This window comes from Aurantiacibacter sp. MUD11 (genome assembly GCF_026967575.1).
GTDB lineage: Bacteria > Pseudomonadota > Alphaproteobacteria > Sphingomonadales > Sphingomonadaceae > Alteraurantiacibacter.
Genome location: NZ_CP114054.1, coordinates 222,985 through 333,066, shown reverse-complemented (window position 1 = coordinate 333,066; position 110,082 = coordinate 222,985). Strand labels below are relative to the sequence as shown.

Annotated in this window: 113 protein-coding genes and 5 tRNA genes (2 of these 118 cut by a window edge); 67 read left to right on the top strand and 51 right to left on the bottom strand. The window is 65.2% G+C overall.

Going from position 1 to position 110,082, the window contains the following annotated elements:
- From mreC to OZN62_RS01660, 5 genes are all read left to right on the top strand, one after another.
- Nucleotides 1–720, top strand: partial view of a rod shape-determining protein MreC gene (mreC, locus tag OZN62_RS01680; RefSeq protein WP_269100956.1) — the 3' portion only. The gene continues 177 nt to the left of window position 1, outside the view; only the last 720 of its 897 coding nucleotides appear in the window; its start codon lies beyond the left edge, outside the window; it ends in the stop codon at nt 718–720.
- Nucleotides 720–1,274 (top strand): rod shape-determining protein MreD, encoded by a 555-nt coding sequence (gene mreD / locus OZN62_RS01675; protein WP_269100955.1) that lies wholly within the window; start codon nt 720–722, stop codon nt 1,272–1,274. The genes mreC and mreD overlap by 1 nt, the downstream gene beginning before the upstream one ends.
- Nucleotides 1,275–1,276: 2 nt before the next feature.
- On the top strand, nt 1,277–3,304 hold the full coding sequence (gene mrdA / locus OZN62_RS01670) for a penicillin-binding protein 2 (protein WP_269100954.1): 2,028 nt from the start codon (nt 1,277–1,279) through the stop codon (nt 3,302–3,304).
- The gene (gene rodA, locus OZN62_RS01665; protein WP_269100953.1) at nt 3,301–4,419 is read left to right on the top strand and encodes a rod shape-determining protein RodA; all 1,119 of its coding nucleotides are present in this window, start codon (nt 3,301–3,303) and stop codon (nt 4,417–4,419) included. The genes mrdA and rodA overlap by 4 nt, the downstream gene beginning before the upstream one ends.
- Nucleotides 4,420–4,501: 82 nt before the next feature.
- Nucleotides 4,502–4,577: transfer RNA gene (locus tag OZN62_RS01660), tRNA-Lys, on the top strand.
- Between the two features lie 11 nt (nt 4,578–4,588).
- Here OZN62_RS01660 and OZN62_RS01655 read toward each other — a convergent pair.
- From OZN62_RS01655 to OZN62_RS01640, 4 genes are all read right to left on the bottom strand, one after another.
- Nucleotides 4,589–5,707 carry a cobalamin-independent methionine synthase II family protein gene (locus tag OZN62_RS01655; protein WP_269100952.1) on the bottom strand — a complete coding sequence of 373 codons (1,119 nt, stop codon included), beginning with the start codon at nt 5,705–5,707 and terminating at the stop codon, nt 4,589–4,591.
- Nucleotides 5,704–6,726, bottom strand: a complete 1,023-nt coding sequence (locus tag OZN62_RS01650) for a 5-methyltetrahydropteroyltriglutamate--homocysteine methyltransferase (RefSeq protein ID WP_269100951.1) — start codon at nt 6,724–6,726, stop codon at nt 5,704–5,706. Before OZN62_RS01650 ends, OZN62_RS01655 begins: the two co-directional genes overlap by 4 nt.
- A complete protein-coding gene (locus tag OZN62_RS01645; RefSeq protein WP_269100950.1) occupies nt 6,726–7,280 on the bottom strand; it encodes a VOC family protein in 555 nt (184 codons plus the stop codon). The genes OZN62_RS01650 and OZN62_RS01645 overlap by 1 nt, the downstream gene beginning before the upstream one ends.
- A gap of 86 nt (nt 7,281–7,366) precedes the next feature.
- A complete protein-coding gene (locus OZN62_RS01640) occupies nt 7,367–8,503 on the bottom strand; it encodes a CaiB/BaiF CoA transferase family protein (RefSeq protein WP_269100949.1) in 1,137 nt (378 codons plus the stop codon).
- A 90-nt stretch (nt 8,504–8,593) separates the two neighbouring features.
- Between OZN62_RS01640 and OZN62_RS01635 the strand changes: the two genes are divergently transcribed.
- From OZN62_RS01635 to OZN62_RS01620, 4 genes are read left to right on the top strand one after another with little or no spacing between them, the layout of a single operon-like run.
- Nucleotides 8,594–9,376: a citryl-CoA lyase gene (locus OZN62_RS01635; RefSeq protein ID WP_269100948.1), complete on the top strand. Its 783-nt coding sequence runs from the start codon at nt 8,594–8,596 to the stop codon at nt 9,374–9,376.
- A 56-nt stretch (nt 9,377–9,432) separates the two neighbouring features.
- The gene (locus OZN62_RS01630) at nt 9,433–10,161 is read left to right on the top strand and encodes an SDR family oxidoreductase (RefSeq protein ID WP_269100947.1); all 729 of its coding nucleotides are present in this window, start codon (nt 9,433–9,435) and stop codon (nt 10,159–10,161) included.
- A complete protein-coding gene (locus tag OZN62_RS01625) occupies nt 10,161–11,312 on the top strand; it encodes an alpha-hydroxy acid oxidase (protein ID WP_269100945.1) in 1,152 nt (383 codons plus the stop codon). Before OZN62_RS01630 ends, OZN62_RS01625 begins: the two co-directional genes overlap by 1 nt.
- A 39-nt stretch (nt 11,313–11,351) precedes the next feature.
- Nucleotides 11,352–12,305: a M48 family metallopeptidase gene (locus tag OZN62_RS01620; RefSeq protein WP_269100944.1), complete on the top strand. Its 954-nt coding sequence runs from the start codon at nt 11,352–11,354 to the stop codon at nt 12,303–12,305.
- On the opposite strand, the gene OZN62_RS01615 is transcribed toward OZN62_RS01620, so the two are convergent.
- Nucleotides 12,302–12,820, bottom strand: a complete 519-nt coding sequence (locus tag OZN62_RS01615; protein WP_269100942.1) for a flavin reductase family protein — start codon at nt 12,818–12,820, stop codon at nt 12,302–12,304. The genes OZN62_RS01620 and OZN62_RS01615 overlap by 4 nt on opposite strands.
- A 107-nt stretch (nt 12,821–12,927) precedes the next feature.
- Between OZN62_RS01615 and ribB the strand changes: the two genes are divergently transcribed.
- From ribB to OZN62_RS01595, 4 genes are all read left to right on the top strand, one after another.
- Nucleotides 12,928–14,232 (top strand): 3,4-dihydroxy-2-butanone-4-phosphate synthase, encoded by a 1,305-nt coding sequence (gene ribB / locus OZN62_RS01610; RefSeq protein WP_269100940.1) that lies wholly within the window; start codon nt 12,928–12,930, stop codon nt 14,230–14,232.
- Complete coding sequence (ribH, locus tag OZN62_RS01605; RefSeq protein WP_269100938.1) at nt 14,232–14,651, top strand: 6,7-dimethyl-8-ribityllumazine synthase; 420 nt, start codon at nt 14,232–14,234, stop codon at nt 14,649–14,651. The genes ribB and ribH overlap by 1 nt, the downstream gene beginning before the upstream one ends.
- Complete coding sequence (locus tag OZN62_RS01600) at nt 14,648–15,607, top strand: aldo/keto reductase (protein WP_269100937.1); 960 nt, start codon at nt 14,648–14,650, stop codon at nt 15,605–15,607. Before ribH ends, OZN62_RS01600 begins: the two co-directional genes overlap by 4 nt.
- Before the next feature lie 123 nt (nt 15,608–15,730).
- Entirely contained in the window at nt 15,731–15,982 is a 252-nt protein-coding gene (locus OZN62_RS01595; protein WP_269100936.1) for a hypothetical protein, read from the top strand.
- Here OZN62_RS01595 and eno read toward each other — a convergent pair.
- Nucleotides 15,979–17,280: a phosphopyruvate hydratase gene (gene eno / locus OZN62_RS01590; RefSeq protein WP_269100935.1), complete on the bottom strand. Its 1,302-nt coding sequence runs from the start codon at nt 17,278–17,280 to the stop codon at nt 15,979–15,981. The genes OZN62_RS01595 and eno overlap by 4 nt on opposite strands.
- A gap of 146 nt (nt 17,281–17,426) precedes the next feature.
- Here eno and OZN62_RS01585 point away from each other — a divergent pair, with 146 nt between their 5' ends.
- The 5 genes from OZN62_RS01585 (at nt 17,427) to OZN62_RS01565 (ending at nt 19,654) form a co-directional block, all read left to right on the top strand.
- Nucleotides 17,427–17,963 (top strand): hypothetical protein, encoded by a 537-nt coding sequence (locus OZN62_RS01585; protein ID WP_269100934.1) that lies wholly within the window; start codon nt 17,427–17,429, stop codon nt 17,961–17,963.
- Nucleotides 17,964–18,098: 135 nt separating this feature from the next.
- Nucleotides 18,099–18,437 carry a phage holin family protein gene (locus OZN62_RS01580; RefSeq protein ID WP_269100933.1) on the top strand — a complete coding sequence of 113 codons (339 nt, stop codon included), beginning with the start codon at nt 18,099–18,101 and terminating at the stop codon, nt 18,435–18,437.
- Complete coding sequence (locus tag OZN62_RS01575; RefSeq protein WP_269100932.1) at nt 18,430–18,810, top strand: hypothetical protein; 381 nt, start codon at nt 18,430–18,432, stop codon at nt 18,808–18,810. Before OZN62_RS01580 ends, OZN62_RS01575 begins: the two co-directional genes overlap by 8 nt.
- A gap of 23 nt (nt 18,811–18,833) precedes the next feature.
- Nucleotides 18,834–19,325, top strand: a complete 492-nt coding sequence (locus OZN62_RS01570) for a hypothetical protein (protein WP_269100930.1) — start codon at nt 18,834–18,836, stop codon at nt 19,323–19,325.
- A gap of 95 nt (nt 19,326–19,420) precedes the next feature.
- Nucleotides 19,421–19,654 (top strand): DUF4170 domain-containing protein, encoded by a 234-nt coding sequence (locus OZN62_RS01565; RefSeq protein WP_269100928.1) that lies wholly within the window; start codon nt 19,421–19,423, stop codon nt 19,652–19,654.
- A gap of 70 nt (nt 19,655–19,724) precedes the next feature.
- On the opposite strand, the gene greA is transcribed toward OZN62_RS01565, so the two are convergent.
- The 3 genes from greA to carA all read right to left on the bottom strand — a co-directional run bounded on the left by greA (nt 19,725) and on the right by carA (nt 24,797).
- The gene (greA, locus tag OZN62_RS01560; protein ID WP_269100926.1) at nt 19,725–20,192 is read right to left on the bottom strand and encodes a transcription elongation factor GreA; all 468 of its coding nucleotides are present in this window, start codon (nt 20,190–20,192) and stop codon (nt 19,725–19,727) included.
- A 98-nt stretch (nt 20,193–20,290) separates the two neighbouring features.
- A complete protein-coding gene (gene carB / locus OZN62_RS01555; RefSeq protein ID WP_269100923.1) occupies nt 20,291–23,614 on the bottom strand; it encodes a carbamoyl-phosphate synthase large subunit in 3,324 nt (1,107 codons plus the stop codon).
- A 1-nt stretch (nt 23,615) separates the two neighbouring features.
- A complete protein-coding gene (gene carA, locus OZN62_RS01550) occupies nt 23,616–24,797 on the bottom strand; it encodes a glutamine-hydrolyzing carbamoyl-phosphate synthase small subunit (RefSeq protein ID WP_269100920.1) in 1,182 nt (393 codons plus the stop codon).
- 152 nt (nt 24,798–24,949) lie between these two features.
- Here carA and OZN62_RS01545 point away from each other — a divergent pair, with 152 nt between their 5' ends.
- The 6 genes from OZN62_RS01545 (at nt 24,950) to OZN62_RS01520 (ending at nt 32,400) form a co-directional block, all read left to right on the top strand.
- A complete protein-coding gene (locus tag OZN62_RS01545; RefSeq protein ID WP_269100918.1) occupies nt 24,950–25,402 on the top strand; it encodes a GatB/YqeY domain-containing protein in 453 nt (150 codons plus the stop codon).
- Nucleotides 25,399–26,070, top strand: coding sequence for a hypothetical protein (locus tag OZN62_RS01540; RefSeq protein ID WP_269100916.1), 672 nt, complete (start codon nt 25,399–25,401; stop codon nt 26,068–26,070). The genes OZN62_RS01545 and OZN62_RS01540 overlap by 4 nt, the downstream gene beginning before the upstream one ends.
- Nucleotides 26,071–26,103: 33 nt before the next feature.
- Nucleotides 26,104–27,987 carry a DNA primase gene (gene dnaG, locus OZN62_RS01535; protein ID WP_269100915.1) on the top strand — a complete coding sequence of 628 codons (1,884 nt, stop codon included), beginning with the start codon at nt 26,104–26,106 and terminating at the stop codon, nt 27,985–27,987.
- A gap of 9 nt (nt 27,988–27,996) precedes the next feature.
- Nucleotides 27,997–30,024 (top strand): RNA polymerase sigma factor RpoD, encoded by a 2,028-nt coding sequence (gene rpoD / locus OZN62_RS01530; RefSeq protein WP_269100914.1) that lies wholly within the window; start codon nt 27,997–27,999, stop codon nt 30,022–30,024.
- A gap of 80 nt (nt 30,025–30,104) precedes the next feature.
- Entirely contained in the window at nt 30,105–30,728 is a 624-nt protein-coding gene (locus OZN62_RS01525; protein ID WP_269100913.1) for a ParA family protein, read from the top strand.
- A gap of 43 nt (nt 30,729–30,771) precedes the next feature.
- Nucleotides 30,772–32,400: a GMC family oxidoreductase gene (locus tag OZN62_RS01520; protein ID WP_269100912.1), complete on the top strand. Its 1,629-nt coding sequence runs from the start codon at nt 30,772–30,774 to the stop codon at nt 32,398–32,400.
- On the opposite strand, the gene OZN62_RS01515 is transcribed toward OZN62_RS01520, so the two are convergent.
- Complete coding sequence (locus tag OZN62_RS01515) at nt 32,357–32,776, bottom strand: nuclear transport factor 2 family protein (RefSeq protein ID WP_269100910.1); 420 nt, start codon at nt 32,774–32,776, stop codon at nt 32,357–32,359. The genes OZN62_RS01520 and OZN62_RS01515 overlap by 44 nt on opposite strands.
- Before the next feature lie 95 nt (nt 32,777–32,871).
- Between OZN62_RS01515 and rpiB the strand changes: the two genes are divergently transcribed.
- The 8 genes from rpiB to rpsD all read left to right on the top strand — a co-directional run bounded on the left by rpiB (nt 32,872) and on the right by rpsD (nt 37,601).
- Nucleotides 32,872–33,306, top strand: coding sequence for a ribose 5-phosphate isomerase B (gene rpiB, locus OZN62_RS01510; protein ID WP_269100908.1), 435 nt, complete (start codon nt 32,872–32,874; stop codon nt 33,304–33,306).
- Between the two features lie 11 nt (nt 33,307–33,317).
- The gene (gene glyA / locus OZN62_RS01505) at nt 33,318–34,631 is read left to right on the top strand and encodes a serine hydroxymethyltransferase (protein ID WP_269100906.1); all 1,314 of its coding nucleotides are present in this window, start codon (nt 33,318–33,320) and stop codon (nt 34,629–34,631) included.
- A 4-nt stretch (nt 34,632–34,635) separates the two neighbouring features.
- The gene (locus tag OZN62_RS01500) at nt 34,636–34,866 is read left to right on the top strand and encodes a hypothetical protein (protein ID WP_269100905.1); all 231 of its coding nucleotides are present in this window, start codon (nt 34,636–34,638) and stop codon (nt 34,864–34,866) included.
- Nucleotides 34,867–34,869: 3 nt separating this feature from the next.
- Nucleotides 34,870–35,340, top strand: a complete 471-nt coding sequence (gene nrdR / locus OZN62_RS01495) for a transcriptional regulator NrdR (protein ID WP_269100904.1) — start codon at nt 34,870–34,872, stop codon at nt 35,338–35,340.
- Nucleotides 35,327–36,058, top strand: coding sequence for an RNA methyltransferase (locus OZN62_RS01490; protein WP_269100902.1), 732 nt, complete (start codon nt 35,327–35,329; stop codon nt 36,056–36,058). The genes nrdR and OZN62_RS01490 overlap by 14 nt, the downstream gene beginning before the upstream one ends.
- A gap of 56 nt (nt 36,059–36,114) precedes the next feature.
- On the top strand, nt 36,115–36,411 hold the full coding sequence (locus tag OZN62_RS01485; protein ID WP_269100901.1) for a hypothetical protein: 297 nt from the start codon (nt 36,115–36,117) through the stop codon (nt 36,409–36,411).
- An 89-nt stretch (nt 36,412–36,500) separates the two neighbouring features.
- Entirely contained in the window at nt 36,501–36,824 is a 324-nt protein-coding gene (locus OZN62_RS01480) for a hypothetical protein (protein ID WP_269100900.1), read from the top strand.
- Between the two features lie 162 nt (nt 36,825–36,986).
- A complete protein-coding gene (gene rpsD / locus OZN62_RS01475; protein WP_269100899.1) occupies nt 36,987–37,601 on the top strand; it encodes a 30S ribosomal protein S4 in 615 nt (204 codons plus the stop codon).
- Nucleotides 37,602–37,676: 75 nt separating this feature from the next.
- Here the strand turns inward: rpsD and tgt are convergent, their stop codons facing one another.
- The 10 genes from tgt to OZN62_RS01425 form a co-directional block, all read right to left on the bottom strand.
- Complete coding sequence (tgt, locus tag OZN62_RS01470) at nt 37,677–38,810, bottom strand: tRNA guanosine(34) transglycosylase Tgt (RefSeq protein ID WP_269100897.1); 1,134 nt, start codon at nt 38,808–38,810, stop codon at nt 37,677–37,679.
- Nucleotides 38,800–39,744 carry a DUF481 domain-containing protein gene (locus OZN62_RS01465; protein WP_269100896.1) on the bottom strand — a complete coding sequence of 315 codons (945 nt, stop codon included), beginning with the start codon at nt 39,742–39,744 and terminating at the stop codon, nt 38,800–38,802. The genes tgt and OZN62_RS01465 overlap by 11 nt, the downstream gene beginning before the upstream one ends.
- A gap of 19 nt (nt 39,745–39,763) precedes the next feature.
- On the bottom strand, nt 39,764–40,531 hold the full coding sequence (locus OZN62_RS01460) for an ABC transporter permease (RefSeq protein ID WP_442864404.1): 768 nt from the start codon (nt 40,529–40,531) through the stop codon (nt 39,764–39,766).
- A 5-nt stretch (nt 40,532–40,536) separates the two neighbouring features.
- Nucleotides 40,537–41,478, bottom strand: coding sequence for an ABC transporter ATP-binding protein (locus OZN62_RS01455; RefSeq protein ID WP_269100894.1), 942 nt, complete (start codon nt 41,476–41,478; stop codon nt 40,537–40,539).
- On the bottom strand, nt 41,475–42,902 hold the full coding sequence (locus OZN62_RS01450) for an 8'-apo-carotenoid 13,14-cleaving dioxygenase (RefSeq protein WP_269100892.1): 1,428 nt from the start codon (nt 42,900–42,902) through the stop codon (nt 41,475–41,477). Before OZN62_RS01450 ends, OZN62_RS01455 begins: the two co-directional genes overlap by 4 nt.
- Nucleotides 42,903–42,948: 46 nt before the next feature.
- Complete coding sequence (gene queA / locus OZN62_RS01445; protein WP_269100891.1) at nt 42,949–43,977, bottom strand: tRNA preQ1(34) S-adenosylmethionine ribosyltransferase-isomerase QueA; 1,029 nt, start codon at nt 43,975–43,977, stop codon at nt 42,949–42,951.
- Nucleotides 43,978–43,989: 12 nt separating this feature from the next.
- A complete protein-coding gene (locus OZN62_RS01440; protein WP_269100890.1) occupies nt 43,990–44,700 on the bottom strand; it encodes a peptidylprolyl isomerase in 711 nt (236 codons plus the stop codon).
- Nucleotides 44,701–44,779: 79 nt separating this feature from the next.
- The gene (gene coaD / locus OZN62_RS01435; protein WP_269100889.1) at nt 44,780–45,292 is read right to left on the bottom strand and encodes a pantetheine-phosphate adenylyltransferase; all 513 of its coding nucleotides are present in this window, start codon (nt 45,290–45,292) and stop codon (nt 44,780–44,782) included.
- Nucleotides 45,292–46,197 (bottom strand): polyprenyl synthetase family protein, encoded by a 906-nt coding sequence (locus tag OZN62_RS01430; protein ID WP_269100888.1) that lies wholly within the window; start codon nt 46,195–46,197, stop codon nt 45,292–45,294. Before OZN62_RS01430 ends, coaD begins: the two co-directional genes overlap by 1 nt.
- 5 nt (nt 46,198–46,202) lie before the next feature.
- Complete coding sequence (locus OZN62_RS01425; RefSeq protein ID WP_269100886.1) at nt 46,203–46,451, bottom strand: exodeoxyribonuclease VII small subunit; 249 nt, start codon at nt 46,449–46,451, stop codon at nt 46,203–46,205.
- Nucleotides 46,452–46,514: 63 nt separating this feature from the next.
- Here OZN62_RS01425 and OZN62_RS01420 point away from each other — a divergent pair, with 63 nt between their 5' ends.
- From OZN62_RS01420 to OZN62_RS01405, 4 genes are all read left to right on the top strand, one after another.
- A complete protein-coding gene (locus OZN62_RS01420; protein ID WP_269100885.1) occupies nt 46,515–46,916 on the top strand; it encodes a DUF2177 family protein in 402 nt (133 codons plus the stop codon).
- 77 nt (nt 46,917–46,993) lie between these two features.
- Complete coding sequence (gene purL / locus OZN62_RS01415; protein WP_269100883.1) at nt 46,994–49,228, top strand: phosphoribosylformylglycinamidine synthase subunit PurL; 2,235 nt, start codon at nt 46,994–46,996, stop codon at nt 49,226–49,228.
- Nucleotides 49,225–49,911, top strand: coding sequence for a nitroreductase family protein (locus tag OZN62_RS01410; RefSeq protein WP_269100881.1), 687 nt, complete (start codon nt 49,225–49,227; stop codon nt 49,909–49,911). Before purL ends, OZN62_RS01410 begins: the two co-directional genes overlap by 4 nt.
- 368 nt (nt 49,912–50,279) lie before the next feature.
- A complete protein-coding gene (locus tag OZN62_RS01405; RefSeq protein WP_269100880.1) occupies nt 50,280–50,537 on the top strand; it encodes a hypothetical protein in 258 nt (85 codons plus the stop codon).
- Here OZN62_RS01405 and serB read toward each other — a convergent pair.
- Nucleotides 50,534–51,451: a phosphoserine phosphatase SerB gene (serB, locus tag OZN62_RS01400; protein WP_442864384.1), complete on the bottom strand. Its 918-nt coding sequence runs from the start codon at nt 51,449–51,451 to the stop codon at nt 50,534–50,536. The two genes, OZN62_RS01405 and serB, sit on opposite strands and share 4 nt — an antisense overlap.
- Between serB and miaA the strand changes: the two genes are divergently transcribed.
- The 8 genes from miaA to OZN62_RS01360 all read left to right on the top strand — a co-directional run bounded on the left by miaA (nt 51,411) and on the right by OZN62_RS01360 (nt 59,302).
- Nucleotides 51,411–52,355 (top strand): tRNA (adenosine(37)-N6)-dimethylallyltransferase MiaA, encoded by a 945-nt coding sequence (gene miaA / locus OZN62_RS01395; protein WP_269100877.1) that lies wholly within the window; start codon nt 51,411–51,413, stop codon nt 52,353–52,355. The genes serB and miaA overlap by 41 nt on opposite strands.
- A 113-nt stretch (nt 52,356–52,468) precedes the next feature.
- Nucleotides 52,469–54,211, top strand: a complete 1,743-nt coding sequence (gene ilvB, locus OZN62_RS01390) for a biosynthetic-type acetolactate synthase large subunit (RefSeq protein WP_269100874.1) — start codon at nt 52,469–52,471, stop codon at nt 54,209–54,211.
- On the top strand, nt 54,211–54,726 hold the full coding sequence (gene ilvN / locus OZN62_RS01385) for an acetolactate synthase small subunit (RefSeq protein WP_269100873.1): 516 nt from the start codon (nt 54,211–54,213) through the stop codon (nt 54,724–54,726). Before ilvB ends, ilvN begins: the two co-directional genes overlap by 1 nt.
- Entirely contained in the window at nt 54,726–55,118 is a 393-nt protein-coding gene (locus OZN62_RS01380; protein WP_269100872.1) for a hypothetical protein, read from the top strand. Before ilvN ends, OZN62_RS01380 begins: the two co-directional genes overlap by 1 nt.
- 8 nt (nt 55,119–55,126) lie before the next feature.
- A complete protein-coding gene (gene ilvC / locus OZN62_RS01375; RefSeq protein WP_269100869.1) occupies nt 55,127–56,146 on the top strand; it encodes a ketol-acid reductoisomerase in 1,020 nt (339 codons plus the stop codon).
- Nucleotides 56,147–56,251: 105 nt separating this feature from the next.
- A complete protein-coding gene (locus OZN62_RS01370; RefSeq protein ID WP_269100868.1) occupies nt 56,252–56,896 on the top strand; it encodes a YceI family protein in 645 nt (214 codons plus the stop codon).
- Nucleotides 56,897–57,158: 262 nt separating this feature from the next.
- On the top strand, nt 57,159–58,856 hold the full coding sequence (gene leuA, locus OZN62_RS01365; RefSeq protein ID WP_269100866.1) for a 2-isopropylmalate synthase: 1,698 nt from the start codon (nt 57,159–57,161) through the stop codon (nt 58,854–58,856).
- Between the two features lie 98 nt (nt 58,857–58,954).
- Nucleotides 58,955–59,302, top strand: coding sequence for an Hpt domain-containing protein (locus OZN62_RS01360; protein WP_269100864.1), 348 nt, complete (start codon nt 58,955–58,957; stop codon nt 59,300–59,302).
- Here the strand turns inward: OZN62_RS01360 and OZN62_RS01355 are convergent.
- Both OZN62_RS01355 and OZN62_RS01350 read right to left on the bottom strand, forming a co-directional pair.
- A complete protein-coding gene (locus OZN62_RS01355) occupies nt 59,299–59,868 on the bottom strand; it encodes an AHH domain-containing protein (protein WP_269100862.1) in 570 nt (189 codons plus the stop codon). The two genes, OZN62_RS01360 and OZN62_RS01355, sit on opposite strands and share 4 nt — an antisense overlap.
- Nucleotides 59,850–60,530 carry a hypothetical protein gene (locus tag OZN62_RS01350; RefSeq protein WP_269100861.1) on the bottom strand — a complete coding sequence of 227 codons (681 nt, stop codon included), beginning with the start codon at nt 60,528–60,530 and terminating at the stop codon, nt 59,850–59,852. Before OZN62_RS01350 ends, OZN62_RS01355 begins: the two co-directional genes overlap by 19 nt.
- Nucleotides 60,531–60,801: 271 nt before the next feature.
- Here OZN62_RS01350 and recJ point away from each other — a divergent pair, with 271 nt between their 5' ends.
- From recJ to OZN62_RS01290, 12 genes are all read left to right on the top strand, one after another.
- Complete coding sequence (gene recJ / locus OZN62_RS01345; protein WP_269100860.1) at nt 60,802–62,583, top strand: single-stranded-DNA-specific exonuclease RecJ; 1,782 nt, start codon at nt 60,802–60,804, stop codon at nt 62,581–62,583.
- 81 nt (nt 62,584–62,664) lie between these two features.
- A tRNA-Glu gene (locus OZN62_RS01340) sits at nt 62,665–62,739 on the top strand.
- A gap of 33 nt (nt 62,740–62,772) precedes the next feature.
- Nucleotides 62,773–62,847: transfer RNA gene (locus tag OZN62_RS01335), tRNA-Glu, on the top strand.
- Between the two features lie 97 nt (nt 62,848–62,944).
- The gene (locus tag OZN62_RS01330) at nt 62,945–64,129 is read left to right on the top strand and encodes an ATP-binding protein (RefSeq protein WP_269100859.1); all 1,185 of its coding nucleotides are present in this window, start codon (nt 62,945–62,947) and stop codon (nt 64,127–64,129) included.
- A 117-nt stretch (nt 64,130–64,246) separates the two neighbouring features.
- The gene (locus OZN62_RS01325) at nt 64,247–65,626 is read left to right on the top strand and encodes an OprO/OprP family phosphate-selective porin (protein WP_269100858.1); all 1,380 of its coding nucleotides are present in this window, start codon (nt 64,247–64,249) and stop codon (nt 65,624–65,626) included.
- Nucleotides 65,627–65,751: 125 nt separating this feature from the next.
- Nucleotides 65,752–66,792, top strand: a complete 1,041-nt coding sequence (locus OZN62_RS01320; RefSeq protein WP_269100856.1) for a substrate-binding domain-containing protein — start codon at nt 65,752–65,754, stop codon at nt 66,790–66,792.
- Nucleotides 66,793–66,809: 17 nt separating this feature from the next.
- Nucleotides 66,810–68,195, top strand: coding sequence for a phosphate ABC transporter permease subunit PstC (gene pstC / locus OZN62_RS01315; protein WP_269100853.1), 1,386 nt, complete (start codon nt 66,810–66,812; stop codon nt 68,193–68,195).
- Complete coding sequence (gene pstA, locus OZN62_RS01310) at nt 68,188–69,447, top strand: phosphate ABC transporter permease PstA (protein WP_269100851.1); 1,260 nt, start codon at nt 68,188–68,190, stop codon at nt 69,445–69,447. Before pstC ends, pstA begins: the two co-directional genes overlap by 8 nt.
- Before the next feature lie 119 nt (nt 69,448–69,566).
- The gene (gene pstB / locus OZN62_RS01305) at nt 69,567–70,313 is read left to right on the top strand and encodes a phosphate ABC transporter ATP-binding protein PstB (protein ID WP_269102200.1); all 747 of its coding nucleotides are present in this window, start codon (nt 69,567–69,569) and stop codon (nt 70,311–70,313) included.
- Nucleotides 70,313–70,981, top strand: coding sequence for a phosphate signaling complex protein PhoU (phoU, locus tag OZN62_RS01300; protein WP_269100850.1), 669 nt, complete (start codon nt 70,313–70,315; stop codon nt 70,979–70,981). Before pstB ends, phoU begins: the two co-directional genes overlap by 1 nt.
- Before the next feature lie 114 nt (nt 70,982–71,095).
- On the top strand, nt 71,096–71,785 hold the full coding sequence (gene phoB, locus OZN62_RS01295; protein ID WP_269100849.1) for a phosphate regulon transcriptional regulator PhoB: 690 nt from the start codon (nt 71,096–71,098) through the stop codon (nt 71,783–71,785).
- Nucleotides 71,786–71,998: 213 nt separating this feature from the next.
- Nucleotides 71,999–72,238: a hypothetical protein gene (locus OZN62_RS01290; protein WP_269100848.1), complete on the top strand. Its 240-nt coding sequence runs from the start codon at nt 71,999–72,001 to the stop codon at nt 72,236–72,238.
- A gap of 67 nt (nt 72,239–72,305) precedes the next feature.
- Here the strand turns inward: OZN62_RS01290 and OZN62_RS01285 are convergent, their stop codons facing one another.
- From OZN62_RS01285 to OZN62_RS01270, 4 genes are read right to left on the bottom strand one after another with little or no spacing between them, the layout of a single operon-like run.
- Nucleotides 72,306–73,004 (bottom strand): extensin-like domain-containing protein, encoded by a 699-nt coding sequence (locus OZN62_RS01285; protein WP_269100847.1) that lies wholly within the window; start codon nt 73,002–73,004, stop codon nt 72,306–72,308.
- A gap of 29 nt (nt 73,005–73,033) precedes the next feature.
- Nucleotides 73,034–76,555, bottom strand: coding sequence for an error-prone DNA polymerase (locus tag OZN62_RS01280; RefSeq protein WP_269100846.1), 3,522 nt, complete (start codon nt 76,553–76,555; stop codon nt 73,034–73,036).
- 1 nt (nt 76,556) lies between these two features.
- On the bottom strand, nt 76,557–77,990 hold the full coding sequence (locus OZN62_RS01275) for a UdgX family uracil-DNA binding protein (RefSeq protein ID WP_269100845.1): 1,434 nt from the start codon (nt 77,988–77,990) through the stop codon (nt 76,557–76,559).
- Nucleotides 77,987–79,252: a putative DNA modification/repair radical SAM protein gene (locus OZN62_RS01270; protein ID WP_442864383.1), complete on the bottom strand. Its 1,266-nt coding sequence runs from the start codon at nt 79,250–79,252 to the stop codon at nt 77,987–77,989. The genes OZN62_RS01275 and OZN62_RS01270 overlap by 4 nt, the downstream gene beginning before the upstream one ends.
- Before the next feature lie 169 nt (nt 79,253–79,421).
- On the opposite strand from OZN62_RS01270, the gene OZN62_RS01265 reads away from it, so the two are divergent.
- Together OZN62_RS01265 and OZN62_RS01260 are read left to right on the top strand one after the other, a co-directional pair.
- Nucleotides 79,422–79,820, top strand: coding sequence for a PilZ domain-containing protein (locus OZN62_RS01265; protein ID WP_269100843.1), 399 nt, complete (start codon nt 79,422–79,424; stop codon nt 79,818–79,820).
- 54 nt (nt 79,821–79,874) lie between these two features.
- A complete protein-coding gene (locus OZN62_RS01260) occupies nt 79,875–80,681 on the top strand; it encodes a TerC family protein (RefSeq protein WP_269100842.1) in 807 nt (268 codons plus the stop codon).
- Nucleotides 80,682–80,690: 9 nt separating this feature from the next.
- Here OZN62_RS01260 and OZN62_RS01255 read toward each other — a convergent pair whose 3' ends face one another.
- Nucleotides 80,691–82,292, bottom strand: coding sequence for a DUF6504 family protein (locus OZN62_RS01255; RefSeq protein ID WP_269100841.1), 1,602 nt, complete (start codon nt 82,290–82,292; stop codon nt 80,691–80,693).
- Nucleotides 82,192–82,929, bottom strand: a complete 738-nt coding sequence (locus OZN62_RS01250; protein WP_269100840.1) for a hypothetical protein — start codon at nt 82,927–82,929, stop codon at nt 82,192–82,194. Before OZN62_RS01250 ends, OZN62_RS01255 begins: the two co-directional genes overlap by 101 nt.
- Nucleotides 82,930–83,035: 106 nt before the next feature.
- Between OZN62_RS01250 and OZN62_RS01245 the strand changes: the two genes are divergently transcribed.
- A complete protein-coding gene (locus OZN62_RS01245) occupies nt 83,036–83,506 on the top strand; it encodes a pyridoxamine 5'-phosphate oxidase family protein (RefSeq protein ID WP_269100839.1) in 471 nt (156 codons plus the stop codon).
- A gap of 73 nt (nt 83,507–83,579) precedes the next feature.
- On the opposite strand, the gene OZN62_RS01240 is transcribed toward OZN62_RS01245, so the two are convergent.
- Nucleotides 83,580–84,998: a sodium-dependent transporter gene (locus tag OZN62_RS01240; protein WP_330848752.1), complete on the bottom strand. Its 1,419-nt coding sequence runs from the start codon at nt 84,996–84,998 to the stop codon at nt 83,580–83,582.
- An 86-nt stretch (nt 84,999–85,084) separates the two neighbouring features.
- Between OZN62_RS01240 and panB the strand changes: the two genes are divergently transcribed.
- Both panB and OZN62_RS01230 read left to right on the top strand, forming a co-directional pair.
- Nucleotides 85,085–85,954 carry a 3-methyl-2-oxobutanoate hydroxymethyltransferase gene (gene panB / locus OZN62_RS01235; RefSeq protein WP_269100838.1) on the top strand — a complete coding sequence of 290 codons (870 nt, stop codon included), beginning with the start codon at nt 85,085–85,087 and terminating at the stop codon, nt 85,952–85,954.
- An 8-nt stretch (nt 85,955–85,962) separates the two neighbouring features.
- Entirely contained in the window at nt 85,963–87,030 is a 1,068-nt protein-coding gene (locus tag OZN62_RS01230; RefSeq protein ID WP_269100837.1) for a DUF475 domain-containing protein, read from the top strand.
- Here OZN62_RS01230 and OZN62_RS01225 read toward each other — a convergent pair.
- The 4 genes from OZN62_RS01225 to OZN62_RS01210 are packed head-to-tail and all read right to left on the bottom strand — an operon-like array spanning nt 87,008 to nt 92,883.
- Nucleotides 87,008–87,976: a bile acid:sodium symporter gene (locus tag OZN62_RS01225; protein WP_269100836.1), complete on the bottom strand. Its 969-nt coding sequence runs from the start codon at nt 87,974–87,976 to the stop codon at nt 87,008–87,010. The two genes, OZN62_RS01230 and OZN62_RS01225, sit on opposite strands and share 23 nt — an antisense overlap.
- A gap of 40 nt (nt 87,977–88,016) precedes the next feature.
- Complete coding sequence (gene prsR / locus OZN62_RS01220) at nt 88,017–89,384, bottom strand: PEP-CTERM-box response regulator transcription factor (protein ID WP_269100835.1); 1,368 nt, start codon at nt 89,382–89,384, stop codon at nt 88,017–88,019.
- Nucleotides 89,384–91,498: an XrtA/PEP-CTERM system histidine kinase PrsK gene (gene prsK / locus OZN62_RS01215; protein ID WP_269100834.1), complete on the bottom strand. Its 2,115-nt coding sequence runs from the start codon at nt 91,496–91,498 to the stop codon at nt 89,384–89,386. Before prsK ends, prsR begins: the two co-directional genes overlap by 1 nt.
- Nucleotides 91,498–92,883: a TIGR03013 family XrtA/PEP-CTERM system glycosyltransferase gene (locus OZN62_RS01210; protein WP_269100833.1), complete on the bottom strand. Its 1,386-nt coding sequence runs from the start codon at nt 92,881–92,883 to the stop codon at nt 91,498–91,500. Before OZN62_RS01210 ends, prsK begins: the two co-directional genes overlap by 1 nt.
- A gap of 337 nt (nt 92,884–93,220) precedes the next feature.
- Between OZN62_RS01210 and OZN62_RS01205 the strand changes: the two genes are divergently transcribed.
- Nucleotides 93,221–93,715, top strand: a complete 495-nt coding sequence (locus tag OZN62_RS01205) for a hypothetical protein (protein ID WP_269100832.1) — start codon at nt 93,221–93,223, stop codon at nt 93,713–93,715.
- 21 nt (nt 93,716–93,736) lie between these two features.
- On the opposite strand, the gene OZN62_RS01200 is transcribed toward OZN62_RS01205, so the two are convergent.
- From OZN62_RS01200 to efp, 5 genes are all read right to left on the bottom strand, one after another.
- The gene (locus tag OZN62_RS01200; protein WP_269100831.1) at nt 93,737–95,533 is read right to left on the bottom strand and encodes an SLC13 family permease; all 1,797 of its coding nucleotides are present in this window, start codon (nt 95,531–95,533) and stop codon (nt 93,737–93,739) included.
- Nucleotides 95,534–95,650: 117 nt separating this feature from the next.
- A tRNA-Leu gene (locus tag OZN62_RS01195) sits at nt 95,651–95,735 on the bottom strand.
- 143 nt (nt 95,736–95,878) lie between these two features.
- The gene (locus OZN62_RS01190; protein ID WP_269100830.1) at nt 95,879–96,697 is read right to left on the bottom strand and encodes an inositol monophosphatase family protein; all 819 of its coding nucleotides are present in this window, start codon (nt 96,695–96,697) and stop codon (nt 95,879–95,881) included.
- Nucleotides 96,698–96,710: 13 nt separating this feature from the next.
- On the bottom strand, nt 96,711–97,058 hold the full coding sequence (locus OZN62_RS01185) for a hypothetical protein (RefSeq protein WP_269100828.1): 348 nt from the start codon (nt 97,056–97,058) through the stop codon (nt 96,711–96,713).
- A 12-nt stretch (nt 97,059–97,070) separates the two neighbouring features.
- Complete coding sequence (gene efp, locus OZN62_RS01180; RefSeq protein WP_269100827.1) at nt 97,071–97,634, bottom strand: elongation factor P; 564 nt, start codon at nt 97,632–97,634, stop codon at nt 97,071–97,073.
- Between the two features lie 129 nt (nt 97,635–97,763).
- Between efp and OZN62_RS01175 the strand changes: the two genes are divergently transcribed.
- Nucleotides 97,764–98,114: an elongation factor P gene (locus tag OZN62_RS01175; protein WP_269100826.1), complete on the top strand. Its 351-nt coding sequence runs from the start codon at nt 97,764–97,766 to the stop codon at nt 98,112–98,114.
- A 3-nt stretch (nt 98,115–98,117) separates the two neighbouring features.
- Here the strand turns inward: OZN62_RS01175 and OZN62_RS01170 are convergent, their stop codons facing one another.
- The 8 genes from OZN62_RS01170 to tkt all read right to left on the bottom strand — a co-directional run bounded on the left by OZN62_RS01170 (nt 98,118) and on the right by tkt (nt 105,880).
- Entirely contained in the window at nt 98,118–98,795 is a 678-nt protein-coding gene (locus tag OZN62_RS01170; RefSeq protein WP_269100825.1) for a M23 family metallopeptidase, read from the bottom strand.
- Between the two features lie 55 nt (nt 98,796–98,850).
- Entirely contained in the window at nt 98,851–99,483 is a 633-nt protein-coding gene (gene thiE, locus OZN62_RS01165) for a thiamine phosphate synthase (RefSeq protein WP_269100824.1), read from the bottom strand.
- 17 nt (nt 99,484–99,500) lie between these two features.
- Nucleotides 99,501–100,382 carry a fructose bisphosphate aldolase gene (locus OZN62_RS01160; protein WP_269100823.1) on the bottom strand — a complete coding sequence of 294 codons (882 nt, stop codon included), beginning with the start codon at nt 100,380–100,382 and terminating at the stop codon, nt 99,501–99,503.
- 142 nt (nt 100,383–100,524) lie between these two features.
- Nucleotides 100,525–101,166, bottom strand: coding sequence for a 2OG-Fe(II) oxygenase family protein (locus OZN62_RS01155; RefSeq protein WP_269100822.1), 642 nt, complete (start codon nt 101,164–101,166; stop codon nt 100,525–100,527).
- Entirely contained in the window at nt 101,163–101,663 is a 501-nt protein-coding gene (locus OZN62_RS01150; protein WP_269100821.1) for a GNAT family N-acetyltransferase, read from the bottom strand. The genes OZN62_RS01155 and OZN62_RS01150 overlap by 4 nt, the downstream gene beginning before the upstream one ends.
- Nucleotides 101,660–102,862, bottom strand: a complete 1,203-nt coding sequence (locus tag OZN62_RS01145) for a phosphoglycerate kinase (protein WP_269100819.1) — start codon at nt 102,860–102,862, stop codon at nt 101,660–101,662. Before OZN62_RS01145 ends, OZN62_RS01150 begins: the two co-directional genes overlap by 4 nt.
- An 11-nt stretch (nt 102,863–102,873) precedes the next feature.
- Entirely contained in the window at nt 102,874–103,881 is a 1,008-nt protein-coding gene (gene gap, locus OZN62_RS01140) for a type I glyceraldehyde-3-phosphate dehydrogenase (protein WP_269100818.1), read from the bottom strand.
- A 16-nt stretch (nt 103,882–103,897) separates the two neighbouring features.
- A complete protein-coding gene (gene tkt, locus OZN62_RS01135) occupies nt 103,898–105,880 on the bottom strand; it encodes a transketolase (protein ID WP_269100817.1) in 1,983 nt (660 codons plus the stop codon).
- Between the two features lie 191 nt (nt 105,881–106,071).
- Between tkt and OZN62_RS01130 the strand changes: the two genes are divergently transcribed.
- From OZN62_RS01130 to OZN62_RS01115, 4 genes are all read left to right on the top strand, one after another.
- Nucleotides 106,072–106,281: a hypothetical protein gene (locus OZN62_RS01130; RefSeq protein WP_269100816.1), complete on the top strand. Its 210-nt coding sequence runs from the start codon at nt 106,072–106,074 to the stop codon at nt 106,279–106,281.
- Complete coding sequence (locus OZN62_RS01125; protein ID WP_269100815.1) at nt 106,278–106,610, top strand: cell division protein ZapA; 333 nt, start codon at nt 106,278–106,280, stop codon at nt 106,608–106,610. Before OZN62_RS01130 ends, OZN62_RS01125 begins: the two co-directional genes overlap by 4 nt.
- A 251-nt stretch (nt 106,611–106,861) precedes the next feature.
- A complete protein-coding gene (locus tag OZN62_RS01120) occupies nt 106,862–107,446 on the top strand; it encodes a 5-formyltetrahydrofolate cyclo-ligase (protein WP_269100814.1) in 585 nt (194 codons plus the stop codon).
- On the top strand, nt 107,446–107,661 hold the full coding sequence (locus tag OZN62_RS01115; RefSeq protein WP_269100813.1) for a DUF2842 domain-containing protein: 216 nt from the start codon (nt 107,446–107,448) through the stop codon (nt 107,659–107,661). Before OZN62_RS01120 ends, OZN62_RS01115 begins: the two co-directional genes overlap by 1 nt.
- A 1-nt stretch (nt 107,662) precedes the next feature.
- Here OZN62_RS01115 and OZN62_RS01110 read toward each other — a convergent pair whose 3' ends face one another.
- The 4 genes from OZN62_RS01110 to OZN62_RS01095 form a co-directional block, all read right to left on the bottom strand.
- Nucleotides 107,663–108,094 carry an acyl-CoA thioesterase gene (locus OZN62_RS01110; RefSeq protein ID WP_269100812.1) on the bottom strand — a complete coding sequence of 144 codons (432 nt, stop codon included), beginning with the start codon at nt 108,092–108,094 and terminating at the stop codon, nt 107,663–107,665.
- A 10-nt stretch (nt 108,095–108,104) separates the two neighbouring features.
- A complete protein-coding gene (locus OZN62_RS01105; RefSeq protein WP_269100810.1) occupies nt 108,105–109,247 on the bottom strand; it encodes an iron-containing alcohol dehydrogenase in 1,143 nt (380 codons plus the stop codon).
- Between the two features lie 77 nt (nt 109,248–109,324).
- Nucleotides 109,325–109,401 (bottom strand) — tRNA-Asp (locus OZN62_RS01100).
- A gap of 132 nt (nt 109,402–109,533) precedes the next feature.
- Nucleotides 109,534–110,082: the 3' end of a dihydrolipoamide acetyltransferase family protein gene (locus tag OZN62_RS01095; RefSeq protein WP_269100809.1), read on the bottom strand. 738 nt of this gene lie beyond the right edge of the window; 549 of the gene's 1,287 nt are visible here — the last part of the coding sequence; the start codon falls outside the window, past its right edge; it ends in the stop codon at nt 109,534–109,536.

Below are 110,082 nucleotides of genomic sequence, written 5' to 3'. Positions count from 1 at the left end.
GCGCCAGTTGGCGAAGTCGGCGCCGCGGGCCGCGTGGGATCGCGCAACTTCTTCGAAGCCATCGCCGGCTATTACGACGCGGGCAGCAAGAACGCCGAGCTTGAACGCGAGATCGAGATCGCCCGTGTGCGCCTGGCCGAGGCGCGCGCGCTGGAACAGGAGAACGAGCGGCTCAAGGCCGTGCTCGGCATTGTAGAGGAAGGTGCCGAGCCGGTTGCCGTCGCCAGGTTGATCGGCTCCACCGCCTCCAGCACGCGGCGTTTCGCCTACCTTTCCGCCGGCAGCAGCGACGGCGTGACAACGGGCATGCCGGTGACCTCCCCGATGGGACTGGTCGGCCGCGTGCTCGAAGCGGGCCGGTCGACTTCCCGCGTGCTGCTGCTGACCGACATCGAAAGCGTCGTGCCGGTGCGGCGCGCGACGGACAACGTGGTGGCATTTGCCCAGGGGCGTTCGGATGGATCGCTGCGCATCCGCCTGATCAACCTCGGCATCAACCCGCTCGAGATCGGCGACATCTTCGTCACCTCCGGCGCGGGTGGCCTGTTCCACCCGGGCACCGCAGTTGCCATGGTCACCGAGATTACCGACGACGGCGCGATTGCGCAGTTGCTTAGCAACCCGGCCGCCACCGACGTCGTCATCGTGCAGCCGATCTGGCAGGGCGAGGTCCTCGACGCCATCGAAGAGCCGTTGCAGACGGAACAGCCGGTCGACTGATGGAGCGGCTCAACCCTACAGCGCGCAGTGACGTTTTCGGTCGCAAGATCAATCGAGACCACTCCCCCGTTCTTGCCAACGGGATGCCTTGGCTCACGATCGTCCTCGGGTCGCTGGCGCCGCTCATGCCGATCATTGCGGCGGCCCCCCTGCTGCCCCCGATCGGCTACATGCTGCTGCTGGCCTGGCGACTGGCGCGCCCCGGCCTGATGCCGATGTGGTCAGGCATCCTTCTCGGTTTCTTGGATGACCTGTTTTCCGGCCAGCCACTGGGCAGCGCTGTCCTGCTGTTCTCGCTGACGATGATTGCCATCGAACTGCTCGAACTGCGCTTTCCGTGGCGCAACTTCATGCAGGACTGGCTGACGGCTTCGGTCATGCTGACCGCCTACCTCGTCGCAGCAGCGCTGGTCTCCGGCGCCGACATCACATTTTCGCACATGGTCCTGCTGCTGCCGCAGCTCTTGCTCTCAATCATCCTCTATCCCATCATTGCGAAGATGGTTGCTCTGCTGGACAGGTTACGTTTGACGCGCGTGAGGCGCATCGGCTGAGCATGGAACGCAAACTTACCTCGAATACGCTGAGGCAGACGTTCGAGCGACGCAGTTTCATAGTGGGATCGGTGCAGGGTGGCATCGGCCTGCTGCTGGCCGCGCGCATGGGCTACATCGCCGTTGCCGAGAACGAGAAATACGAGATGGAGGCGGAGAGCAACCGGGTGAACCTCACCCTGATCCCGCCGCGTCGTGGCTGGATCCTCGATCGCAACGGCTCCCCCCTCGCCTCGAACCGTGCCGACTTCCGCGTCGACATCATTCCCGAGCGAGTACACAACCCGGACCGGACCGTCGAAGTGCTGGGCGAACTGCTCGATTTCGGGGAAGCCGAGAAGGCCGACTTGCGCGACAGGCTGGAAGATTCCGCCGGCTTTGCCGCGGTGCCGGTTGCCAGCGGCCTCGACTACGAGAAATTCGCCGCGATCAGCGTGCGCATCCCCGAACTGCCCGGTGTCATCCCGCAGCGCGGCTTCTCGCGTTTCTACCCCACCGGCCCTTCGGTAGGGCACCTGATCGGCTATGTCGGCGCGCCCAGCCGCGAGGAATACGAGGAAGACCCGCAGCCGCTGCTACTGACGCCGGGCTTCAAGCTGGGCAAGGACGGCATCGAAAAACAGTTCGAACAGGAATTGCGCGGACAACCGGGCGCGCGGCGCGTGGAAGTGACCGCCGCGGGCCGCATCGTGCGCGACCTGGAGACGCGCGACGACGTGCAGGGCAACCCTGTCCAGCTGACTATCGATGGCCCCTTGCAGGACTACGCCGCACGGCGGCTGGGCCTCGAATCCGGCTCCGTCGTCGTGATGGACTGCAATTCGGGCGACCTCTTGTGCATGGCCTCCATGCCCAGCTTCGATCCCAACAGCTTTTCCGACGGGATCGGCCGCCTCGAATACTCCATGCTGCGCGAGAACGAGCGCGTTCCGCTGCGCAACAAGGTGTTGCAGGGCCTTTACCCACCCGGCTCCACGGTGAAACCGACCGTCGGCATGGCCTTGCTGGGACAAGGGGTGGATCCGGACGAGACCGTGTTCTGTGGTGGTGGCCTGCGGGTCGGAAATCGCGTGTTCCGTTGCTGGAACCGTCGCGGCCACGGGCAGACCGATCTGGCCAAGGCGATCTACCAGAGTTGCGACGTCTACTTCTACGCCATGGCGCAGCGAATCGGCATGCAGCCGATTGCCGAAACCTGCCGCCGTTATGGCATGCAGGAGCAGTTCGACCTGCCGGTGGTCAACCAGTTCTACGGCACCGTGCCCGACCCCGAGTGGAAGATGGAGAAATACGGCCGCGAATGGCAGGCCTTCGACACGGTAAATGCCACCATCGGCCAGGGCTACATGCTCGCCAGCCCCTTGCAGCTTGCCGTCATGGCATCGCGCCTAGCCACGGCGAACATGGTGAACCCTCGCCTGCTGCTGCGCAACGAGACGCCGCAGTTCCAGTCGATGGGGCTGAGCGCCGACTACAAGGCCTATGTCCGACAGGCGATGAGCGATGTTGTGAATGGCCCCGGCACCGCCGGGCGCGCACGCCTTCCGGTCGACGATATTCTGATGGCCGGCAAGACCGGTACCGCGCAGGTCGTTGGCCTCAATCTGTCCGATGGCCGGTCCGGCCCGTGGCGTTATCGCGACCATGGCCTGTTCATCTTCTTCGCCCCCTTCGACAATCCGCGATATGCGGGTGCGGTCGTAATCGAACACGGCGGCGGCTCCGGCGCGGCCTACCCGGTGGCGCGCGACGTCATGACCTTCCTGTTCGACCCGCAAAAGGGCCTCGACGCCCTGCACGCGCTGGAAGCGCAATGGGGCGGCACCGCGCAGGAACGGCTCGACGCCCAATATGCCGCCTATGCGGCTGCAGCGGGTGTCGACCTGCCCGCAGCCCCGCCCCCGCTCACGCTGGCAGAACAGGTGGATGCGGAAGCGCGTGCAGCGGTTGCAGAGCCAACCGAAGCCGCGACGAGCGCCATCACGCCGCGTGACGAGGCCAACCCGCGCGCCGACGGAGCGAGCACGTGAGGGGCGAACTCAGCCTTCCCGCGCCAATTGCGGAATTCCCCTGGCGCGTCGTCATCCCGCTCACCCTGCTCGTGGCTTTCGGGGCCATGGTGCTGCACTCGGCAGCGGGCGGCTCGATGTCGCCCTATGCGTCGTCCCACCTCGTCCGTTACGGCGTCTTCCTCGTGGCGGCTCTCGTCATGGCGCGCTTCCCGGAAGACTGGGCACGCATGGCGGCAGTCCCCGTCTACGTCGTCGTCTTGCTGCTGCTAATTGCAGTGGAGGCGGTGGGCCAACTGGGCGGTGGCAGCCAGCGCTGGCTGGAACTGGGATTCATGCGCCTGCAGCCGTCCGAGCTGATGAAGCCGGGTATCGTGCTGATCATCGCGGCATTCTACCACTCGCTGCCCTCGGCGATGATCGCCAGTTGGCGCGCGCTGCTGGTGCCGCTGGGCCTGATCGCAATGCCCATGGGGCTGGTACTGTTGCAGCCCGACCTCGGTACGTCGCTAGCCATCGCCTTTGGCGGGATCGTGGTGATGTTCCTGGCCGGCATTCCGCAGAAATGGTTCATCGGCGGCGGCATCGCCGGCGTGATCGCCGCGCCGATCGCCTTTTTCTTCGGCCTCCAGCCGTACCAGCAGCAGCGCGTGCTGACCTTCCTCGACCCGGAGAGCGACCCGCTGGGCACCGGCTACCATATCACCCAGTCGAAGATTGCCATCGGTTCGGGAGGCATTACCGGCAAGGGCTTCGGCCACGGCTCGCAAAGCCAGCTCGACTACCTGCCCGAACCGCACACCGACTTCGTCTTCGCCACCATGGCGGAGGAGTGGGGTCTGCTGGGTGGGCTGTTCGTGCTGCTGGTGTTTGGCATCGTCCTGCGTTGGGGCCTGCTGGTGGCCCGCGATGCCCACACCCGTTTTGCCCGGCTGCTGGCCGGCGGCATGACGGCGACCATTTTCTTCTACGTGGCCGTCAACCTGATGATGGTGATGGGCCTCGCACCAGTGGTCGGAATCCCGCTGCCGTTCATGAGCCACGGCGGCTCTTCGATGATGACCAACATGATCTGCGTGGGCGCGCTGATGATGGTCGAAAGGTGGAACCGGCAGTCGGCCAGATCGGCTTTCTGACAGAAGGCCTTTTCACGCGCGAAACATTCGCTATATGAGCGCCTCCCGGCGATTCGTCGGGCCAGCGAAAATTCGCCTGTGTGGACGCATAGCTCAGTTGGTAGAGCAGCTGACTCTTAATCAGCGGGTCCTAGGTTCGAGCCCTAGTGCGTCCACCACCTCCCCCACATCACCAGTACTTCTTCGAAGCGATGGCTGCGCCTTCGGCCAGTGCCGCAAGCTTTGCCCAGACGACTTCGGCATCGACCGAGTTGCTGCCGGCATGGACCGAGAAGCCGCAGTCAACACCGGCCAGCACGCGCTCCCGACCGAGCAGGTCGGCATAGCGACCGATCCGTTGGGCGATCAGGTCCGGGTGCTCGATATAGGGGCTTTGCGGCTCCACCATGCCGGGGCAGAGGATCTTCCCTTCGGGTAACGGGTGCTGCTCGAAATAGGCGAACTCGTGCGCGTGGCGCGGGTTGGCGCCTTCCAGCAGCACGGTCTGCGGCTTGGCCTGCCAGACGATGTCGGCGATCTCGGCCAAGTCCACGTCGCAGTGGTGCGGCCCCGGGTAGTTGCCCCAGCAAAGATGCATGCGCAATTGCTCGGCCGGGATGTTCTGCAAGGCGTGGTTGAGCGCGGCGATGTTCATGCCGATGCGCTTGCGGAAGTCCTCCAGCGACAGGTGCGTGAACTGCACGTGGCGACCCATGGCCAGGTCCGGACAATCGACCTGCAGGGTGATCCCGGCATTGGCGATGGTCTCGTATTCGTGCCGCAGTCCCTCCGCCAGGGCGAAGACGTATTCCTCGTCGCTGGCGTAGTACTGGTTCGGGAAGAACAGCGCAGTCACGCCGGGAGAGGCGGCAGACATGAAGGTCGCGTGCCCTTCGGCCAGCCTGGTCAACCGTTCGGCATCCAGCCTCGGCGCATCCATGTCGATCACTTCGATCGGACCGGTGCAGGCCGGCGCCGATCGCTTCGCCCTGCCCTTGTTACCGAACACCTGCGCCTTGGCGCCGGGAAAGTCCTCCAGGTCCTGGAACTCGTACTGCCCCGCCTCTCCGCCGAAGCCCGACAGGCGGTGCTTGATGTAGGTGGCGTAGCTGGGCTTCGACATCTCGCCGTCGTTGACGATGTCGATGCCCGCCTGCTTCTGGCGCTGGACGATCTCGGCGGTGGCACGTTCCACTGCCTCATCGAAAGCTTCTTGCGAGACCTCTTCCCCACCCTCCCGGGCGAAGACCATGTCGAGCAGGTAGTCGGGACGCGGCAGGCTGCCGGTGTGCGTGGTGCGAAAGCTCACGAAAGCTCCTCGCGCACGATCCGCGCACCGTCCGCCATGGCCTTCATCTTCCCGAAGGCGACGTCGCGCGGCAGGTACTTGAGGCCGCAATCGGGAGCGACGATCACGCGTTCCACATCGACATGCGGCAATGCCTTGCGGATGCGCGCCGCGACAATCTCGGGCGTTTCCACCTCATGCGTCGACAGGTCCAGCACGCCGAGGATGATGGTCTTGTCCGGCAGCTTCTCGAGGATGGCGCAATCGAGGTTCTGCTGCGCTGTCTCGATACTGATCTGCTTGACGCCTGACCCGGCAAGTTCCGGAAGGAAGGAGTAGCCCTCGGGCCGCTCATGGATCAGCGCGGCATAGCCGAAGCAGATGTGCAGCGCGGTCGTGCCCTCGACACCCTCCAGTGCGCGGGCCAGCGCCTTGAGGCCGAACTGGCGGGCGGCCTCGGGCCGGGCCTGCATATAGGGTTCATCCAGCTGGACGACGTCTGCGCCAGCGGCGTGGAGATCCTTGATCTCCTCGTTCACCGCCGCAGCATAGGCCAGCGCCAGTGCTTCGGGATCGCCATAGTGATCGTCCTGCGCCTGCTGCCCCATGGTGAACGGCCCCGGCACGGTGATCTTGATCGGCTTGTCGGTGAAGCGCCGCATGAATTCCACATCACGCACCTGCACCGGGTGCTTGCGGCTGATGTCCCCCGCCACGCGCGGCACCGGTACCGGCTCCCCGCTGCGGTCGAGCGCGGTGCCGTGGTTCTCCATGTCGATACCGTTGAGCGCAGTGGCAAAGCGGTTGGAGTAGCTTTCGCGCCGCATCTCGCCATCGGTGATGATGTCGAGACCGGCGACCTCCTGCTCGCGGATGGCGACAATGGTCGCATCGTCCCAGGCCTGCTCCAGCAGGTCGGGCTCGACCTTCCACAATTCCATGGCGCGCGTACGCGGCGGAAAACGTCCCGCCAGCTTGGCGCGATCGATCAGCCAGTCGGGCTGCGAATAGGACCCGACCAGCGAACTGGGCAGCAGCATCAGCCCGCCTTCGCCAGTTCGGACGGACGCACGTCGTTGTTCGGGCGGTGATCGCCGGCCAGCCAGCGCTTCAGTTCGGAATGGGCATCCTTGGCGCGGATCGAATTGATCTGGTCGGCATGCGGCGCGTCACAGGTGAACTCCACGATCATGCCATCGGGATCGACGACATAGACCGAACGGCAATAGCCGTGTTCAAGCGTATAGGTCTGCGGCGGCTCGATCCCGGCTGCGGCAATGCGCTTCTCGAGATCGGCCTGCGCCTCTTCATCGACATGCAGGGCAATGTGGCGGAACGGCGACGGCGGCACCGGCTGGTTGAATTCCTTGTCGTCGTCCTCGTGCGCGAACTGGAAGAAGGCCAGCGCACTGCCGTCGGCCAGGCCGAAGAAGCAGTGGCAATAGGTCCGCTCCTTGCCGAACAGCTCTTCCTGCTCGCACCAGGTGGCGACGAGCGGGAAGCCCAGCACGTCCTCGTAAAAGGCGCGCGTCTTCTCCAGATCCTTCGAAACGTAGGCCGTGTGATGCAGGCGGGCAGGCAACGAATTCGCCATGACAATGTCCTCTCTCTTATTCGATCCCCCGGGCGTCTGACCGCGCCCTTTGTTGATCATGTCTAACGCGACTCCACGGACGCGGTCTAGCCCTTCGCGCGCTTGCGCAATTGCTCGCCCTGCTGGTCGAGCACGGGCGGTGCGGCGACCTCGGTCATCCGTTCGCCATCGAAGCTGAGCGGATTGCGGACCGTGCTGAACGGCCCCATCGGCCCGTCCGGATCGTCGACCTGGATGCCGAGCGCCTTGGCCTGCGCGCTGGCGAGCACCTCTTCCGAGGTGCGCACCGGCGAATTGGGCACTTCGCGGCGGGTGAGCTCGTCGGTCCAGTAATCGCGATCCTTGGTCGCGAAGATCGGCGCGAGGAAGGCGATGACGTCGTCGTAATGCGCGATGCGGGCCTCGCGCGTGGCAAACTGTTCCATCTCCAGCATGTCGGGCCGGCCGACGGTCGCCGCGAGGTTTTCCCAGAACTTCGGTGGCGATGACATGTGCAGCGCCAGCCACTTCCCGTCGGCACACTCGAAGACATAGCTTTGCGACACATGCGGGCGGCTCCACGGCCCCATCACCTCATCCACCGAAAGCAGGTGCGTGAAATCGTCGAGGTTGAAGTGGCACATGGCCTCGAACATCGAGCATTCGACCAGCCTGCCCTTGCCCGTCTCGTGCCGCTCGTTCAGCGCGGCAAGGATGCCCAGCGCGGTGTAGAAGCCGGTCATGGCATCGGCGATGGCCGGGCCGACGACGCGCGGATGTCCGGGGTTCACCAGCAGCCGCAGGAAGCCGCTGGCAGCCTGTGCCACCGTGTCGAAGGCCGGACGATCACGATCCGGCCCCTCACTGCCGAAACCGGAAATCGAGGCGTAGATCAGGCGCGGGTTCAATTCGCGCAGGCGCTCTGCATGGACATTCAAGCGCTCGGTCACGCCGGGGCGAAAGTTCTCGATGAAGACGTCGGCCTGCTTCACCAGCCCATCGAGCACCTCGAGATCGTCCGGATTCTTCGGATCGAGCGCTATCGACTGCTTGTTGCGGTTGTAGGTCTGGAAATGCGGCGAATAGAGCCCGCCCTTGAAGCTGCGAAAGGGGTCACCGGCACCGGGCTGTTCCACCTTGATGACCTCCGCCCCAAGGTCGGCCAGCATCATCCCGGCAGCAGGGCCGGTGATGAATGTGCCCATTTCGATAACGGTAATATTCGCAAGCGGCCTGGCCGTCATATTGACATTGTCCTCTCTTCTCGTGTTCGGCACAGTGCGCGAAGCAGCAGCAAAACGAAAGCCTGAAGCGGCACCGGGAGAATATTCGCAATGCGCACCAGCAAGCACGACAAGGGATATTCGGCCATCTGCACTTCGGATGCGGACAGCATCACGGTGCGCGGGCGCGACCTGTGCGAAGACCTGATGGGGAAGATCGACTTCTCCAGCTACTTCTGGCTGCTGGTGACGGGCGAGGAGCCGGACGAGAACCAGAGCTTCTTCCTCAATGCCGTGCTGGTGGCCCTTGCCGAACACGGCATGGTCCCGTCGGTCGCGGCTGCCCGCATGACACTGGCGGCCGCGCCGGAAGCAGTCCAGGGCGCGGTGGCGGCAGGCATCCTCGGCTGCGGCTCGGTGGCGCTGGGCAGCGCCGAGATCGCCGGCAAGTTCTACGCCTCCTGCGTGGAAGAGCAGCGCAAAAGTGGCGACCCGGTGGACGAGGTCGCAGGGCGCTGCATCGAGCAGTGGCGCCAGCATACCAAGGCCGTGCCCGGCTTCGGCCACTGGCAGCATACAGAGGGGGACCCACGGGCCCTCAAGCTGCTGCAACTGGCGGACGAGCGCGGCGCGGCCGGCGAGCATGTCGCGATGATGCGCGCGTTGCAGGCGGCCTTGCCCAAGACCATCGGGCGCGAACTGCCGGTAAACGTCAACGGCCCGATCCCCGCCATCATGCTGGACCTCGGCTGGCCGCTCGCGGCGTTGAAGGGCATCGGCCTGCTGTGCCGCACCGGCAGCCTGATCGGCCACCTGACCGAAGAGGCCGAACGCCCCGTGGGCTTCATCATGAGCGGGGCCGCATCGGCCGCAATCGAATACGACGGGGACTAGTCATTGACGGGCCGTGCGCCCCGGCATCAAGAATTGACCAGAGAGGAAATTTTGAAATGAGCATTCTGGAAGGCCGCGTTGCGGTGGTTACCGGCGCGAGTTCGGGCATCGGCGAGGCCTGTGCTGTCGAGTTCGTCAACAAGGGCGCCAAGGTGGTGCTGGCCGCGCGGCGGCAGGAACGGCTCGACGCGCTGGTGGATAAACTGGAAGCCATGGGCGGCCAGGCGCTGGCCGTCGTCACCGACGTCACCAGCGAGGACGCCATGGCCAACCTCTTCGCCAAGGCCGTGGAGCGCTTCGGCACGGTCGACGTGCTGATCAACAATGCCGGGATCGCCGAGAACACCCCGGTGGCCGAAGCCTCGCTGGAGCACTGGCACAACGTGCTCGACACCAACCTGACCAGCGCCTTCCTCGGCGCCAAGCACGCCTGGCCGATCTTCCTGAAGGGCGGCCACGGACGCATCGTGAATGTCGGCTCGATCTCGGCCAAGGTGCCGCGCAGCGAGTGCCCGTCCTACACCGCCAGCAAGTTCGGCCTGCAGGGCCTGACCCATGCGCTGGCCGTGGATGGCCGCGACCACAATATCGCCGTGTCGATCTTCCACCCCGGCATCGTGGCCACGGAAATCATGCCCGGCTCGGTCAAGCTGCCCGAGAACTTTGCCGCCACGCCGGAGGAAATCGCCGAGGTGATCGTGCACATGTGCGACCTGCCCGACCACCTGAACTTCTACGAAGCGCTGGTGGTGCAGAACAAGCTGCCCTTCCTCGGACGCGGCTGATGGGCATGGACACGCTCGGCTGTTTCAACATCGCCGACCTGCGCGAGAAGGCGCGGCGTCGGCTGCCGCTGGGCGTATGGGAATACCTGGAACGCGGGGTTGAGGACGAGACGGGGATGGACCGCAACCGGTCCGCCTTCGATGGCCTCACTTTCCGCCCGCGCGTGCTGCGCAAGGTCGACGCAATCGACACGCGCACCACGATCTTCGGGCAGGAAAGCGCCCTGCCTTTCGCCATCGCGCCCACGGGTGCCGCTGGCATCATGTGGTATCGCGGCGACCATGACCTGGCGCGCGCGGCCGCGGCGGCCGGCATCCCCTTCACCATTTCCAGCGCGAGCACGATGGACGTTGAGGAATTCGCCGACCTGGGTGGCAACCGCTGGTTCCAGCTCTACCTGTGGGAGAACCGTGAACTGTCGCATGACGTGGTGCGGCGCGCGCACGAGGTCGGCTGCGAGGCTTTGTTCGTCACGCTGGACCTGCCGGTACCGCCAAACCGCGAATACCTGGCACACAATGGCTTCGGCATGCCCTTTGCCCTCAACCGTCGCAACCTGCCCGACATCCTGGCGCACCCGCGCTGGCTGACCGGAGTCATCGGTCGCTACATGCTGAGCGGCGGAATTCCCAAGCAGGCCAACCTGCCAAAGGCGATGAAGCACTCAGTCATCCGCGGCGCGAAGCCGGGGGCGCTGTTCAAGCAGGACGACCTCGACTGGGACGGGATCAAGCGCCTGCGCGACATCTGGCAGGGCGCCTTCGTGCTCAAGGGCATCCTGCATCCTGACGATGCCCGTATGGCGCTGGAAGTCGGGGCCGACGGAGTGGTCGTGTCCAACCACGGTGCCCGCGCACTGGACCATTCCGTCGCGGCGATCGACGCCTTGCCCGAAGTGGTCGAGGCCGTGAGCGGCAAGATGACCGTGCTGCTCGACAGCGGCATCCGGCGCGGCAGCGACATCGTGAAGGCTTTGGCCCTGGGCGCGGATGGCGCGATGGTCGGGCGCGCGACGCTGTATGGCCTTGCCGCGGCGGGCGAACCCGGCGTGGCCCGGGCGATTGACCTGCTGGGCGACGAGGTGTCGCGCACCATGGCCATGCTCGGCCTCTCCAGCATCGACCAGATTGATCGCGCCGCCCTTGGTTGAGGGCTTGATTGCCGCGCCCCGAACACGCAAGTCCACCGCATGCGCTTCCTGATCGCCTTGCTTTCCTTCCTTTTCGCCGTGCCCGCTGCCGCGCAGGATTGGCAACAACTGGAGCAACAGGACCTGCGCCTCGCACGCATTGCCGAACACATCATGATCACCAACGAGGCGCTGTGCCGCTCGACCATGCCGGTGACGGGGATGATCCTGCACAGCATGGACCAGTACAGCTCCGGCGCTGCTGCCGATCGGTTCGCCAACGGGGAACTGGCCATTGCCGCCGTGCTGCCGGGTTCCGCTGCGGAATTGGCCGGGCTGGAACGCGACGATGGCATTCTTGCCATCAACGGCCGGCGCGTGGCCGACCTGCAACCGGAAGGGGAAGGCCACGTCCGCGAAGCCGCCTTCGCCTTGCTGGCGGAAACACCGGCGGAGCAATCGACAACGCTGGTGATTGCGCGCGGAGAGCGTCAGTTCAGCGTTGCCCTACCCGCCCCGCGCGGTTGCCGTTCGCTGGTTGAGATCATGGTCGGCGGGGACTCCAATGCCCGGTCGGATGGCAAGGTGATCCAGCTACGCTACGATTTCGCCGCCGGGCTGAGCGACGACCAACTCGCCATCATCTTCGCGCATGAACTGGCGCATACCGTGCTGGAACACCGCCGCCGCAAGACCGACTCGGGCATCGACAACAGCGCCGTGATGGGCCTTGTCGGCCGCAACCAGCAAGCCAACCGCCAGGCCGAGGTCGAGGCGGATCGCCTCTCCGTGCACCTGCTGGCCAATGCGGGCTACGATCCGGCAGTCATCGCCACCTTCTGGCGCAGCCCGGAAGGGCGCGAGGCTGGCGGCGGCACCATGCCGAGCTGGATCTATCCGGCGCAATCGGCCCGCGCCGACATCGCCCTGCAGGAAATCGAACAGTACCTGCCGCTACGTCGCGGCCCGACCTGGCCGGGACACCTGCTGGCATTGCGGGACCGGCGTTTCTAGTCGTCGTTCCGCCGTAGCGGCGCCTGGCTGATATCGATGTAATCGCGATCGAAGTAGGTCAGCGGGGTCGCATCTTCGCGATGGCTGGCTGCGAGCAGTTCACCGATAAAGATCGTATGCGTGCCGTAAGTATGGCGATGGGCCGTGCGACAGATCAGGCTCGACTGCGCGCTGCTGAGCACCGGCACGCCGTGCTCCTCCACCCAGTCGCCAACCTCGAAGCGATCGTCCCGCGGCAGCATGAAGTGTTCGGCCACGTCGCGATTGCCCATGCCCAGCACGTTGACACAGAAGCGCTCCGCGCGCTCCAGCGGATCGTGCAGCGAGGCCGAGCGATTAACGCAGACGAGCAGCGAAGGCGGTTCGAAACTGAGCGAGCTGACGGCCGTTGCCAGGATTCCATACCGCTTGCCCGCGTCCAGCGTGGTTACCGCGTAGACCGTTGAAGCGACGTGGCGCATCGATTCACGGAACGCTTCGACAAGTTCCGCGTGGCTCTGTCCTACATCGCTCATGCTGGCTATTTGCGGCCTGTCGAGTAGCGGCGCAAGGGGGAATTTCCCCTGTGAATGTGATATTCGCAACTTGTCATCACATTATAATGTGATTATCAGGCGCCGCCATGAGTGATCTGACAATAGCCCGAGTCCGCGAGATGATCGCGGCAGGAAAAATGACCCGCGCCGGCCTTGCCCGCGCTGCCGGTCTCCACGCCAACACCCTTCGCGACTGCACCGAGGACGGCTGGAACCCCACCGTCGAAACCCTCGGCAAACTCGACCGCTTCCTGACCGAGAACGACGAGACCCCCGTGCTCGTCGGGATCGAGGAAATCATCGAGGAAGCGCGCAACGGCCGCATGTTCATCCTGGTGGATGACGAGGACCGCGAGAACGAGGGCGACCTCATCATCCCCGGCCAGATGGCCACGCCCGATGCCATCAACTTCATGGCGACCCATGGCCGCGGCCTGATCTGCCTCGCCCTCACCCGCCAGCGGGTCGAGGCGCTGGGGCTGGAGCTGATGAGCCGCAAGAACCGTACCCGGCACGAAACCGCCTTCACCGTCGCCATCGAGGCGCGCACTGGCGTCACCACCGGCATTTCCGCGGCAGACCGGGCGCGCACCGTCTCCGTCGCCATCGATGCCTCGAAAGGGGCGGACGACATCGTCACCCCCGGCCACGTGTTCCCGCTGGTCGCCCGCGAGGGCGGCGTGCTGGTGCGTGCCGGCCATACCGAGGCTGCCGTCGACATCTCCCGCCTCGCCGGCCTCAACCCCAGCGGCGTGATCTGCGAGATCATGAACGAGGACGGGTCCATGGCGCGGCTGGAGGACCTGATCGGCTTCGCCCGCAAGCACAGCCTGAAGATCGGCACGATCCGCGACCTGATCGCCTATCGCCGCCAGAACGACCATCTGGTGGAGAAGCGCGAAGAGGAACGCTTCGCCAGCAAGTGGGGCGACGACTGGCGCGCCATCAGCTTCTACAACACCGCCACCAAGGGCGAGACACTAGCGCTGGTGAAGGGCCATATCGACCCGAGCACTCCCACCCTGGTGCGCATGCATGCCTTGTCGCTGTTCGACGATGTCTTCGCCCGCAAGGGCGGACGCAGCAACCTGCTCGAAGGCGCGATGCGCGCGATTGCCGAGGAAGGCTCCGGCGTCGTCGTACTGATCAACCGCGCCACCGATGGGTTCGTCTCGCGCGCCGTGCGTCGCCTTGCCAAGAAGCCGCCGGTGGACGACGACATGCCGCCGGAGGAGCAGCGCGACTATGGCGTCGGAGCGCAGATCCTTACCGAACTCGGCGTGCGCGACATGGTGCTGCTCACCAACACCAGCCATTCGCTCGTCGGGCTGGACGGATACGGCCTCTCCATCGTAGGCGAACGGCCCATCGAACTTGAGGAGAATGCCTGATGGCCCGCTTTTTGATCGTGGAAGCCCGCTTCTACGGCCATCTGAACGACATGCTGATCGACGGCGCGCGCAATGCCCTGCGTGATGCGGGGCACGAGGTCGACGTGATCACCGTGCCCGGCGCGCTGGAAGTGCCCGGCGCCATCGCGCTGGCGGCCGAAAGCGGCCAGTATGACGGCTTCGTCGCCATCGGCGTGGTCATCCGGGGGGAGACCTATCACTTCGAGATCGTCGCCGGCGAAAGCGCCCGCGCGATCATGGCGCTGACCATGGACGGCATTCCCATCGGCAATGGCATCCTCACAACGGAGAACGAGGAACAGGCGCTGGTCCGCGCGGACCCGGCGCAGAAGAACAAGGGCGGCGAAGCGGCACAGGCCGCGATCCGCCTGCTGGAATTGAGGGAGCAATTCGCATGAGTGACCATCCCGCAATCGCCGGAATTCCGCTGGTCCTGGGTGGCAACGTCTTCGGCTGGACCGCCAAGGGCGACGAAGGCTTTGCCGTGCTCGACGCCTTTTACGAGGCCGGTGGCCGCATGATCGACACCGCCGATGTCTACTCGGCGTGGATTCCCGGCCATGTCGGCGGCGAATCCGAAAGCTACCTTGGCGAATGGCTGTCCTCGCGCGGTGTGCGCAGCGAGATGCGCATCCACACCAAGACCGGGATGCTCACCAAGAAGCAGCCGACCACACCCGGTTCGATGGGCGATCCCGACCTGTACCAGCCGCAGGCCGTGCTCGATCACCTCACAGCCTCGCTGGAGCGGCTGCAGACCGACTACATCGATCTCTACTACGCGCACCGCGATTACGAGGAGCTCGACATCGCGCAGATCGTCGAGGTCTTCGATGCGACCACCAAGGACGGCAAGGTCCGGTCGCTGGGCGCGTCCAACTTCAATGCCGATCGCCTGACGGCGGCGCTGGCCGTGGCGGACAAGACCGGGGCGGAGCCGTTCCGGGCACTGCAGAACGAGTACAACCTTGTTTCGCGCAAGGCCTACGGTCCGGAATTGCAGGCGCTCTGCACCTCGCGCGGGATTGCCATGCTGCCGTTCTTCGGCCTCGCTGCGGGTTACCTGACGGGCAAGTACCGAACCCCAGAGGATTTCGAGAACAACGTCCGCGGCTACCGCACGAAGGACTACGCCGAAGTCGGCGCGCCTGTGCTGGCGGCGATGGACGATATCTCGGCCGAGACCGGCGCCAGCCTGCCTGCCATCGCGCTCGCGTGGCTGGTGCACCAGCCGGGCATCCCCGCCCCCATCGCCAGCGCGCGGAACGTCGAACAGCTCGAACAGCTGCTCGAATTCACCCGCGTGGAGCTCGGCAAGGAGCAAATGGAGCGGCTGACTGCCGCCCTCGCCTGACCGTCACATCACCGCACATCACGGTGTGATGGCGTTGGATTCGGCCGGAAAACCAGGCGGTACTGAAAAGCCCTGAGCGGCACCTACAGGAACCGAAAGGCGTCTTCGCGCGCTCATTCGGCCATGAACGGACCGCTTGAATGGATCGCTGCCATCGGCACGATGATCGCCGCCTCGCTGATCGCCTTCGACCTCGGTCGACGCGCGACGGCATGGGGCTTCGTCCTCTTCTGCCTGGTCTCGATCACGTGGATCGTTTCCGGCCTGACAAGCGACGCCATCCCCATCGCGGCGATGAACTTCGTGCTGCTGCTGATCAACGCCTGGGGCGTCTGGCAGTACTGGTTTCACCCGAAGAACCGGGCGAGCGACTAGTCCTCGCTCCACCCGCTCAGACGGCCGAAGCAGCCGCGACCGGCATAGTGCGCCGAATCACCCAGCTCTTCCTCGATGCGGATCAGCTGGTTGTACTTGGCGAGGCGGTCCGAACGCGCCAGCGAGCCGGTCTTGATCTGCCCGCAATTGGTGGCGACGGCGAGGTCGGCGATGGTCGCGTCCTCGGTTTCGCCCGAGCGGTGGCTCATCACGCTGGTGTAGCCGGCGCGGTGGGCGATATCGACCGCCTGCAGGGTTTCGGTGAGCGTGCCGATCTGGTTGACCTTCACCAGCAGCGAATTGGCGAGACCCTGCTCGATACCCATCGACAGGCGAGTCGGGTTGGTGACGAACAGGTCGTCGCCCACCAGCTGCACGCGGTCGCCGATCAGGTCGGTCAGCGCCTTCCAGCCTTCGAAGTCGTCTTCGGCCATGCCGTCCTCAATCGACTTGATCGGGTAGTCGTCGCACAGCTTGGCGAGGTAATCGGCCATCTCGCCCGGCGTGAGCGAGATCTGCTCGCCGGCAAGGTCGTAGCGTCCGTCGGCGTAGAATTCGGTCGAAGCGCAATCCAGCGCCAGCACCACGTCATCGCCCGGCGTGAAGCCGGCCTTCTCGATGCTGGCCATGATGAAATCCAGCGCATCGCGGGTGCTGGCTAGGTTCGGCGCAAAGCCGCCCTCGTCCCCCACCGAAGTGGCCAGGCCCTTTTCCGAGAGGCCCTTCTTCAGCGTGTGGAAGATCTCGCTGCCCCAGCGCACCGCTTCGGCAATGCTGCCGGCGCCCACCGGCATGACCATGAATTCCTGCACGTCGATCGGGTTGTCGGCGTGTTCGCCGCCGTTGACGATGTTCATCATCGGCACCGGCAGCACGTGCGCCTGCACCCCGCCGACATAGGCCCACAGCGGCAGCCCGCGCGCATTCGCCGCCGCCTTGGCCACCGCCATGGAGACGCCGAGAATGGCGTTCGCGCCGAGCTTGCCCTTGTTGGGCGTGCCGTCGAGATCGATCAGCGCCATGTCGATGTCGCGCTGGTTTTCCGCATCAGGCCCCAGCACTAGCAGTTCCGAGATCGGGCCGTTCACCGCGTCGACCGCTTTCTGCACCCCCTTGCCGAGGTAGCGATCCTTGTCGCCATCGCGCAATTCCACGGCCTCGTGCGCGCCGGTGGAAGCACCCGAGGGCACCGCGGCACGGCCGAAGCTGCCATCTTCCAGCAGGATGTCGACCTCGACCGTCGGATTGCCTCGTGAATCGAGGATTTCGCGGCCGTGGATGTCGATGATGGCGGTCATGGAATTGCTCCTGTAAGAGAGGTTTCGGGCCTCCTAGAATGAGGAACTTTGCACTGCAACAAGCGTTGATATCTTGAACGGGGGTGTCTTAACCCCATAATACAATATTGAGGGACGTTTCCTCTAAACCGGAAAGGGATCTGACTATGGCCGCAAAGAAGCCCGCCACCACGAAAAAGACCGCGTCGACGAAGGCTGACGAAGCCGCCGCCGCGGAAACCCCTGAACTGACTGCCAGCAACACTGCCGAAGCCAAGTCGCGCTTCAACGCCGCGCTCGACGAAGCGAAGGCCGGTGCCGCCTTGCTCGGCGATGAGGCCAAGCAGCGCGCCACGCAGTACCGCGACGAAGCCAAGGCCCGCGGTTCCGACTGGGCCGACGATGCCCAGGCCCGCGCCGGCGAACTGGCCGTCGAAGGCAAGCAGAAGGCTAGCGAGGCGCTGACCGGCCTGTCGCGCATGATCGACGAGAATGCCGTCGCGCTGGATGAGCGTTTCGGCCCGAAGTACGGCGACTACGCCCGCTCGGCCTCGCGCTCGCTGCAGGAAAACGCCCGCAAGCTGGAAGAAAAGAGCTTCGACGAGCTGGCCGAGGATTCGCGCGAAGCGATCCGCAAGAGCCCGGCAACCGCCGTCGGCCTTGCCGCACTGGTCGGCTTCTTCTTCGCTCGCCTGTTCCGCTAAGCACAGGTGCAGGTTCGGGACGACGCATCCGGCGACGCGTCGGCGCCTCTTGCGCATGACGAAGCGCCCGTAACGCAATCCCCGCAGGACGATGCGGCCGCTCCGGCCGATGCTTCTGCGGGGACGCGTTCGCTTATGGACGATATCGAGGCGCTGTTCGAAGACGTGCGCCTCTATTTCGATGCCGAGCTTTCCTACCAGAAATCGCGGGCGGGCTTTGTCGCCAACCAGCTGAAGAAGGTGATCGCCTTCGGCGCGGTCGCCGCTTTCTTTGCCGTGCTCGCCACCATCGGCCTCACCGTGGGCCTGATCATCGCGCTGACGCCGCACCTGACGGCCTGGGGGGCAACGGCCTTTGTCGTGCTGGCCTGGCTGGTCGTCGCCTTCCTGCTGGTGCGCCGCGCCGGCGCCGAATGGCAGAAGGTGGCGGAGGTGATGCAGAGTGCTGCGGAGGAGGAACAGGACGATGCCTGATCCCCAAAGCCAGCTGCAGGAAGACCTGGCAATGCGCAACGCGGCAAAGCGGCTGGTGAAGACCAGCATCGCGAACGTGAAGGGCGATTTCGGCAGCCGCAGCCTTGGCCAGCGGGCCGCCCTGCGGGTCAAGGACGGTTCGGCGGAAATGGCCGATAACGCCAGGGAATATGCCAGCGAGCATCGCGTGGAGCTGGGCGTGGGCGTGGTGGCAGCTGTCATCGCCGGCCTGGGCTGGCTGTTCCGCGACCAGTTGGGCGATGCCGTCTACAACCTCGTCCACCGCAATGACGGGCCGGTCGAGAAGCTGGCCCACGAGGCGGAGGAAACGGCGGAACAACTGGCCGAGGACGCCCGTTCTCTTATCGAGTAGAAATTCCAACTGGAGGTCCACCCATGAACGATCCCAAACGCGCTGAAATCAAGGCCCGCATCTCTGCCGCACAGGCACGTGAGCGCGCCCTCGCCGAACCCACCACGACGCAGAAGGTCGCCAATGCCGCATCCGATGCCGGCAGCGCCTTCACCAGCTTCGTGAAGGAACGCCCGCTCACCGCCGCTGCCGGCGGCATCGTGCTGGGCGTGCTGGTGGCCAGCATGTTCAAGGGCCCGCGCCGCGCGGCCGCCCGCGGCGGCGCCAAGGCCATCGGCCTCGCCACGCTGGGCGCGGAAATGGCTTCGGCCTTCGCCAACGAACTGATGGACGATGCGAAGTCGGCTGCCCGCACCGGGGCGCACAAGGCAGAAGACCTTGGCGATGCCGTGGGCGACCGGGCGCGCTCGCTGCGCCGTGACGCCACCTACCAGGCGGAACGCACCGGCGACCTGGCCCGCATCGCCAGCCGCGAAACCGGCAAGCGTATCGCCCGGGTATTCGGCCGCCGCTGACACGCGGCTCCCCGGCAGCTTGGCCCTTGCGATTAATGCCCGATGCCTTAGAGGCGTCGGTAACAACAGCAACCACTCCAGGGAAAGCCGACAGCATGTCCGATAAACCGCAGCTCCTCCACCTCGTCATGGGCGGCCGGGTCAACGATCCGCGCAGCGTGGAATTCCAGGACCTGAAGGATATCCATGTCGTCGGCTTCTATCCGGACTATGCCAGCGCCGAAGAAGCCTGGCGCGGCTGGGCGCAGCGCACCGTGGACGATGCGGAAATGAAGTACGTCATCGTTCACCTGCACAAGCTGCTGGAGCCTTCGCTGCCCGGCGCCTGACGCCACTGGACAGCAGACACAAAAAAGCCCCGCTTCGGCGGGGCTTTTCGTATCCGGCGATGACGCCCGATCAGATGAACTCGATCTTCTCGATCAGGTAGAACTTGTCGCCCGAAGGAACGGTGACTTCCACCTCTTCGCCCACGCTCTTGCCGATCAGGGCGCGTGCCAGCGGGCTTTCGTAGGAGATGCGGCCAACCTTGGCATCGCTCTCCGCCTGGCCGACGATCTGGTACTTCAGCGGCTTGTCGTCCTCGTCCAGCACGGTGACGGTGGCACCGAACACCACCTTGTCGCCGCTCAGCGTGGCGGGATCGATGATCTGCGCCCGGCTGGTCTTGTCCTCCAGCTCGGCAATCTGCGCTTCCACCTGGCCCTGGCGTTCCTTGGCGGCGTGGTATTCGGCATTTTCCGAAAGGTCGCCATGGGCGCGCGCCTCTTCGATCGCCTCGACGATCCGGGGGCGCTCCTCGCGCAATGCCTTCAGGTCGGCAGTGAGCTTTTCATAGCCCTCCGCAAGCATCGGCACTTTCTGCATCGTATACCCTGTCTTTCTAAGTACCCGTCAAAACGACCCTGCCCCGCCCACGAAGGCGGCTGTAAGGATCAAATTGCGGGAGGAAGTGTGTCTAGGTTCTATCCATAATAGTCCTGCAAGCTGCGCACTTCAAGTTCGCTTGCATTTACGGACGCAATGGCCTGTGCCGCGGCCGCCGAAGCGGCGGCAGTGGTGTAATAGGGAACCTTCATTTCCAGCGCACTTGCACGGATCGACTGGCTGTCCTTGTGGCTCTGCCAACCCTCGGTGGTGTTGAACACCAACGCGATCTCGCCATCGACGATCTTGTCGACGATGTGCGGACGTCCCTCGGCCACCTTGTTGACCCGTTCGATCGGCAGGCCCTGCTCGGCCAGGTAGGTGGCGGTGCCGCCGGTGGCGACCACGCTGAAACCGAGGTCCACCAGCTGCTTCACCGGGGCCACGATATGCGCCTTGTCGCTGTCCTTCACCGAGACGAACAGGCAGCCTTCCTTGGGCAGCATGGTGCCTGCGGCGATCTGCGACTTGGTGTAGGCAGTGGCAAAATCCCTATCGATTCCCATGACTTCGCCGGTAGACTTCATCTCCGGTGTCAACACGGGGTCAGAGCCGGGGAAGCGCGCGAAGGGGAATACCGCCTCCTTCACCGCCACATAGTCCAGCTCACGCTTGATCTTCGGCATGTCGGCCAGCTTCTCGCCTGCCATCACGCGCGCGGCGATCTTGGCGATCTGGCTGCCGGTGGCCTTGGCGACGAAGGGCACGGTGCGGCTGGCACGCGGGTTCACCTCGATCAGGTAGACCTCGCCGTCCTTCACCGCGAACTGCACGTTCATCAGCCCGCGCACGCCCAGCGACATGGCCAGCGCCTCGGCCTGACGCTCCATTTCCTGCACGATCTCGTCGGACAGGCTGTAGGGCGGCAGCGAGCAGGCACTGTCGCCGGAGTGGACACCGGCTTCCTCGATGTGCTGCATGACGCCTGCGATCACGACCTGTTCGCCGTCGCACAGCGCATCGACGTCGCATTCCACGGCGTCGCGCAGGTACTGGTCGACCAGCACCGGGCTGTCGCCCGACACGTCCACGGCGGTCTTGATGTAGTTTTCCAGCTGCGCATCGCTGTCGACGATTTCCATCGCCCGGCCGCCCAGCACGTAGGACGGGCGCAGCAGCACCGGGTAACCGATGCGGTGGGCCACGGCGAGCGCCTCTTCGTGGCTGTAGGCGATGCCGTTGTCGGGCTGCTTCAGCTTCAGCTTGTTGACAAGCTTGGCGAACCGCTCGCGGTCCTCGGCAAGGTCGATGGCATCGGGGCTGGTGCCGAGGATCGGGATGCCCGCCTCTTCCAGCGCACCCGCCAGCTTCAGCGGGGTCTGCCCGCCGAACTGCACGATCACGCCCTTCAGCGTGCCCTTGGAGTGCTCGACGCGCAGGATTTCCAGCACGTCCTCGGCCGTCAGCGGCTCGAAATAGAGGCGGTCGGAGGTGTCGTAGTCGGTCGAGACCGTCTCCGGGTTGCAGTTGACCATGATCGTCTCATAGCCCGCGTCGGCCAGCGCGAAGCAGGCGTGGACGCAGCAATAGTCGAACTCGATGCCCTGCCCGATGCGGTTCGGGCCACCGCCGAGGATGACGATCTTCTCGCGGTCGGACGGCCAGGCCTCGTTCTCCGGCTCGCCGAAGCTGGGCGCTTCGTAGGTGGAGTACATGTAGGGCGTGATCGCCTCGAACTCGGCGGCGCAGCTGTCGATCCGCTTGAACACCGGCAGCACGCCCAGCTTCTGGCGCAGTTCGCGCACTTCCTGTTCGCTGGTGGCGCCCGCCATGGCGCGCAGGGCGTCATGCAGAAGGCCCGAACGCTTGGCCTGCGTTTCCCCCAGGCCGCCCGCGACACCGACCGAACGCACGGCCAGCGTGGCGAGGCGCTTGTCGGAGAAGCCCATGGCCTTCAGGCGGCGCAGTTCGTCGGCCTGGTTGGGCAGGCCTTCCTGCGCGATCATCTGCTCTTCGTAGATGATCTCCTCGATATGCCGCAGGAACCACGGGTCGTAGTGGGTGATCGTGTTGATCTCTTCCACCGTGAAGCCTTCGCGGAAGGCCTGTGCGATCTTGAGGATTCGGTCCGGCGTCGCCTGCGACAGGGCAGCGGTGATGAAATCGCGGCTCTTGCCTTCCAGCTCGGGCACGCGGTTGAAGCCGTCGAGCCCGGTTTCGAGGCCGCGCAGCGCCTTCTGCATCGATTCCTTGAAGTTGCGGCCGATGGCCATGACCTCGCCGACCGACTTCATCGCGGTGGAGAGCAGCGGCTCGGCGCCCTTGAACTTCTCGAAGGCGAAGCGCGGGATCTTGGTGACGACATAGTCGATGGTCGGCTCGAACGAGGCCGGCGTCGCGCCGGTGATCTCGTTGGTGATCTCGTCCAGCGTGTAGCCCACGGCCAGCTTGGCGGCGACGCGGGCAATGGGAAAGCCGGTGGCCTTCGACGCGAGGGCCGAGGACCGCGACACGCGCGGGTTCATCTCGATCACGATCAGGCGGCCGTCCTTCGGGTTGACTGCGAACTGCACGTTCGAACCGCCCGTCTCCACGCCGATCTCGCGCAGCACATTGATGCTGGCGGTGCGCATGATCTGGTATTCCTTGTCGGTCAGCGTCAGCGCCGGCGCGACGGTGATGGAATCGCCCGTGTGGACGCCCATCGGATCGACGTTCTCGATCGAGCAGATGATGATGGCGTTGTCGTGCTTGTCGCGCACGACTTCCATCTCGTATTCCTTCCAGCCGAGCAGGCTTTCCTCGATCAGCACCTCGGTGGTCGGGCTGGCATCGAGGCCGGAACGGACGATGCGCTCGAATTCCTGCTTGTTGTAGGCCACGCCGCCGCCGGTGCCGCCCAGCGTGAAGCTCGGGCGGATGATGGCGGGAAGACCGGTGCGCTCCAGCACCTCGTATGCCTCGTCCATGTTGTGCGCGACGCCGGAGCGCGCGCTTTCGAGGCCGATCTTGTCCATCGCCGCGCGGAAACGCTGGCGGTTCTCGGCCTTGTCGATGGCATCGGCCTTGGCGCCGATCATCTCCACACCGTACTTCTCCAGCACGCCCTGCTCTTCCAGCTTCAGCGCGCAGTTGAGCGCCGTCTGCCCGCCCATGGTGGGCAGCAGCGCATCGGGCCTTTCCTTGGCGATGATCTTGGCGACGATTTCCGGCGTGATCGGCTCGACGTAGGTCGCGTCGGCGAACTCCGGGTCGGTCATGATCGTGGCCGGGTTGGAATTGACCAGGACGACGCGGTAGCCATCCTCCTTCAGCGCCTTGATCGCCTGCGTGCCGGAATAGTCGAACTCGCAAGCCTGGCCGATGATGATCGGACCGGCGCCAATGACGAGGATGGAGGAGATGTCGGTACGTTTGGGCATTTTAGTCGAGCATCCCCACGAACTTTTCAAAGAGGTAGAAACTGTCTTGCGGCCCCGGTGACGCTTCCGGGTGGTACTGCACCCCGAAGGCCTTCTTGCCGCTGATCGAAATGCCGCAGTTGCTGCCGTCGAACAGCGAGACGTGGGTCTGCTCCACACCTGCGGGCAGGGTGTCGGCATCGACCGCGAAGCCGTGGTTCATGCTGGTGATCTCCACCAGGCCGGCGGTGTCGCCCCAGCCCTCGCCCACGCGCTGGACGGGGTGGTTCGCGCCGCGGTGGCCCTGGTGCATCTTGGTGGTCTTCGCGCCCGCTGCCAGCGCCAGCATCTGGTGGCCAAGGCAGATGCCGAACAGCGGCACGTCCTTGTCGAGCAGCGCCTTGATCACCGGCACGGCATATTCGCCGGTCGCCGCCGGGTCGCCCGGGCCGTTGGAGAGGAACACGCCGGCAGGCTCCAGCGCGAGGATTTCCTCCAGCGGGGTGCGTGCGGGAACCACCGTCACCCGCGCCCCCGCCTTCACCAGGTTGCGGAAGATGTTGTCCTTGGCACCGTAGTCGATGGCGACGACGTGCGGACGGCTGCCGTTCTCGGCCGAGCCGTAGCCATGGCCCAGCTGCCAGAAACTGCCCTGCCAGTCTTCCTGCTTTTCGCGGGTCACGCGCTGGGCGAGGTCCATGCCTTCCAGCCCCGGCCATTCCTGCGCCTGCTGCAGCAGCGCATCGAGGTCGAACTCACCATTCGGATCATGCGCGATCACGGCATTAGGCGCGCCCGACAGCCGGATGCGGCGAGTCAGCGCCCGGGTATCCACGCCCGACAGGCCGATCTTGCCGTGCTTCACCATCCAGTCGGTGAACTCGCCCTCGGCGCGGAAGTTGGAGGAGCGGGTGATGTCCTCTCGCACCACGCAGCCCACGGCGCTTTCGACCGCGCTCTCGACATCCTCAGCATTGGTGCCGACGTTGCCGATATGCGGGAAGGTGAAGGTGACGATCTGCGCCGCGTAGCTGGGATCGGTCATCACCTCCTGGTAACCGGTCATCGCGGTGTTGAAGCAGACTTCGCCCACCGCGCTGCCGGTGGCGCCGAAGCCGCGGCCCCAGACGACGGTTCCGTCTGCCAGAACGAGGACTCCTGTCGCTCCTTTGGGTTGCGCGCGCGAAGAAGCGAGAAAGGCCATGGAGGCTCCCGTGAATCAGGTGGACCGACAATGTGTGCTAAGTCCCAGCCGCTAGGGTGTGGCGGCACACTCGTCAAGCACAAGACTTGGCTTTGCGACGGCTTCCATTAAGTGGGGGGCGAAACTTCCACAGGAAAGAAATCGAAAGCGCCATGCTGAGGGACCAGATCAAGACCGAAACCGTCGCCGCCATGAAGGCCGGCAACAAGGAACGCACCGCCGCGCTGCGCCTGATCGCCGCCAAGGTGAAGGACCGCGACATCGAACTGCGGACCAAGGAATCGGCGGGCGATGACGACGCGCTGGTGATCGACGTGCTGCAGAAGATGGCCAAGCAGCGCCGCGAATCGATCCAGATGTACGAGGACGGCGGCCGCACCGAACTGGCCGAGCAGGAAAAGGCCGAGCTGGCCGTGATCGAGGAATTCCTCCCCAAGCAGATGAGCGAGGAGGAAACCAAGGCCGTGATCGAGGCGATCAAGGGCGAACTCGGCGCTGAAGGCATGAAGGACATGGGCCGCGTGATGGGCGAGCTGAAGAAGCGCCACGCCACCGTGCTCGACATGGGCCGGGCCAGCGGCTGGGTGAAGGAAGCGCTCTCTTGAGGACACCTGCCCTCGCCCTGCCCCTGCTGCTGGTGCTTGGCGGCTGCCAGGCCGAGATCGAACCTGCTCCCACACCGACGCCGACCAACACCGGCCCGCGCACGCTGGTGTCCGCCGGGCTGAACGACCAGCAGCTTGGCCCGCGCATCGTCGGTCCGCAGGGGCCGGAAGTGGTGAGCACGGTGACCTTCGAGGGAAGCGTGGTCGCGGAGATCACGTCTTTCGTCACCTGCCCCGCTACGCCCGAAGGCGAGACTGCACCGGAAGAATGCGTGCCCGAGGACCAGCCAGAGGGCACCGTCTACACCTATGTGCACCGCGTGGTGCCCGCTGAAGGCGCAGGACCGGTTGCTTCCTTCCGCACCTCGCGCCGCGCGACGGGCTTCGCCAATGTCATCGGCTTCAACCGCGTGCAGGCCACCGGCGCGCTGGGCGAAGACTATTCGATCGGCGTGCAGATCGACAACGGCGCACTGATCTGGCGGATCGAGGCCGGCGACGGCTGGGACGCGGGCGAGGAAATCACCCTGTTCTGGCAGAGCACCCTGCCGCCTGCCGGACCGGAAGAGGCCTACCTTGTCGAGACAGCGGACGGCATGGTCGCGGCTACCGGCCCCTTCCCGCCGGAACCCGAAGAAAGCGCCGGAGAAGCGCCCGCGGGCGACTAGCCGAATCGGGCGCATGTGTGACACAGTCGCGCGATGGCGCTGTCTCCCCAATGGCTGGATGAACTCAAAGGCCGGATCACGCTGTCCGCGCTGATCCAGCGCACGGTGAAACTGCAGCGCGCCGGGCGCGAGTGGAAGGCCTGTTGCCCGTTCCATTCGGAGAAGACGCCCAGCTTCTACGTCAACGACCAGAAGGGCTTCTATCACTGCTTCGGCTGCCAGCAGCACGGCGGCGCGATCGACTGGATGATGGAGCAGCACGGCCTGCCCTTCATGGACGCGGTGAAGGAACTGGCGGCCGAAGCCGGGATGGAAGTGCCCGCCCCCGATCCGCGCGCGGCCAGGCAGGCCGAACGCCGCGCCACCTTGCACGACGTGATGGCAGCCGCGCAGCAGTGGTTCGTCAGCGAACTTGCCGGGCCCGGTGGCGCACAGGCGCGCGCCTACCTCGAACGGCGCGGCCTGTCCGACCACACCATTCGGCAGTTCGGCTTCGGCTGGGCGCCCGATGACAAGCAGGCGCTGAAAAAGGCGCTCTCCGATTTCGACGAACGACTGCTGATCGAGGCGGGCCTGCTGATCGAGGTCGAGGACAAGATCCCCTACTCGCGTTTCCGCGGCCGCGTGATGCTGCCGATCCAGGACGCGCGCGAGCGGGTGATCGCCTTTGGTGGCCGCATCCTGCAGGACCGCGACGGCGTCGCGAAATATCTCAACAGCCCGGATACGCCGCTCTTCGACAAGGGCCGCACGCTCTACAACATCCACCGCGCCGCCGCCGCCAGCCGCAAGACCGGGCGCGTCATCGTGGCCGAGGGTTACATGGACGTCATCGCCCTCGCCGCCGCCGGGTTCGAGGATGCCGTGGCGCCGATGGGTACCGCGCTCACCGAACAGCAGGTGGAACTGCTGTGGCGCATGGCCGACAAGCCCGTGCTCTGCTTCGACGGCGACAAGGCCGGCCAGCGCGCTGCCATGCGCGCCGCCGAACGCTCGCTGCCGCTGCTGCGTCCCGGCCATTCCCTGCAGATCGTGCAGCTGCCCACCGGCCTCGACCCGGACGACCTGATCAAGCGCGACGGACCGAAGGCGATGGAAAAGCTGCTGGCCGAACCCAAGTCGCTGCTCGACCTGGTGTGGCAGCACGAACGTGACGTCGCCCCGCTGCATTCGCCGGAGGACAAGGCCGGGCTCAAGGCGCGGCTGCTTGGTCATGTCGATGCCATCCAGCACCCCGACATCCGCTCGCTCTATCGCCGCGAACTGCTCGACCGTTACGGCAGCTTCGCCTTCCCGCCGCGCCCGCAGCGCGAGTTCCGGGGGCGTGGCGGCTTCCAGCGCGATGTTCCGCAGCGCACGTCGCCGCAGGTCGTCAGCGCCCTGCGCCAGGCCAGCGGAACGGCTTTTCGCGACATGCTGACCACCGCCGTCCTGCACGGACTGGCGCGCCACCCGTCGGAGATTCATCGCCACGCCGATGCCATGCTGGGCCTTGCCAAGGGTGATGCGCAATTGGCGCAGGCGGTCGATTTTCTGCTCGATAGTTCACAAGAGCTTGAACCTGCCGCCAATTCGCCCATATCTGTCGGTGACAACCTGCCGCCGCCGCCGGATAAAGCCCGTTTCTCCTTCCTGATGGAAGGCTCCGATCCGGACGACGCGAGGGAGGACCTGGCCGAAGCCGTTGCCTTGCTGGTCGAAAGGCCAGCACTGGAAGCGGCGATTGTCGCGGCCACACGTCGTTTCGATTCCGACCCCGAAGGTGCATTTGCTGAACAGCAGCGCTTGCGCAAACGAAAGCTGGAAATCGATTCGCGACTGGGGCAGATGACACGCAAACGCGCCGCAGCTGAGGCGCAGGAAGACAATGATGCGGCCACCGGCGATGCCGAAGTGGCCGAACAGGAAACGGATTGACGGTACCCTATGGCGACCAAGGCCAAGAAGTCCAAGCAGAACGAAGACGCTCCGCTGATCGACCTCAACGAGGCATCGATCAAGAAGATGATCGCGAAGGCGAAGCGCAAGGGCTACATCACCTATGACGAGCTGAACGAGGCGCTGCCCTCGGACCAGATGTCCGCCGACCAGATCGAGGACATCCAGACCGCTCTGTCTGACATGGGCGTGCAGATCGTCGAGAGTGCCGAAGAGGCGGAGGACGATGACGACGACGGTCCGGAGGAAATCGCCCCGACCGGTTCGGAGTCGCAGGACGAGAACGCCAAGCAGAACGTCCCCGAGAAGAAGAAGAGCACGGCATCCGAAGGCCGCACCGATGACCCGGTGCGCATGTACCTGCGCGAAATGGGCGCAGTGGAACTCCTCAGCCGCGAAGGCGAAATCGCCATCGCCAAGCGTATCGAGGCCGGTCGCGACACCATGATCATGGGGCTGTGCGAAAGCCCGATCACCTTCCACGCCATCATCACCTGGTCCGAGGCGCTGAACTCGGAGGAAATGCAGCTGCGCGAGATCCTCGACCTCGACGCCATGCTGTCGAAGGAGCCGCCCGTCGACAAGATGGAGGAAGGCGCCGAGGACGATGACGACGGCGAGATCTCCGAGGAAACCGCCGGCCCCACCATCCGCGACGACGACGATGACGTGGAAGACGAATCCGACGACGACGAGGACGGCGAAGAGGGTTCGGGCCGCAAGCGCGACGACGAAGAGGAAGAGGACAACACCATGTCCCTCGCCCAGATGGAAGCCGCGCTGAAGCCGGATGCCATCGAGCGTTTCGACCGCATCACCAAGCTGTTCAAGAAGTTCGAGAAGCTGCAGGCAGAGCGCGTGGACGTGCTCTCCGGCGGCGAGGAATTCCCGAAGGCGAAGGAAAACAAGTACGAGAAGCTGCGCGAGGAGCTGACCGCCGAGGTCGAGTCCGTGCAGTTCCACGCGACCAAGATCGAATACCTGGTCGACAACCTCTATGCTTTCAACCGCCGCCTGACCGCTCTGGGCGGCCAAATGCTGCGCCTGGCCGAGCGCCACAAGGTGAAGCGCAAGGACTTCCTCGACGTCTATGTCGGCAACGAGCTGGACGAGAACTGGCTGAAGGAAAAGGCCAAGAAGGACAAGAAGTGGGCGGCCTTCGCCGAGAAGGAAGCCGACGCCATCGAGCGCATCCGCGCAGAAATCGCCGACATCGCCAGCCAGACCGGCATGAGCCTGGTCGAATTCCGCCGCATCGTGAACATGGTGCAGAAGGGCGAGCGCGAGGCGCGTATCGCCAAGAAGGAAATGGTCGAGGCGAACCTGCGCCTGGTGATATCCATCGCCAAGAAATACACCAACCGCGGCCTGCAATTCCTCGACCTGATCCAGGAAGGCAACATCGGCCTGATGAAGGCCGTCGACAAGTTCGAATACCGCCGCGGCTACAAGTTCAGCACCTATGCCACCTGGTGGATCCGGCAGGCGATCACCCGCTCGATCGCAGACCAGGCGCGCACCATCCGTATCCCGGTGCACATGATCGAGACGATCAACAAGCTGGTGCGCACCAGCCGCCAGTTCCTGCACGAACAGGGCCGCGAACCGACCCCGGAAGAGATGGCCGAACGCCTCTCCATGCCGCTGGAGAAGGTGCGCAAGGTGATGAAGATCGCCAAGGAACCGATCAGCCTCGAAACGCCGATTGGCGACGAAGAGGACTCGCATCTGGGCGATTTCATCGAGGACAAGAACGCCGTCATCCCGGTGGATGCGGCGATCCAGTCCAACCTCAAGGAAACCGTCACCCGCGTGCTGGCATCGCTCACGCCGCGTGAAGAACGCGTGCTGCGCATGCGCTTCGGCATCGGCATGAATACCGATCACACGCTGGAAGAAGTCGGCCAGCAGTTCAGCGTGACGCGCGAACGTATCCGCCAGATCGAGGCCAAGGCGCTGCGCAAGCTGAAGCACCCGAGCCGCTCGCGGAAGATGCGCTCGTTCCTCGATCAGTAGGAAAATAGACAGCCGTCAGAGACGGTGGCATAAGTCGTCACAAGGAGAGGACAGACCCGTTTTCGAGGGAGCCTCTTCGCGTGCCCAAGATCGTTGCAATTGTCAGCCAGAAGGGCGGCTCGGGCAAGACCACGCTCGCGCTGCATCTCGCCACCTGTGCCGCCTACGCCAAGCAGGACACCTGCGTGATCGACACCGATCCGCAGGCGACGGCGGCCGCCTGGGGTGACTGGCGCGGCGATTTCCTGCCCGCCGTCGTCACCAGCCCCCCTGCCCGCCTCGCCCGCACCATCGAGAATGCCGGCAAGCAAGGCATCGGGCTGGTCGTCATCGATACCCCGCCCCATGCTGAGGCCGCCATGCGCGAGGCGATCAAGGTGGCGGACCTCGTGCTCATCCCCACGCGTCCGCGTGCCTTCGACCTGCACGCGCTGGAAGGCATTGCGGACCTGGTGAACTTCACCGGCACGCCCGCGCACGTTGTGCTGAACGGCGTCCCCGCGAACGCGACCCGCATGGTGGAGGATGCCAAGGCGGCGGCCAAGGAACTCGGCCTCGAAACCTGCCCCGTCACCTTCGGCGACCGCGCCGACTTCCACCGCTCTTCGGCCAGGGGCGAAGTCGCCAGCGAGATCGACGACAACGGCAAGGCCGCTGGCGAAGTGAAAGCCATGTGGAAGTGGGTAAAGAAGGCGCTCGCCTAGCCATCGGTTTACGAACGCCGCGCACAGCGGCAATGTCCCCCGCATGGGGAGAGGGTTCGACTACATCGTTATCGGTGCCGGTTCATCCGGCGCGGTGATTGCCTCGCGGCTGAGCGAGGATCCTGCCGTTTCGGTGCTGCTGGTGGAGGCCGGCGGCCCCAACCGCCATCCGCTGCAGTTGATGCCGCTCGCCTTCCCGCGCGTCGCACTGGGCAATATCGGCACCTGGCAATTCGAAAGCGAGCCGGAACCCGCGCTCAACAACCGGCGTCTGGGCCTGCCGCGTGGGCGAACGCTGGGCGGCACCTCCTCGATCAACGCGATGATTGCCGTGCGCGGCAACCGCCGCGATTTCGACGACTGGGCAGCGGCAGGGATGGACGGCTGGGCCTTCGACGACGTGCTGCCCTACTTCAAGCGGCTCGAAAGCCATTGGCGGGGCGAGAGTGAATGGCATGGCGGCGACGGCCCTGTCGGCATCAGCAGGATGCAGGGGCCGGAACTGCTGTTCGAAGCCCACCGGGCCGCGGCCGAACTGGCGGGCATCCCCTATTGCGAAGACCCCAATGCCGCCGAACAGGACGGCATCTCCTACATGGAATCGACCGTTTTCGAGGGGCGCCGATCCAGCACCGCCCGCGCCTATCTCGATCCCGCGAAAGACCGTCCCAACCTGACCATGATGACGGGTGCGCTCGTCACCCGCATCATTGTCGAGAACGGGCGCGCGCAAGGCATCGAGGTCGTGAATGGCGGCAGTGCCGAGCGCATCGACGCGGCTTCAGAAGTCATCCTGAGCGCGGGCGCCTACGGCTCGCCGCAAGTGCTGATGCTGTCGGGCATCGGCAATCCCAACGAACTGCGCACGCTCGGCATCGAGCCGGTCCATGCGCTGCCCGGTGTCGGCAGCGACCTTGCCGATCACCCGGTCGTCATCAATGAGTACGAACTGAAGGAAGACCTCGGCCTGACGCGCCACCTGCGGCTCGACCGGGCGGCCATTGCTGCGGCGCGCTGGTTCCTCGATGGCTCCGGCCCCTTCGCCTATACCGGCACGCTGGCCAACGTGTTCATGCGCTCCGAACCGGGTATCGACCGGCCCGACATGCAGCTGATGTGCCTGCCGCTGAGCGGCGATGCGCGGCTGTGGGTGCCCGGCCTGCACCGCAAGCCGACCTCGCACCTCTCGGTGCGGACCGGCTACCTGCCGCTCAAATCGCGCGGCTGGGTGAAGCTGCGCAGCGCCGACCCGCGCGATCCGCCGCGTATCTTCCTCAACATGTTCTCGGCCGCCGGCGACATGGAAGGCATGGTCCGCTCGATCCGCCTGACGCGCGAAATCTATGCGCAGGAACCGCTGCGCAAGCTGATCGCACGCGAGAACATGCCGGGCGACGACGTGCGCAGCGACGCCGAACTGGAGGCTTTCGTCCGCAACCATGCCACGCACCGCGCGCACCCGGCCTGCTCGTGCCGCATGGGCCTGGACGAGCAGGCCGTGGTCGATGCGCAATTGCGCGTGCACGGGATCGAGGGGCTGCGCATTGCCGATGCCTCGGTGATGCCCGCCCTGCCCCGCGGCAACCCCAACCTCGCCTGCATGATGATCGGAGAGAAGACGGCGGACCTTATCCTTGGGCGGCAGGCTCCGGCACCCAGACCGCGCCCTTGATGTAGCGGATCAGGCCGTGCTCGTTCAGCAGGTAGTGAATGTAGAACTCCACCGGCACGCTGACGCCGACAGGCACCGGCGTCATCCCGGGATAGCCGCGTGCATCCAGTTCCTCCTGCGACAGGTCCTTCAGCCCGGTGAAGGTGATCACGACATTGGCGACGAAGCCCTGCTTGCCGGGGAAGAATTCGCGGAAGGCCACTTCCTCGCGGCAGTATTCGTGGAAGAAGCGATAGAATTCGCGGAAGGCATGCTTGCCGCGCACCGCGAAGCCGGCGTTCTCCAGCACGAAATCGTCGGCGAAGAAGGTCTCCAGCGTGTCGTAGTCGCGCGCATTGAAGGCTTCGATGTAGCGATGGTAGTCGGCTTCGTTCATGGGCGGGCACGCTACAGGCGCGCTTGTCGGGGACAAAGGCTTTTTAGTCCGGTTTTCGGGTAGCGGAGGCCCGCCGCGATGCCTATGTGGGGCGCATGAAAATCGCCATCGCCTCCGACCACGCCGCAATCGACATGAAGGCCGAACTGCGGGACTGGCTGATCGAGCAGGGCCACGAGGTTGCGGACCTCGGCCCGGACAGCACCGACAGCGTCGACTATCCCGATTACGGATACCTGCTGGCGGGCGTCGTCGCCGATGGCACGGCCGAACGCGGGATCGCCCTGTGCGGTTCGGGCATCGGCATTTCGATTGCAGTCAACCGCAACCCCCAAGTGCGTTGCGCGCTGGTGTCGGAGCCTCTATCGGCCAGCCTCGCGCGTGAGCACAACGATGCCAACATCATCGCCATGGGTGCGCGCATCATCGGCCCGGAATTGGCCAAAGCCTGTATTGCCGCCTTCCTCGAAACCGGCTTTGCGGGTGGACGTCACCAGCGCCGCGTCGACAAGCTTACAAATCCGTCCTGAGAGTCTTCGAAATGTCCGCTTCCCAGTCCGCCAGCACCGCCAACCCGCTAGACCGCTTCTGGAGCGAGAGCCTCGAGGAGGCCGATCCGCTGGTCTACGGCATCATCCGCAAGGAACTGGGGCGTCAGCGTGACGGTATCGAGCTGATTGCCAGCGAGAACATCGCCAGCCCCGCCGTCCTGGAAGCGGGCGGCAGCGTGTTCACCAACAAGTACGCCGAAGGCTATCCGGGCAAGCGCTACTACGGCGGCTGCGATTTCGCCGACGAGGTGGAAACGCTCGCCATCGAACGCGCCAAGCAGCTGTTCGGCTGCAATTTCGCCAACGTCCAGCCCAACTCCGGCAGCCAGATGAACCAAGCGGTGTTCCTGGCGCTGCTCAATCCGGGCGACACCTTCATGGGGCTGGACCTCGCCAGCGGCGGGCACCTGACCCACGGCTCGCCCGTGAACATGAGTGGCAAGTGGTTCAACTGCGTGCCCTATGGCGTGCGCCGCGAGGACAGCCGCATCGACATGGAAGAGGTCCGCCGCCTCGCCCACGAGAGCAAGCCCAAGCTGATCATCTGCGGCGGCACCGCCTATCCGCGCATCTGGGACTTCGCCGAATTCCGCAAGATTGCCGACGAGGTAGGCGCCTACCTGCTGGCCGACATCTCGCATTTCTCCGGCCTGGTGGTGGGCGGTGCCCACCCGTCGCCCTTCCCGCATGCGCACGTCGTCACCAGCACCACCCACAAGAGCCTGCGCGGCCCGCGTTCGGGCATCATCCTGTGGAACGACGAGGAACTGTCGAAGCCGCTCAACATGGCGGTGTTCCCCGGCCTGCAGGGCGGCCCGCTGATGCACACCATCGCCGCCAAGGCCGTGGCCTTCGGCGAAGCGCTGCGTCCCGAGTTCCGCACCTATGCCGCCTCGATCGCCGAGAACGCCAAGGCGCTCGCCTCCAGCCTTTCCGAAGCGGGCATTTCGATCGTCTCCGGGGGTACGGACAACCACCTGATGCTGGTTGACCTGACCACCAAGGACGTGACCGGCAAGGCGGCCGAGAAGGGTCTCGACCGCGCGCTGATCACCTGCAACAAGAACGCCATCCCGTTCGAGCCGCGCTCGCCCTTCGTGACCAGCGGCGTCCGCCTCGGCACCCCGGCGGGCACCACCCGCGGCTTCGGCCCGGCAGAGTTCCGCAAGGTCGGCGCGCTGATCGCCGAAGTGGTCGACGGCATGGCTCGCAACGGGGAAGAAGGCGACGCGCAGATCGAAGAGCGCGTGCGCCGCGAAGTGGGCGAAATGTGCCGGGCATTCCCGGTCTATCCCGGAAGGTAAGATCATGACCGATCCGCGCAGGGACGACGACGATATCGACCGTTTCATCCTCAAGGATGCGATGGAAGAGGCCAAGGCCATGGGCCGTGAAGGCATGGCGCACCCCTCCACCAAGCCGGTGCTGACCGGTGCGGCCGTGGGCGCTGTGGCCGGTGCGGTACTGCCGGTCATTTCCCTGCCGGTCGGGCTCGCCGCTGGCGCTGCCTTCATGCTCTACAAGCGGATCCGGCCCTGATCGATGCGCTGCCCGTTCTGCGCGCATGACGACAGCCAGGTAAAGGATTCGCGCCCCACCGAAGACAACACCGCGATCCGCCGCCGGCGCCAGTGCGAGGGCTGCGGGGCGCGCTTCACCACCTTCGAGCGGGTGCAGCTGCGCGACGTCACGGTGGTGAAATCGGGTGACCGGCGCGAGACCTTCGACCGCTCCAAGATCGAACAGTCCGTCGCTCTTGCCTGCCGCAAGCGCAGCGTCGACCAGGAACGCATCGATCAGCTCGTCTCCGGCATCCAGCGGCAGGTGGAGACCGCCGGCGAAAGCGAAATTCCCTCGGCACGCATCGGCGAAATGGTGATGGAAGGCCTCCGGCAGATCGACTCGGTGGCCTACATCCGCTTTGCCAGCGTCTATCGCGATTTCTCCGAAGCCCGCGATTTCGAGGAATTTGCCAGCACGGTGAAGGATGCGGCGTCCAATGGCGACGGCTGACACCCCCTCTCCCGTTATCGTGCTGGTGCGCCCGCAGCTGGGCGAGAATATCGGCAAGGCGGCACGCGCCATGCTCAACTTCGGCCTCACCGAAATGCGGCTGGTCGCTCCGCGCGACGGCTGGCCCAACCCCTCCGCCGGCCCGGCGGCGGCCGGGGCCGACGTGGTGCTGGAACGGGCGCAGGTCTTCGACACCACGGCAGCGGCCGTGGCCGACTGCGCACATGTCTATGCCACCACGGTCCGCAAGCGCGGCGTGACCAAGCCGGTGCAGACACCCGAGGAAGCCGCACGCGACATTCCCCGCCAGGCCGGACGCAGCGCCATCCTGTTCGGGCCGGAGCGGTCCGGGCTGGAGACGGAGGACGTTGCCCTCGCCCGCACCATCATCACCGCGCCGATTAATCCCGAATTCGGATCGCTGAACCTCGCGCAGGCCGTCATCCTCGTCGCCTACGAGCTGTCCAAGCATCGCGACCTGGTGATGCCGACCGAGGAGGAGCTGCTGCCCCCGGCGCCGCAGGAAGAACTCGACGGGCTGATCGCACACCTCGAAGGCATGCTCGAACCCAAGGGCTATTTCCTTCCCGAAACCCGCGCCGAGGCGACCCGCCGCACCTTGCGCGGCGTGCTGACCAAGCCGGGCTGGAACCACCTGGAGGTGCGCACCTTGCGCGGCGTACTCTCCTCGCTCCAGCGTCCTCCCCGCGAGGATTAACCGCAGGTTCAGGCGGCGAGGCGATTTTTCCCCTTGGAAATCAAGGGAAGACTCCCATGAGCCTGTTGCTGGCGACCGCCGCCGTCGTGCTGACGCCCGTGGCGCTGGACGACCCGCAGCTGGAGCATGAAGGCACCTTCATCTCCGCAACGGCGCAGGCCGCACGCAGCGATGGCTCGGTCGACGAACTGCTTTGCCTCGCCCTTCCCGCAGATCACCCGGAAGGCACCCGCGCCTGCCTTACCGCCGCCGAGTGGCAGGCGGTTTTCGACCGTGTGGCGCATGACGAATCCATCCGCTGGCGCGAGCGCGCGATGCACATCGCCCATTGGTACAGCGGAGCAAGCGACTAGGCCGGCAGTGCGGTACAACCTGTTACATTTTTTAGACCCGAAGGGGGCAGAGTTGTGTTACGGGAGCAGTCGAGAGGGAGAGTAACACTATGAAATTCCATATTCTGGCAGCGGCAACGATCATTGTCGGCAGTTCTGTCGCATGGGCGCAGGACACCGGTGACGAGGACCAGCGCCAGGAAGCCACCACGGTCGCCCAGAACCAGGAAGAAGAGGCCGAGGAAGACGATCCGAGCCAGGAAGTGGTGTGCCGCACCGAGCGCGTAACCGGCTCGCTGACCCGTCGTCGGCGCATCTGCATGACTCGTTCGGAGTGGGACGACGTCGAAGCTGCTACGCGGCAGGGCCTTAGCCAGATGCGCGGCAGTGGTGCCAAGCAGTGCCCGCCGGGTGACCCGATGGGCGGCTGCTGACCACTTGACTTATGCCCGCGCGCAGCTAAATGCGCGCCTTCGCGACAAATTGGTCCCGCACCCCGGTGAAGCGGTGACCGCGTCTGGCTGATGGCCAGGCGGTGCGATGCCGGGTTGAATGGCCACCACAGGGGTGGTCCAGCAGATTGAAGGATACGACTTATGTCGAAGCGCACGCGCGCCAAGCACAAACTCGACCGCCGCATGGGCGAAAACATCTGGGGTCGCCCGAATTCCCCGGTCAACAAGCGCTCCTACGGTCCCGGCCAGCACGGCCAGCGCCGCAAGGGCAAGATGTCCGACTTCGGCCTGCAGCTTCGCGCCAAGCAGAAGCTGAAGGGCTACTACGGCGACGTCACCGAAAAGCAGTTCAAGGCGACCTACAAGGACGCGAGCCGCATGAAGGGCGACACTGGTATGAACCTGATCGGTCTGCTGGAACGCCGCCTGGACATGATCGTCTACCGCGCCAAGTTCGCGCCGACGATCTTCGCTGCTCGTCAGCTCGTTTCGCACGGCCACATCAAGGTCAACGGCGTGAAGTGCAACGTTGCCAGCCGTCGTTGCGACGTGGGCGACGAAATCTCGCTGGGTGAGAAGGCCAAGGAAATGGCACTGGTCATCGAAGCGCAGAGCCTGCCCGAGCGTGAAATTCCCGACTACGTCGCCGTCGACGGCAACGACAAGGTGAGCTTCACGCGCGTGCCGTCGCTCGACGAAGTGCCCTACCCGGTGCAGATGGAACCGAACCTGGTGGTCGAGTTCTACTCGCGCTGATCCGGTTTCCGGCTACGAATGCAAAAGGGCGGTCCCGCGGGGCCGCCCTTTTTCGTTTCAACAAAGCGTGTTGATTCAGCCTAGGTAATCGGCGCGGAACTTCGCAGCGAAGGCGGCGAAGGTTCCGCCAGCGATTGCCTCGCGCATCCCCTGCATCAGCTGCTGATAGAAGCTGAGGTTGTGCTCCGTCACCAGCATGGCACCCAGGATCTCACCCGACTTCTGCAGGTGGTGCAGGTAGGCGCGCGAATAGCTGGTGCAGGTCGGGCACGGGCAGCGGGCATCCAGCGGCGACTTGTCTTCCGCATGGCGGGCATTGCGCAGATTGACCGGGCCATCCCAGGTGAAGGCCTGCCCGTTGCGGCCGGAACGCGTCGGCAGCACGCAGTCGAACATGTCGACCCCGCGCTCGACCGCGCCGACCAGGTCGTCCGGCTTGCCCACTCCCATCAGGTAGCGCGGTGCATCCTCGGGCAGCATGTCGGGCGCATAGTCGAGCACGCCGAACATCGCCTCCTGCCCCTCGCCCACGGCAAGTCCGCCGATGGCATAACCATCGAAGCCGATCTCGCGCAGCGCCTTGGCGGACCGCTCGCGCAACCCCTTGTCGAGCGCGCCCTGCTGGATGCCGAACAGTGCCGCATTGGCGGCATGTTCGCCGCCGGCGTCGAAGGCATCCCGGCTGCGCTTTGCCCAGCGCATCGACAATTCCATGCTTGCCTCGATCTCTGCCAGCGGCCGGTCGGCGCGCGGGCATTCGTCGAAGGCCATGACGATGTCGGAGCCAAGGAGGCGCTGGATTTCCATCGAGCGTTCGGGCGTCAGCATGTGCCTGGAGCCATCGAGGTGGCTGCGGAACTCCACGCCTTCCTCGGTCAGCTTGCGCAGGTCGGACAGGCTCATCACCTGGTAGCCGCCACTGTCGGTAAGGATCGGCCGCTTCCAGCGCATGAATTCGTGCAGGCCGCCCAGCCGCGCCACCCGCTCCGCGCCAGGGCGCAGCATCAGGTGGTAGGTGTTGCCGAGGATGATATCCGCCCCCGTCGCGCGAACGGCCTCCGGCTTCATCGCCTTTACAGTGGCGGCGGTGCCCACCGGCATGAAGGCCGGCGTGCGGATATTCCCGCGGCGCATGGCGATGGTGCCGGTGCGCGCCTTGCCGTCGGTCGCCGCGACGGTGAATTCGAAGCGGGGCCGCTCAGAAGCCATAGACGAGCGTGAACCGCGTCAGCGTATCGGTGCTGACAGCCCCGGCGGGCGGGTTGCTGTCATACTCGACGGCCCATGAAAGGCGGGCGCGCAGCGCATCGCTGACGCCCACTTCGAGGCCGGTCGTGGCGGTCAGGCTGGTGTTCGCGCCATCGACGATCAGCAGCGCCTCGCCGCCGGTTTCCGCCGTGCCGTTGGCATCCTGCGTAAACTTGATGCTGTCGGAAATCTGCCAGTCAAAATCGAGCCCGACGAGACCGGCAACGCGGCTGGTTTCGGTGCCGTCGATGAACTGGGTGACACGGTAGGCCGGGCCAGCCTTGACCGACAGTTCCATGGTGTCGGTATCGATCACCTTGTAGCCTAGGCCGCCGGAGAGCGAATAGCGCCCGGAAAAGCCCTGCCGCCGGTCGCGCTCGTACTGGGCAAGGCCGAAGGCGAACAGCCCGTCGTTGATCTGGTAGCGCGGTTCGTAGCGGGCGAGGAATTGCTCGCGCGAGGTCGTGCCGTCCTGCCGGCGATAGTCGGCGGTAAACTTCAGCCGGTGCTCCCAGTCGATGCCCTCGCGCTGGAGATCAAGCGCCGCGCTGAGGCCGATTTCGTCGGTGTTGCCGGAGGACTGGAAGGCGCCGATCTGCCCTTCCCCGCTCCAGTTGTCGAACAGGCCCGCCTGGCGAATCTGCTCGACCTCGGCAGCGGCCTCGGCGGCGGCCAGTTCGCGTTGCTCGGCCTGGTAGGCAGTCCAGATGGCGTCGATTTCGGCGCTGTCGTCCGGAAAGGCAGTGCGCGCAGTGGCGATCACCGCCTCCACCTGCTCGGCATCGCCTGAAGCAATCGCGGCGTCGATCATGGCGCGCGCGGCGGTGGGCAATTCGGCGGCTGCGGGCGCGGCAATCAGCGCCAGCGGAGTGGCAAGGATGGCAAGTTTTCTCATGGCCGCACCCGCTAGCGGGTCATTCGCGCAGGCGCCACCCCGTCTTGAAGATCCACGTGATTATGCCGACGCAGATCAGCAGGAAGGCAAAGGTCGCACCCAGCGAGATGCCGATGGGGAAATCGGAGGTGCCGAGGAAGGTCCAGCGCAGCCCGTTTACGAGATAGACCACCGGGTTGATCAGCGCGACACTCCGCCACGGTTCGCCGAGCATGTCGATCGAATAGAAGGTGCCGCCCAGGAAGGTGAGCGGCATCAGGATCAGTAGCGGTACGATCTGCAGCTTCTCGAAGCCGTCCGCCCACAGGCCGATGATGAAGCCCAGCAGCGAGAAGGTCGCAGCGATCAGCAGGATGTAGAAGAAGGCGAGGATCGGATGAGCGATCTGGTAATCGACGATCAGCGCCGCCGTGCCGAGGATGACCGCCGCGAGGATCAGCGATTTGACCGCCGCCGCGCCGACGAACCCGATCAGCGTCTCGACCACGCCGACCGGTGCCGACAGCAGTTCGTAGATCGCCCCGGTGAACTTGGGCATGTAGATACCGAAGCTGGCGTTGCTGGTGCTCTCGGTCAGCAGGGTCAGCATCAGGAGGCCGGGCACGATGAAGGAGGCGTAGTCGACCCCGCCCGGCAGCTCCATCCGGCTGCCGATCGCGGCACCGAACACGACGAGGTAGAGCGAGGTGGTGATCACCGGCGAGGCGATCGAGCCGAAGGCGGTGCGGAACATGCGCATCACCTCGTTCTTGAAGATGGCGAAGGCGCCGCGGGCGTTGAAGGCCATGCTCATTACGCGCCCTCCCGCTCTGCCAGCAGGTCGACGAAGATTTCCTCCAGCGTGCTCTCGCGCGTCTCGATACCGGCAAAACCGATGTTCTCGCGCGTCATCGCCTGCGCCAGTTCGGCAACCTCGCGCTTGCCGAGACCGGTGCCATCGCCGCCGCGATAGACCAGCCGCGCGCCGTCGTCCTCCAGGTGTACCGGGTATTTCTCCAGCGAGGGCGGCAGGGCGGCGAGCGCAGGCTCCATGGTGAAGTGCGCCTCCGTCCGGCCCAGCTGCGCCATGATGGCATCCTTGTCGTCGACCAGCAGGATCTTGCCCTTGTTGATCACGCCCACACGGTCGGCCATTTCCTCGGCCTCCTCGATGTAGTGCGTGGTGAGGATAATGGTGGTGCCGCGTTCGCGCAGGGCATCGATCTGCCGCCACATGTCGCGGCGCAGTTCGACATCGACGCCCGCCGTCGGCTCATCGAGGAACAGCAGCTGCGGATCGTGGCTCAGCGCCTTGGCGATCATCACGCGGCGCTTCATCCCGCCCGACAGTTCGCGGATGGAAACGTCGCGCTTGTCCCACAGGCTGAGGCTCTTCAGCACCTCCTCGATGCGCTGCTCGTCCGGCGCGTAGCCGAACATGCCGCGCGAATAGCGCACCTGCCGGATCACCTTGTCGAACATATCGAAGCTGAGTTCCTGCGGCACCAGCCCGATATCGCGGCGCACTTCTTTCCAGTGCCTGGCGATGTCCTTGCCGAACGCGCGGATCGTGCCGCCGGTGGGGCGTACCATGCCGCAGACCGAGCCGATAAGCGTGGTCTTGCCCGCGCCGTTCGGCCCCAGCAGCGCGAAAATCTCGCCGCGCTTGATGGAAAGATCGACGCCGCCCAGCGCCGTCACACCGCCCTTGTAGGTTTTCTCAAGGCCGGAAATTTCGAGGATGGTGTCGGTCACGCTGGCAGCCAATTTCCGTGAAAACCGGGAGGGATACGGTGGGGTATGTGGACCGCCGCGACAGTGTCAAGCGTCATGGCGTCGCAGATTTCCAGGGTGGTCTCGTCCTTGGCGGGGTCGACCACGTAGCCCATCACCCAGCCATCGCCTTCGGGGGCATCGGCCTCGCGCGGGACGAAGACGAATTCGCCCGGCACGCGGCCTCCGCCGAACTCGCGAGTGATCGTCTCACCCGAGGTAAGGTCATGCCGCAGCAGCGGCAATGTTTCGTGGAAGTCGAGCTTGCCATCGCCCGGAATCCCGATGCACCAGAGGTAACGGTAATCGGAGCAGAAGCGGCGCTCGTCCGGGCGCGGGAATTCCTGCGCGCGGCCATCCAGCGTCTCGCAGCGGACCGTGCGGCCTGCCGGATCGATGATCCACCGCTCCAGCCCCCTGCCCTTGCCGAATGGTCCGACCATCGGGCCATCGAACATGGTCTCGTAGGCGCAGACATCCACCGCGACCTTGCCGTCGGCCATGTCGAAGCTGTTGCCGATGTGGAAGACGAAGGCCGGGTCGACGTCGCACCAGACGATCTGGTCGCCCGTTCCTTCGCGCGGCAGCAGCCCCACACGCGCCTGGTGGTCGGGCTTCCAGCGATAGGGAAAGCGGTGGCCTTCGATCAGCGCCTTCATCGAGAAGCAGACCGGCAGGTCGAAGACCAGCACGTAGCGGTCGGTCAGCCCGCAATCGTGCACCGAAGGGCCATGCCGGACGGGTACGGGAGTCTCGCGCAGCACCTTGCCCGTCTTGTCGATGACCACATGGCGCAAGGTGTCGGCGATGGCACCGTCGTAGCAAATGGCATGCAGTTCGCCGGTCCTGGGGTCCTCATGCGGATGCGCGGTGTAGGAGCCGGTAAGCCCGCCGGAAAAGTCCGAATAGGCACGCGTCTCCAGGTCGTCGTCGAGCGCGACGGGAAAGGAACCCGCCTCCACCAGCGCCATGACATCTCCGCCGATACGCAGGACATTGGTGTTCACCGTATCGCTGAAACCCCGACGTGGCCCACCTGCCGCATCCGGACCTCCCCGCCGGGCAAGGTCGCGCGAACGGATGAAGCGGTTGCGATACCATTGCACGTGGCCGCCCTGCAGCTTCACGCCGTGAACCATGCCGTCGCCGACAAACCAGTGGTGGCCCCTCTCGTGCTCCCCGAAGGGGTTCGGGCCGATGCGGACATATTGCCCGTCGAGCTGTGGCGGAATGGTGCCGGTCACCTTGAGGTTGGTGAAGGTCTGCTCGGCTTCCAGCGGCGCGTGAATGCCGTGCAGGAAGGGGTTCCGGTCGGGGGACGGCAAACGGCGTCGGTTGAAACTGGCAAGACCGGTGAGAACCGGCGTGAGTGCCGCGCGCGCCGCGCTTTCGAAAACCGATGCCATCACCCACCTCCAGTTGCTGATTGCAACCTGCCTAGCGGGCGAACGGTCACGGAAGCAACAGGGACGAATCTCCGTAGCTGTAGAAGCGATAGCCCTCGCCGATGGCGTGGGCGTAGGCCGCCTGCATCCGCTCGGTGCCCATCAGTGCCGATACCAGCATCATCAGCGTCGACTTGGGCAAGTGGAAATTGGTCATCAACCCGTCGACCGCACGGAAACGATAACCGGGTGTGATGAAGATATCCGTGTCGGCGGCGAAGGGCCGGATCGTACCGTCCTCGTCTGCCGCGCTTTCGAGCAGGCGCAGGCTGGTGGTGCCCACGGCGATCAGGCGACCGCCCGCTGCCCGCGCGGCATTCAGGCGATCCGCCGTGGCGGCATCGATCGTGCCCCATTCGGAGTGCATCTGGTGGTCGTCGGTGTCCTCTGCCTTGACCGGCAGGAAGGTGCCCGCGCCCACATGCAGCGTCAGCGTCTCGCGCTTGATGCCCGCCTCGTCCAGCGCCGCCACCAGACGGTCCGTGAAGTGGAGCGCGGCCGTCGGCGCGGCAACGGCGCCGTCCTTCTGCGCAAACATGGTCTGGTAGTCCTCGCGGTCCTGCGCGTCGGTATCGCGCTTGCCCGCGATATAGGGCGGCAGCGGCATGCGCCCTGCCCGCTCCAGCAGTAGCTCGACCGGCTCGTCACCCTCGAAGGCCAGGGTGAAACTGCCATCGTTGTGGCGCTTTTCCGCAATCGCCGTCACGCCCGCGCCGAATTCCACCACGTCGCCTTCGCGCAGTCGTTTGGCGTTGCGGATGAAAGCTTGCCACCGGCGCAGGTCGAGCCGCTTGTGCAGCGTCGCACCGATCTTCGCCTCGCCCCGCCGACCCTCGAGCTGCGCCGGAATCACGCGGGTATCGTTGAACACTAGGACGTCACCCGGGTTCAGCAGCTTCGGCAGGTCGAGCACACCGCAATCGGCAAAGGGTTCGTCCCCCTTCACTACCAGCATGCGCGCAGCATCGCGCGGCCGCGCGGGACGCAGCGCGATAAGTTCCTGCGGTAGGTCGAAATCGAAAAGATCAACCCGCATGGGCTGGCAGCGTCACTCTTCCAGCGGCGCGTTGAGCATGTCGAGCGTGATTTCCTCGTCGCGCGGCGCATTGGGCGCGGTCGGCATCATCTGCGGCACGTTGTCGGCGGCGATGGAAGCCTGCAGGATCCGCGTCGGATTGGCCGGCGGCTCGCCGCGCTGGATGGCGTCGACGGCGGCCATGTTGTCGATCACGCGGCCGAAGTTGGTATAGCGGCGATCCAGCGCGAAGCGCGGGTAGAAGACGATGAAGAACTGGCTGTTGGCGCTGTCCTCTTCATTCGCGCGCGCCATCGACACGGTGCCGCGCACGTGCGGAAGGAAGTTGAACTCCTCTTCCAGGTCAGGAAGGGTGGAGCCGCCCTGGCCGGTGCCGGTCGGGTCACCCGTCTGCGCCATGAAGCCGTCGATCACGCGGTGAAAGGGCACGCCATTGTAGAAGCCGTCGCGCGTCAACGTCTTGATCCGCTCGACATGGTTGGGCGCCCATTCGGGGACCAGGCGGATGGCGACACGCTCTCCGGTGGACAGGTCAAGCAGGAGGATGTTCTCGGGATCCTCCTCCATGTCGAAATTCACGCGGATCGGCAGCGCGCGGTTTTCCACGTTGGTGGAATCAGTGCTCTCAACGGCCGGCGACAGGCTGATGTCCTGCGCGGCGGCGGGCGCGGCGGTGAAGGTAAGAGCGGCAGCGATGGCCGACAACGCGATGTGGCGGATCATAATCCTGTCCAGATATGTGTGATTTCTTGGCATGCGCTCTATCGGCTGCGGCATGACAGTTCAATGAACATGTTGGCGGTTACAGTTCCCCGCGCCGACCGATATCGGCCACGCGCGCAGTCACCAGCTCCTTCACCGCCGGGCTCACGAACGGCGCGATGTCGCCGCCGTAGATGGCGATTTCCTTCACCAGCTTGGACGCGATGGGCTGCAAGGAGATATCGGCCATGAGGAACACCGTCTCGATCGACGCATCGAGTTGCTGGTTCATGCCCGCCATCTGGTATTCGTATTCGAAGTCCGCCACCGCACGCAGGCCGCGGATGATGACGCCCGCACCAACATGGTCGGCGAACTTCATCAGCAGCGCGTCGAACCCGCGCACTTCGACATTTGTCAGGCCCAGCCGGTCGATCTCGGCGCGCATCATGTCCATCCGCTCTGCGGGAGAGAACATGGGGTTCTTGCTGGGGTTGGTGGTGACACCGATCACCAGCCGGTCGACCAGCTTGGCTCCGCGCCGGATGATGTCGGCATGACCCAGCGTGACCGGGTCGAAAGTGCCGGGATATAGGCCGATGCGCTCCGCCATCAGCGGTCCCTTTCGACGATGAACCGCGCCAGCGCGCGCAGCAGGTCAGCCTCGCTACCGTGTCCGGAAAGGTGGCCAATGGCCTGTTCGGACAGCGCGCGGGCCTGTTCGCGGGCCTTGTCCGCGCCCATCAGGCTGACGAAGGTGGCCTTGCCCTGCTCTGCGTCCTTGCGCAGCGCCTTGCCGGCCTTCTCCTCGTCGCCTTCCTCGTCCAGCAGGTCGTCGGCAATCTGGAAGGCGAGGCCGATATCGCGGGCATAGGCGCGCAGGTGCGCCCTGCCTTCTTCCGGCACCTTGCCGAGGATCGCGCCCATCTCCACCGCCGCGCCCAGCAGGGCGCCGGTCTTGAGCTGCTGCAGGCGAGTGACGCCGCGCAGGTCGAAGTCCTCTTCCTCCGCCGCCATATCCATCACCTGGCCACCGGCCATGCCGTTGTGGCCGCTGGCGCTGGCCAACGCGTGGACCAGTTCGGCGCGGATGAAGGGATCGTTGCTGACATGGGTACCGCCCAGCACCTCGAAGGCGAGCGCGTGGAGCGAATCCCCGGCCAGCACTGCGGTTGCCTCGTCATACTTGCGGTGCAGCGTCGGCTTGCCGTGGCGCAGGTCGTCATCGTCCATGCACGGCAGGTCGTCGTGGATCAGCGAGTAGACGTGGATCGCCTCGATCGCCGCACCGGCGCGCACCGCCGCTTCGCGGCTGGCGCCGTACATCTCAGCCACCGTCACCAGCAGCATCGGGCGCACCCGCTTGCCGCCATCGATGGTGGCATAACGCATGGCCTCGACCAGCCGCGCGCGGGCATCGTCGGGCACCGGCAGCAGCGCGTCGAAGGCAGCATCGATCTCGCGCTGGATGCGCTGCAGGCCTGTCGCGAGGATATCGTCAGCGAGGACCAGACCCATGGCGCTTACCCTGCGTCGAAGGGCGCGGTGCCCTGCGGCTTGCCATCGGGACCGGCGACGATCTTCTCGATCCGCTCCTGCGCCGCGTCGAGCCGCGCCTGGCAATGCCGCCGCAGCGCCTCGCCGCGCTCGTACAGCGCAATCGATTCGTCGAGCGGCACTTCGCCCCCTTCGAGGCGGCGAACCACCTCTTCCAGCGAACGCAGCGCGTCCTCGAAGCTCATCTCGGCAATCGGCGGGCTTGTTTCACTCATGCGCGGGACCATTGACCGCCCCATCGCGCAGGGTCAAGCTGCACCACCTGTGGGAGAGCGAACATGAAGTGGATTGTGGCCTATATTGCCGCCGCCGTGGCCTTTGGCGCGCTGGATGCCGTCTGGCTACGCTGGGCGGCAGACAATCTCTATCGCCCGGTCATCGGCAGCATCATGGCGGAGGAGTTCCGCATGGGCGCAGCGGCGGCCTTCTACCTCATCTACATCGCCGGCATGGTCTGGTTCGCTATCCGCCCCGGGGTGGAATCGGGCAGCGTGGGCACGGCCCTGCTCAACGGTGCGCTGCTGGGCGGGCTGTGCTACGCCACCTTCGACCTGACCAGCCAGGCAGTGATGAAGGTGTGGGCAACCCATGTCAGCCTGGCCGATATCGCTTGGGGCACCTTCGCCACGGCAGTCGCTGCCGGGGTGGCGACCTGGGTCACTTTGCGCTTCGCCAGCTGAACCTCTCCAGCTGAACTGGGCAAAATTGCCCCCTTGGGGACTGGCGGAGTTTCAAAGCCGGGGCTAAGGCGCTGCGCATGTCAGAAATCACGCCCGAAATCGTCGAACAGCACGGCCTCAGCCCCGAGGAATACGAACGCGTCCTGCATGCGCTTGGCCGCGAGCCCAACCTTGTCGAGCTGGGCATCTTCTCGGTCATGTGGTCGGAGCACTGCTCCTACAAGTCGAGCCGCCTGCACCTGAAGAAGCTGCCCACCGAAGCACCGTGGGTGATCTGCGGTCCGGGCGAGAACGCCGGTGTGATCGACATCGGTGACGGGCAGGCCGCCATCTTCAAGATGGAGAGCCACAACCACCCCAGCTACATCGAGCCCTACCAGGGCGCGGCTACTGGCGTCGGCGGCATCCTGCGCGACGTTTTCACGATGGGCGCACGCCCGGTGGCGAACGCCAATGCGCTGCGGTTCGGTCGGCCCGATCACCCGAAGATGAAGCACCTGGTGCAGGGCGTGGTCGCGGGCATCGGCGGTTATGGCAACTGCGTGGGCGTGCCGACCGTCGCGGGCGAGACGAACTTCCACCCGGCCTATGACGGCAACATCCTGGTCAACGCGATGACCGTGGGTGTCGCCGACGCGGACAAGATCTTCTACTCGGCGGCAACCGGCGTGGGTAACCCCATCGTCTATGTCGGTTCCAAGACCGGACGCGACGGCATTCACGGCGCGACCATGGCGAGCGCCGATTTCGCCGAGGATGCCGAGGAAAAGCGCCCCACCGTGCAGGTCGGCGACCCCTTCACCGAAAAGCTGCTGATCGAAGCATGCCTCGAACTGATGGCCACCGATGCCATCGTCGCCATCCAGGACATGGGTGCAGCGGGCCTGACCAGTTCGTCGGTCGAAATGGCCACCAACGGCAAGGCCGGCATCCGCCTCGACATGGACAAGGTGCCCTGCCGCGAAGAAGGCATGACGCCTTACGAAATGATGCTGAGCGAGAGCCAGGAGCGCATGCTCATGGTTCTCAAGCCCGGCAAGGAAGAAATGGCGGCGGCCATCTTCGAGAAGTGGGAACTGGATTTCGCGGTCATCGGCGAAGTCACCGACACCCGGCACATGGTGCTGGAATGGGGCGGCGAAGTCGTCTGCGACATTCCGCTCGGCCCGCTTGCCGCCGATGCGCCGGAATACGACCGCCCGTATCTCTCGCGCGAAGACTACACCGCCTGGGCCGGCATCAAGCCGATGACCAACAAGCCCGACAGCGACAATGTCGGCGCGGACCTGCTCAAACTGCTGGCCTCGCCCAACCTCGCGTCCAAGAGCTGGATTTCGGAACAGTACGACAGCCAGGTGGGTGCGGACACGCTGCAGACCGGCGGTGATGCCGGCGTGGTGCGCGTGCACGGCACCAAGAAGGCCCTTGCGATCAGCACCGATTGCACGCCGCGCTATGTCCATGCGGACCCCTATGAAGGTGGCAAGCAGGCGATTGCCGAGGCCTATCGCAACCTGTGCGCCGTCGGTGCGCGTCCGCTGGCCGTCACCAACTGTCTCAACTTCGCCAACCCGCAGCGGCCGGAAATCATGGCCCAGTTCGTCCACGCGCTGGACGGCATGGGCGAGGCTTGCCGCGAGCTCGACTTCCCGATCGTGAGCGGCAACGTGTCGCTCTACAACGAAAGCAAGGCGACCGGCGGCGGGAGTGCGATCCTTCCTACCCCCGCCATCGGCGGGGTCGGGATCATCGACGATTATGACTCGATGATGACAATGAATTTCAAGGCCGAGGGCGAGACGATCTACCTGGTCGGTTCCGAGGCATGGGCCACGCCCGATCCCGAACGCTCGCACCTTGGCAAGTCGCTCTGGCTGCAGGTCGTGCATGACCGCGACGAAGGCCGTGCGCCCCCGGTCGACCTGGCGCTGGAAAAGAACGCGGGCAAGATCGTGCGGCAGCTGATCGCCGACGGTCTCGTCAGCGCGGTGCATGACGTGTCCGACGGCGGCATCGCCGTTGCACTGGCCGAAATGGCCATGGCTGGCGGCATCGGCGCCGAAGTCGAAGGAAATCCGCTCTACACCGATGCGCAGTGGTGGTTCGGCGAGGATCAGGGCCGTTACATCGTCACCGTTCCCGATCCCGACGCGCTCAACCGTGCGCTGGCCGCGGGCACCGAGGACGAGGACACCGCCCGGGTCGGCTTCCGCCGCCTCGGCACCACCGGTGGCGACAGCCTACTGGGCGTCTCGCTCGGCGACCTGCGCAACGCGCACAAGAGCTTCTTCAAGGACTGGATGGAGGCATGAGCGAAGGGCACCAGCCCTTCCCGCCCCTGCCCGAATATTCGGACGAAGAACGCGTGAAGCGCGCCAGGGCCGCGTTCGAGCGGCTCCGCACGCGCCATTCGTGCCGTGCCTTCACCGACGAGCCCGTGCCGCGCGAGGTGATCGAATACGCCATCCGCGCCGCCGGCACCGCTCCGAACGGCGCCAACCATCAGCCCTGGCATTTCGCCGTCATCGGCTCACCCGAAAGGAAGCGCGCGATTCGCGAAGCGGCCGAGGCGGAAGAGCGCAAGTTCTACGGCGCCGATGGCGACAAACCCAAGGCCAGCGAGGAGTGGCTCGACGCCCTCGCCCCGATCGGCACGGACGAGAACAAACCCTATCTCGAGACCGCCCCGTGGCTGATCGCCTGCTTTGCCCAGCGCACCGGCGGCATCGACGAGGACGGGCAGACGCAGAACTACTACGTCAACGAAAGCGTCGGCATTGCCTGCGGCATGCTGATCGCCACCTTGCACGAAGCGGGGCTGGCTACGCTGACGCACACACCCTCGCCCATGGGCTTTCTGCGCGACCTCTGCGGCAGGCCCAGCAATGAAAAGCCGCTGATGATCGTGGTGGTCGGGCACCCTGCGAAAGACGCGACCGTTCCAGACCACGCCGTGAAGAAGAAGCCGCTGGAACAGATTGCCAGCTGGCTCTAGGTTTCCCCCGGTCCGGGGGGAGTGAACATGGGAAAATACTGGCCAACCTGGCTCGGCGCATTCGTCGGTGCCGCCGCGATTGTCGCTGGCCTTGCCAGCGGGTCGGACGCTCAGGAAGGCTGGAACCTTGCCGCACGCTGGACGGCCCGGGCATCGTTCCCGCTATTCATCATCACCTTCGCCGCATCGGCCCTCGCCCGGCTCTGGCCAACGCGCTGGACCAAGGCCCTGCTGCGCGATCGCCGCTGGTGGGGCCTGGGTTTTGCGGCCGCCTTCGCCATGCACCTGGCGGCCCTGCTGGTGAACAACTGGCTGCGCGACAACTTCCCCCGGCCGACCTGGGGGACCCCGGCACCTATGTCTACCTGTTGCTGCTGGCGATGGTGCTCACCTCGACGGACAGCGCCCGCAAACGGCTGGGCAGGTGGTGGAAGCTCCTCCATCGCATCGGCATGTGGGCTTTCTGGACAATCTTTTCGGTCAGCCCGTACCTCGGCGCGATCCACACCATGGAGTGGCCTGACGCCAATCCGCTGCTCGACCCCTATTTCGTGGTAGGCGTGGCCGCCGCCCTGTTGAAACTGGCGGCGTGGCAGAAGGCGCGAGCCAAGCGCCGCCGAACCTAGCCGGTTACCCAGTCCGTTTCGCGGATTTCCAGCAGCTTGAGCAGCGCGGTCAAGTCACCGCGCTCGATCCAGCCGTCCGAAGCCTCACGCGCCTTGGGCTTGGCGCGATAGGCGATGCCGAAGGTGGAGGCCTGCAGCATCGGAATGTCGTTCGCGCCGTCGCCGGCGGCCATGCTGACAGCCCCCTCGCTCAGCTTGCCCACTTCCTCGCGCAGGACGGCCTCCTTGGTGGAGCTGTCGGTGATCGCGCCGACCAGTTGCCCGGTCAGCTTGCCGCCCGCCACTTCCAGACGGTTACCTGCCACGCGTTCGAAACCGATCTGCTCGGCCACGACGTCGGCGAAGTGATGGAAACCGCCGGTCACCAGCACGGTGCGGCAACCCTTGCTCTTCAGCGTCTCCACCAGCACGCGCGCGCCGGGATTGGGACGGATGCGTTCGGTAAGGCAGCGCTCGATGGCGCCTTCTTCCAGCCCTTCCAGCAGGCCGACGCGTTCGCGCAGGGCAGCCTCGAAATCGAGTTCGCCCTGCATGGCGCGTTCGGTGATCTCGGCGACCTGCGCCTTGAGGTTGGCGAAGTCGGCCAGTTCGTCGATGCATTCCTGCCCGATCATGGTCGAATCCATGTCCGACACGAAGACATCCGGCACGCGGATCACGTCCCGGGCAATAATCGCGTCGCTGGGGGCGAAATGCTCGTCGATAACCTTGCGCAGCACGGCCATGTCGTCGCCGGGCAGCTCCAGCTGCAGCACGTCACCGCAGAAATCGAGCATGGCCGCATGGGCCAGCGGCAGGCCAGCCTTGTCCAGCGCCGCAGTGGCGGCGGCAAGGCGTTGGTCCAGTGTCTGCGGGTCTGCTATCAGCCGCGCGATGAGCAAGGTTGGATCTCCTGAAAAATTGGTGGCGCTCATTGCAGGGCCGACAGCCAGCGGCAAGAGCGATTGTGCCGTGAAACTGGCACTTTCACTGCGGGATGTGGGTACGCCGGCGGTGGTTATCAATGCCGACAGCGCGCAGGTCTATCGCGACCTGCACGTGCTGAGCGCTCGGCCGACCGAGGAAGAGATGCAGGGCGTGCCGCATCACCTGTTCGGCGCCTGGGACGCAGCCGAGGCCTGCTCGGCAGCGGACTGGGCCGCAGCAGCCAAGCGCGAGATCGAGAATGCCCACCTTGCGGGCGCAGTGCCGATCCTGGTGGGCGGCACCGGCCTCTATATCCGCACGCTGCTGGACGGCATCGCGCCCATCCCGGAAATCGACCCCGAGGTGCGCGAACAGGTGCGCGCCATGCCCGTCGCCGAAGCCTATGCCGCATTGGCGCAGGAAGACCCGGCCAGCGCCGAGGCTCTTGCCCCCGGTGACAGCCAGCGCATCGCCCGCGCGCTGGAGGTGGTGCGCGCCACGGGGCGCACGCTCGGCACCTGGCAGCGCGAGAAGGTCGGCGGGATCGGCGATGCCATCACCCTCGCTCCGCTGGTGCTGCTGCCCGATCGCGAGTGGCTGTACGAAAGGTGTGACCGGCGCTTCGTGCAGATGCTCGATCAGGGCGCGGTGGAGGAGGTCGAGGCGTTGCTGGCGCGCGACCTCTCGCCCGACCTCCCGGCCATGCGCGCCATCGGCGTGCCGCAAATCGCCGCGATGCTGCGCGGCGAACTCTCTCGCGAGGAGACAATCGAGCTCGGCCAGCGCGCCACGCGGCAATATGCGAAACGGCAATATACCTGGCTGCGCCACCAGCCACCGACCGATTGGCCGCGAGTTCAGCCTGAAAATGTCTCAATCAAGTCACATTTTGGAATTTTATTCTCAAATTAGCGGTTGACAGGATAGATTCGTATACATATTGGGGGCGGCGGAGAGTTGGAGAAATTCGGCCCGGCGCAAGCGATTGCGCCGGGTTGTCTTTTTAGCAAACGACGGAGGTTGATGTGTCGGACGAACGCAGCGGTGCTGCGATACTGGTTGAAAGCCTGGTGCGGCAGGGTGTCGAATTCGTATTCGGCTATCCCGGCGGTGCCGTGCTGCCGATCTACGACGAACTGTTTTCCGACAATCGCATCCGCCACATCCTCGTCCGGCACGAGGCCGGCGCGGCGCACGCGGCGGAAGGCTATGCCCGCTCCACTGGCAAGCCCGGCGTGGTGCTCGTCACCTCCGGTCCCGGCGCAACCAATGCCATCACCGGCATTGCCGACGCTTTCCTCGATTCCATCCCGATGGTGGTGATCACCGGGCAGGTGCCCACCAACCTGATCGGCACGGACGCCTTCCAGGAAGCGGACACGGTGGGCCTCACCCGCCACTGCTCCAAGCACAATTACCTGGTGAAGGACCCGGAAGACCTCGCCGCGACCATCGAGGAAGCCTTCGAAATCGCTTCCAGCGGCCGCCCTGGCCCGGTGGTGGTGGACGTTCCCAAGAACGTGCAGATCGCCACGGCCAGCATGCCCGACGGCCCCGCCGAGCGGAAGAAGCGCTACCAGCCGCGCATGGTCGCCGCGGCGGACGAAATCGCCGAAGCGATCGAGATGATCGCCAATGCCGAGCGGCCGATCCTCTACACCGGCGGCGGCGTAATCAACGCCGGCTCGCGCGCCAGCGAACTGCTGCGCCAGTTCCAGCAGTTGACGGGTGCGCCGCTCACCTCGACCTTGATGGGCCTCGGTGCCTTCCCTGCGAACCATCCGGACTGGCTGGGCATGCTGGGCATGCACGGCACTTACGAAGCCAACATGGCGATGAACCAGTGCGACGTGATGGTCTGCGTCGGCGCCCGCTTCGACGACCGCGTGACCGGGCGACTGGACGCCTTCTCGCCGGGTTCGAAGAAGATCCACATCGATATCGACCGCTCCAGCATCAACAAGGTGGTGCCGGTGGACCTGGGCATCGTCGGCGATTGCGGCACCGTGCTGGAGCAGCTGATCGAAGCCTGGGGCAACCGCAAGGCGGCCGACCTCGGCGAGTGGAAGGCGCGCATCGCCGGCTGGCGCGCGCGGGACAGCCTCGCCTACCCGGCCCGCGAGGATTCGCTGATGCCGCAAAAGGCGGTCGAAACGCTGTTCGAGATGACCAAGGATCGCGATCCGATCATCACGACGGAAGTTGGCCAGCACCAGATGTGGGCGGCGCAGTATTTCGGCTTCATGGGACCGAACAAGTGGCTCACCAGCGGCGGCCTCGGCACCATGGGTTACGGTCTGCCTGCAGCCATCGGCGCGCAGCTGGGCAATCCCGATAACCTGGTGATCGACATTGCCGGTGAAGCCAGCATCCAGATGAACATCCAGGAACTGGGTACCGCCAGCCAGTTCCGCCTGCCGGTGAAGGTGTTCATCCTCAACAACGAATACATGGGCATGGTCCGCCAGTGGCAGGAACTGACCTATGAAAGCCGCTATTCGAATTCCTATTCCGACAGCCTGCCCGACTTCGTCGCGCTGGCGGAAGCCTATGGCTGGAAGGGCATTCGCATCCACGACGAAAGTGAGCTGGAAGCGGGCATTGCCGCCATGCTGGAGCACGACGGACCCGTGATGGTAGATTGCCTTGTGTCCAAGGAAGCAAATTGCTTCCCGATGATCCCCTCGGGGGCTGCACACACCGAAATGCTGCTCTATGGCGACATGGTGGATGGCACGATGGATGACGAAGCGAAGGCCTTGGTGTGATGAAGATTCAGCATCGCCAGCACGAGCGGCACGTTCTCACCGTGGTCGTGGATAACGAGCCGGGCATCCTCGCCAAGATCACCGGCCTGTTCACCGCGCGCGGCTACAACATCGACAGCCTGACCGTGGCCGACATCTCGGAAGACCATGCGATCAGCCGCATCACCATCGTCACCAACGGTCCGCCCAACGTGATCGACCAGATCCAGGCACAGCTGGACCGGCTGGTGCCCGTGCACCGCGTGGTCGACCTGTCGGAAGAAGGTCCGCACGTCGAGCGCGAGCTGGCGCTGGTGAAGGTACGCGGCAAGGGTGACGACCGCGTGGAGGCGCTGCGCATCGCCGAGGTGTTCCGCGCCAGCGTGATCGACACCACCACCGAAAGCTTCGTCTTCGAACTGACCGGCGCGACCGACAAGATCGACAATTTCGTCGCCCTCATGCGTGAACTCGGCCTCGTCGAGGTTGGCCGCTCCGGCGTAGTCGGCATGATGCGCGGCACGGAAGGTTCCTGATGGAATATCTCAACCCCACCTTCATGCTGCTGATGGCGGCCGCCCTCGCCGCGATAACGGCCGGTTTGCATTCGGTGCTGGGCGAACAGCGCCTGCTGGCTCCCTTGCTGGCCAGCGACGCCCCGCCGATGCAGTCCGAATTTGCCCGCAACGTCACCCGTTTCGCCTGGCATTGGACCAGCGTGCTGTGGCTGTGCGTCGGCGCCGTGCTGGCACTGACCGCCTATGGCGAGATCGACGCGCCATGGCTCGTCTTCGGCATTGGCGCCGTGCATTTCATCATGGGCGTGGCGGACGCCATTCTCACCCGCGGGCAGCATATCGGCTGGCCGCTCATCACTCTCATCGGGGGGCTGACGCTCCTCGCCTTCTATACGATCCAGACGCAGTAGGACCCGACATGAAAGTCTATTACGACGCCGACGCCGACATGAACCTCATCACCGACAAGAAGATCGTCGTGCTCGGCTATGGCAGCCAGGGCCATGCCCATGCGCAGAACCTGCGCGATTCCGGCGTGAAGGACGTCGCGATTGCCCTGCGCGAAGGCTCCGCCACCGCGAAGAAGGCCGAAGCCGCCGGGTTCGAGGTGCTGAGCAACGAGGAAGCAGCCAAGCAGGCCGACATCCTCATGATCCTCGCGCCGGACGAATACCAGGCCGCGATCTGGGCCAACGACCTGAAGGGCAAGATGAAGAAGGGCGCCGCGCTTGCCTTCGCCCACGGCCTCAACATCCATTTCGGCCTGATCGAGCCGACCGACGACATCGACGTCATCATGATCGCGCCCAAGGGCCCCGGCCACACCGTGCGCAGCGAATACCAGCGCGGCGGCGGCGTGCCCTGCCTGATCGCCATCCACCAGGACGTGACCGGCAATGCCCATGACGTTGCCCTCGCCTACGCCAGCGGCGTTGGCGGCGGTCGTTCGGGCATCATTGAGACCAACTTCAAGGAAGAGTGCGAGACCGACCTGTTCGGCGAACAGGCCGTGCTGTGCGGCGGCATCAGCCACCTGATCATGGCCGGTTTCGAAACGCTGGTGGAAGCCGGTTACGCGCCGGAAATGGCCTATTTCGAGTGCCTGCACGAGACCAAGCTGATCGTCGACCTGCTGTATGAAGGCGGCATCGCCAACATGCGCTACTCGATTTCCAACACTGCCGAATACGGCGACTATCACACCGGCCCGCGCGTCATCACCGAAGAGACCAAGGCCGAGATGAAGCGCGTCCTCGACGACATCCAGAAGGGCAAGTTCGTGCAGCGCTTCATGCTTGACAACGCCATCGGCAACCCGGAAATGAAGGCCGCCCGCAAGCGCCAGGCCGAACATCCCATCGAGCAGACCGGTGCCCAGCTGCGCGCGATGATGCCGTGGATTACCGCCAACAAGCTGGTGGACAAGGAAAAGAACTAAGGCCCCGAGAGGCTAGACTTTAGTCCGGGCAAGCTAATCCCGGTGGACATTGTCAACGCGCCACGCCATTTTGCGCGTCACATATTCCACCGGGAGACTTTTCACATGCGTAAGACCATCCTTGCTTCGACCGCCGCCATCGGCCTTGCCGCGCTTTCCGTAACCGCCCTCAACGCGCAGGGCGCGCCCGAGGCGGAGATGGACACCAGCGCCATCACCTCCGGCAGCTATTCCACCGATCCGGCGCATACGCTGGTCGGCTGGCGTCTCGATCACCTGGGCTTCAACGACTACTTCGGCATCTACGGCGACATCACCGGCACGCTGGAACTGGATACGGAAAACCTCGCCAACTCCAGCGTCGACGTGACCATCCCGCTCGCCACGCCGACCGTCGCCAGCGCCGGCCTGCGCGATCACCTGCTGCGTGACGGTGCCGATGGTGCCGCGCCCGACTTCTTCGGTTCCGACCCGGCGCCGGCTCGCTTCGTGTCCACCGCTGTCCACCAGACCGGTGACACGACCGCGCACATCATGGGTGACCTGACCTTCAACGGCGTCACCAAGCCGGTGACCATCCAGGCCGAACTGGCCGGCATGGGCACCAACATGATGAGCCAGAAGGAAACCGTCGGCTTCCACGGTACCACCACGATCAACCGTTCGGAGTGGAACCTTGGCTGGGGCATCCCCTTCGGCCTGGGTGACGAGGTCGAACTGGACATCACGGTCGCCTTCGAAAAGAACTAAGGCAATCAGCAACATGAATGCGGGTGTGCCGCCCTTGCGCGGCACACCCGCATTTGTTTCTGGACCTGTTAACCAATCGTCCCTAGATACCTTCGCATGACGCAGGCTTACAGCCTACTCCTGCTTCGACTTACACGCCCTTAGGCGTGCCATTTCCCCTGCGCGACGCGCAGGACCCGCCTAAGGGCTTCCAAATCCAACGTTGAAACCGGCGCCGCGCCACTTGAGACGCGCGGCCAAGTCGAACAAGGCTGTTCCCGAAATGCCCATGCTCCGCGATCCGAGCGCGAAATACCGCCCCTTTCCGCAGGTCGATTTGCCCGACCGGCAATGGCCCACGCGCACCATCACCGCTCCGCCCCGCTGGCTCAGCACCGACCTGCGCGACGGCAACCAGTCGATCATCGACCCGATGGACCGCGCCAAGAAGACGCGTTTCTTCGACCTGCTGCTGGAAGTCGGGGTGAAGGAGATCGAGGTCGGCTTCCCCGCTGCCGGGCAGACCGAGTTCGATTTCATCAGCTGGCTGGTGCAGTCCGGCCGCGTACCGGAAGACGTGGTGATCCAGGTGCTCACCCAGTCCCGTGAAGACCTGATCAAGCGCAGCTTCGAAAGCCTTGAAGGCGCACATTCGGCCATCGTGCACCTCTACAACGCGGTGAGCCCGGCGTGGCGTGACATCGTCTTCCGCATGAGCAAGCAGGAAGTGCGCGACATCGCCGTGCGCGGGGCACAGCTGCTGGTGGACGAGGCAGCGAAGCGCCCGGACACCAAGTGGCACTTCGAATATTCGCCCGAGACCTTCTCCACCGCCGAACTCGATTTCAGCCTGGAGGTCTGCGAGGCGGTGATGAACGTGGTTGGCCCGACGAAGGAATGGCCGATCATCCTCAACCTGCCGGCCACGGTCGAGGCGGCGACGCCCAACATCTATGCCGACCAGATCGAGTATTTCTGCCGCAACCTGCCCAACCGCGAAGCGGCAGTGATCAGCCTGCACACGCATAACGACCGCGGCACCGGTGTAGCGGCAGCCGAACTGGGCCTGATGGCCGGCGCCGACCGTGTCGAGGGATGCCTGTTCGGCAATGGCGAGCGCACCGGCAACTGCTGCCTCGTGACGGTTGCCCTCAACATGTACACGCAGGGCGTCGATCCCGGCCTCGACTTTTCCGACATCGACAAGGTGATCGAGACGGTCGAGTACTGCAACGAACTACCCGTCCACCAGCGCCATCCCTACGGCGGCGACCTGGTGTTCACCGCCTTCTCCGGCAGCCATCAGGATGCCATCAAGAAGGGCTTCGAGGCGCACGAGCAGCAGAACGACCAGCAGTGGCGCGTACCTTACCTGCCGATCGACCCAGCGGACCTTGGTCGCGACTACGAAGCGGTAATCCGCGTCAACTCGCAGTCCGGCAAGGGCGGCTTTGCCTGGGTACTGCAGCAGACGCAGGGCCTGAAACTCCCCAAGAAGCTGCAGGCGGATTTCTCCAAGCACGTGCAGTTCATGGCCGACGACACCGGCCGCGAACTCAATTCCGACGACATCTGGGAATGCTTCCGCAAGACCTATTACCTCAAGGTCGAGAAGCGGAAGTTCCGCCTGGTCGACTATGACGAGGCCCGCACCGCCGATGGCGACCGCGTGTTCACCGGCACGATCGAGGTCGATGGCGAGGAACAGCGCGTATCGGGCCGCGGCAAGGGCCTGATCTCCAGCGTGCTGGCAACCATCCGTGAGACCTACGGCCTCGACTTCGAGGTGCTCGACTATTCGGAGCATGCGCTGGGTACCGGCGTCGATGCGCGCGCGGCTGCCTATGTCGAATGGGCGCTGCCCGATGGCCGCAGCGGCTGGGGCGTGGGGATCGACGAGGACGTGGCAACGGCCAGCGTGCGGGCGATCCTTTCGGCGGCCAACGGTGCCGCCCATGGCCCCGGCACGCAGCGCTTCTGATTGGCGGAACCTAGGTAATCCTGCGGATGGCCCCGCTCGGGCCACGCTAGGCCGCGTTCGTTCATGCTCGCTCCACTGGAACGAGCTGGACGGATTGCATGGCCGACAAAGTACCCATCTGCACGCGGACGCAGGAACCGGAACCCGAAACTTTCCGGCCCCTCGGAGATCCCTCCTACAGGGCGCTGGTCATCCGCTATCGCGCACGGCGCGATGAGCTGCTTGACGCGCTACGCCTTGCCCTGGCTGCCGATGCGCAGGCAAGCGACTGGATCATGCTGGCGGGCGAATTGCACAAGCTGGCGGGCGTCGCCGCCAATTTCGGGGAAGAGCAGCTGGGCAATGCCGCCAGGGCCCTCGAATGCATGCTGAAAGAAGCTGGCGACCCGCGCAACTGCAAAGCCGCCCTGCAACAGGCATGGCCCCATGCAACTAACCGAGACTAGGTCCCCATCGCCGTACCCGCCCAAAGCTGGTCGGCCATGGCATCGAGCTCGGTAAAGTCCTGGCCGGACCGGAAGGGATCCTTGCTGTTGAGACGCAGCTTCTTCGGGCCGGATGAAAGCAGCCGCCGACGCAAGCCGGCCTGCAGCAGGTCCAGCCGCATGATGGCCGCACATGTCGCCTCATGCGGCTTGCGCAGCACCTCGCGGGACCAGACCGCCTCGATCTGCCCCACCCGTTCCGCGACCATCGCGTTGTAACCGGCGTGTGGCCCCCGATGCAGCGGCAGGCCGACGCGCAAGGCCGCGGAAGTCGTCGCGGGCAATAGCAGGCCGTTGCGACGAAAATCGTCGAACCCGATGCGATCCCGCCCAAGCTGCTGCATCATCCCGCAAAGCCCGCTGCTTTCGACCAGCTGGCAAGGTACCAGGTGATGGCGTTGCATATCCGGCTGGTGGCCAGGCTTACCCGGCTGATTGACCGCCCTGAACGGCAGCTTGCGACGGTCGCCGATCCGGCGCCGTCTAAAGTCCCCATCCTTGGCGTGGACTAGTGCGACCCTCTCCACACCTCGACAATGCCGAGGTTCTCTACGGGTTCAAGCCTTAATGTCTCTCCGGAAGGTCCTGTAAAACCGTAACTTTCGGTGATTCGACCATGTTCGACAAGCCAGTTGAGCAGGCGCAGGGCGATCTTCGAACCTTCAGCCCGGTCGTTGGCGACATCGGGCGACAGCCGCAGCTCCTGCCCGGTGAACAGGCTGAGCCCCTCGCTCTGCAACCCGCCATCGCTGGTCGGCACCAGTGCGGCCAGCCCCAGGCCCGGAAAGGCCCCGCCCTCGATCCAGCGCAGCACGCTGCGGCGGAAATAGTCGGCATCGCTCAGCGCGCGTGCCGGGTGCCAGGCTATCGCCTCCACCCCGTCCAGTTCGCTGAGATAGGCGGCGATGGTCGCCAGGGTGCGAACCACCGGGAACATCGCCCCGCCCGCGGCCAGGTGGGGCCCCGGAGTAATGGTCAGCGCCTGGTACTGGGTGATGTCCCGATCGGGCCCGATGCCGAAGGAATGGACCGTCTCCGGCACCTCTATCGCGGGCTGCGGCGCCAGCCCCACGAGATCGAAGGTCATGCCGTTTGCCAGCAGCTCCAGCCAGCCGCTTTCCTCTCCGTCATCCTCGGACGTATCGAGGCTGATGGAGAACCTGGTGTCGTCTTGGGCAAGCGCACGCACGTCGGCCGCCCGCGGTCGCTTTCCCGGCGCAAACAGCAGTGAGACTGCCGAAACATTGCCATTGTGTTCAAGGCGTTGCGCGCTTGCGATCAGCTGGTCCCTTTTTGTCCAACACCGGATTTGTGACGACAAACCCCCGCAAGGTCGAGTCCTTGCACGCCGTATTCAGCCAAACTGTTTAAAGCACTACGGCGCAAGAACGCACGCCGCGGCTGTCGAGATTAGTGGGCAACCAGTTGGAAGCCAACGACAACACCGCTAGAGGCAATTCATGGCCACAAGACCTACAGTTCTTGGTGTAGAAAGATCACTAACCGGCAAGGCGTGGCTTTGGCGCGGTGGCAACATGCAGATCGAAGGCGAGGCGCATGGGCTGGGTGACGACATCACCACGCAGCTCCTGCTCTCTCGTGGCGTGGAGCGCGACGATCTCGATCGCCACCGCAATCCCTCCTTGCGGGAATTCCTGCCGGACCCGTCGCAGTTCAACGACATGGATCGGGCTGCCGAGCGGCTCGCCGAAGCCGTCCTCGCCCGCGAGACGATCACGATCTACGGCGACTACGATGTCGATGGCGCCACCAGTTCGGCCCTGCTGATCCGGCTGCTGCGGATGCTGGGCCACGATGCCCGGCACTACATCCCGGATCGCCTGCTCGAAGGCTACGGCCCCAGCGGCGAAGCCCTGCTGAAGATCGGCGAGGAAGGCTCCAGCCTGATCGTTACCGTCGATTGCGGCGCCATGGCGCATGAGGCGCTGGGCATGGCGCATGACGCAGGCATCGACGTCATCGTGGTCGATCACCACAAGTGCGCCCCGGACCTGCCGCGCAGCTATGCCCTGGTGAACCCGAATCGGCTCGACGAGAATGACCTGGCGGCCGCGCACGGGCATCTGGCTGCGGTCGGGGTCGCCTTCCTGCTGGCCATTGCAGTGGTCCGCACCCTGCGCGAGCGCGGCTACTTCGCCGAGCGGGCTGAGCCGGACCTGTTCTCCTTGCTCGACCTGGTCGCGCTGGGGACCGTTGCCGATGTCGCGGCGATCCGCGGGCTGAACCGCGCCTTCGTGGCGCAAGGCCTCAAGGTGATGGGCAAACGTGCAAACACCGGCATGGCGGCGCTGATCGACGCCAGCCGTCTGAAGGCAGCGCCGAAATGCAGCGACTGCGGTTTCGCGCTCGGCCCGCGAATCAATGCCGGTGGCCGCGTGGGCGAAGCGACGCTGGGCGTGCGCCTGCTGACGACCGAGGATCCGGACGAGGCGCGCGCCATTGCCGAACAGCTTTCCACGCTCAACGAGGAACGCCGCGCCATCGAGGCCGCTGTGCAGGAAGAAGCCGAAGCGCAGCTCGCTGCCCAGCACAATCGCGCCGTGGTTTGCCTGGCGGGCAGTGGCTGGCACCCTGGCGTCATCGGCATCGTGGCCGGGCGAATCAAGGAAAAGACCGGCAAGCCCAGCCTGGTGATCGCGGTGGACGCGGAAGCGGGACAGGGCAAGGGCTCGGGCCGCTCAATTGCGGGTGTCGATCTTGGCGCCGCGATCATCGGCGCGCGAGAGGCGGGCCTGCTGGTGGCTGGCGGCGGCCACGCCATGGCCGCTGGCCTGACGGTGGAAGCGGACAAGCTCGACGCCTTGAGCGACTGGCTGGACGAAAGGTTGGCGGCTGCCGTGGCGAAGGCCAGCGCCGAACAGACCATGTTGCTCGACCTGTCGGTGGCCCCCGGCGGACTGACGCCCGACCTTGTCGAGACGCTGGAGAACGCCGGGCCCTACGGCGTCGGCTGGCCGGGGCCGCGCATCGCGGTCGGCCCGGTGCATGTCATCAAGGCGGATATCGTCGGTAACGACCACCTGCGCGTGATCGCCGCCGGGCAGGATGGCCGCAGCCTGAAGGCCATCGCCTTCCGCGCCGCTTCCAGCGAGATGGGGCAATCGATTCTGCATGGTTCCAAGGGCCGCCGACTGTGGCTGGCAGGCCGCGCAAAGATCGACGATTGGGGCGCGCGCCCTGCGGCGGAATTGCATCTGGAAGACGCTGCCTGGGCGGACTGACGGGCTTGTTCGAAGAAATTGCCAAAAGGGCACTTGACCGTTTCGGCGGACACCCCTAAGTGCGCCGCTCCATCGCAGGATGGCCCCTTCGTCTAGCGGTTAGGACGCGGCCCTTTCACGGCTGAAACACGGGTTCGAGTCCCGTAGGGGTCACCAGCGATGGCATTGCCTTCCCACCATTATCGGCACGGCCCCTTCGTCTAGCGGTCAGGACGCGGCCCTCTCACGGCTGAAACACGGGTTCGAGTCCCGTAGGGGTCACCATTCCCGCAACCCTGTCGAACACTGCTCCGCAGCCATGCGGGGAAGTTTGCGCATTCGTGGTGGAAACCGTCACAATTCTATCGCATGAGGCACTCCCATGGAGGGCCGTCGTATCCCCTTTGCCGGCATCGTGCTGGCTGTCGTGTCCGGCATCATCGTGGCCGTGTCCGACCTCGGAATCGCCTCCATCTTCGCGATGGTCGGCGTGTGGATCCTGTCCTTCTGGCTGGTCGTCCCCCTGCCCCCGCCGCCGAAGAAGGAGGTTGTCGAAGGCGTCCAGCTCACCCGCTCCGGGATGCGCGACCTGATCGAACACTCGGGCCTGCCGATGCTGATGATCGACGGGAACCGCATCATCGTCGCCAACAAGGCGGCGCGAGAAGCGATCGGCGCCCATGTCACCGGACAGGACGCCCGCGTCGCCTTGCGCCATCCCGCGGCGGTGGACCTGCTGTCCCGCAAGGAAGGCGGCAGCGTGACCGTGCAGGGCCTCACCGGCCCGCGCAGCAACTGGCAGATGACCCGCCAGCCGATCGACGACCGCTATGCGCTGGTGGAACTGATCAACCGCACCTCCGAAGCCGACGTCAGCCGCGCCCACACCGATTTCGTCGCCAATGCCAGCCACGAACTGCGCACGCCGCTCGCCTCAATCATCGGCTACATGGAAACGCTGGAGGACGAAGGCGAGAACATCGACCCCAAGCGCGCCGCCAAGTTCTACGGCACGGTGCTGCGCGAGGCGCGGCGCCTGCAATCGCTGGTGGAAGACCTGATGTCGCTGAGCCGGGTCGAGGCCGAGAAACACGACCAGCCGCGCGAACCGCTCGACCTTGCCCCGCTCGTCCGCCAGTCCGCCCGCGATGGCGCCGGCCTGGAGCGGGAGCAGCGCCTCATGCTCGACATCGAGGATGGCAAACTGGAGATTCGCGGTGACCGCAACCAGCTGGAGCAACTGGTCCGCAACCTCGTCGACAATGCGCTGAAGTATGGCGGGCAGGATCAGTCTGTCGAGGTCGGCCTGCGCCGTGGCGCGCGTGACATGGTTGTCCTGACCGTCCGCGATCACGGCGAAGGCATTGCGCCAGAGCACCTGCCGCACCTGACCCGCCGCTTCTATCGTACCGATCCGGGGCGCAGCCGGGCGGCAGGCGGCACCGGCCTGGGCCTCGCCATCGTCAAGCACATCGTCGAGCGCCACCGCGGCCGACTCGACATTGCCAGCAAGCAGGGCGAAGGCACCACGGTGACCGTACGCCTGCCGCTGATGCCCGCAGACTGACAGTTCTCCACAGGTTGTGACCCGAAAAACGGCTGCCGCGCGCAGACTGTAACAATAGCGTCATATTGCAGTCATAGCGGGCGCACATTCCAGTCACAGAAGTGAAACAGAATTGTCATGAAAAAACTCTTCGCCGCCTCGCTCCTCGCAGCCAGCGCCCTCACCCCCGCCGCCGCGTCGGCGCAGGAAAACATGACCGAGGTCATGGAAGAGCTCGCCGCCATGCGCGCCGAGATCGCCCGCCTCAACGCCCGCGTGCAGGAGCTCGAAGCCGAGCAGGCACAGCAGGAAGCCGAAGTCGCCACGCAGGTGGCCGCCGCGGTCGAAGCCGCCGTGCCCCCGCCCGCCCCGGCCCCGACCGTAACCTCTGGTTCCCCGGTCGAGATCAGCTGGGCCGGCGCCCCTGAAATCGAAGGCGAAGGTGGCTGGTCGTTCAAGCCGCGCGGTCGCCTCAACCTCGATGCCGGCACCTTCAGCGCGCCCGATTCGACAGGCCGCGAAGACGGCTTCAACAGCGAGATCCGCCGCGCCCGCCTAGGCGTCGAAGGCGATATTCCCGGCGGCTTCGGCTACAAGTTCGAAATCGATTTCGAAGGCAATGCGGTGACCGTTACGGACGCCATCCTGTCCTACGAAGACGGCCCGGTCACGGTGAACGTTGGCCAGCACAACAACTTCCAGTCGCTGGAAGAGCTGACCAGCAGCCGCTGGTCCTCCTTCATCGAGCGCGCTGCCTTCACCGATGCCTTTGGCTTCGAACGTCGCCTTGGCGTCTCGGTCGAGCTGGAGCCGACTGACACCGTGCTGATCCAGGGCGGCCTGTTCTCCGACAATATCGGCGACCTGCCGGGCAAGGCGATGAGCGCCGACGGCCGCGTGGTCTTCATGCCGGAAATCGGCGACAACCAGCTGCACCTGGGTGCCTCGGTCCACTACACCGACGTGCCGCAGGGCGACACGGTCCGCTATCGCCAGCGCCCGCTGGTGCACTTCACCAGTGAACGCTTCATCAACACCGGCAACATGGCCGCCTCCAGCGAATTCGGCGCCGGTGTCGAAGCCGCCTTCATCAGCGGTCCGTTCCACGCCGTGGCCGAAGGCTTCTGGCAGAGCACCGACATGATCGGCACGATGAACGACCCGACCTTCTTCGGCGGCTATGTCGAAGCGGGCGTGTTCCTGACCGGTGGCGACAGCCGTGGTTATCGTGGCGGTACCTGGAACCGCACCCGTCCGGCCAATCCGGTCGACGAAGGCGGCATGGGCGCGTTCCAGCTCAACGTCCGCTACGATTATCTCGACCTGAGTGACGAGACGGTCATCGGCGGTACGCAGAACGGTTACATGGCCAGCCTCGTCTGGGTGCCGACCGACTACACCCGCTTCCTGGTCAACTATGCCCGCCTCGAATACGACGATGCCGTTCACGCGGCAGCCGGCGGCCTGGTGGACTACGCCGTCGACGTGATCGGCGTTCGTGCACAAATCGACTTCTGAGGACCGTAACCTGACGACAGCGCGGCGCGAATATGGCATGGAGACACCTGGTGGACCCATGCCTGTCGCAAAGCCGTCATACTCTTTACCTAGCGATCTGGCATCCAAACCGAATGGGGATCATCATGAACTTTAATTTCCGCATTACCGCCGCCGCGCTCAGCGTAACCATGCTCTCCGCCTGTGGCGGTTCGGGTGGTGGCGACACGCCCGACGCCATCAGCGTCGTCGGCTCGTCCACCGTCTATCCGTTCGCAACCCGCGTTGCCGAAAGCTTCGCCCGCAACACCGGCATGCCCAGCCCGATCATCGAATCGACCGGCACCGGCGGCGGCATGCAGCTGTTCTGCAGCAGCGCCGGCGGCGACACGCCGTCGATCGCCAACGCCTCGCGCCGCATGAAGGCGAGCGAGTTCGAAACCTGCCAGGCCAATGGCGTGGCTGAAGTCACCGAAATCCAGGTCGGCATGGACGGCATCGCCTTTGCCAGCGCCGTGGGTGGCATCGACTTCAACCTGACGCCCGAAATTATCTACCGCGCGATTGCCGCCAACCCCTATGGCGAAGCGCAGACGGCCGAGAACTGGAGCGACCTTGACCCGTCGCTGCCGAACAAGCCGATCCTGGTCTACGGCCCGCCGTCCACCTCGGGCACGCGCGACGCGCTGAACGAACTGGTGCTGATGGTCGGCTGCGAAGCCGGTGAAGGCATGGCCGAACTGGAAGAGCAGGACGAGGATCGTTTCGAAGACGTCTGCCTCGAGCTGCGCAATGACGGTGCCTATGTCGAGCAGGGCGAGCAGGACAACCTGATCGTGCAGAAGATCGAAGGCAACGCCGACGCCATCGGCATCTTCGGATTCTCCTATCTCGATGCGAACTCCGACCGCGTCCACGGCCTGACCGTGAACGGTGTCGAGCCGACCTACGAGAACATTTCCAGCTTCAGCTACATTGGCGCGCGCCCGCTGTTCATCTACGTGAAGAACGCGCACGTCGATGCCGTTCCGGGCCTGCGCGAATTCGTCGCCGAGTGGGCATCCAGCTGGGGAGCAGGTGGTCCGCTTGCCGCGGTGGGGCTTGTGCCCAATCCGGAAGACGTTATGGCGCGGAGCAACACGGCGGCGAGCGAGTTCACGCCGCTGACCGCTGCTGACTTCGAATAGGAGCAATCCAACCCGCCATGTCCGCCAGTACCTTGCTCCTTGTAGTCCTTGGACTAGGGCTGGCCGGCTGGCTGGTCGCTCGGTCGCGCGCCGCCATGTTCCGGCGCGCGGCCAGCGACAACCGCATTGCCTCCCTGCCAAATTACCACGGCTGGTACGCTGCCCTGTGGATCGCCGGCCCGGCAATGCTGTTCGCCCTGATCTGGGGCCCGATTTCCGATGCGCTGGTGATGCAGACCGTCCTCGCGCATCCTGCCGCAGCAGACCTGCCGCCCTTCGGCCTGCAGCGCGAGAACATCATCCAGGAAGCCGAAGCCGTCGCCCGTGGCACGGCACAGGCCGTTTTCATTCCCGATGCCGCCGGACTGGTCGAACCGTTCGAGCAGGCAATCACCAGATACACCATCATCGGCGTCGTGGTGACGCTGCTGATCGCGGGTGTCGGTGCCGCCTTCGCGTTCCTGCGGCTGAAGCCCGATTTCCGCGCCCGCAACCGGGTGGAAAAGGTAGTGCTCGGCACGCTGCTGCTGGCATCGCTGGTCGCCATCCTCACCACGCTGGGCATCGTCGCCAGCCTCGTGTTCGAGACGATTCGCTTCTTCGGCATGATCTCGCCGCTCGACTTCCTGTTCGGCACGAACTGGTCGCCCAACCCGATGAGCAGTGCCGAGAACCCGGATCCGACTCGCTACGGCGCGATTCCGCTGTTCTGGGGCACGCTGTTCATCGGTGCGATCATCGCCATGATCGTTGCCATCCCGCTGGGGATGATGAGCGCGATCTACCTGAACCAGTATGCCGCGCCCAAGGTGCGCACCTGGCTGAAGCCCGCGCTGGAGATCCTCGCCGGTGTGCCGACGGTGGTCTACGGCTATTTCGCCGCGCTCACCATTGCCCCGGCCATTCGCGACATCGCCATGTCGGTGGGAATCTCCAACCCGTCGAGCGAAAGCGCGCTGGCCGCGGGCCTCGTCATGGGCGTGATGATCATTCCCTTCGTCTCCTCCATGGCCGACGATTCGATCGGCGCCGTGCCGCAGGCAATGAAGGACGGCTCGCTCGCCATGGGCGCGACGCAGAACGAGACGATCAAGAAGGTGCTGGTGCCCGCCGCCCTGCCCGGCATCGTCGCCGGCATCATGCTCGCCATCAGCCGCGCCATCGGTGAAACCATGATCGTGGTGATGGCCGCCAGCTTTGCCGCCAACCTGTCCGCCAACCCGCTGGAAGCGATGACCACGGTGACCGTGCAGATCGTTGCCCTGCTGACCGGCGAAGGCAGTTTCGACCATCCCGCCACGCTGGCTGCTTTCGCCCTCGGCTTCGTGCTGTTCCTGGTGACGCTGGCGCTCAACGTGATCGCGCTGCGCGTGGTGAAGAGGTTCCGCGAAGCCTATGAGTGAGAACGCCCAGACCTTGCGCCCCACGCGCACGCCCGAGTTCGAGGCGCGGCTGAAGAAGCGCTACGCCGCAGAGCGACGGTTCAAGGCCGTCGGCCTGTCCGCCATCCTGTTCTCGGTTGCCGTGCTCGTGTTCCTGCTGGTCAACATGACCATCAACGGCATCGGCGGCTTCCAGCGCGCCGAGCTGCGCGTGCCCGTCGATTTCACCCAGGCCGCGCTGACGGTGAACCCGTCGCTGGAGGAAGAGCGCGCCATCGTGCAGTCGCTGCAGAGTCAGGGGCTTGGCGAAGTGATCGAACTCGCCGCCGTAGAGGCGCTAGGCGAAGAAGGCGCGGCGCAGGTCAATCGCGAGGCCTGGCGCCTTGTCGCGCAGGATATCGCCGCCGATCCGTCCATGCTGCGCCAGCAAGTGGAGCTCTGGCTCCCGACCTCGGAAAGCCTTGCCAGCGCCTATGCGGGTGATGGCAACGTAGACCTGCAGCCGCTGGCCCGGCAACTCGCCGACCAGGGCCTGCTGGAGGATCGCTTCGACACCGGCTTCCTCGAGCGAGCCGACGCAACCGATCCGCAGCTGGTGGGCATCTGGGGCGCGCTCAAGGGCTCCATGCTGACCATGCTGGTCACGCTGCTGCTGGCCTTCCCGATCGGGGTGCTGGCGGCGCTCTACCTTGAGGAATATGCGCCGAAGAACCGCTGGACGGACCTGATCGAGGTGTCGATCAACAACCTCGCCGCGGTGCCGTCGATCATCTTCGGCCTGCTCGGCCTCGCGGTCTTCCTGACGATCTTCCCCGGTTATCGCTCCGCCCCGCTGATCGGCGGGATGACGCTGGCGCTGATGACCATGCCGGTGATCGTCATTTCCGGCCGCAACGCGATCAAGGCCGTGCCGCCTTCGATCCGTGACGGTGCGCTCGCCATTGGCGCTTCGCCGGTGCAGGTGGTGTTCCACCACGTGCTGCCGCTGGCCCTGCCGGGCATCCTCACCGGCACAATTATCGGCATGGCACGCGCGCTGGGCGAAACCGCGCCGCTGCTGCTGATCGGCATGCGCGCCTTCGTCGCCACGCCGCCCGAGGGTTTTACCGACAATGCCACGGTGCTGCCGATGCAGATCTTCCTGTGGTCCGACGAAATCGATCGCGGATTCGTCGAGCGCACCAGCGCGGCGATTATCGTGCTATTGATATTCCTACTGCTGATGAATGGCCTCGCCATTTACCTGCGTAACCGCTTCGAGAAGAGATGGTGATGGCCGAGACCACCCAGCAAGATGCCGAAATGACCAATGAAACCGGAGGCGGCTCTGCGCTCGCCAACCCGGCGCAGAAGTCGCTGGAACACGAGAACGTCGAAGTTGGCGAGCCGAAGATGCGCGCCACGGGCGTGGACGTCTATTATGGCGAGAAGAAAGCCATCGATAACGTCTCGATCGACATCCACACGGAATTCGTGACCGCCTTCATCGGCCCGTCGGGCTGCGGCAAGTCCACCTTCCTGCGCGCGCTCAACCGGATGAACGACACCATCCCCACCGCCCGCGTTACCGGCTGCATCGAGCTGGACGGCGAGGACATCTACGCCAGCGGGATGGACGTGGTGCAGCTGCGCGCCCGCGTCGGCATGGTGTTCCAGAAACCCAATCCGTTTCCCAAGTCGATTTACGAAAACATCGCCTACGGCCCCAAGATCCACGGCCTGGCCGAGGACAAGGCCGATCTCGACGCGATCGTCGAAAGCAGCCTGCGCCGCGCCGGCCTGTGGGAAGAGGTCAAGGATCGCCTGGAGGACTCCGGCACCGCGTTGTCGGGCGGCCAGCAGCAGCGCCTGTGCATCGCCCGCGCCATCGCCGTCGATCCGGAAGTGATCCTGATGGACGAGCCGTGCTCCGCGCTCGATCCCATCGCCACCGCGAAGATCGAGGAACTGATCGACGAATTGCGCGGCCGCTATGGCATCGTGATCGTGACGCACTCGATGCAGCAGGCGGCCCGCGTGTCGCAGCGCACCGCCTTTTTCCACCTTGGAACGATGGTGGAATACGGACATACTTCGGACATTTTCACCAATCCGCGTGAAAAGCGCACGCAGGATTACATCACCGGAAGGTACGGCTAATGGCCGAACATACAGTCAAGGCATTCGACGAAGACATCACTCGCCTGCGCGGCCTGATCGCCGAGATGGGTGGCCTGGCGGAAGTCTCCATCCAGCAAGCGCTCGACGCGCTGGTGCGCGGCGACGCGGACCTGGCCGCCGAAGTGGTGGAACGTGACGCCAAGCTCGACGCGCTGGAAACCGAGGTGGACGCCATGGCCGTTCGCGTGCTCGCCCTGCGCGCGCCGATGGCGGACGACCTGCGCGAAATCGTCGCGGCGCTGAAGATCGGCGGCGTGGTGGAGCGTATCGGCGACTATGCCAAGAACATCGCCAAGCGCGTGGGCCGCATCGAAGGCCGCAGCCGGTTCGAGCCGCTCACCCTGCTGCCGGCGATGGGCGAAATGGCCGCCGAGATGGTGCACGACGTGCTGACCGCCTATGCTGCGCGCGACCCCGTGCTGGCGCGCGAAGTGATCGAGCGGGACGACAAGGTCGACGCCTTTTACGACAGCATTTTCCGCAACCTTGTCAGCCACATGGTGGAAAATCCTTCGACGATTTCGAGTGCCGCACAGCTGCTGTTCGTGGCCCGCAACCTCGAACGTATCGGCGATCATGCCACCAATGTAGCGGAGATGGTGCACTACGCGGCGACCGGTTCCTATCCGAACGACATCGAGCGCTAATCGAAACCGCCCGCCTGCCTCGTCGGCAGTGCAACAATTCTGACACAGAAGTGACATAATGGCCTAGTGCAGGCGCGAGAGCCTGTGTGTTGCAACAAGCGGGGCCAATTGCCGATGTCGACGCCAAAACTGCTGCTGGTGGAAGACGATACCGCCCTGGCGGAACTGCTGGAATATCGCTTCGAGAGCGAAGGCTATGACGTTCGCGCCACCTCCGACGGGGACGAGGCGATCATGCTCGCAGCCGAAGATCCGCCCGACCTCGTCATTCTCGACTGGATGATCGAAGGGACCAGCGGGATCGAAGTCTGCCGCCGCCTGCGCCGCGACAAGGCGACGGCGCACGTACCGATCATCATGCTGACTGCACGCGAAGCGGAAGACGACCGAGTCCGTGGGCTTGAGACGGGTGCCGACGATTACGTCACCAAGCCCTTCTCCCCGCGCGAATTGCTGGCGCGCGTGTCAGCCGTGCTCCGCCGCGTGCGCCCCGCCCTTGCCGGTGAGACCATCGAGGTTGGCGACATCAAGCTCGATCCGGTCGCCCACCGGGTGGAGCGGCGCGGCCGCCCCCTGCAGATCGGACCAACCGAATACCGCCTGATCAAGTTCTTCATGGAGCACCCGCGCCGGGTGTTTTCGCGCAGCCAGCTGCTCGATGCTGTCTGGGGAACGGGAAGCGAGATCGAGGAGCGCACGGTCGACGTGCACATTCGCCGTCTGCGCAAGGCCATCGCGGTGGATAACGCCCGCGATCCGATCCGCACGGTTCGCTCCGCCGGTTACGCCCTCGAACCGGTCTAAAACGGCGCAATATGCTGCGGTGCGGAAAATTACGGGCTCGCCCTTAGCCAAAAGCTATGTTGCTTAAAGTTATGGATTTTCGTTGTTCAAATGCAACGGTTCGTCGCAAAGCAGGCTCGATCGGGAACAAACAATCACATTGAACCTTCACTTTATGACGCACCTGCGTTAAGCAAAACGCAACTGAACACGCCCCGAACTTGTGAGGGAAGCATGATGAAGAAGATTATCGCCAGCACCCTGGCAGCCGGATTGATCGCCGGTACCACCATGACTGCTGCCGCGCAGACCAATGGTCTCCGTGACGCGGCTCCTGTCGCTCAGGCTGAAGAAGCTGGTGGCGAAGGTGACGCAGGCACCATTCTCCTCATCCTTCTCGCCGCAGCTGCTGTTGCAGGCGTGATCATCGCGATCGAGGATGGTCAGGACGAGCCGGCTCCGACCAGCCCGTAGTCGGGTTGCCCATACGAATTCGAAGGCCCCCGCTTCGGCGGGGGTTTTTGTTTGTGCAGGCGTTTTTTCACCGGCAGGCGCCAAAGCCCGGACGTCGCCCCTGGTCGAAGTGGAAATGATCGGCGTGGGCAGCATTGTAGTCGGGTGACAACACCGTTCCGAAGCTGCGGCACGCCGCGTCGCGGACCTTCTCGAGGAAGCGTCCCTCCGCATCGTCCCCGTCCCAGTCGCGCAGCAGCCTGATTCGCCTGCCGTCCTGCAGGACAAACCCCGCGATATCGATGGCATTGCCAGTGGCATGCTCGCTCCAGCGTCCCGTCTCCCCGCCATACATCCGGCGGCAGCTGAATGTGCCGAGCTGTTCGACCCGTGCCACACGGCTGCCCAGCAGTTCTTCGGCCAGCGGCTGCACATCCTGCTCCAGCCACATTTCCATCCCCGCAGCGACCGAACAGGTCATCTCCGGAAAGCGCGGTGCAAAGGGCATGGTGCCGAGCGTGAGCCGGTCCTGCCGTTGACATTCACCCTCGCCGGTCGCCGGCAGGGCCGTGAAGGCAACGTCGCTGCGAGCGAGCACCGCCTGACAAGCCGCCGGATCGCCGCGAAGGGCGTCGAGCTTGGTCGAGGTTGCCCAGCCACGCGGATCGTTCAGGTCCAACGGCGCCCACGGGTTGTGTTGCGGGTTCTCCACCATGAAGACGCGTCCCGCGAGCAGCATGGCAAGCACCAGCAGCGCGAGCGTCAGCTTGCGGTCGTCCTGCGGCACCTTTGGCCTTTTCCATTCCAGCCGGGGCATCAATGGAAGTCTCGCGACTTGGGGATGATGCGCACGTTGCGGGGATGTCCGCGCGTATTGGGCAACTGGTCGATCAGGTCGCGCGGGCGGATGACGGTATCCTGCCCCACATCCTCCCGCAGGTTGTCGCGGGGATTGATCTTGCCCGGCGGCAGCGGGCTGTTGACGTGATCGGCGCGCGCCACGGGTGCATTGAGCAGATCGTCCGACAGGCGGTGCAGTTCCAGCGTCGCATCGGTCATGTGGTGGGCGATGACGTGTATCACCTCGTCGTCATACTCCACCCTGCCTCGCACCTCCATTAACCGCGATCCCATCACCACGGTGCGCTGCTTCTCCTTCAGGTCCGGCCAGACGACGAGGTTGATGACCCCGGTCTCGTCCTCCAGCGTGATGAAGCACACCCCCTTGGCGCTGCCGGGACGCTGGCGGATCAGCACCACGCCCGCCACCTGCACCATGGAGCGGAACTTGCGGTTGCGCAGGTCGCAGGCGCGCACGAAGCCGCGCTCGGCAAGGCTGGCCCGCAGGAAGGCCATCGGATGCGCCTTCAGGCTCAGCCGCGTGGTCTGGTAATCCGCCACCACTTCCTCGGAGAGCGGCATTTTCGGCAGCACGGCCCTGCCCTGCTCGGCGCCCTCGTCACGCTCATCGGCATGGGTGAACAGCGGCAGGTCCGCCGCGCCCACCAAGCTGCGCGCATCCCACAAGGCCTGCCGCCGCGAGAGACCCAGCGAGCCGAAGGCATCGGCGCTGGCGAGCCGCTCCACATGCGCGACGGGTATCCGCGCCCGCTCGCGCAGTTCGGCGACGTCGGCGAAGGGACCGTCCTCCGCGCGCGCCGTCACCAGTGCAGCGGCGACATGTTCGGGCATGCCATCGACCTGTCGCAGGCCCAGCCGCAGGCCGACATGCCGATCCTGCCGCCCGCCACGGCCGCGCCCGTCCGCCTTGCCGATTACCTCCAGCGTGCAGTCCCAGTCGGAATGGTTCACGTCCACCGGCAGCACCTCCACCCCGTGCTCGCGGGCATCGCGCACGATCTGCGCCGGGGCGTAGAAGCCCATCGGTTGCGAGTTGAGCAGCGCGCAGGCGAAGGCGGCGGGAAAATGGCACTTCAGCCAGCTGCTGACGTAGACGAGGTGGGCAAAGCTGGCGGCGTGGCTTTCGGGAAAGCCGTATTCGCCAAAGCCCTTGATCTGGTTGAAGCAGCGCACCGCGAAATCGGGATCGTAGCCGCGCGCCACCATGCGCCCGACCATCAGCTCCTCCAGCTCGTGCACCATGCCCTTGCTGCGGAAGGTGGCCATGGCCTTGCGCAGGCGATTGGCCTCCGCGCCTGTAAACTTGGCAGCATCGAGCGCGATCTTCATCGCCTGCTCCTGGAAGATCGGCACACCCAGCGTGCGCTCGAGGATGCTGGAAAGCTCATCCGGCGGACCGTGCTCCGGTGCAGGCGCGGGCAGCACCACCTGCTCCGCCCCGCGCCGCCGTTTCAGGTAGGGATGAACCATGTCGCCCTGGATCGGACCGGGGCGCACGATGGCGACCTGGATCACCAGGTCATAGAACTCTCGCGGGCGCAGGCGCGGCAGCATGTTCATCTGCGCGCGGCTTTCCACCTGGAACACGCCCAACGAATCGCCCTTGCGCAGCATCTCGTAAGTCTCGGGGTCCTCGCGCGGGACAGTGGCCAGTGTCAGCGGGCGGTCGTGATGCTCCTCCAGCAGGTCCAGGCACTTCTTGATGCAGGTGAGCATGCCCAGCGCCAGCACGTCGACTTTCAGGATGCCCAGCGTCTCGATATCGTCCTTGTCCCACTCGATGAAACTGCGATCGGGCATGGCGCCGTTGCCGATCGGCACGGTCTGCGTCAGCGGACCGTCCGTCAGGATGAACCCGCCGACATGCTGCGATAAATGGCGCGGCATTCCAATCATCTGCTCGGTCAGCTTGAGAACCCGCCTGAGGTGTGGATCGTTGATATCCATGCCCGTTTCGGCGACGTGGTCTTCGCCGATTTCCTTGCCCCACCCGCCCCACACGGTGCGCGCCAGCGCAGAGGTGACATCTTCCGACAGGCCCATCGCCTTGCCCACTTCGCGGATCGCCATGCGCGGACGATAGTGGATGACGGTGGCGGTCAGCCCCGCGCGGTGGCGGCCGTATTTGCGATAGATGTGCTGGATCACCTCCTCGCGCCGTTCGTGCTCGAAATCGACGTCGATATCGGGCGGCTCCTTGCGTTCCTCGGAGATGAAGCGATCGAACAGCAGCTGGTGCCTGGCCGGGTCGACGCTGGTGATCTCCAGGCAATAGCAGACCGCCGAATTGGCCGCGCTGCCACGCCCCTGACACAGGATCGGCGGCTCCACCGAACGGGCGAAATCGACGATGTCCTTGATGGTGAGGAAATAGCGCGCCAGTTCCAGCTTGCCGATCAGCGCCAGTTCGCGCTGCAAGGTGCTACGCACCGAATCCGGCACGCCCGATGGATACCGCCGTGCCGCGCCCTTCCAGGTCTCGCTTTCGAGATAGGCCTGCGGACTCATCCCGTCGGGGTAGATTTCCTCCGGATATTCGTAGCGCAATTCATCGAGGCTGAACTTGCAGGCATCGGCCACCTCGCGCGCGGCCGTGATGGCGTGCGGCCAGCGCTCGAACAGCCGCTGCATCGCTTCGGGGCTTTTCAGGTGCCGCTCGGCATTGGCGTGCAGCAGGTGTCCGGCGCGCGCGACGGTGGTCTTGTGGCGGATCGCCGTCATCACGTCCTGCAAGGGGCGCCGGTCGGGCGCATGGTAGTGCACGTCGTTGGTGGCCAGCAGCTTCAGGCCGTTGGCACGGGCCAGCGCGTCGAGACGGTCGATGCGCGCAATATCGTCCCCGGCATAGAGGTAGCTCGCGGCAAGATGCTGGAGCGTAGGCAGGCCGGCGGCAAGATGCGGCAGGATATCGGAGAGCGTGCCGGTGACATCGCCCTCGCGCACCGAGCCATCCAGCGCGACGACATTGCTAGCCCAGCCGGGCACGGTGAAGGTTTTTCCGAGATCGCGCGGCGGCAGCAGGATCAGCTGCACGCCCTCGCTGTGCCCAGCCAGCATGGGCAGCGAGATTTCGCACACGCCCTTCTCCTGCCACTCGCCATCCAGCGTGTTCATCCGCCCGGCGGAGATCAGCGCGGTCAGACGGCCATAGGCGGCGCGGTCCTTCGGATAGGCGAGGAAGGCCAGCCCCTCGACCGTCTCGATCCGGCAGCCGATGACGGGCCGCAGCTTGAGCGTCTTTGCCTCGGTGTGCACGCGCACCACGCCCGCCATGGAGTTGGCATCGGCAATGCCCACGGCATCGTAGCCCAGCGCGCGGGCGGTGAGCACGAGGTCCACCGCGTCGGACGCGCCGCGCAGGAAACTGAAGCAGGAGACCAGGCCCAGTTCGACGAAGGCCGCGCGCTGCGGCGGCGCAATCTCGTCAGGGTCGAGCTGGATGGTGCGCTTGTCAGGAGTGAGCGGAGCGTCGGGCACGTCACCCCTCCAGCTCGGCCAGCCGCTCCTTCACCGCCGCCAGGTCAGCCGTGAACAGGCGCTGCTGTTCTGCGCGCGCTTCGCCGTCGAGGCGCAGCAGGTAGGAGGGGTGCACCGTCACCCATAGCTCGCTGCCATCGTCGAGCGGGATCGGCGCGCTGCGCGCTTTCGATATGCTTACCGTCCTGCCCAGCAAGGCGCGCGCGGCCGAGGCACCCAGCGCCAGCACCACCTTCGGTTTGACGATGGCGCGCTCGGCCTCGTGCCACCAGCGGCATACGTCGATTTCCTTGGCGGTGGGCGACTGGTGCAGCCGCCGCTTGCCGCGCGTCACGTATTTGAAGTGCTTCACCGCATTGGTGACATAGGCGGAGGAACGCTCGATCCCCGCCATGGCCAGCCCTTCGTCCAGCACCTGTCCGGCAGGGCCAACGAAGGGACGTCCGACAAGGTCTTCCTGCTCGCCTGGCTGCTCACCCACGATCATCAGCGCGGCATCTTCCGGCCCCTCGCCCATCACCGCCCGGTTATCCAGGTCGCCGATCGGGCACTTGCGACAGGCGTGGATGGCCTTGTCGAGGGCGGCCAGCGTATCGGGCCGTTCCTCGAACTCCAGCGCCCCTGCATCCACCATCGCCGCCTCCCGCTTCTGCGCGCCCGCCACCAGCTCCGGGATGAGCGCGGCCTCGGGCATGTTCTTCCAGTACTTGCGCGGCATCTCCTTCAACATCGCGCCGATCTTCAAACGCGCGGGGTTGAAGATGGATGCATAATACTTGCGCCACAGGTCCTCCGCCGGGTCACCGCCGGGCGCGTCGCTCTTCTGCGCAGGCGGACCTTCGCACAGCGTCTCGCCATCCCAGTGCAGGCTGCCCTGCGGCGTGAGGATGGACCAGCGCATGTTGGCGAAGCGGCGCACGAAGAAGCCCGCCTCGCGCCGCAGGATGTGATGCTCCGGCTCGAACCAGGCGACGTAATGTTCATGCCCTTCCGCATCCTCCACCATGCGGAAGCGGACGAAGGCGTGCATCTTGTGCGCGTCGCGGCGCACGGCCTTGTCCATGTCCTCCAGCCGGCGGACCTGCGGATCGGCCTTGTCCTCCAGCAGCCGCGAGTTCGATTGCAGCCGCCACAGCACGTCATAGAGCAGCGCGAAGCGTTCCGGATCGGAATGCAGCGCGACATTCTTCGCCAGCGTGACGAAGCGCTTGCTGGCGCGCACCGGCCTCGCAGGATCTTCGGGCACCGGCAGGCGGCGGTCGCCATGGCTGAACAGCGAGCCATTGCCGCCCGGCTCCACCCAGGCGACGCAATCTGGCGGCACGTCGCACTGCACCAGCAGGCGTGCCCGCTCGCGCCAGAAGGCGAAATCGTCCGCCTCCGGCAGCTGCACGACGTAATAGGTGCCAAGCCGCTTTTCGCTGAGCGCGCTCATGCCGCGAACAGCTCCAGCTGCACCTGCCTGGGGGCGAGCATCGTGCGCAGGTCCGCCCGGTCGGTCAGCAGCGTGGGCCGCCAGTCGGCGGTGACGATGAAGGGGCGCACCTTGGTGATGGAGACGGTCAACTTGGCCACGTCGTCCAGCCGCAGCCTGCGGTGGCGGCGGCTCGCCAGGATCTTCCCGACCGCGCGCGTACCCAGCCCCGGCACACGCAGCAATTGCTCTTTCGCGGCGCGGTTGACGTCGACCGGGAAGCTGTTGCGGAACTTCAGCGCCCAGGCCAGCTTGGGATCGATGTCGAGCGGCAGGTTGCCGTCCGCCTCGGTCGCCTGCTGCACCTCTTGCGGCGCGAAACCATAGAACCGCATCAGCCAGTCCGACTGGTAGAGCCGGTGCTCGCGCATCAGCGGCGGACGCTTCAGCGGCAGCACGGCGCTGGCATCGGGAATGGGCGAGAAGGCGCTGTAATAGACGCGGCGGAGCTTGAAGCTGTCGTAGAGGCGACTGGCCTTGCCCACGATATCGGCATCGGTCGCAGCATCAGCCCCGACGATCATCTGCGTCGACTGGCCACCCGGCGCGAACCGCGGCGCGTGGCGGAAGCGCTTGCGCTCGTCCTTCGCTTGCCGGATCGCCATCTTCATGCCGTCCATCGCCCCTTCGATCTGGCGCGAATCCTTGTCCGGCGCGAGGCGCGTCAGCCCGGCATCGGTAGGCAGTTCGACATTGATGGACACACGGTCGGCATAGAGGCCTGCCTGGTACACCAGCTCCGGATCCGCCTCCGGAATGGTCTTCAGGTGGATGTAGCCGCGAAAGTCGTGCTCCTCGCGCAGGATCCGCGCGGCTTCCACCAGTTGCTCCATCGTGTGGTTGGAGCTCTTGATGATGCCGGAAGAGAGGAACAGCCCCTCAATGTAATTGCGCTTGTAGAAGGTAAGCGTGAGGTCTGCGACTTCGCGCGGAGTGAACCTGGCGCGGCGGACGTTGCTGCTCTTGCGATTGACGCAATAGTGGCAATCGAAGATGCAATGGTTGGTCAGCAGGATTTTCAGCAGCGAAATGCAACGGCCATCCGGGGCATAGGCGTGGCAGATGCCCATGCCCTCTGTCGAACCCACCCCCTTCCCCCCTTTGGAGTTGCGTTTGGCCGTTCCCGACGAGGCGCAGGAAGCGTCGTATTTTGCTGCATCGGCAAGGATTTCCAGCTTCTGGATGGTATCGAGGGAGGACATGTGTTCCTTATATGTTCTCATGCCGGATTCGCCAAGCGAAAGCGGGGCCGACGTCACCATCCATCCGAAAATCGCGCCTTGCAGCGGCATCCACCAGGGGCGGTAAAATCCATGTTCACCATTCTCCTTGGAACAGGCTTAACCAACCGAGGCGCAGGCGGGACTGGATAACAACAAGGGGTCAGTCACCATGAAGCTGTTCACACGCGCCAAGCCGGATCCGTTCCCCGAACGCCGGACCGGTCCGCGAACGCGTGTCGACTGCCTCGCCACCATGCTGATGCCCAGCGGCGACCGACCCGGCCGCCTGTTCGATATCTCCACCACCGGCGCCCGCTTCACTACCGAGTGCCCGCCCGCCAAGGGTGTCAGCGCCATCCTCGACTGGTCCATGTACGAGGCCTACTGCATGGTGGTGTGGAGCAAACCGGGCATGTGCGGCGTGGAGTTCGACAAGCCGATCCCGCAAAAGGTGATTGACGACCTGGTGGAAGCCGCCCCTGCCGGCCCGCGCCTGGTGCACTCGGCCGACGACAATGCGGGCGAAGGCCCCCAGCCCAGCGCCCCGCCCCGGCGCTTCGTCTGCTAGCGTCCCACAAAGACCGCTCTTGAGCGATTCTCCTTGCTGCGGCATCACCCGCGCATGGATATCATTGCCCTGCTTTCGGATCCGGCCACCTGGCTGGCCCTGCTCACCCTTATCGCGCTGGAGGTGGTGCTGGGGGTCGACAACCTCATCTTCATTGCCATCCTGTCGAACAAGCTGCCGGAACACCAACAGCAGCGCGCGCGGCGCATCGGGCTGGCTCTGGCACTGGTCATGCGGATCGGCATGCTGCTGCTGATTGGCTGGCTGGTAACCTTGCAGACGCCACTGTTCGACCTGGGGATCGAGGGCACGCCGGGACCCTATGGCGAACCGACCTTCGAAACGGCCTTTTCGGGACGCGACCTGATCCTCTTGGCCGGTGGGCTTTTCCTGTTGTGGAAGGCCACCAAGGAAATCCACCACTCGATGGAGCCGGAGGATGATTCCGGCCATCTGCTGGACAAGACACCGGGGGCCGCCAGCGTGGCAAAAGCCAGCTTCGGTGCGGTTATCGCCCAGATTGTGGCGGTCGACCTCGTCTTCTCCGTCGACTCCATCCTCACCGCCGTGGGCATGACCGATATCATTCCCATCATGGTCACCGCCGTCGTCATTACCGTCGGCATCATGCTGGTGGCAGCAGACCCGTTGGCACGCTTTATTGAGAAGAACCCGACGCTGGTGATGCTCGCGCTCGCCTTCCTGGTAATGATCGGGCTGGTACTGATTGCGGACGGTTTCGGATTCCACGTGCCCAAGGGTTACATCTACGCAGCCATGGGCTTCTCGGTGATGGTGGAACTGCTCAACATGATGCAGCGCAACCGCCGCGAGAAGCTGCGGGCAACCAAGGCTGGGTAAGGGTAAGGCTCAGGCAAACAGTCCCTGCAGGTACCAGTCGGGCATGCCGCCGCGGCCATCGTCGGGCAGGCCGTTGCGGTAGATCCAGTAACGCCGCCCCTGCTCGTCCTCGATGCGGTAATAGTCGCGCAGGCGGGTGCTGCCGCGTTCGCGCCACCATTCGGGGGCAATGCGTTCGGGACCTTCGACGCGCGCCACCTCGCACACCTGCCCGCGCCAGCTGAAGCGGCGCGGATAGCCTTCGGGCGCGGCGTAGAGCACCGCTATGCGCTCTGCCCGATCGAGCAGCTTCAACGGTCGGGTGTGAAAGGCGAGTTCTCCCTGTGAGGCAGGCTGCGGCTCCAGCGGCGGCTGCCAGCGCTGCGCGCGTTCGGGGATGTGGCTGGCATGGGGAACGGGGCGCTGCACCGCTTCCCGGCCCAACCGTGTGGTGAGCCGGTCGATACAGGCGGCAAGGCTGGTGCCGTGCTGCTCCGCCGCCGCGTCGAGATCGGCCTGTGCCAGCCCCAGTGGCTCTGCCCAACTGGCGCGTAGGCGCAGCATCTCGATCCCGAAGCCGGCATCGATATCGTCGAGCCGGTCCGCGAACAGGCGGCAGATATGCGCCGGGTCGCGGGTGGCGGCGGCCAGTTCCAGCTCGCGCAGCAGCACTTCGCCATCGACCCGCCACAGGCCCAGTTGCAGCCGGCGCGCCCCCTCCCCCCGCGCTTCCAGTGCGCGGGCCATGTCCTCGGCCAGGTCCTCCACCACCTTGTCCAGCAGCGGGCGGTGGCGGATCGGCTCGAGCAGGCGGCGCTGCACCAGCGGGGCGGTGACGGGGACGACCGGCAGCAACGGCTCGGGCACGCGGCCCAGCAACTGGTCCATGCGGACGAGCGGGTTGGCCGACGGCGACTTGCGGTTGCGGAACCGGCGCTGCAGCTTGTCGCGACCAGCGGTGCCGCCCTCGATCCCGACAAGGTCGCCGAGCCGTTTCAACCCCAGTCGCCGCAGCACCAGCAGCACGTCGTTGTCGAGCCGCAGCGCGGCCACCGGCAGCTGCGCCAGGCGGGCGGCGACATCGTCGTCCGGCGCGAGGATGGTGCCACTGGGGGCATGGTGCGCCAGCGCCCAGGCGGCCCCGGCGGTGGGCGCGATGGCGGCGCGGGTGGCAAGGCCGCGGGCATCGCAGCGCGCCGCGACATCGGCCAGCAACCGTGCCTCCCCGCCGAACAGGTGAGCGACGGCGGTGACGTCCACCAGCAGGCCGTCAGACGGGTCGAGCGCGCTCCACGGCCCCCAGCGCTGCGCCCACACGGCCAGCCGTTCGAGGAAGGCAAGGTCGCCCGCCGGATCGCTGGGACGCACCTCCAGCGCGGGGCACAGCGTGCGGGCATCGGCCAGCATCACCCCGCGCGCCACGCCCTGCGCCTGCGCGGCAGCATTGGGCGCGGCGATGCGGGGGCCGTGCGCGGTCTCGGTAATCAGCGCCAGCGGCGCGGCGTCCGCGCCCTTGCCGCGCTGGTAGCCTTCAGAGTGCCGCCAGCGATCGAGCGCCAGGTCCGCGCACCAGATCGCCATGATCCGGCGCGGGAGTGGCGACACGCTGGGCGGTGAGGCGTTCTGGCTCATCGCGCAGGATCCATTCTCCGGGCAGGTGGGCACGGGCGCGGAACAGTTCGGCACGCCAGGCCGGGCGGCCGGGCGCGGCGGTGTTCCAGCGCGGCGGGGAGGACGGCGCGCTCGCCAGCCGCCAGCGCATCCGGGCGGAGCTGAGGTCCGCCGTCGCATCGAGGCGCACCAGCAACAGCGGTACGCCATGCTTCTCGGCCGTCAGGCTGAGGCGGCGTGAGGCGGTGAAATCGAGCGCGCGGGGATTGCCCGCCAGCTCTCCCACCACCACCGCCATGTCGCGGCAGCGCAGCCCCTCCTCCAGCGCGAACAGTGCATCCTCCGGCGACTTGGCGGCAACGTGGACAAGGCGGTGACGCAAGGCTTCGGGCAAGCCGGCGCGATAGGGGCGTCCGGCCAGCTTGATGGCGCGGGCATCCTGCACCCACAGCACGCTGCGCTGGTCGAGCGCGGTTTCGCCGCAATTCCGGCGCAGGTCGTCGAAAGCCAGGGCAAGCGCCGCCCCTACCCCGCTCGCCTCTCCGGCGGGGGCAAAGATTTCGCTGTGCAGCGGCAGTGGCAGGCCCGGCTGCCAGCGGGGCCCGCGGGCAGCACGTCCGGCCAGCTCCACCGCCTTTGGCAGGGCACTGGTATCCATCGCCGAATCGACTCCTATGTTCTTCTTATGTTCCAGTATGGACCTTAGGGCAATATCGGAACTTCACCCGGGCCCAACCCGTTGAACGGGCAAAGGAGAATGTGACATGAGCACCCCCGACGAACTGAAAACCGGGTTCTGGAAGGCCCTCGACGACAGCCCCTTCCTGTTCCTGCAACTCGACAGCGCACCCGAAAATGCCGTGCCGATGACCGCACAGCTGGACAAGGACGCCGACAGCGCGATCTGGTTCTTCACCACGAAGGATCACTGCCTGGCCAATGGCGGTCCCGCCACCGCGACATTCGCCGGCAAGGGGCACGAGATGTTCGCCCGCTTTTCCGGCACCCTGCGCGAGGAAACCAGCCGCGAACGGCTCGACAAGCAGTGGAGCAAGGTGGTGGAGGCGTGGTTCCCCGGCGGCAAGGACGATCCCAACCTGCTGATGCTGCGCATGGACCTGGGCCAGGCCGAAATCTGGAACAGCGACCTCGGCTTCATCGACAACGCGAAGATGCTGATGGGCTTCGACATGCGCGAAGATGCCAAGGAAGAACGCGCCGAAATGGCGCTGTAAGCACCGGCATTCCGGCAACAGAAAAGGGCCGCCGCTCGTACCGAGCGGCGGCCCTCTTGCTATCCTGCAGAAACTACTCGGTCAGGCTGGGGAAGATGCCCACGATCAGGATCGCGGTCAGCGCGATCGGGCACAGCCAGCAGACCAGGAAGCGCCAGAACAGGTGCAGCGCACCGCCCAGCCCGTTCTCGCTGTCGATCAGCCGCTTGTTGGCGATCCAGCCGACAAAGATCGAGGTCAGCAGCGCACCGATGGGCATGGTCAGCTTGCCGGTGAAGGTGTCGAGCGTGTCGAGCACGCCCATGCCTTCGAACAGCGGCAGGAAGCCCAGCGGGTGGAAGCCCGACATCACGCCGGTCGAGAGCGCCGAGAGCACGCCGAGGATCGTGGCGCCGAAGGCAACCATGATGACCGAGACGACACGCGTGAAACGGAAGCGGTCGATCACCCAGGCCGTCGGCACCTCCAGCAGGGCAACCGAGCTGGTCAGCGCGGCAAAGCCCACCATGATGAAGAAGGCGAAGCCGATCAGCGAGCCGCCGGGAATTTCCTGGAAGGCGTGCGGCAGGGTCTGGAACATCAGACCGAGGCCGCCATTGGGCGCCAGGCCGGCAGCAAACACGATGGGGAAGATGCACAGGCCGGCCAGCAGCGCGACCGAGGTATCCGCCGTGGCAATGATGCCCGAAGTCACGCCAAGATTGACGTTGCGACCGACATAGGCGCCGTAGGTCACCATGCCCGCGACACCCAGCGACAGCGAGAAGAACGCCTGCCCCACGGCTGCCAGCATGACCGGGCCGGTCAGCTTCTCCGGCTCGAAAGTGAAGAGGTATTCCACGGTTTGCGACATCGCGCCGCCGAACATGCCATAGATGGTGATGCCCACCAGCAGGGCGAAGAAGGCCGGCATCAGGTAGACGGCGACCTTTTCGATACCGCCGGAAACGCCGCGCGCCACGAACAGCATGGTAATGCCGAGGAACACGGCCGTGAGGATCGAGGTCACCAGGCCATTGGAAATCATCGCGGGGAAGATCCCCTCGACCTCTTCCACGCTCACCCCGGCGAACGCGCCGCCGGAAATGCCGGTGTTGAAGATGTCGAAGAAGAAGGTGCCGATGTAATAGAGCACCCAGCCCCCCAGCACGCAGTAGAAGCTGAGAATGAGGAAGGCCGACAGCACGCCGAGGCTGGCCACGCCCTCCCACGCGGTAGAGGCGCCGGACTGTTCCGCCATGCGGCGATAGCTTTCAGGCGCCGCGGCCTGGCCATGCCGACCGATCAGCGTTTCGGACAGCAGGACCGGCAAGCCGATCAGGATCACGCACCCGATGTAGAACAGCACGAAAGCGCCGCCGCCGTTGGCACCGGCTTCCGCCGGAAAGCGGACGAGATTGCCGAGACCAACTGCCGAACCGATCGCTGCGAGTATGAATGCAGTTCGCGAAGACCACCCGTCCCGCGCAGACCCCGACTGGGTTAAAGCCATTATTTCTGTCCTCTTGATCCCGAAGTGGCCTCGTCATGCAATGAAATTGCCCTCGCGTCGAGGGGTCTGTCTGCTAAAGGGGGCCCATGTCCACGACCTTCCAACTCGACACCTCCACCAGCCGCGCGAATCCGACGCCGCAACCGATGCGGCGGCTGACGGTCCCCAAGATCCGCGATCGCAAGATCGATGGCGTAACCGCCGAACCCATCGTCATGCTGACCGCCTACACGGCACGGCAGGCGCAATTGCTCGATCCGCACTGCGACCTGCTGCTGGTCGGGGATTCGCTCGGCCAGGTGATCTACGGCCTGCCCTCCACCATCCCGGTGACGATGGACATGATGGCCAGCCATGCCGCCGCCGTCGTGCGCGGCAGCTACCATTCGGTGGTGGTCGTCGACATGCCCTTCGGTGCGTATGAGGCCTCTCCGCAGGCGGCATTCGAAGCGGCCGCCACGCTGCTGAAGGCCAGCGGCGCCGCCGCGGTGAAGCTGGAAGGTGGAGAGGTCATGGCCGAGACGGTGGAATTCCTCGTCAAGCGCGGCATCCCCGTGATGGGCCATGTCGGCCTCACCCCGCAGGCGGTCAACGTGCTGGGCGGCTATGCCGCGCGCGGCCGCAGCGATGCCGAAGCCGACAAGATCGTCACCGATGCCAAGGCGCTGGAACAAGCCGGCGCCTTCGCCATTGTGGTGGAAGGCGTGGTCGAGCCGATTGCCATCGCGGTCACCGAGGCCGTCGCCTGCCCGACCATCGGTATCGGCGCGTCTGCCAAGTGCGATGGGCAGGTGCTGGTGACCGAAGACATGCTCGGCATGTTCGAACGCGTCCCACGCTTCGTGAAACGTTACGAGGACATCGCCACCACCATCTCGGAGACAGCCGCCAAGTATGCCGCCGAGGTGCGCGAGCGCAGCTTCCCCGGACCTGACCAGCTCTACCAACCGAAGTAATTCCCGACATGCAGACCATTCGCCAGTTCTACGGCTTCTCACTCATCTTCACGCTTATCTGCCTCGGCCTGGGAGGCTGGTATGGCTGGTCCAGCACCGGGACCGTTTCCGGCACGGCATCGATGCTGTGGATCATCATCGTGCTGTCGGTGCTCGAAATCTCGCTCAGCTTCGACAACGCGGTAGTGAACGCCTCCGTGCTGAAGGACATGGACAAGATCTGGCAGCGCCGCTTCCTCACCTGGGGCATCGCCTTTGCCGTGTTCGGCATGCGCATCGTCTTCCCGCTCGCCATCGTGGCGATTGCAGCGGGTCTTGGCCCGGTGGAGACAATCGACCTGTCGCTCAATGATCCGCAGGAATACGAACGCATCGTCAGCTCTGCCCACGTCGGCATTGCCGGGTTCGGCGGCGCCTTCCTGGCGATGGTCGGCCTGAAATTCTTCTTCGACCTCGACAAGGACGTGCACTGGATCTTCAAGATCGAGGAATGGCTGTCGAAATTCGCCGCCCTTCCCGCTGCCGAAATCGCTATCCTGCTGCTGGTGCTGTGGGGCATTTCCGGTCTGCTGCCGCCGGAAGAGGCGCTGACCTTCCTGATCGCGGGCATCCTTGGCCTCATCACCTTCATCGCGGTGGAAGGGATCAACACGATCCTCGAACTGCATGAAGAAAAGAAGCGCCTGCAGGGTGCTGTCGTGAAGAGCGGCCTAGGCGGGTTCCTCTACCTCAACGTGCTCGATGCCAGCTTCAGCTTCGACGGCGTGATCGGTGCCTTCGCCCTTTCGAACAACATGATCGTGATCGCGCTGGGCCTGTCGATCGGCGCCATGTTCGTGCGTTCGATGACCATTCACCTGGTCGAGAAGGGCACCCTGGCGCAGTACCGGTTCCTGGAGAACGGCGCGTTCTGGGCGATCATCGTGCTGGGCGGCATCATGCTCGCCTCTGCCAAGTTCCACATTCCCGAGACGATCACCGGCCTTATCGGCGCTGCATTGATCGGCCTGTCGCTGTGGTGGTCTGTCCGCCACAACCGGGAGAACCCGGAACCTACCCGGATGCCCCACGGCTGAGCCGCGCCGCCACCGGCGCGGAGATGACCAGCTGCAACAGGTGGTAGATCAGCACGGGCAGCAGCACGAGACCGGCCGTCGCGGGCGGGAACAGCACGCTGGCTAGCGGTGCACCCATGGCGATGCTCTTCTGCGCCCCGGCGAAGAGGAACGATACCCGATCTGCGGGGTCGAGCCGCAGCAGTGCTGCTAGCCACCATGCTCCGAAGAAGCCGAATGCCAGCATGAAGCCGACAAGGCTCATCAGCACACCCCACTCCGGCAGCGAGATGAGGCTCCACAGGCCCTGCTGCACCGCGCCGGAGAAAGCGACATAGACAGCAATCGCAATGGCGATCCGGTCCATCCAGGAAACCAGCTTGCGGTTGTCTGCCACCAGGCCGCCCAGCCAGCCCTGCAGGACTTGTCCGATCACGAAGGGCAACAGCAGGATCAAGGCGATACGCTGCAGGCCGCCAAGGTCGATGCCCGGCATGCCGCTGCTCGCCAGGATACCGATCAGCGGCGCGGTGATGAATACGCCGAGGATGTTGAGCACCGCCGCCGCCACCACCGACGCCGCAACATTGCCGCCGGCGATCGAGCTATAAGCCGTCGCCGACTGCACCGTGGAGGGCAGCACGCCGAGGAAGACAAACCCCAGCGCCACGCTGGCTGGTAGTTGCAGCGAGGCCATGCCCGCTGCCGCCAGTCCTGCGAAAGCCATCAGGCCGAAGACCCAGACGACCAGCGGTAACAGGAAGCGCAGGTTGCGCATGCCTTCTGCCACCTGTCGGCGCGGCAGGCGCAGGCCGTTGAGCAGGAACAGCAGGAAGATCGCTCCATCCGACACGATGCGTGCAATCGCCCGACCCTCGCCCGTCACCGGCAGCACGCTGGCCAGCAGGATCGCCAGCAGCAGCAGGCGAACCAGCGGATCGAACAGGATGGCGAGGCGAGCGATCATTGCGCGGCGATGTGCCTGCGCACCGCGCGGCTGTCCAGCGTCAGCTCTGCTGCAGGTCGTACTGCTTGAGCAGGTCGTACAGCGTCGGGCGGCTGATCCCCAGCATCTTGGCGGTGCTGGAAATGTTGCCTTCGGTCCGGGCCAGCGCATGGCGGATCACCTTGCGGTCGGACTGTTCGCGCGCGCTCTTCAGGTTGAGCACTTCGGGATCTTCCTCCTCGCTGTCGCCAAGATCGAGATCCTCCGCGCTCACCAGCTTGCCGTCGGCCATGATCACCGCCCGCTTCACGCGGTTCTCCAGCTCGCGCACGTTGCCGGGCCAGTTCCAGGCATCGATGGCAGCCAGCGCATCCGGCGCGAAGCCGGTGACGGAGGGGTTCATCTCCTCCGCAAAGCGCTTCAGGAACACCTTGGCGAGCAGCACGGCATCGCCGGGGCGCTCCGCCAGTGAAGGGATCTTCACCACCACTTCGGCCAGGCGATAGAACAGGTCTTCGCGGAAACGCCCGTCGGCGATCATGCCCTCCAGATCCTGGTGCGTGGCGCAGACAATGCGCGTGTCGACCGGGATGGAGCTGCGTCCGCCGATGCGTTCGATGGTACGTTCCTGCAGGAAGCGCAGCAGCTTCACCTGCAGGGGCAGCGGAATGTCGCCCACCTCGTCGAGAAACAGCGTACCGCCATCGGCCAGCTCGATCTTGCCCTCAGTGGTCTTCACCGCGCCGGTAAAGGCGCCCTTCTCGTGCCCGAACAGCTCGCTTTCGAGCAGGTTTTCGGGGATCGCCGCGCAGTTGATTGCAACGAAATTGCCGCCCTTGCGACTGCTTGCCTCGTGCACGCCACGCGCCAGCAGCTCCTTGCCGGTGCCGCTCGCACCCAGCAGCATGACGGAGACATTGGTATTCGCCACGCGCTCGATCGTACGCGCCACCTTCACCATCTCCGGCGCCGAGGTGATCAGCCCGCCCAGCACCGTATTGCCCTCGTCAGCCTTGTTGGCGAGGCGACGATTTTCCGCCTCGATGCGATGCAGGTTGAGCGCACGCCGCACGATCAGCCCGAGCTGCTCGATATCGACCGGCTTCTGGTAGAAATCGTAGGCCCCGCGCTCGATGGCATTGAGCGCGCTTTCGCGCGCGCCATGGCCCGATGCGACCACGACCTTGGTATCGGGCTTGAGCGCCATGATGGCATCGAGCACGGCGAAACCCTCGGTCGTGCCGTCAGGATCGGGCGGCAGGCCAAGGTCCAGCGTCACCACCGGCGGTTCTTCCGAGCGCAGCGCGGCAATGGCGCTCTCGCGGTCGCCCGCGATGATCACCTCGAAATCCTCGTAGGCCCATTTGAGCTGGGCCTGCAGACCCTCGTCGTCCTCGACGATGAGTAGCTTCGGTTTGCTCTCGGCCATCATAGCACCTCACTCGGTTCCTTGTTCTCGTTCATGGCATTGATCAGGCTCGCCCGCTCGCCCAGCGGCAGCCGTATTGAAAAGCGGGTGCCCAGCCCCTCGCGCGATTCCACGTCCAGCCGCCCGCCCATCGACCGCACCAGTTCGCGGGCCTCGAAAGCGCCGATGCCGAAGCCGCCCGGCTTGGACGAATGGAAAGGCTTGAACAGCCGGGTCCGGATGAATTCCGGGGACATGCCCTCGCCCGAATCCTGCACCTCGACGACGGCAGTGCCCGCCTCGCGGTGCAGGTCGAGGAAGACCGGAGACGTCTCGTTGCTGGCCTCCACCGCGTTGTGGATCAGGTGGACCAGGGCCTGTTCCAGCCCCTCGGCATCGGCCCGCACCTCGCAGGGCTCGCTTTGCAGGAAGATCACTTCGTGCTTGCCCTTGTACTGCTCGGCCACTCGCCGCAGCAGCGCTTCGAGGTCGATCAATTCGCGTTCCTTGCCTCCATGGCTGCCATAGCGTCCAAGTCGTGCCAGCAGGGCCTGCAACTTGTCCGTGGAGTTGCGCAGCGTAAGGATCATGTCAGCACGGAATTCCGGCTTCTCCGCATGCTTTTCGGCATTCTTGGCCAGCAGCGAAAGCTGGCTGGCAAGGTTCTTGATATCGTGCATGACGAAGGCGATGCGGCGATTGAATTCGTCGAACTGCTGCGCCTCGCCAAGGGCCAGCTGGCTCTGGCGCTCGGCCATGTAGCTGGCCAGCTGACGCCCGACGACTCGCAACAGGTCGAAGTCTTCCCAGTCGAGCTTGCGCGCGATGGCAGGCCGCGCCAGCACCACCACGCCCAGCAAGCGCTCGTAGTGCAACAGCGGGATCAGTGCCCAGCTGCGCTCGTCCTCAAGCAGCCACTTCGGCGCGGCAACTTCCGGCACGTCACGCTGCTCACCCGCGCGCAGCTCGTCGAGATCGACGATGAACTGGCTGTCGGCGAGAAATTTGGCGCCCAGCGTGTCGATCGCCTCTGCCGGAACCTCCAGCTCCGGCCACTGCCAGCGTGCCGCCAGCGCCAGCCCGCCTTCTTCGCGGGGCGTCAGCAGCAGCCCGGCGGGACTGTCGGTGATGTCGGCCACGGCCTGTACCGCGCGTTCGGGCAATGGCGGGGCCTGCGGGCCTGCACGGCCGATGGTGGCAGTGAAGCGCAGCCACTCTGCCCGATAGTCGTAGCGATGCTGGAACAGGTTCTTCGACAGTGTCACCCGCAGCCATCCGCGCAGCTTGGCGGATGGCAGCACGGTCAGCGCCACGACGCTGGCCAGCAGCACGAACCCGGTCTGTAGCATGCGCCCGTAATCGCTGCCGAAATAGGCAAGGCCCTGCGCGATCACCACCATCACCATCAGGTAGGCCCCGATCAGCAGCAGCGAGAAGGACTGGAAAGCAAAGCTGCGCGAAGGGCTGAGCCGCAGTTCGCTGTCATTGCGAAAGCTCCCGATCACGAGCAGGATGACTGCAACGCCCAGCGCCGCGATGCGCAGGCTGTCGAGCAGCGTCGGCAAGCCGTCGTCGAGATAGGCAATGGTGTAGAAGTTGAGATCGTAGAGCCACACCACGCCCAGTGCCGCAGCCGGCCAGCGCAGCCCCTGCCGCGCCTGCACCGCCGCGCCGGCATAGAGATTGTGCACCAGCACCAGCGCGCCGATGCAGAACAGCAGGCGGAAGGTTATCGCGAAGCGCACGACCAGGAGATCGATTTCCACCGGACCGCCGTACCGCAGCCGCACGCCCACCAGCGCGACCTGCATCAATTCCACGAAGCCGAGCGCGAATACCACCGGCCGGATCGGTCCAAGGTTCTTGTCGCGACCATCGTGCGCGAACAGGCGGTAAAGCATCCACAGCCAGGCCAGGTTGCTGACGATCAGGACCAGTTCGGTCACGACATTGCGCTCGCCCAGGCCAATCACCGCATAGCCCCACATGGCCGCGCCGAAGAGCGCCGCTGCACTGGCGCGGATGGCCGGTCCCTGCGCCCGCTCGCTGGTAACCAGCCACAACCCCAGCGCCACCGCGCCAGAGGCGATGACGAGATAGGCAATAAAGCCGACGATATCCCAACCCGTGGCCATCAGCGCGCCCCCTCGGGCCACAGCACGACGCGCAGCGTCTGCAGCATGATCAGCAGGTCCAGGAAGGGAGTGTAATTCTTGGCGTAGTAGAGGTCGTACTCCAGCTTCTGCCGGGCGTCCTCGATACTGGCGCCATAGGGATAGTTGATTTGCGCCCAGCCGGTGATCCCGGGCTTCACCATGTGCCGTTCGGCGTAATAGGGCAGCTTGTCTTCCAGGTCGTCGACGAACTGCGGCACTTCGGGACGGGGGCCGACAAAGCTCATGCGGCCGGTCAGCACAGTCCACACTTGCGGCAACTCATCAATCCGCACCTTGCGGATGAACGAGCCAATGCGGGTGATACGCGGATCGTCCTTGTCCGCCCACTTGGCCCCGTCCTTTTCGGCATCGGTGCGCATGGAACGCAACTTGATGATCTCGAAGGTCTGGCCATAGAGCCCGACACGCTTCTGGCGGAAGAAGGCCGGTCCCTTGCTGTCCAATTTCACCAGCAGCGCAAACACGGCGATCACCGGGAAGGTCACCAGCAGCAACAGACCGCTGGCGCAGATATCGAACGCCCGTTTCGCGAAGGAGGAAATCGCGCGACCCGAGGAAAACCCGTCGGAAAAGATCAGCCAGCTGGGATTGAGCGTGTCGAGGTCGACGCGTCCGGTCTCCCGCTCCAGGAAGCTGGAGAATTCGTTCACGTGGACGCCAGCGGTCTTCACCCGCAGCAAGTCCTTCAGCGGCAAGGCGTTGCGGCGCTCCTCCAGCGCCAGGACCACTTCGCTCGCGCCAAGGTTGGCGACATGGCCGGAAAGGTCGGCAATGGCAGAGCGCGGTACCGCTTCGGGGACCAGGGCATTGCTGCCGGTCATGTCGATGAAGCCGACCACCGCGAAACCGCTGCCGGGTTTGGCGGCAAGCTCCTTCAGTCGCTGCGCCCGCAGGCCCGCACCGAGCACGAGGATGCGGCGGCGGAAGGCCGTAGTGCCCAGCAGCCCACCGACGATGGCGCGGTTGAGCACCAGCAGGACGATGGCCAGCGCCATCGCGTAGAGTAGCGTGGAGCGCCAGTAGGTGTGCCCCGGCAGCACGAAGTCGAGCAGCGCCAATGCCAGGATCGCCAGGCTGATCGCCACCAGCAGCCGCGCGCAGGCAAAGCGCATCGAGCGCAGCGCATCGGGACCGTAGACGCCCACCGCGATCATCGCCGACAGCGTGGTCACGGCATAGCCGCCCAATGGGAGCAGGCGCTCGCCCAGCGTGCCCGGATCGGTGCCGATCTGTGCCGCGCGCAAGGTCCACGCGAGATCGGCCGCGATCAGCAGCAGGGCGAGGTCAAGCAGGCCCAGCAGCAGGACGGCATGCGGAATATAGTGCTTGAAGAGACGGACCATCGCTCCAACCGAACCACTCCGGAGGGATTTCCGGATGAGGTTCGGTTAACAGCGAGGTATGAACTGTCGGTAAACTTTACACCTCGGCGGGTGCAGAGTGTAAAATTGTTCGGAAATGCTCTCGGCGGTGTCCTGCGCGGCATCGCCCACCTGTCCGGCCGCCTCACACCCATGCTCTCGGCCGCATCGGCAACGGCATCATCCTTGGTAATCTCGGCACCCTCAACCTGGACGAAGCCCCGATAGTTCCACATAACATCCTGAAAAAAGGGGGATAATCGGCTGTTAACCATGTCGAGGTCCTGAGCCTTAACGCCTGCGGCCTAAGGGGCGCTTCATGGCCCGTATTTCGAAGCCCCCGGTACCTGCCAAGATGTACAAGCACTTCGCCGTCGTGACGGTGATGCTGACATTCATGATTGCCCTGTTCGCCGACGGCGAGACGCAGCAAACTATCGCGGAGCACCAGCGGCAGGCCGAACTACAGGCAGCCAGCCGGCAAGTCACGGCTCCCCCGACGCTGGCCAGGCGAGGCGAGCAAGTGGTGGGTTCGTTCGGTGACGAGGGCCTGGACGGCTTCGGCAACCCGACGGACGAGACGGGCGCAAGCGCTGGCACGACATTCACGCGCCAGTCTTCGCGCAATGATCGCCAGCTTTTGCCCAACATGACGCGCGAGGAAGTGGCCGCACTGAGCCAGGAGGAATACGAACGCCTGCGCGCCCTCTACGTTGCCGCGGGGGCAATCGAGGATATCGACCAGAGCGCGCACCTCAGCGCGGCAGAGGATGCTTCGGCCCGGCGCATGGGTCATCGCGGCAGCGACAGCTGATCGGATTGGCCGGCAGGCCGGCTACATCCCGTAGGAAACCGCCAGCAGGAAGCTGAGCGTGGTGACCATGATGATTACCAACGGCACGCCGGTCTTCACGTAGTCGCCGAAGGAATAGTCGCCCTCCGCCATGATCAGCATGTTGGTCTGGTAGGCGATCGGTGTGGCGTAGCAGAGGTTGCAGCCGAACAGCACTGCCAGGATCAGCGGTTCCTGCGGCAAGCCCAGTTCTGTCGCGATGGCAAAGGCAATGGGCGTGCCCACCGTCGCCGCCGTGGCGTTGGACGCGAAGTTCGTCAGCACGGTGACGAACAGCATGATGGCTGCCAGTACGCCCGCGGGCGGCAGGAATTGCAGGCCCAGCGCCAGCGCCTCGCCCAGCCAGGCAGCCGCGCCGCTGTCGAGCACGAAACGACCGATGGTGATGCTGGCAGCCACCAGCACGATCACCTGCCCCGACAGCGCGCGCCCGACGCGGTCGAACTTCACGCAGCCGGTCAGGAACATGACGATCGCCCCGGCAAGCGAGGCAATTGCGATCGGCAGCAGGCCGACGGACGCCATGCCGACCGAAACCGCCATGATCGTGGCGGCGAGCCAGGCCTTGGACCGGCGTGGGATCTCGCGCGCGCCTTCCAGCTGCAACAGGCTGTCCAGGCGGGCGAACTCGTCGATCTGCTTGCTCAGTCCGCGCACCAGCAGCACATCGCCTTCGCGGAAGCGGATGTCGCCGTACGGATCTTCCGGCTCATTATGCAGCAGCCGTTGCGGCCGATGGATACCGAGCACGGCAACGCCGTAGCGGTCGGCAATGCCCGAGGTCGGCAGCGTGCGACCGATCAGGCGCGAGTCGGCGGTGACCACCATCTCCACGACCTTGATGTCCTCGCGCTTCGCCTTTGCCTCACGATCGACCTGGTCAACCACCCAGCCCGGCGCGATCTGGCCCTGCAGCACACGGATGGCGTCTTCCAGCGCATCGTGCGTGCCTGACACGCGCAGCCGCTGGCCGGTTTCGAACGGACCAGCGGGACGCTCTTCAAAGCGGAAGTCGGCAGGCAGCATGTCGACCACCTCGTCGAAATGCTTGCCGATCAGGTTGCTGGTCGGCGGCACCCGCAGCCGGGTGTGGAACCAGCGCTGCGCAACGCTCGAATCCGGACTGTTGTCCTTCAGCATGCGCGGCATCACCAGCCAGATATAGGGCAAGGCGATCAGCGAAGCGGCCAGCACGATGGGCGTGAAGTGGAACACCCCCATCGGGCGCATGCCAAGGTCTACGGCGATCGACACGACGAGGATGTTGGTCGAAGTGCCGATGGTGGTGGCAAGCCCGCCCAGCAGCGAACTGGCATTGAGCGGCATCAGCGTCTTCGAAGCGGGCATGGCTCCGCGTGCAGCGAGCGTCACGAAGATCGGGATCAGCAGCACCAGCACGGGCGTGTTGTTGACGCCCATCGACAGAGCGAAGGCCAGTCCCAGCGACAGCAACAAGCCAAGCTGGAGGTTGATCTTGAAGATCCGCTGCAGGAAGCGGGCGGCGGGCTCCAGCGCGCCGGTCACCACCAGTCCCCTGCCCATCACCATCAGTGCGCAGATGGTGATCAGCGCGTAGTGGCCGAACCCGGAAAAGGCCAAGGCCAGCCCGTCCGTCGGCTGGGTATGCGGCATGGGATAGAAATACAGGCCGACCGCGATGATCGCGATGGTCAGCAGCGAAATGATTTCCACCGACATCCGCCCGCGAACGAACAGGAAGAAGACCACCACGGTCAGCACCATCGCCGCTATGGCATGGAAGGACGGTACGTCGATCATCTAGGCAAGTATCAGCATGGCGCGGGACGCTGCGCAAGCAATTCGCTTGCCAATGCGGCCAATGGATGAGTTGTCGGGTGGCCGGCGTAGGGTCGATGCGCAGTGCCGAATGCTGCCTGGTACCTCTGGCCGGACTCGAACCGGCACTTCCGAAGAAACTCGATTTTGAGTCGAGCGCGTCTACCAATTCCGCCACAGAGGCAGGCCAGACAGGGGTGCGCGCTTAGCGCCCATCGCGCGCTACGGCAAACCTTTATCCGCGCTACCGCTTCGCCACTTGAGCGCGAAGTTATCCGCGCTATCGCTTCACTACTTGAGCGCGAAGTTATCCGCGCTATCGCTTCACTACTTGAGCGCTTCGGCAATCTGCTTGTGCAGGCGCGAGTGGAGCTGGTCGTTCGCCGCGATCACCTGCGCATCGCAGATCGGCTGCGAACGGCCGCGATAGTCCGAAACGAAGCCGCCGGCCTCACGCACCAGCAGGCAGCCTGCGGCGGTATCCCAGGGCGACAGGTCGCTTTCCCAGAAGCCGTCGAAACGCCCGGCGGCAACCCATGCCATGTCGAGCGAAGCCGCACCGAAGCGACGGACGCCGGCGACATTCGGGCCGACGTGACCGTAGATCTTGCTCCACTCGGCGAAGTTGCCGTGCCCCTGGTAGGGCATGCCGGTGGCGATCAGCGATTCGCCCAGTTTGCGGCGCCCCGATACGCGCAGGCGCGCATCGTGCAGCCACGCGCCGCGGGATTTCTCGGCCCAGAAGGTCTCGTCCGTGATCGGCTGGTAGATGACGCCGGCGATCACATCGCCCCAGCCACCACCGCCGAGCTTGGGTTCCTGCACCGCGATCGAGATCGCGAAATGCGGAATGCCGTGGAGGAAATTGCTGGTGCCGTCGAGCGGGTCGACGATGAAGCGCGGCTGGTCGGGATCCATGTCGATTTCGCCCGACTCTTCCAGCAGGAATCCCCAATCGGGACGCGCCTGCTTGAGCTCGTCGTAGATGGTGCGCTCTGCCGCGCGGTCAGCCTTGGACACGAAATCGGACGGTCCCTTGTGGCTCACTTGCAGGTGTTCGACTTCGCCGAAGTCGCGACGCAACCGGCCACCCGCCTTGCGGGCAGCCTTTTCCATCACGCGGATAAGTCCGGAAATTGCAGCCAATGCCTTGTCTTTCTCAGTCGACAACGACGCGGATCGATTGCGCCGTCAATTCGATTTCACCCCAGCTGCTGTCGATGAAGGCATAATCGCCTTCGATCGTGGCAGACGAAACCGGGAACTTGTTGCCTGCGCCAGCCTTGGCCGATTCCGAGTTCTTGATCCGCAGGTCATCGACCTCGGAAAACTGGATGAAGCCGGGGCGCAAACCCCCGCTGGCTGCCGCTAATTCGTGGCGCGGATGACCGGGCAGAACGCTGAATTCCATCTCGAGCGTCACAGAGACGTCGTCGTAAATCACGTCGAGGACGAAACTGTCCTCGAGCGAGATGTTATCAAGCTTTGGATGCGACCCACCCGTCATTGCGTTCTCCCCTTAACTGGCCTTCCCCACGTAGGCCTGCTCGTAAACGTCTACCACGATACGCGTGCCGCTTTCGATATGCGGCGGCACCATGATGCGAACGCCATTGTCGAGCACGGCCGGCTTGTAGCTGGACGAGGCGGTCTGCCCCTTCACCACAGCGTCGGCCTCGACGATCTCGGCTTCGACCTGCTGCGGCAGCTGCACGCTGATGGGTTTTTCCTCCCACAGCTCCAGCTGTACCTGCATGCCATCCTGCAGGAACGGGCGAGCATCGCCCAGCAGGTCGGACGGCAGGTTGATCTGCTCGTAGGTGTCGGCGTCCATGAACACCAACATATCGCCATCCTCGTAAAGGAACTGATAGTCCTTTGTATCCAGACGAACTTTTTCGACAGTATCGGCACTGCGGAAGCGCACATTGGTCTTGCGACCGTCCATCAGGTTCTTCATTTCGACCTGCATGTAGGCGCCGCCCTTCCCGGGCTGGGTGTGCTGGATCTTCGCGACTTTCCAGATGCCGCCTTCATATTCGATGATGTTGCCGGGACGAATGTCCACGCCGCTGATCTTCATGGGGATTGCCTTAATGAGAATGAGTTGCGCGCGCCCTACAGCGAGACGCCAATTTCGGCAAGGCAAGAGCGTATCTCGCCCCTGCAGATATTCATGACGGGCTAAGCCACAGGTGCTAAAGGCCGCGCCATGTACAAGGTCGCCCTTACCCTCGCCGCTGCCACCAGTCTCGTGGCCACCAATGCCCAGGCACAGGGGCAGCTCGGCACTATCGAGCGCGGCACCTATGTCTGCGAACTGCCGGGCGATGCGGCCGGAGCGGTTGGGATCCCGCAACCTGACGAGGGCTTCACCATCGAAAGCGCGTCGCGATACTCCTCCCCGCAGGGTGACGGCACCTACCTGCGCCGTGGCGACCGGCTGATCATGACCAGCGGCCCACGCAATGGCGATGCCTACGAAGTGGTCGGGAACGGTTTCCTGCGCAAGCTCTCGAATGGCGAGCCGAGCCGACTGCGCTGCATTCGCAGCGGTCGTTGATTCCTAGCGCTGGCTGCGCACCAGCAGCGGATAGGGGTTGATCGAGGTCGACGGCTCCCACCATTCGGCATCCCCCGACGTCCGCATGATCTCGAAATGCAGGTGCGGCGCCGCAGGATCAGCGGCACCGCTTGAGCCGACCGTGCCCAGGCGCTGTCCGCGCCGGACCTGCTGGCCCTCGTTCAAGCCCGGCGCATATTCGTCGAGGTGGGCATAGTAGTAGATCGTCTCGCGATCCTCGGAGCGCACGTAGACCGTGTTGCCGCCCGTAGCCGACTGGAACATGCGTTCCACCGTACCGGGCGCCGCCGCGACCACCGATGTGCCTTCCGGCGCCATGATGTCGATCGCCTCGTGCAACCGCACCCCGCCGCCGCGCTCGTCGGTGAAGTTATCGACCAGGTCCGTCGCCGCAACATTGAGCACGGGGATCATCAGGCTGGCCGTCTGGTTTTCAGGCGGGGTGGAGACCTCCAGCCTTTCGGGAGCCGCGTCCCGCTCGGCCGTCGCCGCCTCGGTCGAGACTTCCGGCAAGGGGCTCTGCTTCAGCGCCAGCTGCTGCTCGATGCCCGCCGATTCCTGCCTGTCGAGCACGAAGGCGCCCGCGACGATCCAGCCCGCGGAGACGAGCGTGGCGGTGATCGCGGCCACCTGGACCTTTTCAACGAATGCACTTGCCATCGGCCTCGAAATTACACCTCGATTACGGTTCTGACCAGCCAACGGCTGGGAGCCGTCAGGTTTCCGAGCCGATCACCTCGGCGAAGGCCTTTATCGCTGCCACCTCGTCGCCTCCCCAGATCGCGTGCGACACTGCAAGGAAGTCGGCTCCGGCCTCGACCAGCGGCGCGCAATTATCCGGCGTGATTCCGCCAATGGCCACACAGGGAATTTCGAACAGGCTGGACCACCAGCTTAGCAGCGCCGGTTCCGGACGGTGTTCGCTGGCCTTGGTCTCGCTTGGGAAGAAGGCGCCGAAAGCGACGTAGTCCGCCCCGGCGTCGCCCGCTTCCATCGCCAGGTGGCGGCTGGCGTGGCAGGTGACACCGATCTGCACGTCGCGGCCGAGTTCCTCGCGCGCTTCGCGCACGTCGCCGTCGCTTTGGCCGAGGTGCACACCGTCTGCCTTCAGCCGCTTGGCCAGGGCGACACTGTCGTTGACGATGAAGCCGACATCGTGCGCGGCGCAGATTTCCTGCAGCGGCGCCGCCAGCCGTGCGGCCTCGTGCTGGTCGACATCCTTCACGCGGAACTGGAAGGCCGTCGCCAGCCCCATCCCTGCCGCCAACGCGCGGTCGAGCCGGTCAGGAAAATCACCGCCCACGTCGAGCGGCGAGATCAGGTAGAGCTGGCAGGTGGGTTCGGTCATGGTTGCGGAAGATTACCTCAGGCTACGCTGGCTGCGTGGATCTTGTCGATCGCCTGGCCCAGCGCAGCGTCGAATTCCGCATCGCTCTGGTCCACCCGCAGGTCCTGCAGGGTGGCGCGGCTGAAGCTGGCGATCATGCCGGGGTTCTTGGCCAGTTCGGCGCAAGCCTCGTCGGTGGTGTAGCCGCCCGACAGGGCCACCACACTCAGCACCATGGGATGGTCCACCAGCTCCTGGTAATGGCCCGGCTTCACCGGGATCGAGAGCTTGAGCATCACCGGGCTTTCCTGCGCATCGAGGTGCTTGAGGATTTCCGCCTTGAGGATGTCCTCACCCGCTTCGCGATCCTCGGCGGTGATGTCGAATTCGGGTTCCAGGATCGGCATCAGGCCGGCAGCGATGATGCGATTGCCCACCTCGAACTGCTGCGCGACGATGGCGGCGATGCCCTTGGCATTGGCGGACTTGATGACCGAGCGCATCTTGGTGCCGTACATGCCCTTGGCGACGGACTTCTCCAGCAGCGCATCCAGCTTGTCGAGCGGCTTCATCAGCTGCACTCCGTCAGCCTCTTCGGCCAGGCCCTGGTCCACCTTGATGAAGGGAGCGATGCCGCGTTCCTTCAGCGCCTCCGGAGCCGGTTTGCCATCGACGGCGCCGTCCATGGTCTTCTCGAACAGGATCGCGCCGATGACCTTGCCGTTACCGAAGCAGGGCGAGGTGATCACCCGGCTGCGCATCTTGTGGATCTCGGCGAACATCTCGTCATCGCCCGACCACTGATCGTCGCTGATGCCGTAGCCGCGGAGCGCCTTCGGAGTGGATCCGCCCGACTGGTCGAGAGCGGCGATGAAGCCGTTTCCGGCGGCGAACTTGGCGGCAAAATCCTGGGTGGTCATCGGAAGCTCCTCAACTCCGTGGCGGGCTGACGCTGGCTCCTATGCTGCGCTGCGAGGGAGTGCAAGTTGAGGAAATACATCCGTGCACAAGCATTGCAGGAGCAGGTGCCGCAAGCACGGCTGGCACCCTGTAGGAAACCCCCTAGTGCGGCTTTTTCAGCGCCGGGATCAGGTTGATGGCGATGGAAATGCGCGTCCCCTCCCCGTGGAACGGCCGCACGGCATGTTGCAGCCACGAGGGGAACATCACGATCATGCCCGTGCGCGGACGGATCGACACCTCGCTGGGCATCGGCTGGCCGCTGCCGTCGCGCAGGCGCAGGTCGGGCGCGGTCATGCGGATCATCGGCATGCGCGGATCGAGCAGTTGCAGCTCCCCGCCCAGCGCCGGATCGTCGTCCCCCTCGTAGCCATCGTCGACATAGGCGACCGCGGACCAGAAGCTGCCCGGATGGGTGTGATACTGGTTGGCGTGGCCCTTGCGGTTCACATTGGCCCACAGTTCGGGGATCCAGCCGAACCGGCTGCCTTCCGGGCTCTTGGCGTCGACCGTCTGCTCATCGGCCATGGTCATGGCCTTGAACACCAGCGCCTTGGCTGCCTCCCCACCCCAGTCGAGCATGCGGGTGTTGGAATGCCAGCCGCCGATATTGCTGACCGAAATGCCGGCCGTATCGCGCACCCTTTCCGCCTCGATGGCCTGGCGCAAGGCGGCAATGCCGGCCTCGCTCTGCAACTGGTCGATGACGAAGGGGGTCGAGAAGAGCTGTCTGGTGTCGGTCATGTTGCGGCGATGATAGTCGCAAGGTCGGGGAAGTCGATACGCAGGTTGGGCAGCATGGAACCGCCGACCAGCTTTTCCTTCACGCCGCCCGGAATGCCGCCCAGCCGCTGGTAGAAGGCAATCGCCCGCGCGTTGGTGGTGAGCACGTCGAGATAGGCGCCCTGCCGCCCCTGCTCGCGGAAATGGCGGGCGGCAGTCGCCATCAGCTGGGCACCCACGCCGCCGGACCGGTGGCCGGGCCGCACGTGCAGCGTGTTGATGAACACCGGCTCTCCATCGCGGGCGAAGAGGAAGCCGACAGCCTCGCCCTGCTCCTCCGCCAGCAGCAGCAGGTCCTGCTCGCCGATCTCGACCTGCGCCCAGTGCGCGCCGAGCCGCTGGTGGATTTCGCCGAGGAACTCCTCCGACAGCAACTCGCGATAGCTGTCCAGCCAGCTGGCCGCGTGCAGTTCAGCGATGGCCGTCCGGTCTGCATCGACCGCGCGGCGTATGCTCACGCGGAAAGTGCCGCCACGCCCGGAAGCTCCTTGCCTTCCATCCATTCGAGGAAGGCACCGCCCGCGGTGGAGATGTAGGTGACATCGTCGGCAACACCGGCATGGGCCAGCGCCGCCACCGTGTCGCCGCCACCGGCGACCGAGGTGAGCGAGCCGTCCTGCGTCAATGCCGCAGCCGTCCGCGCCAGCGCCACCGTCGCTTCGTCGAAGGGCGGCGTTTCGAAGGCACCCAGCGGGCCGTTCCAGACGACCGTACGGCAGGTTTTGAGGACGTCGCCCAGCGCCTCGACCGCCTGCGGGCCGACGTCGAGGATCATCTCGTCAGCGGCCACTTCGTGCACGTTGCAGGTGCGCAGGCTTGGCGGATTGGCGGCAAATTCCTTCGCCACCACGACGTCATAGGGCAGGTGCACGGTGCAATCGGCCTTGTCGGCGGCATCGAGGATGGCGCGCGCCGTATCGGTCAGGTCGTGCTCGCACAGGCTCTTGCCCACATCCACGCCGTTGGCGGCGAGGAAGGTGTTGGCCATGCCGCCACCGATGATCAGGTGCTGCACCTTGGTGACGAGGTTTTCGAGCACGGCCAGCTTGGTGCTGACCTTGGCACCGCCCACCACGGCGGCGACCGGCGGGTTGGGCGTGCCCAGCGCCGCGTCGAGCGCTTCCAGTTCCTTCTGCATGGCGCGCCCGGCATAGGCCGGCAGCAGGTGCGCCAGCCCCTCGGTCGTGGCATGGGCGCGGTGCGCGGCGGAGAAGGCATCGTTGACGTAGAAATCGCCGTTGGCGGCAATCGCCTTGGCGAATTCGGGATCGTTGGCTTCCTCGCCCGGCCAGAAGCGGGTGTTTTCCATCAGGCCGATATCGCCGGGGCCAAGGATATCCACCGCTTGCGCGGCGACCGGACCGGCCACCTCGGGGATGAACATCACTTCCTTGTCCAGCACCTCTTCGATGGCGCCCTGCACATAGCTCATCGACAGGGTCGAGTGACGCTCCCCCTTGGGCCGCCCGAAATGGGCGAGCAGCAGCACCTTCGCGCCGCGCCCGGCCAGTTCGAGGATGGTCGGGGCGACGGCGCGGGCGCGGGTCAGGTCGGTCGCCCGCCCTTCGGCCATCGGCAGGTTGAGATCGACGCGCACGAGCGCACGCTTGCCGGAGAGGTCCTCCGGCAAGTCGTCGAGGGTCTTGAAATCGGCCATGCCGGCCTCCCTTAGAGGAACTTCGCCATCACTCCGGCGGTGTCGATCATGCGGTTGGAGAAGCCCCACTCGTTGTCGTACCAGCTCACCACGCGGGCCAGCTTGCCTTCGAGCACGGCGGTTTCCAGGCTGTCGACGGTGGAGGATGCCGGGTGGTGGTTGAAGTCGCTGCTGACCAGCGGCTTGTCCGTGTAGTCCAGCACGCCCTTCATCGGGCCTTCGGCGGCGGCCTTCAGCGCTTCGTTCATCTCCTCGGCGGTGGTGTCGCGCTTGGGCTGGAACACCAGGTCGATCAGCGAGACGTTCGGCGTCGGCACGCGGACCGAGGAACCGTCCAGCTTGCCGGCCAGTTCGGGCAGCACCAGGCCGACGGCGCGGGCGGCGCCGGTGGTGGTCGGGATCATGTTCTGCGCACCGCCACGGGCACGGCGCATGTCGCTGTGCATCTGGTCGAGCATGCGCTGGTCGTTGGTGTAGCTGTGGATCGTGGTCATGAAGCCGCGCTCGATACCCACGGTATCGTGCAGCACCTTGGCGACCGGCGACAGGCAGTTGGTGGTGCAGCTGGCGTTGGAAACGATCACGTCCTCGGCGGTCAGCACGTCGTGGTTCACGCCGTAGACGACGGTGGCGGAAACGTTCTTGGCCGGGGCCGAGATCAGCACGCGCTTGGCGCCGGCGTCGAGGTGCGGCTTGGATGCCTCGTGGCTCTGGAAGAAGCCGGTGCACTCCAGCACGATGTCGACGCCCATCTCGCCGTGCGGCAGGTTGCCGGGGTCGCGCTCGCTGGTGACGGCGATGCGCTTGCCGTTCACCACCAGGTCGCTGCCGTCCACTTCCACCGTGCCGGGGAAGCGACCGTGCGTGCTGTCGAAACCGAACAGCAGGGCGTTGGCGTTGGTGTCGGCCAGATCGTTGATCGCCACGAGTTCGAAATCGTGATCGTCACGCTCCAGCAGGGCGCGCGCAACAAGTCGGCCGATACGTCCGAAACCGTTGATCGAAACCTTGGTCGCCATTGTCTAAAACTCCTGCTTAGTCGTTCAATTTGTTGATGATTGCCGGGACGATGGCATCGGCGGTGAGGCCGAACTTCTTGAACAGCTCGCCCGCCGGGGCGGAGGCGCCGAAGCGGTCGAGCCCGAAGTTGAGGCCATCGGTGCCGGTGTAGCGTTCCCAGCCGAAGGTGGTGCCCGCCTCGATGCTGACCTTCAGCGCGTCGGCCGGCAGGATATCGGCGCGATAGGCCGCGTCCTGCTCGTCGAACAGCTCGGTGCAGACCATCGACACGACGTCCGCGCCCACGCCTTCCTTCTCCAGCCGCTCGGCGCAGTCGAGCGCCAGCGAGACTTCGGAACCGGTGGCGACCAGCACCACGCGGCGCTTGTTGCCGGCGCGCTTCAGGCGATAGCCGCCATGCGCGCACATGTCGGTCTCGTCGGGCGCGTTGCGGACCTGCGGCAGGCCCTGGCGGCTGAGCGCGATGACCGAGGGACGATCCGGCTGGGCGATGGCAAGCTGCCAGCACTCGGCCGTCTCGACCCGGTCGGCGGGGCGCATCACCAGCAGGTTGGGCATGGCGCGCAGGGACTGCAGGTGCTCCACCGGCTGGTGGGTCGGGCCGTCTTCGCCCAGGCCGATGCTGTCATGCGTCATCACGTAGATCACGCGGACCTGCTGCAAGGCCGACAGGCGGATCGCGCCGCGGGCGTAGTCGGTGAAGATCAGGAAGGTGCCGCCATAGGGGATCACGCCCCCGTGCAGCGCCATGCCGTTCATCGCCGCCGACATGCCGAATTCGCGGATGCCGTAATAGACGTAGCGGCCGGAATAATCGTCCGCGCTGAAGGGGCCGATGCCGCCCGCCTTGGTGTTGTTCGAACCGGTCAGGTCGGCGCTGCCGCCCAGCAGTTCGGGAACCAGCGGGTTGAGCACGTCGAGCGCGTTCTCGCTGGCCTTGCGGGTGGCGACCTTCTCGGCGCTCTCCAGCCACTTGTGGAAGGCCTTGGCGACCTTGTCGCCCGACGGCAGTTCACCTGCCATGCGGCGCGAGAATTCGGCCTTGTCGGCGGACGCGTCGAAGCGGGTCTGCCATTCGGCGCGCGCGGTGGCGCCGCGGGTGCCGGTTGCCAGCCAGTTGGCGCGAATGTCGTCCGGCACGACGAAGGGCGGGTGGTCCCAGCCCAGCGTATTGCGGGCGGCGGCGACCTCGTCCTCGCCCAGCGGCGACCCGTGGGTGGCGCTGGTGCCCTGCTTGTTGGGCGCGCCCTTGCCGATGACGGTGGTGCAACGGACCAGCGTCGGCTTGTCCGTTTCGGCCACGGCCTCGTTCAGCGCGCGGCGAATGTCGGCATAGTCATGTCCGTCGCAGGCGACGACGTGCCAGCCGGTCGCCTCGTAGCGCGCCGGAATGTCTTCGGAAGAGGACAGCGAGACCTTGCCGTCGATGGTGATGTCGTTGTCGTCCCACAGCACGATCAGGCGGCCCAGCTTCAGGTGCCCGGCAAGGCCGATCGCCTCGTGGTTCACGCCTTCCATCAGGCAACCGTCGCCGGCGATCACCCAGGTGCGATGGTCGACCAGGTCATCCCCGAAGGTGGCATTGAGGTGGCGTTCCGCCATGGCCATGCCCACGGCCATGGCCAGGCCTTGGCCCAGCGGGCCGGTGGTGGCTTCGACGCCCGGCAGCAGGAAGTTTTCCGGGTGGCCGGCACAGGGGCTGCCGAGCTGGCGGAAGTTCTTGATGTCTTCCAGCGTCGGCGCTTCGTAGCCCGACAGGTGCAGCAGCGAGTAGATCAACATCGAGCCGTGGCCCGCGCTCAGCACGAAGCGGTCGCGGTCGGCCCAGTCGGGCGCCTTGGGGTCGAACTTGAGGAAGTCGCTCCACAGCACGGTGGCCACGTCGGCCATGCCCATCGGCATGCCGGGGTGCCCCGAATTTGCAGCCTGCACCGCGTCCATCGAAAGGGCGCGGACGGCATTGGCCATGTTGGTGAAACGGGCGGTGTCGTCGCTCATGCGTATCGCTCCATTGGCACCCCGCTCCGTCGCAGGGCGATTCGGTTGTGGGCTGTGTGGTGGGGGCAGGCCCTAAGGTCAAGCAAGACCCCCTTGCTCGGCCAAAAGGCGCAATAACCCGGCCGAGAGTTATTCACAGCTTGGGGGCGCAAACCTTTGCCGTCCCCCGATTTGCGGGTAATTCCTCGGAAATGGAGGGTGAGCGCACCGCGCGGGCAATGGCCCGGATCGAAGCGGCCTCGGCACGGATCGAGGCGGCCGTGCGTCAGCGCGCGGCATCCGCCGTGTCCGCCACCCCTGCTTCGGACCCCGAATTGCAGCGCCGTTTCGACCACCTGCAGCAGGAAGCCCGCGTCGCGCTGGAACAGATCGACCAGCTGATCGAGGAGCTGGAGGGATGAGCAGCAACGTCACCCTGCAGATCGCCGGACGCCGCTACACCATCGCCTGCGCGCCGGGCGAGGAAGCCCATATCGAGCAGCTGGGCGCATCGATCGATGCCAAGCTGGCGGCGCTGGACAGCCTGGCCGGCCAGTCACCCGAACGCACCCTGCTCTACGCCTCGCTGCTGCTGGCGGACGAGCTGCACGAGGCCAAGGCCAGCCAGCCCGCACCGGCGCCCGCGCCTGCCGCCGCCAATGACGACAAAAGCGCCGAAGCGCTCGAAAACCTCGCCGACCGGCTGGAATCGCTCGCATCGCAGCTTGAGAGTGGCGCGGACAACACCTAGATAGCCCCTTGGCGGGACTGCCCGGCACGAGCCGTTTGTGAATATCCCTGAGGCTATAAGCAATCCAAGGGAGCTGTCCCTGCCCGGCCCACCGGTTCGGCCGTGGGGTCGGTGCATTACGGCGCCCACCTGACGTTTAGGCGTCAGAGGATTTCCCGGAAAACGACCCATGGTGGTTCCGCCACTCCTTACTTGATGCGCTACCGCTGCGCTGCTTGAGCGCGGGCACAGGTTCCGATACCGGAGCGAGCGTGACTGACATTACCCAACAGAAAGCCGCCATCCGCAAGGCGCTGCGCAAGGCGCGGGGCGAACACGCTGCGAACCTGCCGGCAGAGGTGAGCGCACTGGTGTTCCGCGCCCCGCCCGCACCCGTGCGCGAACTGGTGCCCGAAGGGGCCGTCATCGGCCTCTACCGCGCCGACACCGGCGAAGCGCCTGCCGGCAGCTATGCCCGGCACTTCATGGAAGCGGGCCACACCATCGCCCTGCCCCGGATCGAGGGGCTGGATTCCCCGATGACCTTCCATGTCCACACCGATCCCTACGGCGAGGGTGATCTGGTCGAAGGGCCGATGGGCCTGATGCAACCTGCGGCCAGCGCCGAACAGGTCATTCCGGACGTATTGTTCATGCCGCTGGTCGGCTTTACCCAAAGCGGCGACCGCATCGGCCAGGGCGGCGGTTTCTACGACCGCTGGCTGGAAGCCCATCCCGATACGCTGGCCTTCGGCCTCGCCTGGGACGTGCAGCTGGTGGAAGAACTGCCGGTAGAGGACCATGACATGCCGCTGACCGCCATCATCACCCCCACCCGCATCTACGGGCCGTTCTGATGCGCACCGAGCCGACCTGGCGCATACCCGTGGGCATCCTGGCGCTGGTGGCGGCGCTGATCGTCTATGCCGTGGTGATCGCGCGTTATGCCCCTTCGGTGATCGGCGAATGGCCGGTCTGGGCGCAGACGCTGGTCTACATCCTGCTGGGCGTGATCTGGATCCGCCCGTTGCGACGCTTCCTCATCTGGATGGAAACCGGCCGCTGGGGCTGAGCTAGGACAGGCTGCTCAGCACTTCCCGCCAGTCTGCGGGCAGCGGCACCGGGCGGCGCGTGTCCCTGTCCACGTAGACATGGATGAAGTGCCCTTCGGCGGCAGCTTCATCGCTACCCTGCGCAAAGATGCCGACCTCGTAGCGCACGCTGGAGGTGCCCAGCTTGGCCACCCGCACCCCGGCCTCGACCACCTGCGGGAAAGCTAGCGGCGCGAAGTACCGGCAAGAGGTTTCCACCACGAGGCCGATCATCCCGCCATGCTCGATGTCCAGCAGTCCGCGCTCCACCAGTTCGGCGTTCACCGCCGTGTCGAACCAGGCGTAATAGGTCACGTTGTTGACGTGGCCGTAGACGTCGTTGTCCGCCCAGCGCGTGGGGATCTCGCGCCAGGCGCGGTAGGCGCTGCGCGGACGGGCTGGATCGCGGCTCATCTCTTCATCCTCACAGGGCAGCCTCGTACATGCGCCGCGCATCCTCGCGGGTAATCGGGACGGGATTGTTCACCAGCAATCGCTCCTGCTTCATCGCCTCGTCCGCCAGCAGGTCGAGGTGCCCGGCTTCGATGCCGACATCGGCCAGCTTCGGGCTGAGCCCGATATCGGCGGCAATGCTCACCAGCGCCTCGACGAAGCACTGCGCCCGGGCCTGCGTGCCCAGCGAGGCAAGATCAGGCGCGATCTCCACTGCCAGTTCGGCATACATTTCACGCGCGACGGGCATGTTGTGCGCCAGCACATGCGGCAGCATCAGGGCGTTCGACAGCCCGTGCGGCACGTGGAAGTGTCCGCCCAGCGGATAGGCCAGCGCATGAACGCCGGCGCAGGGCGCATTGGCGAAGGCGACACCGGCAAGGTAGGAACCGCGCAGCATGGCATCGCGCACTGCCAGGTCGTTGGGCGTGTCACAGGCGGCGCGGATATTCGCCGAGAGCAGCCGCAACGCCTCTTTCGCCAGTGCGTCGGACACCGGGTTCTTGAGCCGCTTGGTCGTGAACGCCTCGATCGCGTGGACCATGGCATCGACGCCGGTCGCGGCGGTGACATGGCGCGGCAGGCCGGTGGTGAGGCCGGCGTCGAGCACGGCCCAGTCGGCATAGAGCGCGGGCGCGACGATGCCTTTCTTGCTCGTCTCCCCCACCGTCAGGATGGAGATCGGCGTCGCTTCGGAACCGGTGCCCGCCGTGGTCGGCACCAGCACCAGTGGCAGGCCCTCGCCGGTTGCTGCGCCGACGCCGTAAATGTCCTCGATCGGCTCGCCGCTGCCGAGCAGGTAAGCGGCCGCCTTGGCGACATCCATCGGGCTGCCGCCGCCGAAGCCGATGACGGCCTTTGCGCCGATGCTCCTGCCCAGTTCGACCGCACCCAGCGCGCTGGCTTCGCTGGGGTCTTCCTGCACTTCGTCGAACACCGCCAGCTCGCGCCCGGCGAAACCGCTGAGCGCAGCGTCGGTCAGGCCCAGCGCACGCAGGTTGGCATCGGTGACGAACAGCACCGGCCCATCGGGCAGCAGGGGCGCAAGGTTCGCGCTCGCGCCGATGCCGGAGACCAGTTGCGGACCGTAATGGAAGGTGAAATCATCGCTCACGCGCAATGCTGTGCAGCGCGGTGCGCGCGGAGGCAAGTGCGCGGTTCTGGCGGGCGGCGATGGAAGGGAACCCCAAGTGGCGCGAGTGACGGGACTCGAACCCGCGACCTCCGGCGTGACAGGCCGGCGCTCTAACCAACTGAGCTACACCCGCGCAATCTTTGGGTTGCGCCAAGGGCGTTGCACCGCTTGGGGAAGCGCGCCTCTAGGGCAGGCTTGAGGGGCTGTCAACTGGCCGATCGCGCTTTTCGCGATAGCCTTCCCGCGGGCCTGCCGAAGCGGCGGATTACCCGGCCAGAATCGTGGCCGGAGCCTCCAGTTTCTGCTTCAATTCCTGCACGAATGCAGCCGCATCGTAGCCATCCACGACACGGTGATCGCAGCTGATCGAAATGTTCATCAGCTTGCGCTTTTCGATTCGTTCGACGCCGTCCGCGCCGGTCACGAACATGGGCCGTTCGACGATGCGATTCGGACCGATGATCGCCACTTCCGGACGGTTGATCACCGGGGTCGTCGCCACGCCGCCGAGCGGGCCGAGCGAGGTGATCGTCAGGGTCGAGCCGGACAGTTCCTCCGACTTGGCCGTGCCGTTGCGAGCCGCCTCCGCCAGGCGCCCGATTTCGCGGGCGAGCTGCCACAGGTTCTGCGACTGCGCGTTGCGGATGACGGGCACCATCAGGCCGTTGTCGGTCATGGTCGCCATGCCCAGGTGCACGGCGCCGTGGCGGGTGACGACCTTGGCCTCGTCATCGAAACGGGCATTGATCATCGGGAAGTCGGGCAGCGTCTTGCAGATCGCGGTGATCAGCAGCGGCAGCATGGTCAGCTTGGG

What these genes read in the sequence shown, in the direction of transcription:
- mreD (WP_269100955.1), top strand. Translation starts at nt 720, where the DNA reads ATGGAGCGGCTCAACCCTACAGCGCGCAGTGACGTTTTCGGTCGCAAG.
- mrdA (WP_269100954.1), top strand. Translation starts at nt 1,277, where the DNA reads ATGGAACGCAAACTTACCTCGAATACGCTGAGGCAGACGTTCGAGCGA.
- OZN62_RS01650 (WP_269100951.1), bottom strand. Translation starts at nt 6,726, where the DNA reads ATGCTGCTGCCCAGTTCGCTGGTCGGGTCCTATTCGCAGCCCGACTGG.
- OZN62_RS01645 (WP_269100950.1), bottom strand. Translation starts at nt 7,280, where the DNA reads ATGGCGAATTCGTTGCCTGCCCGCCTGCATCACACGGCCTACGTTTCG.
- OZN62_RS01640 (WP_269100949.1), bottom strand. Translation starts at nt 8,503, where the DNA reads ATGACGGCCAGGCCGCTTGCGAATATTACCGTTATCGAAATGGGCACA.
- OZN62_RS01635 (WP_269100948.1), top strand. Translation starts at nt 8,594, where the DNA reads ATGCGCACCAGCAAGCACGACAAGGGATATTCGGCCATCTGCACTTCG.
- OZN62_RS01630 (WP_269100947.1), top strand. Translation starts at nt 9,433, where the DNA reads ATGAGCATTCTGGAAGGCCGCGTTGCGGTGGTTACCGGCGCGAGTTCG.
- OZN62_RS01625 (WP_269100945.1), top strand. Translation starts at nt 10,161, where the DNA reads ATGGGCATGGACACGCTCGGCTGTTTCAACATCGCCGACCTGCGCGAG.
- OZN62_RS01620 (WP_269100944.1), top strand. Translation starts at nt 11,352, where the DNA reads ATGCGCTTCCTGATCGCCTTGCTTTCCTTCCTTTTCGCCGTGCCCGCT.
- OZN62_RS01615 (WP_269100942.1), bottom strand. Translation starts at nt 12,820, where the DNA reads ATGAGCGATGTAGGACAGAGCCACGCGGAACTTGTCGAAGCGTTCCGT.
- ribB (WP_269100940.1), top strand. Translation starts at nt 12,928, where the DNA reads ATGAGTGATCTGACAATAGCCCGAGTCCGCGAGATGATCGCGGCAGGA.
- ribH (WP_269100938.1), top strand. Translation starts at nt 14,232, where the DNA reads ATGGCCCGCTTTTTGATCGTGGAAGCCCGCTTCTACGGCCATCTGAAC.
- OZN62_RS01600 (WP_269100937.1), top strand. Translation starts at nt 14,648, where the DNA reads ATGAGTGACCATCCCGCAATCGCCGGAATTCCGCTGGTCCTGGGTGGC.
- OZN62_RS01595 (WP_269100936.1), top strand. Translation starts at nt 15,731, where the DNA reads ATGAACGGACCGCTTGAATGGATCGCTGCCATCGGCACGATGATCGCC.
- eno (WP_269100935.1), bottom strand. Translation starts at nt 17,280, where the DNA reads ATGACCGCCATCATCGACATCCACGGCCGCGAAATCCTCGATTCACGA.
- OZN62_RS01585 (WP_269100934.1), top strand. Translation starts at nt 17,427, where the DNA reads ATGGCCGCAAAGAAGCCCGCCACCACGAAAAAGACCGCGTCGACGAAG.
- OZN62_RS01580 (WP_269100933.1), top strand. Translation starts at nt 18,099, where the DNA reads ATGGACGATATCGAGGCGCTGTTCGAAGACGTGCGCCTCTATTTCGAT.
- OZN62_RS01575 (WP_269100932.1), top strand. Translation starts at nt 18,430, where the DNA reads ATGCCTGATCCCCAAAGCCAGCTGCAGGAAGACCTGGCAATGCGCAAC.
- OZN62_RS01570 (WP_269100930.1), top strand. Translation starts at nt 18,834, where the DNA reads ATGAACGATCCCAAACGCGCTGAAATCAAGGCCCGCATCTCTGCCGCA.
- OZN62_RS01565 (WP_269100928.1), top strand. Translation starts at nt 19,421, where the DNA reads ATGTCCGATAAACCGCAGCTCCTCCACCTCGTCATGGGCGGCCGGGTC.
- greA (WP_269100926.1), bottom strand. Translation starts at nt 20,192, where the DNA reads ATGCAGAAAGTGCCGATGCTTGCGGAGGGCTATGAAAAGCTCACTGCC.
- carB (WP_269100923.1), bottom strand. Translation starts at nt 23,614, where the DNA reads ATGCCCAAACGTACCGACATCTCCTCCATCCTCGTCATTGGCGCCGGT.
- carA (WP_269100920.1), bottom strand. Translation starts at nt 24,797, where the DNA reads ATGGCCTTTCTCGCTTCTTCGCGCGCGCAACCCAAAGGAGCGACAGGA.
- OZN62_RS01545 (WP_269100918.1), top strand. Translation starts at nt 24,950, where the DNA reads ATGCTGAGGGACCAGATCAAGACCGAAACCGTCGCCGCCATGAAGGCC.
- dnaG (WP_269100915.1), top strand. Translation starts at nt 26,104, where the DNA reads ATGGCGCTGTCTCCCCAATGGCTGGATGAACTCAAAGGCCGGATCACG.
- rpoD (WP_269100914.1), top strand. Translation starts at nt 27,997, where the DNA reads ATGGCGACCAAGGCCAAGAAGTCCAAGCAGAACGAAGACGCTCCGCTG.
- OZN62_RS01520 (WP_269100912.1), top strand. Translation starts at nt 30,772, where the DNA reads ATGGGGAGAGGGTTCGACTACATCGTTATCGGTGCCGGTTCATCCGGC.
- OZN62_RS01515 (WP_269100910.1), bottom strand. Translation starts at nt 32,776, where the DNA reads ATGAACGAAGCCGACTACCATCGCTACATCGAAGCCTTCAATGCGCGC.
- rpiB (WP_269100908.1), top strand. Translation starts at nt 32,872, where the DNA reads ATGAAAATCGCCATCGCCTCCGACCACGCCGCAATCGACATGAAGGCC.
- glyA (WP_269100906.1), top strand. Translation starts at nt 33,318, where the DNA reads ATGTCCGCTTCCCAGTCCGCCAGCACCGCCAACCCGCTAGACCGCTTC.
- OZN62_RS01500 (WP_269100905.1), top strand. Translation starts at nt 34,636, where the DNA reads ATGACCGATCCGCGCAGGGACGACGACGATATCGACCGTTTCATCCTC.
- nrdR (WP_269100904.1), top strand. Translation starts at nt 34,870, where the DNA reads ATGCGCTGCCCGTTCTGCGCGCATGACGACAGCCAGGTAAAGGATTCG.
- OZN62_RS01490 (WP_269100902.1), top strand. Translation starts at nt 35,327, where the DNA reads ATGGCGACGGCTGACACCCCCTCTCCCGTTATCGTGCTGGTGCGCCCG.
- OZN62_RS01485 (WP_269100901.1), top strand. Translation starts at nt 36,115, where the DNA reads ATGAGCCTGTTGCTGGCGACCGCCGCCGTCGTGCTGACGCCCGTGGCG.
- OZN62_RS01480 (WP_269100900.1), top strand. Translation starts at nt 36,501, where the DNA reads ATGAAATTCCATATTCTGGCAGCGGCAACGATCATTGTCGGCAGTTCT.
- rpsD (WP_269100899.1), top strand. Translation starts at nt 36,987, where the DNA reads ATGTCGAAGCGCACGCGCGCCAAGCACAAACTCGACCGCCGCATGGGC.
- tgt (WP_269100897.1), bottom strand. Translation starts at nt 38,810, where the DNA reads ATGGCTTCTGAGCGGCCCCGCTTCGAATTCACCGTCGCGGCGACCGAC.
- OZN62_RS01465 (WP_269100896.1), bottom strand. Translation starts at nt 39,744, where the DNA reads ATGAGAAAACTTGCCATCCTTGCCACTCCGCTGGCGCTGATTGCCGCG.
- OZN62_RS01460 (WP_442864404.1), bottom strand. Translation starts at nt 40,531, where the DNA reads ATGGCCTTCAACGCCCGCGGCGCCTTCGCCATCTTCAAGAACGAGGTG.
- OZN62_RS01450 (WP_269100892.1), bottom strand. Translation starts at nt 42,902, where the DNA reads ATGGCATCGGTTTTCGAAAGCGCGGCGCGCGCGGCACTCACGCCGGTT.
- queA (WP_269100891.1), bottom strand. Translation starts at nt 43,977, where the DNA reads ATGCGGGTTGATCTTTTCGATTTCGACCTACCGCAGGAACTTATCGCG.
- OZN62_RS01440 (WP_269100890.1), bottom strand. Translation starts at nt 44,700, where the DNA reads ATGATCCGCCACATCGCGTTGTCGGCCATCGCTGCCGCTCTTACCTTC.
- coaD (WP_269100889.1), bottom strand. Translation starts at nt 45,292, where the DNA reads ATGGCGGAGCGCATCGGCCTATATCCCGGCACTTTCGACCCGGTCACG.
- OZN62_RS01430 (WP_269100888.1), bottom strand. Translation starts at nt 46,197, where the DNA reads ATGGGTCTGGTCCTCGCTGACGATATCCTCGCGACAGGCCTGCAGCGC.
- OZN62_RS01425 (WP_269100886.1), bottom strand. Translation starts at nt 46,451, where the DNA reads ATGAGTGAAACAAGCCCGCCGATTGCCGAGATGAGCTTCGAGGACGCG.
- OZN62_RS01420 (WP_269100885.1), top strand. Translation starts at nt 46,515, where the DNA reads ATGAAGTGGATTGTGGCCTATATTGCCGCCGCCGTGGCCTTTGGCGCG.
- purL (WP_269100883.1), top strand. Translation starts at nt 46,994, where the DNA reads ATGTCAGAAATCACGCCCGAAATCGTCGAACAGCACGGCCTCAGCCCC.
- OZN62_RS01410 (WP_269100881.1), top strand. Translation starts at nt 49,225, where the DNA reads ATGAGCGAAGGGCACCAGCCCTTCCCGCCCCTGCCCGAATATTCGGAC.
- miaA (WP_269100877.1), top strand. Translation starts at nt 51,411, where the DNA reads ATGAGCAAGGTTGGATCTCCTGAAAAATTGGTGGCGCTCATTGCAGGG.
- serB (WP_442864384.1), bottom strand. Translation starts at nt 51,451, where the DNA reads ATGAGCGCCACCAATTTTTCAGGAGATCCAACCTTGCTCATCGCGCGG.
- ilvN (WP_269100873.1), top strand. Translation starts at nt 54,211, where the DNA reads ATGAAGATTCAGCATCGCCAGCACGAGCGGCACGTTCTCACCGTGGTC.
- OZN62_RS01380 (WP_269100872.1), top strand. Translation starts at nt 54,726, where the DNA reads ATGGAATATCTCAACCCCACCTTCATGCTGCTGATGGCGGCCGCCCTC.
- ilvC (WP_269100869.1), top strand. Translation starts at nt 55,127, where the DNA reads ATGAAAGTCTATTACGACGCCGACGCCGACATGAACCTCATCACCGAC.
- OZN62_RS01370 (WP_269100868.1), top strand. Translation starts at nt 56,252, where the DNA reads ATGCGTAAGACCATCCTTGCTTCGACCGCCGCCATCGGCCTTGCCGCG.
- leuA (WP_269100866.1), top strand. Translation starts at nt 57,159, where the DNA reads ATGCCCATGCTCCGCGATCCGAGCGCGAAATACCGCCCCTTTCCGCAG.
- OZN62_RS01360 (WP_269100864.1), top strand. Translation starts at nt 58,955, where the DNA reads ATGGCCGACAAAGTACCCATCTGCACGCGGACGCAGGAACCGGAACCC.
- recJ (WP_269100860.1), top strand. Translation starts at nt 60,802, where the DNA reads ATGGCCACAAGACCTACAGTTCTTGGTGTAGAAAGATCACTAACCGGC.
- OZN62_RS01330 (WP_269100859.1), top strand. Translation starts at nt 62,945, where the DNA reads ATGGAGGGCCGTCGTATCCCCTTTGCCGGCATCGTGCTGGCTGTCGTG.
- OZN62_RS01325 (WP_269100858.1), top strand. Translation starts at nt 64,247, where the DNA reads ATGAAAAAACTCTTCGCCGCCTCGCTCCTCGCAGCCAGCGCCCTCACC.
- OZN62_RS01320 (WP_269100856.1), top strand. Translation starts at nt 65,752, where the DNA reads ATGAACTTTAATTTCCGCATTACCGCCGCCGCGCTCAGCGTAACCATG.
- pstC (WP_269100853.1), top strand. Translation starts at nt 66,810, where the DNA reads ATGTCCGCCAGTACCTTGCTCCTTGTAGTCCTTGGACTAGGGCTGGCC.
- pstA (WP_269100851.1), top strand. Translation starts at nt 68,188, where the DNA reads ATGAGTGAGAACGCCCAGACCTTGCGCCCCACGCGCACGCCCGAGTTC.
- pstB (WP_269102200.1), top strand. Translation starts at nt 69,567, where the DNA reads ATGCGCGCCACGGGCGTGGACGTCTATTATGGCGAGAAGAAAGCCATC.
- phoU (WP_269100850.1), top strand. Translation starts at nt 70,313, where the DNA reads ATGGCCGAACATACAGTCAAGGCATTCGACGAAGACATCACTCGCCTG.
- phoB (WP_269100849.1), top strand. Translation starts at nt 71,096, where the DNA reads ATGTCGACGCCAAAACTGCTGCTGGTGGAAGACGATACCGCCCTGGCG.
- OZN62_RS01290 (WP_269100848.1), top strand. Translation starts at nt 71,999, where the DNA reads ATGATGAAGAAGATTATCGCCAGCACCCTGGCAGCCGGATTGATCGCC.
- OZN62_RS01275 (WP_269100845.1), bottom strand. Translation starts at nt 77,990, where the DNA reads ATGAGCGCGCTCAGCGAAAAGCGGCTTGGCACCTATTACGTCGTGCAG.
- OZN62_RS01270 (WP_442864383.1), bottom strand. Translation starts at nt 79,252, where the DNA reads ATGAGAACATATAAGGAACACATGTCCTCCCTCGATACCATCCAGAAG.
- OZN62_RS01265 (WP_269100843.1), top strand. Translation starts at nt 79,422, where the DNA reads ATGAAGCTGTTCACACGCGCCAAGCCGGATCCGTTCCCCGAACGCCGG.
- OZN62_RS01260 (WP_269100842.1), top strand. Translation starts at nt 79,875, where the DNA reads ATGGATATCATTGCCCTGCTTTCGGATCCGGCCACCTGGCTGGCCCTG.
- OZN62_RS01255 (WP_269100841.1), bottom strand. Translation starts at nt 82,292, where the DNA reads ATGAGCCAGAACGCCTCACCGCCCAGCGTGTCGCCACTCCCGCGCCGG.
- OZN62_RS01250 (WP_269100840.1), bottom strand. Translation starts at nt 82,929, where the DNA reads ATGGATACCAGTGCCCTGCCAAAGGCGGTGGAGCTGGCCGGACGTGCT.
- OZN62_RS01245 (WP_269100839.1), top strand. Translation starts at nt 83,036, where the DNA reads ATGAGCACCCCCGACGAACTGAAAACCGGGTTCTGGAAGGCCCTCGAC.
- OZN62_RS01240 (WP_330848752.1), bottom strand. Translation starts at nt 84,998, where the DNA reads ATGGCTTTAACCCAGTCGGGGTCTGCGCGGGACGGGTGGTCTTCGCGA.
- panB (WP_269100838.1), top strand. Translation starts at nt 85,085, where the DNA reads ATGTCCACGACCTTCCAACTCGACACCTCCACCAGCCGCGCGAATCCG.
- OZN62_RS01230 (WP_269100837.1), top strand. Translation starts at nt 85,963, where the DNA reads ATGCAGACCATTCGCCAGTTCTACGGCTTCTCACTCATCTTCACGCTT.
- OZN62_RS01225 (WP_269100836.1), bottom strand. Translation starts at nt 87,976, where the DNA reads ATGATCGCTCGCCTCGCCATCCTGTTCGATCCGCTGGTTCGCCTGCTG.
- prsR (WP_269100835.1), bottom strand. Translation starts at nt 89,384, where the DNA reads ATGGCCGAGAGCAAACCGAAGCTACTCATCGTCGAGGACGACGAGGGT.
- prsK (WP_269100834.1), bottom strand. Translation starts at nt 91,498, where the DNA reads ATGGCCACGGGTTGGGATATCGTCGGCTTTATTGCCTATCTCGTCATC.
- OZN62_RS01210 (WP_269100833.1), bottom strand. Translation starts at nt 92,883, where the DNA reads ATGGTCCGTCTCTTCAAGCACTATATTCCGCATGCCGTCCTGCTGCTG.
- OZN62_RS01205 (WP_269100832.1), top strand. Translation starts at nt 93,221, where the DNA reads ATGGCCCGTATTTCGAAGCCCCCGGTACCTGCCAAGATGTACAAGCAC.
- OZN62_RS01200 (WP_269100831.1), bottom strand. Translation starts at nt 95,533, where the DNA reads ATGATCGACGTACCGTCCTTCCATGCCATAGCGGCGATGGTGCTGACC.
- OZN62_RS01185 (WP_269100828.1), bottom strand. Translation starts at nt 97,058, where the DNA reads ATGACGGGTGGGTCGCATCCAAAGCTTGATAACATCTCGCTCGAGGAC.
- efp (WP_269100827.1), bottom strand. Translation starts at nt 97,634, where the DNA reads ATGAAGATCAGCGGCGTGGACATTCGTCCCGGCAACATCATCGAATAT.
- OZN62_RS01175 (WP_269100826.1), top strand. Translation starts at nt 97,764, where the DNA reads ATGTACAAGGTCGCCCTTACCCTCGCCGCTGCCACCAGTCTCGTGGCC.
- OZN62_RS01170 (WP_269100825.1), bottom strand. Translation starts at nt 98,795, where the DNA reads ATGGCAAGTGCATTCGTTGAAAAGGTCCAGGTGGCCGCGATCACCGCC.
- thiE (WP_269100824.1), bottom strand. Translation starts at nt 99,483, where the DNA reads ATGACCGAACCCACCTGCCAGCTCTACCTGATCTCGCCGCTCGACGTG.
- OZN62_RS01160 (WP_269100823.1), bottom strand. Translation starts at nt 100,382, where the DNA reads ATGACCACCCAGGATTTTGCCGCCAAGTTCGCCGCCGGAAACGGCTTC.
- OZN62_RS01155 (WP_269100822.1), bottom strand. Translation starts at nt 101,166, where the DNA reads ATGACCGACACCAGACAGCTCTTCTCGACCCCCTTCGTCATCGACCAG.
- OZN62_RS01145 (WP_269100819.1), bottom strand. Translation starts at nt 102,862, where the DNA reads ATGGCCGATTTCAAGACCCTCGACGACTTGCCGGAGGACCTCTCCGGC.
- gap (WP_269100818.1), bottom strand. Translation starts at nt 103,881, where the DNA reads ATGGCGACCAAGGTTTCGATCAACGGTTTCGGACGTATCGGCCGACTT.
- tkt (WP_269100817.1), bottom strand. Translation starts at nt 105,880, where the DNA reads ATGAGCGACGACACCGCCCGTTTCACCAACATGGCCAATGCCGTCCGC.
- OZN62_RS01130 (WP_269100816.1), top strand. Translation starts at nt 106,072, where the DNA reads ATGGAGGGTGAGCGCACCGCGCGGGCAATGGCCCGGATCGAAGCGGCC.
- OZN62_RS01125 (WP_269100815.1), top strand. Translation starts at nt 106,278, where the DNA reads ATGAGCAGCAACGTCACCCTGCAGATCGCCGGACGCCGCTACACCATC.
- OZN62_RS01115 (WP_269100813.1), top strand. Translation starts at nt 107,446, where the DNA reads ATGCGCACCGAGCCGACCTGGCGCATACCCGTGGGCATCCTGGCGCTG.
- OZN62_RS01110 (WP_269100812.1), bottom strand. Translation starts at nt 108,094, where the DNA reads ATGAGCCGCGATCCAGCCCGTCCGCGCAGCGCCTACCGCGCCTGGCGC.